Origin of the sequence: Bacillus sp. T33-2 (genome assembly GCF_002860205.1) — a bacterium.
Taxonomy (GTDB): Bacteria; Bacillota; Bacilli; order Bacillales; family Cytobacillaceae; genus T33-2.
In genome coordinates, this window is record NZ_PGVB01000013.1 from 57,672 (window position 1) to 173,014 (window position 115,343).

Annotated in this window: 111 protein-coding genes and 1 pseudogene (2 of these 112 cut by a window edge); 89 read left to right on the forward strand and 23 right to left on the reverse strand. The window is 46.6% G+C overall.

From position 1 onward, the window contains the following. The 5 genes from CVD19_RS11030 to CVD19_RS11050 all read left to right on the forward strand — a co-directional run. Nucleotides 1-334 carry the 3' end of an ABC transporter substrate-binding protein gene (locus CVD19_RS11030; protein WP_101581921.1) on the forward strand. It extends 851 nt beyond the left edge of the window, so 334 of the gene's 1,185 nt are visible here — the last part of the coding sequence; its start codon lies beyond the left edge, outside the window; its stop codon occupies nucleotides 332-334. Between the two features lie 94 nt (nucleotides 335-428). Continuing rightward, complete coding sequence (locus CVD19_RS11035; RefSeq protein WP_101581922.1) at nucleotides 429-1,307, forward strand: branched-chain amino acid ABC transporter permease; 879 nt, start codon at nucleotides 429-431, stop codon at nucleotides 1,305-1,307. A 12-nt stretch (nucleotides 1,308-1,319) separates the two neighbouring features. Next, nucleotides 1,320-2,294, forward strand: a complete 975-nt coding sequence (locus CVD19_RS11040; protein ID WP_101581923.1) for a branched-chain amino acid ABC transporter permease — start codon at nucleotides 1,320-1,322, stop codon at nucleotides 2,292-2,294. Then, a complete protein-coding gene (locus CVD19_RS11045) occupies nucleotides 2,269-3,048 on the forward strand; it encodes an ABC transporter ATP-binding protein (RefSeq protein ID WP_101581924.1) in 780 nt (259 codons plus the stop codon). Before CVD19_RS11040 ends, CVD19_RS11045 begins: the two co-directional genes overlap by 26 nt. Then, on the forward strand, nucleotides 3,048-3,755 hold the full coding sequence (locus CVD19_RS11050) for an ABC transporter ATP-binding protein (protein ID WP_101581925.1): 708 nt from the start codon (nucleotides 3,048-3,050) through the stop codon (nucleotides 3,753-3,755). The genes CVD19_RS11045 and CVD19_RS11050 overlap by 1 nt, the downstream gene beginning before the upstream one ends. 46 nt (nucleotides 3,756-3,801) lie before the next feature. Here the strand turns inward: CVD19_RS11050 and CVD19_RS11055 are convergent, their stop codons facing one another. Next, entirely contained in the window at nucleotides 3,802-5,328 is a 1,527-nt protein-coding gene (locus CVD19_RS11055; protein WP_101581926.1) for a solute symporter family protein, read from the reverse strand. After that, a complete protein-coding gene (locus CVD19_RS11060; protein WP_101582032.1) occupies nucleotides 5,325-5,672 on the reverse strand; it encodes a DUF485 domain-containing protein in 348 nt (115 codons plus the stop codon). Before CVD19_RS11060 ends, CVD19_RS11055 begins: the two co-directional genes overlap by 4 nt. A gap of 337 nt (nucleotides 5,673-6,009) precedes the next feature. Between CVD19_RS11060 and CVD19_RS11065 the strand changes: the two genes are divergently transcribed. From CVD19_RS11065 to CVD19_RS11075, 3 genes are all read left to right on the forward strand, one after another. Beyond that, the gene (locus tag CVD19_RS11065) at nucleotides 6,010-6,783 is read left to right on the forward strand and encodes a transporter substrate-binding domain-containing protein (protein ID WP_101581927.1); all 774 of its coding nucleotides are present in this window, start codon (nucleotides 6,010-6,012) and stop codon (nucleotides 6,781-6,783) included. A 46-nt stretch (nucleotides 6,784-6,829) separates the two neighbouring features. Beyond that, nucleotides 6,830-7,474: an amino acid ABC transporter permease gene (locus CVD19_RS11070; protein ID WP_101581928.1), complete on the forward strand. Its 645-nt coding sequence runs from the start codon at nucleotides 6,830-6,832 to the stop codon at nucleotides 7,472-7,474. A gap of 257 nt (nucleotides 7,475-7,731) precedes the next feature. Continuing rightward, nucleotides 7,732-9,852, forward strand: a complete 2,121-nt coding sequence (locus CVD19_RS11075; protein ID WP_101581929.1) for a choice-of-anchor J domain-containing protein — start codon at nucleotides 7,732-7,734, stop codon at nucleotides 9,850-9,852. A 48-nt stretch (nucleotides 9,853-9,900) separates the two neighbouring features. Here CVD19_RS11075 and CVD19_RS11080 read toward each other — a convergent pair whose 3' ends face one another. Further along, nucleotides 9,901-10,284, reverse strand: coding sequence for a cytochrome-c oxidase (locus CVD19_RS11080; protein ID WP_101581930.1), 384 nt, complete (start codon nucleotides 10,282-10,284; stop codon nucleotides 9,901-9,903). 217 nt (nucleotides 10,285-10,501) lie between these two features. On the opposite strand from CVD19_RS11080, the gene CVD19_RS24220 reads away from it, so the two are divergent. Both CVD19_RS24220 and CVD19_RS11085 read left to right on the forward strand, forming a co-directional pair. Beyond that, the gene (locus tag CVD19_RS24220) at nucleotides 10,502-10,708 is read left to right on the forward strand and encodes an alkaline phosphatase D family protein (protein ID WP_257985097.1); all 207 of its coding nucleotides are present in this window, start codon (nucleotides 10,502-10,504) and stop codon (nucleotides 10,706-10,708) included. Further along, nucleotides 10,705-11,370: an alkaline phosphatase D family protein gene (locus CVD19_RS11085; RefSeq protein WP_180953597.1), complete on the forward strand. Its 666-nt coding sequence runs from the start codon at nucleotides 10,705-10,707 to the stop codon at nucleotides 11,368-11,370. Before CVD19_RS24220 ends, CVD19_RS11085 begins: the two co-directional genes overlap by 4 nt. A 486-nt stretch (nucleotides 11,371-11,856) precedes the next feature. Here the strand turns inward: CVD19_RS11085 and CVD19_RS11090 are convergent, their stop codons facing one another. Next, complete coding sequence (locus CVD19_RS11090; RefSeq protein WP_101581932.1) at nucleotides 11,857-12,600, reverse strand: helix-turn-helix transcriptional regulator; 744 nt, start codon at nucleotides 12,598-12,600, stop codon at nucleotides 11,857-11,859. Nucleotides 12,601-12,719: 119 nt separating this feature from the next. On the opposite strand from CVD19_RS11090, the gene CVD19_RS11095 reads away from it, so the two are divergent. The 7 genes from CVD19_RS11095 to CVD19_RS11125 all read left to right on the forward strand — a co-directional run bounded on the left by CVD19_RS11095 (nucleotide 12,720) and on the right by CVD19_RS11125 (nucleotide 22,772). Further along, nucleotides 12,720-13,982: an extracellular solute-binding protein gene (locus CVD19_RS11095; RefSeq protein ID WP_101581933.1), complete on the forward strand. Its 1,263-nt coding sequence runs from the start codon at nucleotides 12,720-12,722 to the stop codon at nucleotides 13,980-13,982. A gap of 104 nt (nucleotides 13,983-14,086) precedes the next feature. After that, on the forward strand, nucleotides 14,087-15,301 hold the full coding sequence (locus tag CVD19_RS11100) for a carbohydrate ABC transporter permease (protein WP_101581934.1): 1,215 nt from the start codon (nucleotides 14,087-14,089) through the stop codon (nucleotides 15,299-15,301). A 13-nt stretch (nucleotides 15,302-15,314) separates the two neighbouring features. Further along, nucleotides 15,315-16,148: a carbohydrate ABC transporter permease gene (locus CVD19_RS11105; RefSeq protein ID WP_101581935.1), complete on the forward strand. Its 834-nt coding sequence runs from the start codon at nucleotides 15,315-15,317 to the stop codon at nucleotides 16,146-16,148. A 15-nt stretch (nucleotides 16,149-16,163) separates the two neighbouring features. Next, complete coding sequence (locus CVD19_RS11110; protein WP_101581936.1) at nucleotides 16,164-18,455, forward strand: glycoside hydrolase family 65 protein; 2,292 nt, start codon at nucleotides 16,164-16,166, stop codon at nucleotides 18,453-18,455. 83 nt (nucleotides 18,456-18,538) lie between these two features. Then, a complete protein-coding gene (locus tag CVD19_RS11115; RefSeq protein ID WP_101581937.1) occupies nucleotides 18,539-20,836 on the forward strand; it encodes a glycoside hydrolase family 65 protein in 2,298 nt (765 codons plus the stop codon). Nucleotides 20,837-20,893: 57 nt separating this feature from the next. Then, entirely contained in the window at nucleotides 20,894-21,562 is a 669-nt protein-coding gene (gene pgmB / locus CVD19_RS11120) for a beta-phosphoglucomutase (RefSeq protein WP_101581938.1), read from the forward strand. Nucleotides 21,563-21,851: 289 nt separating this feature from the next. Beyond that, on the forward strand, nucleotides 21,852-22,772 hold the full coding sequence (locus CVD19_RS11125) for an NAD(P)/FAD-dependent oxidoreductase (protein ID WP_101581939.1): 921 nt from the start codon (nucleotides 21,852-21,854) through the stop codon (nucleotides 22,770-22,772). A gap of 184 nt (nucleotides 22,773-22,956) precedes the next feature. On the opposite strand, the gene CVD19_RS11130 is transcribed toward CVD19_RS11125, so the two are convergent. Beyond that, complete coding sequence (locus CVD19_RS11130) at nucleotides 22,957-24,492, reverse strand: FAD-dependent oxidoreductase (RefSeq protein ID WP_101581940.1); 1,536 nt, start codon at nucleotides 24,490-24,492, stop codon at nucleotides 22,957-22,959. Between the two features lie 201 nt (nucleotides 24,493-24,693). Here CVD19_RS11130 and ybaK point away from each other — a divergent pair, with 201 nt between their 5' ends. From ybaK to CVD19_RS11145, 3 genes are all read left to right on the forward strand, one after another. Continuing rightward, complete coding sequence (gene ybaK / locus CVD19_RS11135; RefSeq protein WP_101581941.1) at nucleotides 24,694-25,170, forward strand: Cys-tRNA(Pro) deacylase; 477 nt, start codon at nucleotides 24,694-24,696, stop codon at nucleotides 25,168-25,170. 148 nt (nucleotides 25,171-25,318) lie between these two features. Next, nucleotides 25,319-26,413 (forward strand): PRK06851 family protein, encoded by a 1,095-nt coding sequence (locus CVD19_RS11140; RefSeq protein WP_101581942.1) that lies wholly within the window; start codon nucleotides 25,319-25,321, stop codon nucleotides 26,411-26,413. Nucleotides 26,414-26,461: 48 nt separating this feature from the next. After that, nucleotides 26,462-27,172 (forward strand): hypothetical protein, encoded by a 711-nt coding sequence (locus CVD19_RS11145; RefSeq protein ID WP_441296228.1) that lies wholly within the window; start codon nucleotides 26,462-26,464, stop codon nucleotides 27,170-27,172. Nucleotides 27,173-27,241: 69 nt separating this feature from the next. Here the strand turns inward: CVD19_RS11145 and CVD19_RS11150 are convergent, their stop codons facing one another. After that, nucleotides 27,242-28,993 carry an ABC transporter ATP-binding protein gene (locus CVD19_RS11150; RefSeq protein WP_101581943.1) on the reverse strand — a complete coding sequence of 584 codons (1,752 nt, stop codon included), beginning with the start codon at nucleotides 28,991-28,993 and terminating at the stop codon, nucleotides 27,242-27,244. Then, the gene (locus tag CVD19_RS11155; protein WP_101581944.1) at nucleotides 28,977-29,741 is read right to left on the reverse strand and encodes a MerR family transcriptional regulator; all 765 of its coding nucleotides are present in this window, start codon (nucleotides 29,739-29,741) and stop codon (nucleotides 28,977-28,979) included. Before CVD19_RS11155 ends, CVD19_RS11150 begins: the two co-directional genes overlap by 17 nt. A 236-nt stretch (nucleotides 29,742-29,977) precedes the next feature. On the opposite strand from CVD19_RS11155, the pseudogene CVD19_RS11160 reads away from it, so the two are divergent. The 3 genes and pseudogenes from CVD19_RS11160 (at nucleotide 29,978) to CVD19_RS11170 (ending at nucleotide 32,615) form a co-directional block, all read left to right on the forward strand. Continuing rightward, nucleotides 29,978-30,564: pseudogene (locus CVD19_RS11160) on the forward strand (DNA alkylation repair protein). An 85-nt stretch (nucleotides 30,565-30,649) separates the two neighbouring features. Then, nucleotides 30,650-31,504 carry a Cof-type HAD-IIB family hydrolase gene (locus tag CVD19_RS11165; RefSeq protein WP_101581945.1) on the forward strand — a complete coding sequence of 285 codons (855 nt, stop codon included), beginning with the start codon at nucleotides 30,650-30,652 and terminating at the stop codon, nucleotides 31,502-31,504. Nucleotides 31,505-31,529: 25 nt separating this feature from the next. Continuing rightward, nucleotides 31,530-32,615: a PQQ-dependent sugar dehydrogenase gene (locus CVD19_RS11170; RefSeq protein ID WP_101581946.1), complete on the forward strand. Its 1,086-nt coding sequence runs from the start codon at nucleotides 31,530-31,532 to the stop codon at nucleotides 32,613-32,615. Between the two features lie 101 nt (nucleotides 32,616-32,716). Here CVD19_RS11170 and CVD19_RS11175 read toward each other — a convergent pair whose 3' ends face one another. From CVD19_RS11175 to CVD19_RS11185, 3 genes are read right to left on the reverse strand one after another with little or no spacing between them, the layout of a single operon-like run. Beyond that, nucleotides 32,717-33,361 (reverse strand): TetR/AcrR family transcriptional regulator, encoded by a 645-nt coding sequence (locus CVD19_RS11175; RefSeq protein WP_101581947.1) that lies wholly within the window; start codon nucleotides 33,359-33,361, stop codon nucleotides 32,717-32,719. 58 nt (nucleotides 33,362-33,419) lie between these two features. Continuing rightward, complete coding sequence (locus CVD19_RS11180) at nucleotides 33,420-34,451, reverse strand: ABC transporter permease (RefSeq protein ID WP_101581948.1); 1,032 nt, start codon at nucleotides 34,449-34,451, stop codon at nucleotides 33,420-33,422. Beyond that, nucleotides 34,448-35,173: an ABC transporter ATP-binding protein gene (locus CVD19_RS11185; protein WP_101581949.1), complete on the reverse strand. Its 726-nt coding sequence runs from the start codon at nucleotides 35,171-35,173 to the stop codon at nucleotides 34,448-34,450. Before CVD19_RS11185 ends, CVD19_RS11180 begins: the two co-directional genes overlap by 4 nt. Nucleotides 35,174-35,438: 265 nt before the next feature. Between CVD19_RS11185 and CVD19_RS11190 the strand changes: the two genes are divergently transcribed. Beyond that, nucleotides 35,439-36,170: a Crp/Fnr family transcriptional regulator gene (locus CVD19_RS11190; RefSeq protein ID WP_257985099.1), complete on the forward strand. Its 732-nt coding sequence runs from the start codon at nucleotides 35,439-35,441 to the stop codon at nucleotides 36,168-36,170. 105 nt (nucleotides 36,171-36,275) lie between these two features. Here CVD19_RS11190 and bshB2 read toward each other — a convergent pair whose 3' ends face one another. The 3 genes from bshB2 to pdxK all read right to left on the reverse strand — a co-directional run bounded on the left by bshB2 (nucleotide 36,276) and on the right by pdxK (nucleotide 38,365). Then, the gene (bshB2, locus tag CVD19_RS11195; RefSeq protein WP_101581950.1) at nucleotides 36,276-36,941 is read right to left on the reverse strand and encodes a bacillithiol biosynthesis deacetylase BshB2; all 666 of its coding nucleotides are present in this window, start codon (nucleotides 36,939-36,941) and stop codon (nucleotides 36,276-36,278) included. Nucleotides 36,942-36,979: 38 nt separating this feature from the next. After that, nucleotides 36,980-37,327, reverse strand: coding sequence for a YojF family protein (locus tag CVD19_RS11200; protein WP_101581951.1), 348 nt, complete (start codon nucleotides 37,325-37,327; stop codon nucleotides 36,980-36,982). A 210-nt stretch (nucleotides 37,328-37,537) separates the two neighbouring features. Continuing rightward, on the reverse strand, nucleotides 37,538-38,365 hold the full coding sequence (gene pdxK / locus CVD19_RS11205) for a pyridoxine/pyridoxal/pyridoxamine kinase (protein ID WP_101581952.1): 828 nt from the start codon (nucleotides 38,363-38,365) through the stop codon (nucleotides 37,538-37,540). A gap of 164 nt (nucleotides 38,366-38,529) precedes the next feature. Here pdxK and CVD19_RS11210 point away from each other — a divergent pair, with 164 nt between their 5' ends. The 16 genes from CVD19_RS11210 to CVD19_RS11290 all read left to right on the forward strand — a co-directional run bounded on the left by CVD19_RS11210 (nucleotide 38,530) and on the right by CVD19_RS11290 (nucleotide 55,653). Continuing rightward, complete coding sequence (locus CVD19_RS11210) at nucleotides 38,530-39,201, forward strand: response regulator transcription factor (protein ID WP_101581953.1); 672 nt, start codon at nucleotides 38,530-38,532, stop codon at nucleotides 39,199-39,201. After that, nucleotides 39,198-40,553: a sensor histidine kinase gene (locus CVD19_RS11215; protein WP_101581954.1), complete on the forward strand. Its 1,356-nt coding sequence runs from the start codon at nucleotides 39,198-39,200 to the stop codon at nucleotides 40,551-40,553. Before CVD19_RS11210 ends, CVD19_RS11215 begins: the two co-directional genes overlap by 4 nt. Before the next feature lie 294 nt (nucleotides 40,554-40,847). Next, the gene (locus tag CVD19_RS11220; RefSeq protein ID WP_101581955.1) at nucleotides 40,848-41,762 is read left to right on the forward strand and encodes an ABC transporter ATP-binding protein; all 915 of its coding nucleotides are present in this window, start codon (nucleotides 40,848-40,850) and stop codon (nucleotides 41,760-41,762) included. Further along, nucleotides 41,762-42,475, forward strand: coding sequence for an ABC transporter permease (locus CVD19_RS11225; RefSeq protein ID WP_308314868.1), 714 nt, complete (start codon nucleotides 41,762-41,764; stop codon nucleotides 42,473-42,475). Before CVD19_RS11220 ends, CVD19_RS11225 begins: the two co-directional genes overlap by 1 nt. Then, the gene (locus tag CVD19_RS11230; protein ID WP_101581957.1) at nucleotides 42,472-43,203 is read left to right on the forward strand and encodes an ABC transporter permease; all 732 of its coding nucleotides are present in this window, start codon (nucleotides 42,472-42,474) and stop codon (nucleotides 43,201-43,203) included. The genes CVD19_RS11225 and CVD19_RS11230 overlap by 4 nt, the downstream gene beginning before the upstream one ends. 489 nt (nucleotides 43,204-43,692) lie before the next feature. Continuing rightward, entirely contained in the window at nucleotides 43,693-44,490 is a 798-nt protein-coding gene (gene fdhD / locus CVD19_RS11235; RefSeq protein ID WP_101581958.1) for a formate dehydrogenase accessory sulfurtransferase FdhD, read from the forward strand. Between the two features lie 58 nt (nucleotides 44,491-44,548). Next, nucleotides 44,549-47,524 carry a formate dehydrogenase-N subunit alpha gene (gene fdnG / locus CVD19_RS11245; protein ID WP_142383522.1) on the forward strand — a complete coding sequence of 992 codons (2,976 nt, stop codon included), beginning with the start codon at nucleotides 44,549-44,551 and terminating at the stop codon, nucleotides 47,522-47,524. Further along, nucleotides 47,524-48,351 carry a 4Fe-4S dicluster domain-containing protein gene (locus CVD19_RS11250; RefSeq protein ID WP_101581961.1) on the forward strand — a complete coding sequence of 276 codons (828 nt, stop codon included), beginning with the start codon at nucleotides 47,524-47,526 and terminating at the stop codon, nucleotides 48,349-48,351. Before fdnG ends, CVD19_RS11250 begins: the two co-directional genes overlap by 1 nt. Next, the gene (locus tag CVD19_RS11255; RefSeq protein WP_101581962.1) at nucleotides 48,344-49,054 is read left to right on the forward strand and encodes a formate dehydrogenase subunit gamma; all 711 of its coding nucleotides are present in this window, start codon (nucleotides 48,344-48,346) and stop codon (nucleotides 49,052-49,054) included. Before CVD19_RS11250 ends, CVD19_RS11255 begins: the two co-directional genes overlap by 8 nt. A gap of 91 nt (nucleotides 49,055-49,145) precedes the next feature. Further along, nucleotides 49,146-49,955 (forward strand): formate dehydrogenase accessory protein FdhE, encoded by an 810-nt coding sequence (locus CVD19_RS11260; RefSeq protein ID WP_101581963.1) that lies wholly within the window; start codon nucleotides 49,146-49,148, stop codon nucleotides 49,953-49,955. Between the two features lie 15 nt (nucleotides 49,956-49,970). Further along, nucleotides 49,971-50,570, forward strand: coding sequence for a molybdenum cofactor guanylyltransferase (gene mobA / locus CVD19_RS11265; RefSeq protein WP_101581964.1), 600 nt, complete (start codon nucleotides 49,971-49,973; stop codon nucleotides 50,568-50,570). 92 nt (nucleotides 50,571-50,662) lie between these two features. Then, the gene (locus CVD19_RS11270; RefSeq protein WP_101581965.1) at nucleotides 50,663-51,895 is read left to right on the forward strand and encodes a molybdopterin molybdotransferase MoeA; all 1,233 of its coding nucleotides are present in this window, start codon (nucleotides 50,663-50,665) and stop codon (nucleotides 51,893-51,895) included. A gap of 14 nt (nucleotides 51,896-51,909) precedes the next feature. Next, nucleotides 51,910-53,829 carry a molybdopterin biosynthesis protein gene (locus tag CVD19_RS11275; protein ID WP_101581966.1) on the forward strand — a complete coding sequence of 640 codons (1,920 nt, stop codon included), beginning with the start codon at nucleotides 51,910-51,912 and terminating at the stop codon, nucleotides 53,827-53,829. Nucleotides 53,830-53,925: 96 nt separating this feature from the next. Then, on the forward strand, nucleotides 53,926-54,390 hold the full coding sequence (locus tag CVD19_RS11280; RefSeq protein WP_101581967.1) for a molybdenum cofactor biosynthesis protein MoaE: 465 nt from the start codon (nucleotides 53,926-53,928) through the stop codon (nucleotides 54,388-54,390). Then, complete coding sequence (moaD, locus tag CVD19_RS11285; protein WP_101581968.1) at nucleotides 54,383-54,616, forward strand: molybdopterin converting factor subunit 1; 234 nt, start codon at nucleotides 54,383-54,385, stop codon at nucleotides 54,614-54,616. The genes CVD19_RS11280 and moaD overlap by 8 nt, the downstream gene beginning before the upstream one ends. A 17-nt stretch (nucleotides 54,617-54,633) precedes the next feature. Beyond that, entirely contained in the window at nucleotides 54,634-55,653 is a 1,020-nt protein-coding gene (locus tag CVD19_RS11290) for a ThiF family adenylyltransferase (RefSeq protein ID WP_101581969.1), read from the forward strand. Nucleotides 55,654-55,734: 81 nt separating this feature from the next. On the opposite strand, the gene CVD19_RS11295 is transcribed toward CVD19_RS11290, so the two are convergent. Next, on the reverse strand, nucleotides 55,735-56,064 hold the full coding sequence (locus CVD19_RS11295) for a general stress protein (protein ID WP_101581970.1): 330 nt from the start codon (nucleotides 56,062-56,064) through the stop codon (nucleotides 55,735-55,737). 176 nt (nucleotides 56,065-56,240) lie between these two features. On the opposite strand from CVD19_RS11295, the gene CVD19_RS11300 reads away from it, so the two are divergent. The 3 genes from CVD19_RS11300 (at nucleotide 56,241) to CVD19_RS11310 (ending at nucleotide 57,858) form a co-directional block, all read left to right on the forward strand. Beyond that, complete coding sequence (locus tag CVD19_RS11300; RefSeq protein WP_101582035.1) at nucleotides 56,241-56,924, forward strand: uracil-DNA glycosylase; 684 nt, start codon at nucleotides 56,241-56,243, stop codon at nucleotides 56,922-56,924. Nucleotides 56,925-57,152: 228 nt separating this feature from the next. Then, a complete protein-coding gene (locus tag CVD19_RS11305; protein ID WP_101581971.1) occupies nucleotides 57,153-57,467 on the forward strand; it encodes a YwdI family protein in 315 nt (104 codons plus the stop codon). 19 nt (nucleotides 57,468-57,486) lie between these two features. Then, the gene (locus CVD19_RS11310; protein WP_101582036.1) at nucleotides 57,487-57,858 is read left to right on the forward strand and encodes a DUF423 domain-containing protein; all 372 of its coding nucleotides are present in this window, start codon (nucleotides 57,487-57,489) and stop codon (nucleotides 57,856-57,858) included. A gap of 104 nt (nucleotides 57,859-57,962) precedes the next feature. Here the strand turns inward: CVD19_RS11310 and gerQ are convergent, their stop codons facing one another. Beyond that, the gene (gene gerQ / locus CVD19_RS25430) at nucleotides 57,963-58,475 is read right to left on the reverse strand and encodes a spore coat protein GerQ (protein ID WP_257985100.1); all 513 of its coding nucleotides are present in this window, start codon (nucleotides 58,473-58,475) and stop codon (nucleotides 57,963-57,965) included. Nucleotides 58,476-58,631: 156 nt separating this feature from the next. Continuing rightward, nucleotides 58,632-59,375: a hydrogen peroxide-dependent heme synthase gene (gene hemQ / locus CVD19_RS11320; RefSeq protein WP_101581972.1), complete on the reverse strand. Its 744-nt coding sequence runs from the start codon at nucleotides 59,373-59,375 to the stop codon at nucleotides 58,632-58,634. Nucleotides 59,376-59,666: 291 nt separating this feature from the next. Here hemQ and pta point away from each other — a divergent pair, with 291 nt between their 5' ends. Then, nucleotides 59,667-60,641, forward strand: coding sequence for a phosphate acetyltransferase (gene pta / locus CVD19_RS11325; RefSeq protein WP_101581973.1), 975 nt, complete (start codon nucleotides 59,667-59,669; stop codon nucleotides 60,639-60,641). A 122-nt stretch (nucleotides 60,642-60,763) separates the two neighbouring features. Beyond that, entirely contained in the window at nucleotides 60,764-61,618 is an 855-nt protein-coding gene (locus tag CVD19_RS11330; protein ID WP_101581974.1) for a lipoate--protein ligase family protein, read from the forward strand. Between the two features lie 287 nt (nucleotides 61,619-61,905). On the opposite strand, the gene CVD19_RS11335 is transcribed toward CVD19_RS11330, so the two are convergent. Next, a complete protein-coding gene (locus CVD19_RS11335; RefSeq protein ID WP_101581975.1) occupies nucleotides 61,906-62,691 on the reverse strand; it encodes an RsfA family transcriptional regulator in 786 nt (261 codons plus the stop codon). Nucleotides 62,692-62,960: 269 nt separating this feature from the next. Here CVD19_RS11335 and CVD19_RS11340 point away from each other — a divergent pair, with 269 nt between their 5' ends. The 3 genes from CVD19_RS11340 (at nucleotide 62,961) to CVD19_RS11350 (ending at nucleotide 65,190) form a co-directional block, all read left to right on the forward strand. Further along, complete coding sequence (locus CVD19_RS11340) at nucleotides 62,961-63,182, forward strand: DUF1450 domain-containing protein (RefSeq protein ID WP_101581976.1); 222 nt, start codon at nucleotides 62,961-62,963, stop codon at nucleotides 63,180-63,182. Between the two features lie 157 nt (nucleotides 63,183-63,339). Next, nucleotides 63,340-64,635, forward strand: coding sequence for an HD domain-containing protein (locus tag CVD19_RS11345; RefSeq protein WP_101581977.1), 1,296 nt, complete (start codon nucleotides 63,340-63,342; stop codon nucleotides 64,633-64,635). A gap of 48 nt (nucleotides 64,636-64,683) precedes the next feature. Continuing rightward, entirely contained in the window at nucleotides 64,684-65,190 is a 507-nt protein-coding gene (locus CVD19_RS11350) for a YwgA family protein (RefSeq protein WP_101581978.1), read from the forward strand. Nucleotides 65,191-65,268: 78 nt separating this feature from the next. On the opposite strand, the gene CVD19_RS11355 is transcribed toward CVD19_RS11350, so the two are convergent. Further along, nucleotides 65,269-65,454 carry a 2-hydroxymuconate tautomerase gene (locus CVD19_RS11355; protein ID WP_101581979.1) on the reverse strand — a complete coding sequence of 62 codons (186 nt, stop codon included), beginning with the start codon at nucleotides 65,452-65,454 and terminating at the stop codon, nucleotides 65,269-65,271. Nucleotides 65,455-65,634: 180 nt separating this feature from the next. Here CVD19_RS11355 and CVD19_RS11360 point away from each other — a divergent pair, with 180 nt between their 5' ends. Both CVD19_RS11360 and CVD19_RS11365 read left to right on the forward strand, forming a co-directional pair. Next, on the forward strand, nucleotides 65,635-66,294 hold the full coding sequence (locus CVD19_RS11360; RefSeq protein WP_101582038.1) for a site-2 protease family protein: 660 nt from the start codon (nucleotides 65,635-65,637) through the stop codon (nucleotides 66,292-66,294). Between the two features lie 14 nt (nucleotides 66,295-66,308). Then, on the forward strand, nucleotides 66,309-66,827 hold the full coding sequence (locus CVD19_RS11365) for a YwhD family protein (RefSeq protein ID WP_101581980.1): 519 nt from the start codon (nucleotides 66,309-66,311) through the stop codon (nucleotides 66,825-66,827). A gap of 65 nt (nucleotides 66,828-66,892) precedes the next feature. Here CVD19_RS11365 and CVD19_RS11370 read toward each other — a convergent pair whose 3' ends face one another. Then, entirely contained in the window at nucleotides 66,893-68,965 is a 2,073-nt protein-coding gene (locus CVD19_RS11370) for a transglycosylase domain-containing protein (protein WP_101581981.1), read from the reverse strand. A 282-nt stretch (nucleotides 68,966-69,247) separates the two neighbouring features. On the opposite strand from CVD19_RS11370, the gene speE reads away from it, so the two are divergent. The 4 genes from speE to argS all read left to right on the forward strand — a co-directional run bounded on the left by speE (nucleotide 69,248) and on the right by argS (nucleotide 73,325). Continuing rightward, nucleotides 69,248-70,075, forward strand: a complete 828-nt coding sequence (gene speE, locus CVD19_RS11375; RefSeq protein ID WP_101582039.1) for a spermidine synthase — start codon at nucleotides 69,248-69,250, stop codon at nucleotides 70,073-70,075. Nucleotides 70,076-70,108: 33 nt separating this feature from the next. Next, nucleotides 70,109-70,981 (forward strand): agmatinase, encoded by an 873-nt coding sequence (gene speB / locus CVD19_RS11380; protein ID WP_101581982.1) that lies wholly within the window; start codon nucleotides 70,109-70,111, stop codon nucleotides 70,979-70,981. 236 nt (nucleotides 70,982-71,217) lie between these two features. After that, the gene (locus CVD19_RS11385) at nucleotides 71,218-71,661 is read left to right on the forward strand and encodes a DUF1934 domain-containing protein (protein WP_101581983.1); all 444 of its coding nucleotides are present in this window, start codon (nucleotides 71,218-71,220) and stop codon (nucleotides 71,659-71,661) included. Continuing rightward, on the forward strand, nucleotides 71,658-73,325 hold the full coding sequence (argS, locus tag CVD19_RS11390) for an arginine--tRNA ligase (RefSeq protein ID WP_101581984.1): 1,668 nt from the start codon (nucleotides 71,658-71,660) through the stop codon (nucleotides 73,323-73,325). Before CVD19_RS11385 ends, argS begins: the two co-directional genes overlap by 4 nt. A 60-nt stretch (nucleotides 73,326-73,385) precedes the next feature. On the opposite strand, the gene cls is transcribed toward argS, so the two are convergent. Beyond that, nucleotides 73,386-74,585 (reverse strand): cardiolipin synthase, encoded by a 1,200-nt coding sequence (cls, locus tag CVD19_RS11395; RefSeq protein WP_257985101.1) that lies wholly within the window; start codon nucleotides 74,583-74,585, stop codon nucleotides 73,386-73,388. A 222-nt stretch (nucleotides 74,586-74,807) separates the two neighbouring features. On the opposite strand from cls, the gene CVD19_RS11400 reads away from it, so the two are divergent. The 10 genes from CVD19_RS11400 (at nucleotide 74,808) to CVD19_RS11445 (ending at nucleotide 89,217) form a co-directional block, all read left to right on the forward strand. Further along, nucleotides 74,808-76,919, forward strand: coding sequence for a (Fe-S)-binding protein (locus CVD19_RS11400; RefSeq protein WP_101581985.1), 2,112 nt, complete (start codon nucleotides 74,808-74,810; stop codon nucleotides 76,917-76,919). Between the two features lie 367 nt (nucleotides 76,920-77,286). Beyond that, entirely contained in the window at nucleotides 77,287-78,474 is a 1,188-nt protein-coding gene (locus tag CVD19_RS11405; RefSeq protein WP_101581986.1) for an acetyl-CoA C-acetyltransferase, read from the forward strand. Nucleotides 78,475-78,617: 143 nt separating this feature from the next. Next, entirely contained in the window at nucleotides 78,618-79,472 is an 855-nt protein-coding gene (locus tag CVD19_RS11410) for a 3-hydroxybutyryl-CoA dehydrogenase (protein WP_101581987.1), read from the forward strand. Nucleotides 79,473-79,504: 32 nt separating this feature from the next. Beyond that, nucleotides 79,505-80,635, forward strand: coding sequence for an acyl-CoA dehydrogenase (locus tag CVD19_RS11415; RefSeq protein ID WP_101581988.1), 1,131 nt, complete (start codon nucleotides 79,505-79,507; stop codon nucleotides 80,633-80,635). Nucleotides 80,636-81,047: 412 nt separating this feature from the next. Then, a complete protein-coding gene (locus CVD19_RS11420) occupies nucleotides 81,048-82,187 on the forward strand; it encodes an acyl-CoA dehydrogenase (RefSeq protein ID WP_101581989.1) in 1,140 nt (379 codons plus the stop codon). Between the two features lie 195 nt (nucleotides 82,188-82,382). Continuing rightward, the gene (locus CVD19_RS11425; protein WP_101582041.1) at nucleotides 82,383-83,033 is read left to right on the forward strand and encodes a TetR/AcrR family transcriptional regulator; all 651 of its coding nucleotides are present in this window, start codon (nucleotides 82,383-82,385) and stop codon (nucleotides 83,031-83,033) included. Continuing rightward, the gene (icmF, locus tag CVD19_RS11430; protein WP_101581990.1) at nucleotides 83,030-86,296 is read left to right on the forward strand and encodes a fused isobutyryl-CoA mutase/GTPase IcmF; all 3,267 of its coding nucleotides are present in this window, start codon (nucleotides 83,030-83,032) and stop codon (nucleotides 86,294-86,296) included. The genes CVD19_RS11425 and icmF overlap by 4 nt, the downstream gene beginning before the upstream one ends. 191 nt (nucleotides 86,297-86,487) lie before the next feature. Beyond that, nucleotides 86,488-86,709, forward strand: a complete 222-nt coding sequence (locus tag CVD19_RS11435; RefSeq protein ID WP_101581991.1) for a hypothetical protein — start codon at nucleotides 86,488-86,490, stop codon at nucleotides 86,707-86,709. 112 nt (nucleotides 86,710-86,821) lie between these two features. Then, nucleotides 86,822-87,397 carry a DNA-directed RNA polymerase subunit delta gene (gene rpoE / locus CVD19_RS11440; protein ID WP_101581992.1) on the forward strand — a complete coding sequence of 192 codons (576 nt, stop codon included), beginning with the start codon at nucleotides 86,822-86,824 and terminating at the stop codon, nucleotides 87,395-87,397. A gap of 218 nt (nucleotides 87,398-87,615) precedes the next feature. Then, nucleotides 87,616-89,217, forward strand: a complete 1,602-nt coding sequence (locus CVD19_RS11445; RefSeq protein ID WP_101581993.1) for a CTP synthase — start codon at nucleotides 87,616-87,618, stop codon at nucleotides 89,215-89,217. Nucleotides 89,218-89,273: 56 nt separating this feature from the next. On the opposite strand, the gene CVD19_RS11450 is transcribed toward CVD19_RS11445, so the two are convergent. Then, the gene (locus CVD19_RS11450) at nucleotides 89,274-89,801 is read right to left on the reverse strand and encodes a DUF2529 domain-containing protein (protein ID WP_101581994.1); all 528 of its coding nucleotides are present in this window, start codon (nucleotides 89,799-89,801) and stop codon (nucleotides 89,274-89,276) included. A gap of 189 nt (nucleotides 89,802-89,990) precedes the next feature. Here CVD19_RS11450 and CVD19_RS11455 point away from each other — a divergent pair, with 189 nt between their 5' ends. The 11 genes from CVD19_RS11455 to spoIIR all read left to right on the forward strand — a co-directional run bounded on the left by CVD19_RS11455 (nucleotide 89,991) and on the right by spoIIR (nucleotide 101,203). Next, nucleotides 89,991-90,359 carry a response regulator gene (locus tag CVD19_RS11455; protein ID WP_101581995.1) on the forward strand — a complete coding sequence of 123 codons (369 nt, stop codon included), beginning with the start codon at nucleotides 89,991-89,993 and terminating at the stop codon, nucleotides 90,357-90,359. A 352-nt stretch (nucleotides 90,360-90,711) separates the two neighbouring features. Next, entirely contained in the window at nucleotides 90,712-91,569 is an 858-nt protein-coding gene (locus tag CVD19_RS11460) for a class II fructose-bisphosphate aldolase (protein ID WP_101581996.1), read from the forward strand. Between the two features lie 102 nt (nucleotides 91,570-91,671). After that, on the forward strand, nucleotides 91,672-92,316 hold the full coding sequence (gene fsa / locus CVD19_RS11465) for a fructose-6-phosphate aldolase (protein ID WP_101581997.1): 645 nt from the start codon (nucleotides 91,672-91,674) through the stop codon (nucleotides 92,314-92,316). A gap of 317 nt (nucleotides 92,317-92,633) precedes the next feature. After that, nucleotides 92,634-93,920: a UDP-N-acetylglucosamine 1-carboxyvinyltransferase gene (locus tag CVD19_RS11470; RefSeq protein ID WP_101581998.1), complete on the forward strand. Its 1,287-nt coding sequence runs from the start codon at nucleotides 92,634-92,636 to the stop codon at nucleotides 93,918-93,920. A 131-nt stretch (nucleotides 93,921-94,051) separates the two neighbouring features. Beyond that, nucleotides 94,052-95,017, forward strand: a complete 966-nt coding sequence (glpX, locus tag CVD19_RS11475) for a class II fructose-bisphosphatase (protein ID WP_101581999.1) — start codon at nucleotides 94,052-94,054, stop codon at nucleotides 95,015-95,017. A gap of 478 nt (nucleotides 95,018-95,495) precedes the next feature. Beyond that, nucleotides 95,496-96,767: a transcription termination factor Rho gene (gene rho / locus CVD19_RS11480; protein WP_101582000.1), complete on the forward strand. Its 1,272-nt coding sequence runs from the start codon at nucleotides 95,496-95,498 to the stop codon at nucleotides 96,765-96,767. A 189-nt stretch (nucleotides 96,768-96,956) separates the two neighbouring features. Further along, nucleotides 96,957-97,163, forward strand: a complete 207-nt coding sequence (gene rpmE, locus CVD19_RS11485) for a 50S ribosomal protein L31 (protein ID WP_101582001.1) — start codon at nucleotides 96,957-96,959, stop codon at nucleotides 97,161-97,163. A 242-nt stretch (nucleotides 97,164-97,405) separates the two neighbouring features. Then, nucleotides 97,406-98,035: a thymidine kinase gene (locus tag CVD19_RS11490; protein WP_101582002.1), complete on the forward strand. Its 630-nt coding sequence runs from the start codon at nucleotides 97,406-97,408 to the stop codon at nucleotides 98,033-98,035. A 382-nt stretch (nucleotides 98,036-98,417) separates the two neighbouring features. Next, entirely contained in the window at nucleotides 98,418-99,488 is a 1,071-nt protein-coding gene (prfA, locus tag CVD19_RS11495; protein WP_101582003.1) for a peptide chain release factor 1, read from the forward strand. Next, entirely contained in the window at nucleotides 99,485-100,348 is an 864-nt protein-coding gene (gene prmC / locus CVD19_RS11500) for a peptide chain release factor N(5)-glutamine methyltransferase (RefSeq protein ID WP_101582004.1), read from the forward strand. Before prfA ends, prmC begins: the two co-directional genes overlap by 4 nt. A 111-nt stretch (nucleotides 100,349-100,459) precedes the next feature. Further along, a complete protein-coding gene (gene spoIIR, locus CVD19_RS11505) occupies nucleotides 100,460-101,203 on the forward strand; it encodes a stage II sporulation protein R (protein WP_101582005.1) in 744 nt (247 codons plus the stop codon). 84 nt (nucleotides 101,204-101,287) lie between these two features. Here the strand turns inward: spoIIR and CVD19_RS25715 are convergent, their stop codons facing one another. After that, nucleotides 101,288-101,503, reverse strand: a complete 216-nt coding sequence (locus CVD19_RS25715; RefSeq protein WP_308314867.1) for a cupin domain-containing protein — start codon at nucleotides 101,501-101,503, stop codon at nucleotides 101,288-101,290. A 388-nt stretch (nucleotides 101,504-101,891) separates the two neighbouring features. Here CVD19_RS25715 and CVD19_RS11515 point away from each other — a divergent pair, with 388 nt between their 5' ends. After that, the gene (locus CVD19_RS11515; RefSeq protein WP_101582006.1) at nucleotides 101,892-102,359 is read left to right on the forward strand and encodes a general stress protein; all 468 of its coding nucleotides are present in this window, start codon (nucleotides 101,892-101,894) and stop codon (nucleotides 102,357-102,359) included. Here CVD19_RS11515 and CVD19_RS24710 read toward each other — a convergent pair. Then, nucleotides 102,356-102,496, reverse strand: a complete 141-nt coding sequence (locus CVD19_RS24710; protein ID WP_180953598.1) for a hypothetical protein — start codon at nucleotides 102,494-102,496, stop codon at nucleotides 102,356-102,358. The genes CVD19_RS11515 and CVD19_RS24710 overlap by 4 nt on opposite strands. Nucleotides 102,497-102,666: 170 nt before the next feature. Here CVD19_RS24710 and CVD19_RS11525 point away from each other — a divergent pair, with 170 nt between their 5' ends. From CVD19_RS11525 to atpB, 13 genes are all read left to right on the forward strand, one after another. Further along, nucleotides 102,667-103,707, forward strand: coding sequence for an L-threonylcarbamoyladenylate synthase (locus tag CVD19_RS11525; RefSeq protein ID WP_101582008.1), 1,041 nt, complete (start codon nucleotides 102,667-102,669; stop codon nucleotides 103,705-103,707). 125 nt (nucleotides 103,708-103,832) lie between these two features. Next, entirely contained in the window at nucleotides 103,833-104,387 is a 555-nt protein-coding gene (locus CVD19_RS11530) for a manganese efflux pump MntP (RefSeq protein WP_101582009.1), read from the forward strand. 146 nt (nucleotides 104,388-104,533) lie between these two features. After that, nucleotides 104,534-104,968: a low molecular weight protein arginine phosphatase gene (locus tag CVD19_RS11535; protein ID WP_101582010.1), complete on the forward strand. Its 435-nt coding sequence runs from the start codon at nucleotides 104,534-104,536 to the stop codon at nucleotides 104,966-104,968. Nucleotides 104,969-104,993: 25 nt separating this feature from the next. Continuing rightward, nucleotides 104,994-106,289 carry a methyl-accepting chemotaxis protein gene (locus tag CVD19_RS11540; RefSeq protein ID WP_101582011.1) on the forward strand — a complete coding sequence of 432 codons (1,296 nt, stop codon included), beginning with the start codon at nucleotides 104,994-104,996 and terminating at the stop codon, nucleotides 106,287-106,289. A gap of 183 nt (nucleotides 106,290-106,472) precedes the next feature. Next, the gene (gene rpiB / locus CVD19_RS11545) at nucleotides 106,473-106,916 is read left to right on the forward strand and encodes a ribose 5-phosphate isomerase B (RefSeq protein ID WP_101582012.1); all 444 of its coding nucleotides are present in this window, start codon (nucleotides 106,473-106,475) and stop codon (nucleotides 106,914-106,916) included. A gap of 82 nt (nucleotides 106,917-106,998) precedes the next feature. Further along, nucleotides 106,999-107,565, forward strand: a complete 567-nt coding sequence (locus CVD19_RS11550) for a TIGR01440 family protein (RefSeq protein ID WP_101582013.1) — start codon at nucleotides 106,999-107,001, stop codon at nucleotides 107,563-107,565. Between the two features lie 147 nt (nucleotides 107,566-107,712). Continuing rightward, nucleotides 107,713-108,954 carry a serine hydroxymethyltransferase gene (gene glyA / locus CVD19_RS11555; protein WP_142383520.1) on the forward strand — a complete coding sequence of 414 codons (1,242 nt, stop codon included), beginning with the start codon at nucleotides 107,713-107,715 and terminating at the stop codon, nucleotides 108,952-108,954. A 234-nt stretch (nucleotides 108,955-109,188) separates the two neighbouring features. Continuing rightward, nucleotides 109,189-109,818, forward strand: a complete 630-nt coding sequence (upp, locus tag CVD19_RS11560) for a uracil phosphoribosyltransferase (RefSeq protein ID WP_101582015.1) — start codon at nucleotides 109,189-109,191, stop codon at nucleotides 109,816-109,818. A gap of 14 nt (nucleotides 109,819-109,832) precedes the next feature. Next, entirely contained in the window at nucleotides 109,833-110,981 is a 1,149-nt protein-coding gene (gene wecB / locus CVD19_RS11565) for a non-hydrolyzing UDP-N-acetylglucosamine 2-epimerase (protein ID WP_101582016.1), read from the forward strand. A 433-nt stretch (nucleotides 110,982-111,414) separates the two neighbouring features. After that, nucleotides 111,415-113,709 (forward strand): S8 family serine peptidase, encoded by a 2,295-nt coding sequence (locus CVD19_RS11570; protein WP_101582017.1) that lies wholly within the window; start codon nucleotides 111,415-111,417, stop codon nucleotides 113,707-113,709. Nucleotides 113,710-114,022: 313 nt separating this feature from the next. Then, nucleotides 114,023-114,244, forward strand: a complete 222-nt coding sequence (locus CVD19_RS11575) for an AtpZ/AtpI family protein (RefSeq protein WP_101582018.1) — start codon at nucleotides 114,023-114,025, stop codon at nucleotides 114,242-114,244. Between the two features lie 7 nt (nucleotides 114,245-114,251). Continuing rightward, nucleotides 114,252-114,626, forward strand: coding sequence for an ATP synthase subunit I (locus CVD19_RS11580; RefSeq protein WP_101582019.1), 375 nt, complete (start codon nucleotides 114,252-114,254; stop codon nucleotides 114,624-114,626). Nucleotides 114,627-114,650: 24 nt separating this feature from the next. Continuing rightward, nucleotides 114,651-115,343 carry the 5' portion of a F0F1 ATP synthase subunit A gene (gene atpB, locus CVD19_RS11585; protein ID WP_101582020.1) on the forward strand. The gene runs 18 nt beyond the window's last position, so only the first 693 of its 711 coding nucleotides appear in the window; it begins with the start codon at nucleotides 114,651-114,653; the stop codon falls past the right edge of the window.

Here is a 115,343-nt window from a genome sequence, read left to right on the forward strand (position 1 = left end):
ATTGAATAATACCTTTATTACAAACCACTATTCTGCAGGTGATAAAGCTGAAAATATCCAGAAGTTCGTAAAGGCATTTGAAGCTAAATACAAAAAAACACCAGATGCCTTCGCAGCTCTAGGCTATGATACTGCTTATTTCCTTGCTGATGCTGTTAAGCGTGCAGGAAGTGATGATCCGAAAAAGGTCAAAGAAGCCTTGGAAAAAACAAAAGACCTTCAGCTAGTTTCTGGTAAATTGACTCTGGATGACAAGCACGATCCAGTTAAATCTGCTGCAATCCTTGAATACCAAGGCGGAAAGCAGACGTTCAAAACAAATGTAAATCCTTAATTTATTAATCAGGATAATACAGAATGGGGGGCATAGTCCCCCTATTCCGGTTTAAGAATACTGTTATGCTACTAAATCTCAAGGGGAGTTCAAAATGGAACTTGTACAACAGTTGGTGAATGGAATTTCACTTGGAAGCATTTACGCCCTGATTGCCCTCGGCTACACCATGGTTTATGGAATTGTGAAGCTGATTAATTTTGCCCATGGGGATGTATTTATGGTAGGAGCTTTTGTAGGCTTTTACTCTATTACAATATTAGATTTGTCTTTTCTTGCGGCTCTGCTATTAACTATGGCTGTATGTGCAATCTTTGGAATGTTAATTGAAAGAATTGCTTATAAACCACTGCGGAATGCAACAAGGATTGCAGCACTCATTACGGCTATTGGCGTTTCCCTGCTAATTGAGTATGGTGTTATTTATTTGCGCGGTGCCCAGCCGGAAGCATACCCGGGTGATATTCTTCCAAAAGAAACAATCAATCTTTTCGGGCTGTCTATCAGCAGTCAGGCTTTATTCATTCTTCTTGTATCTGTAACGCTCATGGTAATACTTCAGTTTGTTGTACATAAGACCAAAATCGGTAAAGCAATGCGCGCCGTGTCACATGATGCGGATGCTGCCAAGCTGATGGGCATTAACGTTAACAATACTATTTCAGCAACATTTGCTATAGGCTCAGCATTAGCTGGTGCAGCAGGTGTTATTTTTGGAACGTATTATACAAAAATTGAGCCATTAATGGGAATTATTCCAGGATTGAAAGCCTTTGTCGCTGCGGTTCTTGGCGGGATCGGGATCATTCCAGGTGCAATGGTCGGGGGCCTGCTGTTGGGTGTCATTGAAGCCCTTGTCAGTGCAGCCGGCTATTCACTATTAAGAGATGGAGTAGCATTTGTTGTGCTGATCCTGATTCTTATCTTCCTTCCATCCGGCCTTTTTGGCAAGAATGTAAGAGAAAAGGTATAGGGGGGCTGACGAATGAATGTATTGAAAAAGTCTAAAGGCTTCTGGCTCTCCATAGTTCTCGCTTTAGTCGTTTTCCTTGTTGTGCATTTTCTTATTAACAGTGGATTTTTAAATGTTTTCTACATTAATACATTAATTTCTATGACAATTTACATAATGCTTGCGGTGAGCCTGCACCTCATTATTGGCATAACCGGACAGTTTTCTATCGGCCACGCCGGCTTTCTGGCTGTTGGTGCTTATGCCTCGGCTATTATAACCACAAATCTGGGTCTTCCTTTTGCACTCGGGATTGTGGTCGGAGGAATCGCTGCGGCGTTAGCTGGCCTTATTATCGGGATTCCCAGCCTTCGTTTAAGAGGGGACTACCTTGCGATTGCAACACTTGGTTTTGGGGAAATTGTTCGTATCGCGTTGTTGAACATTGACTATGTAGGCGGAGCGAGCGGCATGATGGTTAACAATTTAACCACTTGGCCATGGGCATTTGCATGTATGATGATTACGATTATCGTCATTGTAAACTTTACGAATTCCACACATGGGAGAGCCTGTATTTCAATCAGGGAAGATGAAACAGCAGCCGATGCCATGGGTATCAATACAACCTTCTATAAGGTTATTGCATTTGCTATAGGAGCTTTTTTTGCCGGAATAGCCGGTGCATTGTTCTCTCACAATTTTTTCATTATCCAGCCATCAAACTTCGGATTCCTTAAGTCATTCGACATTCTGATTTTCGTTGTTCTAGGAGGATTGGGAAGTCTGTCAGGTGCGGTCATTGCTGCGATTTTGCTTACAATCGTTTCAACCTTTTTGCAGGAATACGCTGAGACAAGGATGATTATTTATAGTCTTATCCTGATTGTTACTATGATTTATCGCCCACAGGGCTTGATGGGCACCAAGGAAATCACTTCACTATTTAAGAAGCGCAGCACTGTCAAAGGGGGGCCGTCAGATGACAAAGGGCACACCGTTGCTTAAGGTAGAAAATGCAGGGATACGATTCGGCGGTTTGAAAGCTGTATCAGAGGTTAACGTGGAATTGTTTAAGGGTGAGCTAGTCGGGCTGATTGGGCCGAACGGTGCGGGAAAAACAACCTTTTTTAATCTCCTCACTGGAGTATATGTTCCTACGGAAGGGAGCATCACTCTTAATGGTGAAAGGCTGAACAAGCTTGCCCCATTCAAAATCACAAAGAAAGGGATTAGCCGTACGTTTCAAAACATTCGGCTGTTCGGTGAGCTATCAGTTATTGATAATGTGAAGGTCGCCTATCATTCCCTTGCTAAGCATTCAATCATCAGTTCAATTTTTCGCCTGCCACCACATTTTTCTGGAGAAAAAGAAATGGACGAAAAGGCTGTTGAATTTTTGGAAATTTTCAACCTTGAGCGTTTCAAGGACGAAAAAGCAAAGAATCTTCCTTATGGGCAGCAGCGCCGGCTGGAAATAGCCCGGGCACTTGCGGCAAACCCCAAACTGCTCCTCCTGGATGAACCGGCCGCCGGCATGAATCCACAGGAAACGAGAGAACTAATGAATTTGATTGCATTTATCCGCGAAAAATTTGACCTGACTGTTTTGTTGATCGAACATGACATGTCACTTGTAATGGGTGTTTGTGAACGGATTTATGTACTTGATCACGGACAGCTGATCGCGCAAGGGACACCGGAAGAAATCAGAAATAACCCTAAGGTTATCGAGGCATACCTGGGCGAGGAGGTGTCATAATGTTACGAGTTGAAGATGTAAATGTTTTTTACGGAAATATACAGGCGTTAAAAGGTGTATCACTTGAAATAAATGAAGGCGAGATCGTGACCCTGATTGGTGCGAACGGTGCAGGTAAAAGTACACTTTTAAAAACGATTTCAGGGCTGCTTAAACCAAAGCAAGGAAAGATTGAGTTTAAAGGACAACCAATAGCGGGCAAGGCCGCCCAGACGATTGTAAAGCGTGGAATATCTCATGTACCTGAAGGCCGCCGTGTTTTCGCTAATATGACGGTTGAAGAAAATCTCGATTTAGGTGCTTTCTTAAGGAAGGATAAGGCAGGGATCAAACAGGATCTGGAGAACGTTTTTCACTTGTTTCCAAGGCTTCAGGAGAGACGTAAACAGCAGGCAGGGACCCTTTCAGGTGGTGAGCAGCAGATGCTTGCCATGGGCCGTGCATTGATGGCACGACCTCAGCTTTTAATTCTCGATGAGCCTTCGATGGGTCTTGCTCCTTTGCTGGTAAAAACGATATTCCGTATTATTGAAGAAATTAACCAGTCAGGCACAACCATATTGCTCGTTGAACAAAATGCACACATGGCATTATCCATAGCCGACCGAGCCTATGTCATTGAAACAGGGCGTGTCGTATTATCAGGAGCAGCAGAAGAGCTCACTTCAAGCGAGCAAGTGAAAATGGCCTACCTTGGCGGTCATTGACACACAAAAACCGTTTCCAATCGTTCTGGAAACGGTTTTTTAGCAGTTACATACCAGTATTGGCTTTCACCAGTATCTCATCGAACTTCTTGGCATCTGCTTTTTTGCCAGAAAGCACAGTTCCGAGATAAGCCCCAATGAAACCAAGAGGTATTGAAATGATGCCTGGATTGGTGAGACTGACTAGCGGGTCTCCGACGAGAATCGCAACACCTTGTTCAGGTGACCAAACGTTAGGGCTGATGGCAACCAGAATTAAAGAACTCGCAAGCCCTACAATCATCCCTGTGACTGCACCAGCTGTATTGAAGCGCTTCCAGAAAATTGTGAACAGGATAACCGGAAGGTTGGCGCTGGCAGCAACAGCGAATGCAAGCGACACCAGGAAGGCTACATTCATTTTTTGTGCGAACAGGGCAAGCAAGATTGATAGGATCGCTACCCCAATCGACGCCCAGCGTGCTGCGACAATTTGTTCCTTTTCAGTAGCATGCCCGCGGCGGACGATGTGGCTGTAAAAATCATGGGCAAACGCGGAAGCCGCCGAAAGGACAAGACCTGCTACAACGGCGAGGATTGTCGCAAATGCAACGGCCGATACAAAGGCAAACAGGAAATCGCCTCCTAGTGCTTCGGCGAGAAGCGGGGCCGCCATATTGCCCGCTGCGTTCGCTGCAACAATTTTATCGTAACCGACAAATGCGGCAGCACCGAAGCCGAGGAAAATGGTCATTACATAAAATGCCCCGATGATCCACGTTGCATATACAACGGATTTGCGGGCTGTGATCGCATCTTTTACCGTAAAGAAGCGGATCAATATATGCGGCAATCCCGCTGTTCCGAGGACAAGCGCCAGGTTCAGCGAAATGGTGTCCAGCGGATTGGTGAACTTGTTGCCCGGGTTCAGAAATTTTTCCCCGAGTGGTGTAGCCGTCTGCATTGCATCAAACATCTTCAGGACACTGAAGTCAAACTTGCCGAAAACGATGATTGAGATGATGAATGTCCCCGCCATTAACAGCAGTGCTTTGACAATCTGGACCCAGCTCGTTGCCATCATCCCTCCGAAAACGACGTAAATCGTCATCAAAGTGCCGACAATCAAAACTGAATAAACATAATCGATTCCCAATAATAATTTTATGAGTGCTCCTGCGCCGACCAGCTGGGCGATCATATAGAAAATCGATATAGATATCGTATTTAGTGCCGCAACGCCGCGTACAGTTTTATCATTGAAACGCGCGGCAATCATGTCTGCCATCGTATATTTTCCAAGGTTTCGCAGCGGCTCGGCGACAAGGTAAAGCACAACGAGGTACGCAACCAGAAACCCTATACTATAGAAGAAACCGTCAAACCCTGACAGGGCGACCATTCCGGCAATCCCCAGGAACGAAGCGGCCGACATATAGTCACCGGCAATCGCCAGCCCATTTTGAAAGCCAGTCAGACTGCTGTCCGCGGTGTAGAAATCACTGGTCGTATTCGTGCGTTTTGATGCGAAATACGTGATAACGAGAGTCAAACCGACAATTGCAAGAAACAGTGTAAAAGCTAAAGTATTCATGATTGTTCCCCCCGGCCGTTGTCACGCTTGATTTGATCGACCAGCTTGTCAAACCTTGCGGCACGCTTTGTGTAAATGATGCAGAGCGACCATGTCATGATAAATTGGGCAAACGCGAATACCCATGCCCAGCTGACCGCTCCGATTGCAGGGTTATTCAGTACAGAGGTGTAAGCTGTTAAAATTGGCAACGTAAAATAGAAGGCCAGAAAGAATAAAGAAAAAGGCAGTAAAAACTTTTTTTTCTCATGAAGAAGCTGCTGAAAAGATGACGAACGGACGATTTTGGTGTAGTTCAAAGAGGTTTTACTATGCTTAGCTTTCTTTAATGCATTTTCATTCATTGCCACAGGCAATTCCCCCTTTGTTTTAATTTGCTAAAATATACGCTGCCCTCCTTCCACCCATAATACATGTACCATTATATATTTATCAGAAAAATATGTAAATTCTGTTTACTATTAATTTTTACATTTTATTTCGACAAAGAGGCAATTAATGCTGCATCAATTAAATAATCACAATTTGTTATCCAATCACCAAGCAAGTTTAAGCAAATGAATATAGGGTATTAACATTAAACAGTGGAGACTTCAAATGTTTTGAAACATAAGGCGTATATCCAAACACTACATAATTTTTAGCTTTCAGTTGTTCGAAAATATTTTTAGGGGGATTTTTATGAAGAAATTAGGATGGGTTTGTTTATTAATTCTTTCTCTTGTATTGTCAGGCTGTGGAGGGGAAGAAACCAGCTCAGGTGATGGAGGCAAAGTGTACAGGGTCGGGATTGACACTACGTATCCTCCATTTGAATTTGAAGAGGACGGAGAATACAAAGGAATTGATATTGATATCATCAATGCAATCGCCGAGAGCCAGGATTTTAAAATCAAATTGTCCCCATTGGATTTCGGCGGCATCATTCCCGCGATGCAGGCAGGGGAGCTTGATCTGGCGATTGCCGGGATGAGCATAACAGATGAAAGAAAAAAGACGGTCGACTTTTCTGAACCATATTTTGACGCCGGCCTGACTTTGGTTGTAAAAAAAGGCAACAAGGATATTAAGACGATCGATGACCTGAAAGGGAAGACAGTAGCGGTTAAAAAAGGGACAACAGGCGCGACCTTTGCGCAGGAGCATGCTGACAAAAAAGGATTCAAAGTTGCCCAGTTTAACGACAGTCCTGCGATGTTCCAGGAGGTGGCCAATGGAAATGCCGATGTCCTCATTGAAGATTACCCGGTCATTGCCTATGCGATTGCCAAAAACGACCCGGGACTTGAAATAGTCGGGGAGCGTTTAAATGGTGATCAATATGGAATCGCTGTCCTTAAAGGTGAAAATCAGGACCTGTTAAAGAAAATTAACAAGGGCCTTAAAGAACTGAAAGAAAACGGGCAATATGATGAAATCCTTAAAAAATACCTTGGGGAATCAGCCACTCAATAAAGAGCGCGCACATAGCGGCTCTTTATTTTTGAAAGGAGAATGATAGATGGGCGTTTTTATTTCCGCCCTCCCATATTTAATGGAGGGGTTGCAGGTCACGCTTTATATTTTCGTGATCGCGGTCATTTTAGGCTTTGTAATAGGGCTGGTCATGGCGCTGCTCCGCATGGCCCCAGTAAAAGTATTCAATTGGATAGCGAAAATCTTTGTCGATGCCATCAGGGGAACCCCAATCATCGTCCAGCTATTTTTCATATATTTTGGCCTTAACTCCCTAAGCTGGATCTCGTTCGACAAAACGACAGCAGGGATTATCACAATTGCGATCAATGCCGGTGCGTACTTTTCCGAAATTATCCGGGCAGGGATCCAGTCCATTGACAAAGGACAGACTGAAGCAGCACGGTCCCTGGGTTTGACCAGCACGCAAACGATGAGGTATATCATACTGCCACAGGCGTTCCGCCGAATGCTTCCCGCGATTACCAACCAGTCGATCATCAGCCTGAAGGATACTTCCCTGCTTTCCATCATCGGGATTGCCGATTTGACCCAACAGGGGGAGATACAGGCCTCGGCAACATTTGAAATGTTTAAAATCTGGCTGCTGGTCGGGATCATCTATTTTATCATCATCTATTTATTATCGTTGCTTGCGAGCTTCCTGGAAAGAAGATTGCAGCTGCACTAAAACTGAATCTCCCACTCATTCTAATAGGGCGATAAATATGTCGGGAAAACATTACTTTCAACCTGTTTATAATCGTTTTATAGAATCAATGTGAAGAGTTGTAGAATGAACTGCCTATTTTTTTGTATCCTATCTATATTATTCGTAAACTCCCTCAAAAGGTGATAAATGATAGGACTATATTCTCTTTTTTTAGAATATTTAGCATGTTACGATAGTTTCCACTGATTAATTCGATATCCGAAGGGAGAACAAGTATGAAAAAGAAGATTCTATCAATCGTTTCCGCTGGTGCTCTTGCTTTATCATTGCTCGCTCCTGCCGCTGCACCGTCAAATAAGGCAGTTGCTGCGTCTGCGCCAAAGTGGGACGTTGAAAAATATGGTGACCGTGTTGATATAGACGGGTACCTGGACAGGCTTTCTGAAGATGAAACTTATTTAAAGAAGGCTGAACAGTCCATGAAAGAGCAGGCAAGCGGCATTAATTTTGATGAGGGTTCAGGTGATGGATCGAGTTCTACCAATAGTAGCTTTACATATGATGGTGGTACCAAATACTTTCTTAATAGAGAATTAGATTTTAAAACATTTACTCTAAGAAGTGTCGGAGATAATGTTGAAATCTGGGTGGCGGATGATCTATCCTTCCCGGAAGGTGACCCTCGTCCTGCACAGGTCGTTACTCAGCAGCAGGTGGACAAGCTCCGCGACGAGTTTGACAGCAATATTTATCCAAAGGCAACCGAATTCATTGGGACGCCAGATGTCCACGATGGCTCGAAATCTCCACTGCCAGGAATGGTAGGTTTACCTGATGATTATTATACAGGCAGCGATAAGGTCGTCATGCTAGTCGACAATATCCAGGATGAAAACTATACTAATCCGAATTATCCGTTCTTTGTTGCTGGCTTTTATTGGCAGACACTAGAGAACTATATAGACCGGAATATCATCACGATTGATGCAAGAGACTGGGATACAAGGCTCGAAAACACGTTCTTCGGCACAACTATCCATGAGCTCCAGCATTTGATCCATGCAGATAACGACGGGGATGAAGAAACATGGATCAACGAAGGCATGTCAACATTCTCCGAATATCTCGGCGGATACGGACATGACGACCGGTCCATCAATTTCTACCTTGACCATCCGGAAAATTCGCTGACAAACTGGGATGATCATTATTCGGCAACCACTGGTCCCGAAACAATTGCCGATTATGGCCAGGTTTACCTTTTCACTCTGTATATGAATGACAAGTTTGGAAAGGAGTATATCCGTGATTTGGCGCTTAGTGAGGACAATGGAATTGACAGTGTGAACAAGGCACTGGCACAGCACGGCCAAACGCTTGATTTCACGAAGCTTTACCAGAACTTTATCACAGCACTCGCACTTGACAGTGACAAGCCAGGTGATGGCGTATATAATTTCGACAGCATCAACCTCCGCGACCTTGCCGTGGATAATAACGGAACAAAGCGCGGCATCACAGTTGACTATGGTAAGGCATTAACCTACGAAAAAGAAGGGGTTCCAGCCTGGGGTGGAGACTTTAAAGTACTGGATTTCAAGGAAAAAATCAGCGGAATTTCGTTTGACGGTGTCGATTTCCTGGCGTCTCCATGGAGGTCTGTCGCAGACCCGCTTGATGCAAATAACAAGGTTCTCTGGGGCAATGCAGGTGATGAGGCCGACAATGTGTTAGTGCTGGAAGCAGATCTGACTGGCAATAATTCTGCGACTCTAACATTCGACCATCATTACGATATCGAGGAGCAATGGGACTTCGGTGTTGTTCAAGTGTCAACAGATGGAGGGCAGACATGGCAAAGCCTTGAAAATGGAAATACCCGTACTGATGTAGTGGAAGAAGGCTATCCAAAAATCAAGGATAATCTTCCAGGCTTTACAGGGAAAAATGCAGGATGGACAAATGAAACCTTTGATTTAAGTAAATTCGCTGGCAAGAAAGTATTAGTGTCGTTCCGTTACTTGACTGATTGGGGAACTACTCACGATGGCTGGTATGTCGACAACATCGAAATTCCGGAAATCGGCTTCAGCCATGACGGAAGTACAACAGAGCCGTTTAAGTCTTTAAATGAAATTTTGGGCAAGTACGTTGAGTACACCGTAACCTTCATCAATGAAAAGCAGACAGGAAGTAAAACGAATCCTAAAACAAACTATAAAGTGACACATGTTGATCCGTTCAACGTGACGGAACAAGACGCACTTGAGTTAAAGCAGGCCTTCAAGGATGGAAAGAACTATATGATTACCTCCTTTGCTGCCCCTGCCGATGAGCGGAATCCGGTTGCCTTCAGCTATGAGGTGAAATTGAAAAAAGATAAAAAGAAGAAGTAAAATAAAAAATGCTGCGGTCCCCTGAACCGCAGCATTTTTTCATCTATTTTATAAACGGGAATAATTGCTGGATGCATGTTTGAATACATTTATTGCGAACAGGATGCCGCCAAGGACGACGACGAGTGAGCCTATGATCGCCAAAATGGTAAACGACTCGTTCCCGGTCAGCATCATCAATGAAATCCCGCCCTGCATCGCCGGCACACCAAGATTGTGGAACCAGAAATGGGTTTTTGCCAGCGTGTTTTCACCGGCAGCAGGGTAAAAATGATAAAACGTTCCGAACAGCGCCATTGACACCCAGCCAAGCAAATTTAAATGGGCGTGGACAGAAGTAAAACTAAAATTGTGGGTAATCCCCATGGTAATACCTACAATGATGGCAATCACAAAATAAACAACAGCAATTTTATAAAACCTTCCTCCCACATGTATCCCTCCTTTTTTATAAGTTCCCTACAATATATTTTTCCATTTTATGTTTTATTACTTTTTTACTATCATCATAGTACTAGAATAGTTGACGGGCTCCTTCAGCCACAGCAATTTTATTATTACCGTTTTATCACGAAAAGCGGCCATGTCAGCAAGACAGGGCGTTTCAAAACACTTCTGTAGACAGACAGTGATGCCCATTCTGTAAAATTTGTTTACGTATCCTGCCAGGACTATACGAACGGCTATTTTTGGGGAGCTCTCCCATATGGCCGATGAAAATATGGACTTTTTCCTGCACGTCGGCGACTACATTTATGAATCGGTAGGGGACGCCTCATACCAGGGCGGACTCAAGGACAGGACGATCACACTGGATCACACTGCCAGGCGGGAAAAGCAAAGCGTTTACCGTTGAGATACCGCGCTTTATATAAGACATACCGCCAGGACCCAGACTTGCAGAAGCTGCATGAAAAGCATGCAATGATTGCGACATGGGACGACCAATTTGCAAATGATACTTACTATCCTGAGTATGAACGGGAAATGATCGCCGCAGCCGTGAAATATGGAAACATAAAGAATTTGATTGCGCTGACTTGCGATTTCCATACCTTCGAGGCGTCGATTATATGGACCGTTTTACACTCACTTGGAATTCCGATTCGCGTTGAGCTTATGGTTGGGTCTGTGACCTCCACCAACCTTCGTGAGGCAATCCGGAACAACCTGACAAAAAGGCCGGACGTATCAAGCACCGTGCCGATGCCTGCGGTTACGGAACTGATTGATTTGCTTCAGGAAAAAATGGTAGGCGCAAGCACATTAACAGCAGAACTGCTGTTTAAAGAACTGCAAAATGTGGTCAAGGTGGAGAATCCATGGATCAAATTATTCGAAAGCACTTCACATGGCTATGCCGTTCTTGAGCTCACAAAAGAAAAGGCGACCTGGACGGCGTATAAGGTGGACAGCATCGAAACTAGGAATCCAAATAAGGAATTATTATGGCAGTGTGACGTTCCGAAAGACAAAGCCGAACTGAACGTCGTCCAGGATAAACAGCGTTCTGAGTGATGTTCTGAAGCTCGGAATCTGAAAATAAAACGTCATTAGCCTTTATGATGGACAATAGTGAGGTGAGCTGATTAAATTTTGTCCATCATTGCTGTTATGATGGACAATAGTGACGCGAGCTGACTAAATTTTGTCCATCATCGTTCTTGTGATGGACAATAGTGAGGTGAGCTGACTAAATTTTGTCCATCATCGTTCTTGTGATGGACAATAGTGAGGTGAGCTGATTAAATTTTGTCCATCATCGTTGTTATGATGGACAATAGTGAGGTGAGCTGATTAAATTTTGTCCATCATTGCTGTTATGATGGACAATAGTGAGGCGAGCTGACTAAATTTTGTCCATCATCGTTGTGATGATGGACATTAGTGAGGCGAGCTGACTGAATTTTGTCCATCATCGTTGTGATGATGGACATTAAACCCACATGCGTCTTGGCCGGTTTTGCTGTCTGTAGATGGGTATCCATCGAAGTCTGATCAGAATTAAATGGCGCTGTGAATCTCCCGATATTCCCTTGGGGTCACACCGTTATGTTTTTTAAAAAGGGATGTGTAATAGCTCTGGTTGCAAAACTTGAAGAGGAGCGCGATATCAGAGATGGAAGTTTCTGTGTGCATTAAAAAGTACTTGGACTCTTCGATTCTTCGTTTATTGATAAAGCTGGTAAGCGAGACGCCCGTTTCTTTTTTGAATTTTGCAGAAAGGTAGGCGGGGTTGGCGAAAACTTGGTTCGCAATGATTTCAAGCGACAATTCCTGAAGTATATTTTCATATATGTATGAAATGGCAAGGTTGACGGTCCTGCTGTAGTTCCGGACGGTGGTCTCTTCCTTCAGTGTTTTTATAAAATGATACAGCATGTCGTATTCAAGCCGGTTGAGGGCTTCTAGGGAACTGTGTTTTTCAAATTCCAGTATGTATGCGTCACTTAAATGGAAGGCGGTTTCCGGATGGATGCCGCCTTTAATGATTGCGCGGGTGAACAGGGTACACATGGCAATCAAACTGTTTTTCCGGGAGCGGACAGGTTCGGTAGCGAGGGTGGCCCCTTCCAGGCCGTTGATCTTATCAAGGATCTCAACAGCCAGTCCGTCATCACACCGCGTAATCGCAGCCATTAACTGCTGTTCCATATTGTAAGGCGGGTGGAGATAATTTTCCTGCTGGTTTCGGACCCTCGACAGTAAAAATTGTTTGATGACAGCGGGATTGATTGAAGGTGTCATAATTTTCCCTCTGAATCTTAAATATTTAATATAATACTAAATAATTTAATATAATAGTAAGCGCTTTCGTTTTATAATTCAAGTGATTCAAGAATTTAGTTCTAAGGGGGCAATACCTGATGAAAAAATGGTGGTCCATTTTGTTGGCGTTAACACTCGTGGCAGGCATTATCGCAGGCTGCAGCGGAAGCTCCGAAACGACTGGCAAAGAAAACACAGGTTCTGAAGGAGACAAAGAAAAAGCTTCAGAAACAGTAACATTGAAATTTGCAGCCCAGAATGACAATACTCCTGCAACAAAGCAGGTAATTGATGAATTTAACAAAAGCCAGGATAAGTATAAGGTAGAGTGGGTTGAAATGACAAACAACTCCGGCCAAATGCATGATCAGCTATTGACATCGCTTTCCAGTGGTTCAGATGAATATGATATTCTTTCACTTGACGTTGTATGGGCAGGTGAATTTGCCGGAGCAGGCTATCTTGAGCCAATCGATGCCCGCATGAAGGATGCCGGCCTGAACAAGGAAGACTTCAACAGCGGCTCAATGGCTTCCGGAAACTATAAAGGAAAGCAATACACACTTCCTTTCTTCCCTGACCTAGGTTTGCTTTACTACCGCAAGGACATCGTCAGCCCTGAAGATGCTGCCAAGCTTGACAGCGGGAAATACACTTATGCTGATTTAGGTGCAATGGCTGAGAAGTACACTGGGCAGGGCGGAACAAAATTCGGCTTCCTTTACCAGTCTAACCAGTATGAAGGACTGACTGTTAACGTAACTGAATTCACAAAGTCTTTTTCTGACGTAAAAGGCGGATTAGAGCAAATGTACGCTTTCACAAAAGCTGCATGGGCTCCGAAAGATCTTCTGAATTTCGAGGAAGGTGAAACACACACCAATTTTGAGCAGGGCAACGCTGTATTTGCCCGTAACTGGCCATATCAGTTCGGCCGTATCAAAGGTGCTGAAGACGGAGTAACTGTTAAGGTCGACCAGGTAGGCATCGCTCCGCTTCCAAATGGCGGTTCTGTCGGCGGATGGCTTCTGAGCATCAATAAAAACTCTAAAAATGTCGATGGCGCCTGGGAGTTCGTAAAATTCGTCGCAGGTAAAGATGGCCAGAAGACAATGTCCACAGTCGGCGGCTATCTGCCAGGGTTCAACGCCCTTCTTGAAGACCAGGAAGTAATCAAGGCAAATGACATGCTTTCTTACGAAGGCTTCAAAAATGCACTGGGCAACACAATCGCCCGTCCTGTATCTCCAGAGTATTCCAAGGTTTCAGATACAATCCAGGTGAACGGACATAAATACTTAAGCTCCGGACAGGGATTGGATGAAGCCGTAAAAGCAATCGAAGATGCAATAAAAGAATAAATTAATTGGCTCTGGGAAAAGGCTCTAATTCCGGTTAGAGCCTTTTTTTCCATACGTCACCCTGTATATACAAGAAATCACCCTTGAGAAGAGGTGTTCAGCTAGTGAAAAAAATAGGATTAAGAGAATACCTGTTTATTGTCCCGGCAGTGATTTTAATCGGCGTCTTTTCGCTCATCCCTGTGATCCAGTCGTTTGCCTATACATTCTTTGATTACAGGCTGAATGACCAGCAAAAAGCAGGGCTTTATATGAGTGAAAGGTTTAACTTCGACCTATTTGACGAAACACAGCTCTATTTAACGATGTTTTTGGAAGAAGACAAGGAACAGGTGACTGATCCGGAGCTTCAAGATAAAATTGACAGCCTGATTGGCAAAGTCGAAAAGAAAGCGAAACAGTTTGAAGGCAAAAAGGGTGTCCAAAAGATCGGTAAACAGGAAAAAGACGATCTGCTTGCTCTATCCAAGGAAGCTAAACGAGTGGTCAAAGAAATGACCGATAACTATGACACCACGAACAAAGAAAATTTGCCCCTTATTGCAGAGGATATCGAGAACAGCATCATCCCATCCAATTTTATTGGACTGGAAGGATACAAGCAGGCACTCACTGACTCCCGCCTCGGGAAAGCACTTATCAACACAACTATCTTTACTTTTGCGTCTGTATTTCTAGAACTCATTCTTGGCCTTGCGCTTGCAATGATCATGAACAAAGCCATATTTGGGAAGGGGCTGATCCGCACGACATCATTGATTCCATGGGCGATTCCCACTGCTGTCGCGGCGCTTATGTGGAGTTATTTATATGATGGAGGCAGCGGGGTTGTTGCCCGCCTACTTGAAATGGCAGGGTTTGTAGATAGTTCACGTGATTTGCTTCTTTCAGGCTCGGGTGCCATGGTTTCCACAATCTTTGCTGATGTCTGGAAAACCACCCCTTATATGGCCTTGCTTTTGTTGGCGGGCCTGCAAAATATTTCCCGGGACACATACGAAGCAGCCGATATTGATGGTGCAAATACTGTCCAGAAATTTTTCACGATTACGCTTCCGCTATTAAAACCGTCAATACTCGTTGCGCTGTTGTTCCGTACTCTCGATGCATTCCGCGTATTTGACCTGATCTTTGTGTTAACTGGAGGAGGACCAGGGGGAGCAACAGAGACTATTTCGATTTACGGATATAAAGCGATGTTTGCCCAGACTAACTTCGGTTATGGATCTGTCGTTGTCATGATTATGTTTATATGCGTGGCGGCCATTGCAACCATATATGTAAAATTTCTTGGTGCAAATTTGATGGAGAAAAATTAAAGGGGGAAGTCCAATGGACACACGGAGCAGAAAGCTTAAAATTACAATGGGTGCCCTGATTGCAATGTATCTGTTCGCAATGTTCTTCCCCTTTTTGTGGATATTCATCACCTCCTTTAAAACATCAGGTGAAATATTCGGGGATGGCGCATTCCGGCTGATTCCGGACAACCCGACACTGCAAAACTTTAAAACTATAATTTTCGATAAAGGAATTTTCGAAGCCGTCAAAACGAGCTTGATCATATCGACAACGACAACACTTTACATTGTCATTGTGGCCACCTTTGCTGCATATGCAATATCCCGCTTTGATTTTAAAGGGAAGAATGTCCTGCTTGGATTGATACTTGCAGTGTCGATGTTCCCGCAGATGATTGTTGTAGGCCCTGTTTATAACCTGTTTTTGGACCTTGGGTTGACGAACAGCTATGCGATCATCCTTCCTTATTCAACGATCACCCTCCCGATGGCGGTCTGGATACTGGTAACCCATTTTAACCACATACCGCTTGCATTGGAGGAATCGGCAAAAATGGACGGTGCGACCCCGTTCCAGACATTATTTAAAATTGTTTTCCCGCTCGCCGCACCGGGAGTTTTTACAACAGCGATTATCGTATTTATCGCGGCATGGAATGAATTCCTGTTAACGATCACGATAAACTCCAATAAAAGCTACCATACCGTACCGGTTGCGATTTCCTTCCTGCGTACGCAATTTGAAATTTTATGGGGTGAGGTAGCCGCCGCGACAACGGTCGTTACAATTCCTACCCTGATCATTGTCCTGTTCTTCCAGAAACAAATTGTCTCCGGCTTGACCTCGGGAGGCGTAAAAGAATAATTAGGAGTGTAGCATATGACCTGGATTTTAACTGACAACCAATTGACACAGCAGGGTTTGCTCCTGGCAGAAAGCTTATTCTCATTAGGGAATGGATACATAGGCGTCCGCGGAAACTTCGAAGAGGGTTACGCAGAGGGCATGTCATCGATCAGGGGAACATACCAAAACGCGTTTCACGATATAATTGACATCCCTTATGGAGAAAAGCTGTTTGCCTTTCCGGAAACCCAGCAAAAGATTGTTAATGTTATTGATGCACAAACCGTCGAAATTTTCCTTGGTGACGATGAGGAACGGTTTTCGCTGTTTGAAGGGGAAATACTTTCATACAGCCGGCAGCTGAATTTAGCTGACGGATACTTAACACGCACCGCTCATTGGCGGTCGCCAAATGGCAAGGAAGCCATAATTACATTCCGAAGGGTAGTTTCTTTTGTTGTAAGAGAATTGTTTGCTATAGATATTTTACTAGAACCTGTTAATTTCCATGGCCCTGTAAAAGTGGTTTCGGCTGTGAAGGGGGCCGTCTCAAATTTTGTGGACAGCAAGGATCCGCGTGTCGGTTCGGGGCATGCAAAGCGGCTCCACGTAAAAGATACCGGCGTCCGTGACAATCTTATATTCGTGGTCGATGAAACTTACACATCAAAGCTGCAGACTGCATGTGTGATAAGCCATCAAATACCTGAAGGATCGAGGGCAGAGTTCAATAAAACCGATACAGGGGCCAAAGCGGTATTTTCGTTTGCCCTTACTCATGCAGCACGGATAACAAAGTGGAATATTTATACCGATACATTGCGCCATGGAGAAGAGGTTTTACAAAGAGGCCTGGAAATCCAGCAGCAAATCAGCAATTCTTCCTTCGAGGAAATCCTTGAAAAACAAAAGGAATACCTTGATGCTTACTGGGACGGGGCCGACATCACAATCGGCGGAGACGAGAAGCTGCAGGAAGGCATCCGATTCAACCTGTTCCATTTGCTGCAATCAGTAGGTAAAGATCCATTCAGCAATATAGCCGCAAAAGGCCTTTCCGGTGAGGGCTATGAAGGCCATTATTTCTGGGATACGGAAATTTATATTTTCCCGCTGTTCTTGATGGTGAACCCCAAGCTTGCCAGGCAGCTCCTCTTTTACCGGTATTCGATACTTGACCATGCCCGGGAGCGCGCTAAGGAAATGGGCCACAAAAAAGGGGCGCTGTTCCCATGGAGGACCATATCAGGAAAAGAGTGTTCATCCTACTTCCCGGCCGGGACCGCCCAATACCATATCAGTGCTGATGTTGCCTACAGCTATGTACAATACTATCTTGCGACGGCAGATGACAATTTCCTGATGGAATTCGGCGCAGAAGTATTATTTGAAACGGCGCGTCTCTGGATGGATGCAGGCCATTACCACAACGGCTCGTTCAAGATTGACGCAGTGACAGGCCCTGATGAATATACATGCATCGTCAACAATAACTATTACACGAACGTGATGGCAAAATATAATTTGGCATGGGCAGCCAAAGTTTACATAAGGCTGGAGGAACTGGGGGCAGCTGAATTGGCCGATCTGATATCCCGCATTCATGTTTCTGCAGATGAGGCTTCAGAATGGAAGCAGGCTGCCGGCAGCATGTACCTGCCTTATGACGAAACATTGAAAATCAACCCGCAGGATGATTCATTTTTACAAAAAGCAGTGTGGGATTTTGAAAGCACACCTGACAACCATTATCCATTGCTGTTGCATTACCATCCGCTGACCCTGTACCGGTACCAGGTTTGCAAGCAGGCTGATACTGTCCTCGCTCATTTCCTTCTTGAGGACGAACAGGAACTGGAAACGATCCGGAATTCTTTTCATTATTATGAAAAAATAACGACACATGATTCATCGCTGTCGTCCTGTATTTTCAGCATTATGGCGTCAAAAATCGGGGCACATGGCAAAGCATATGAATATTTTATCGAAACAGCCCGCCTTGACCTCGACAATACGCACGGAAACACGAAGGACGGCCTGCATATGGCGAATATGGGCGGAACATGGATGTCGATTGTTTACGGTTTTGCAGGATTGCGCCTGAAAGAATCCGGAATTTCCCTGGCACCCGCAATCCCGGACAGCTGGTCCGGTTACGCCTTTAAACTGCAGTATCAGGGCCGCAAGCTCGAAATCGGCATCAACCGGGAGGAAACCAGCGTCTGCCTGCTGTCAGGGGAACCAATGGCTATAAAGCTTTATGGCCAAAAAATCATGCTTGAAAAAGGACATCCATACAGGGCAAAATTGTTGCCACAAAATTAACATCGATGATTCCCTCTATTGTTGGGGGAATCATGTTATAATAGTGCAAACGTTTGTACAACTCACCATAAAGGGGAGATTATATGAAAAGGTTATTTGAAATTGACAGCTGGAGAATTATCGAAACAAAACTGCATAAAGAGGATTTTCGCCTGGCCGAAAGCATTATGAGCCTCGGCAACGGGCATATGGGAATGCGCGGGAACTTTGAAGAAACCTACTCGGGTGATTACCATCGCGGCTCATACATTGCGGGTGTCTGGTTCCCGGATAAAACGCGGGTCGGCTGGTGGAAAAACGGCTATCCGGAGTATTTCGGCAAAGTGATCAACTCTGTAAATTTTATTGGAGTCCGCTTGTTCATTGATGGTGAAGAACTGGACCTATATAAAGCTGATGTAAAAGAATATTACCGCGAGCTGGATATGCAGCACGGAATTTTATCAAGGAAATTTACGGTTACGCACAGCGGCAAGGAAACTGAAATAGAGGCAGTCCGCTTCCTGTCCATTGCTGAAAAAGAGCTCGCAGCCATCCGATATTCCGTGACTGCAATAAACTATGTCGGACAAATCACATTTATCCCGTATCTGGATGGGGATGTCAGGAATGAAGATTCCAACTATGAAGAGGATTTCTGGCACGAAATCGAGAAGGGTTCGGAGGAAAACAATGCATATCTTGTGATGAAAACGAAGGATAATCCGTTCGGCGCACCAGTTTTCCAGGTTGCCGCAACCATGCATGCTGTTGTCCAAGGAGCTGCTGCGGACATTTCAATAAATGAAAGATCGGAATACGTGGAAAATGTATTTGAAGTACAAGCAGAGCAGGGAAAAACCGTGAGCATCTATAAATATGTTGCGGTTACGACAGACCGGGACCATGAAGCCGGCCAGTTGGTGCAGAAAGGCCGCGAAGTGCTTCAGCGTTCGCTCAAAAAAGGCTATCAGGCCCTCCTTGACGAACATAAGCAATCCTGGCTAAAGCGGTGGGAAATCGCAGATATTGAAATTTCCGGAGACGTGGAGGCCCAGCAGGGAATACGCTTCAATCTATTCCAATTATTCTCCACTTACTATGGAGAGGATTCACGTTTGAATATCGGGCCAAAAGGGTTTACCGGCGAAAAGTATGGTGGTGCAACCTACTGGGACACTGAAGCGTATGCGCTTCCACTGTACCTTGCAACAGCAGAACCGGAAGTGGCCCGGAACCTTGTGATATACCGCCATAACCAGCTGGATGGGGCGTACCATAACGCAAGAAAGCAGGGGCTTAAAGGCGCGCTGTACCCAATGGTGACTTTTACGGGTGTGGAATGCCACAATGAATGGGAAATTACCTTCGAAGAAATTCACCGTAACGGCGCAATTGCATATGCGATATACAACTATGTGAATTATACAGGGGATAAGTCGTACCTCCATGAATTCGGGATCGATGTACTAGCCGGGATTTCGCGGTTCTGGGCCGACCGCGTGCATTTTAATAAACGGAAAAATGCTTACATGATCCATGGTGTTACAGGTCCGAACGAGTACGAAAATAACGTCAACAATAACTGGTACACGAACCTTATTGCTGTGTGGACGCTGCGCTATACAGTTGAAGTGATTGCAGAGCTGGAGAAAGGAGGACATGCTGACCGCGCGTCAGCCATTGGAATTACGGACGCGGAAATTGCCGGGTGGCAGGACATCATTGAAAAAATGTATTTCCCTTACGATGAAGAATTGGGTGTGTTCGTCCAGCATGACACGTTTCTTGATAAAGACTTGATGACAGTGGAAGAGTTGCCGGCTGAAGCGCGCCCAATCAACCAGAACTGGTCGTGGGACAAAATCCTCCGCAGCTGTTTCATCAAGCAGGCAGACGTGCTGCAGGGCTTGTATTTCTTCAATCATGAGTTTTCGGAAGAAGAAAAACGCCGCAACTTTGAATTTTATGAGCCAATGACTGTGCATGAATCTTCATTGTCGCCAAGCATCCATGCCATCCTTGCAGCTGAACTTGGGATGGAGGAAAAGGCGTACGAAATGTATCACCGCACGGCGCGCCTTGACCTGGATAACTATAACAATGATACGGAAGATGGATTGCACATCACTAGCATGACGGGTGCCTGGCTTGCTATCGTCCAGGGCTTCGCCGGCATGCGGACCGCAAATGAAAAGCTGTCATTCGCACCGTTTATTCCGAAAACATGGAATCAGTACAGCTTTAATATCCTGTACCGCAGCCATTATTTGAATATTGAAGTGAGCCGGGATAAGGTCGTGATTTCTCAACAGGGAGCTGAACTCACAATCGGGATTTATCATGAGATGGTTACTATTCCGGAAAACGGGGAGATTTCTATTAAAATGAAATTAGGTTGATTTCTGCTGTAACAGGCAAAATGTTTACACTCTATTATAAGGAAAAAGGAGAAGCATATGACGAAACCGCTTGAAGCCGTAATCTTTGACCTGGATGGTGTCATTACTGATACGGCGGAATATCACTACTTAGCGTGGAAAACCCTCGCCGAACAGCTGGACATCACGTTTACCCGTGAATTCAACGAGGAACTGAAAGGCGTTTCGCGGATGGATTCCCTTGAGAAAATTCTTGCCGTCGGCGGGAAACAGGCTGATTATACCGATGAACAAAAAGCCTCACTTGCCCATAAGAAAAATGAGCATTACTTGACGTTGATCCAGGACATCACTCCTGCCGACCTTTTGCCGGGCATCAAGGAATTCATTGCGGACATCAAAAACCGGGGACTGAAACTCGGTCTCGCATCAGCAAGTAAAAACGCCTTCACAGTGATGGACTCACTTGGAATAAAGGACAAGTTTGACGTAATCGTAGATGCCAACACCATCAAAAATGGCAAGCCCCATCCACAGGTGTTCCTGCGTGCTGCCGAACTGCTCGCTGTGCAGCCTGCCGCATGCATCGGTGTGGAGGACGCCGCAGCAGGCGTCGAAGCAATTAAAGCAGCAGGGATGTATGCGGTTGCGATTGGCCCTGTGGAAACCTTTGATAAAGCCGACCTTGTTTACGGAAGCACATCCGAACTGTCCCTTGATCAGGTGATAGACGCTTATAATCGCTAAGAACAACCCGGGATTGCCCGGGTTTTTTCATGGCTTCAATTCCATGTGCCCCGAATTCGGACAACTCCCATGGCATTATCAGCTTTCCCAGGCCGAATAAACAACTCACTAGGACTTCTGCAGACAGAAGCAGCCCCATGTCACTAGTCTGAAGGAAGAAATATGTTATGAATGGTCAGCTTGTCGTTTCCGAAATGTCACAAAACCCTAAAAATATCGGTGATTACTGCTGTGAAAATAGGGGAATATGCACATAAAGGCATTTTAAAAGGAAGGTGTGCAAGGCGGTATGTATGATTGCATCATAATCGGCGGCGGGATTGCCGGGCTTCAGGCAGCGATACAGCTGGGAAGGTACAAACACCAGGTGCTGGTAATAGACGCGAATGATGGGCGTTCGGTCATTTGCAATAAATTTCATAATGTTCTCGGATACCCCGATGGAGTGAGCGGCCAGGAACTGAGGGATAAAGGACGGCAGCAGGCAGCAGCTTTAGGGGTTGAATTCGTGGAGCGACGGGTAAAAAGTGTGAAAAACACAGCAGATGGTTTTGAAATCACATCTGAACAGGGAGAATTATTTTCCGGGAAACAATTATTAATAGCAACCGGTATTGTCGACCGGATTCCGGATTTTCCTGGTTTGATGCCGTGCCTTGGAATCAGCGTGTACGTATGCCCGGATTGCGACGGCTACGAGGTCAGCAACCGAAAAACGATCGTGATGGGTTCCGGGAATCCCGGCGCGAATATGGCATTGATTCTTCATTATTGGACCAAAGATATTGTCTATGTCAATCATGAACAGAAAGAAGTAGATGAGGAAATTACAGCAAAACTGCAAGCGAAGGGCATCCAGGTTGTAAACGACCCGATTGAAAAAATAACAGCAGATGGCCCTGATTTCACCGGCGTTATCCTTAAAAGTGGGAAGGAGCTTGCCGCAGAGCGGGGTTTCATTGCTTTTGGGGGCAATGAGGTGAGGTCGCAGCTGGCTTCACAGCTCGGTGTCAAGCTTCATCAAAATAGGCACATTCTGGTTGATCCAAGGACTAAGATGACGAATATTGATAATGTCTGGGCTGCCGGGGATATCGTTGCCCACTCGGAGCAGGTTACGATTGCCATGGGTGATGGCTCCCAGGCGGGAATCTGGATTCATAAAACGCTTTTGAAGGAACAGCAACAACGCTCAAGCCACTGGCATTAAGGCGGGAATTAGATACATTTCATTCGTAAAATAGTAAAAAAAACCATGCTTTCGAATGAACGATAGCATGGTTTTTTGCTGGCTGCCGTATTTTGAAGGGATTCAGGCTGTTTCTGCGCAGGCAAGTTTTTGAAGGCGGTTCTGCTGATATTGCCCAAGCGGATTGTAAGGGCAACTCTGGCTGCTATTCCGCAGGCAATTGTTTTAAAGGTAATTCTGCCGGCCCCTCCACGACTTCGCCTTTATAAGAGAACCTGGAACCATGGCATGGGCAGTCCCAGGTCCTTTCCCCATTGTTCCACTCAAGCTCGCAGCCCATATGGGTGCAGGTTGTATCAACCACGAATAATTGTCCGCTCTCATCTTTATATGCTCCGGCCCGCCTCCCGTTGACCGTCACGACAGCACCTTCGTCACTCTTCAGGTTTTCAGGCTGTATGGAAGGATGCTCCAGCTTCCCTTTCACCAGTTCCTTGGCCACATGGGCATTTATCGATACGAATTTTTTTACATCAGGATCTGCATGAAACCTGTTAGGATCGAATAATTCTTTATAAGGATTATCCCTCTCCAGTATATGGTCGCGCAGCAGCTTTGCCGCATTTACGCTGTTTGTCATGCCCCACTTACGGTAGCCGGTTGCCACATAAATATTTGCAGTGGCAGAACTGTATGGCCCAATGAACGGGATTTTATCAAGTGTTGTCGGGTCCTGTGCAGACCATCTGTAAGGAATTTCTTTTATCCCGAAAGTCTCGCCCGCGAACGCCTGTAGCTCTTCATAATATTTGTGCGTGTCCGTTTCATCTCCTGTTTTATGGCTGTCGCCGCCGAACAGGACTAATTTTTCGCCGTTCCAGTTTGTGTACCTCAGGGACCGGGTCGGCCGTTCTGCATTGATATACATCCCGCCCGGGAAAGGTTTTTCAGTTTTTACAGCAAGTACATAAGAACGTTCTACTGACATGCGCGAAAAGTAAAACCCTTTTACATCATAAAATGGGAAGTGGGAGCTTACGATCATTTGCCTGCATTTTACTTTATGACCGTTTCGAGTCGTAACAACGGGGTCCGAACCATCTTCAATATCGACAGCCGTTGTATGTTCGTAGATTTGGACGCCCATTTCTGTTATTTTTTTTACAAGATGATTCAAGAATTTAAGCGGGTGGATTTGTGCCTGTTTTTTCATGACAACGGCAGCAAGTGCGTCAATAGGAATCGGAATTTCAGAAACATATTCCCCATTTATTCCGAGCCTTTCATATGCCTTGAATTCATTGATAAGCCTCTGAAGCTCTTGCGAAGAGTTAGTATAAACATACGCATCTTCTTCAGTTAAATCACATTCTATCTGGTCGCTATTGGCAAGGGATTTAACAAACTCCATTGCCTCATGGTTTGCCGAGTAATAAAGACGGGCCTTTTCTTCCCCAAAATGTGTGATCAATTCGTCATATATGAGGTTATGCTGCGCGGTTACCTTTGCGGTTGTATGGCCTGTCGTTCCATCTAGCACTTTCCCTGCCTCCAGCACCGCGACTTTAACACCTTCCTTTGCAAGTAAATAGGCTGATGTAATTCCGGTAATACCTGCACCCACAATGGCTACATCTACAGTGATATCATCTTCGAGCTTTCGGAAAGACGGCAATTCGGCTGTCCCGCGCCAAAACGGTTCAGGATAGCGGGGCATGTTACGGCTAATTTCCTCAGGCATTTGTTTACCTCCTAAGCGGCTATTTATTATAGATAATTTTTGCAGCGGGTTTACAAAAGATGCAATGTATCTCCATTTGCACATATACCCCGAACCTTTCCAATTATTCTTCATGCTATGCAATATAAATATAGTTCCCGTCTTGGTGGTAACTCGGGAATACGCTAAAATTATTCTTAACAAATTTAGGGGGAAATCCGTATGTCACAAATAAAAACAAATGCTATGCGAATACTCGACCAGATCGATGTTACGTACGAAGTCTTATCATACGATCCAGCAGATGGAAAAATCGACGGTGTTTCTGTTGCCTCCAAAATTGGAAAGGAAGCCGGCTTGGTCTACAAAACATTGGTCGCCCAGGGCAGCAGCCAGAACCTTTATGTGTTTGTGATTCCAGTGGAATGTGAGCTTGATTTAAAAAAGGCTGCCAAAGCTGCGGCAGAAAAGAAGGTGGAGATGCTCCCGGTCAAAGACATCCAAAAATCCACGGGATATGTTCGCGGCGGCTGCTCGCCGATCGGAATGAAAAAGCAGTATAAGACTTTCCTTGACAGCAGTGCCAGAAGTCTCGAAAAGATGGTCGTAAGTGCCGGAAAAATCGGCTTGCAGATTGAACTGGATCCGAAAGAACTGCAAAATGCTGTGAATGCTGAGTTTGTTGAATTAAACAAATAAATTTTTTGGCCCGGATGTGGGCTTTTTTCTTTTGCCGTTGCTCCTGCTTGTTTATTAATAATGGGCATTCACCCATTCCCTGTCTGCCACATATAGTAATTGGGAACCAAAACTGCTGTGTAACAACGGCTGGAGGGAGTGTATATATGTGGCTGGAAAGATATTAAACTACTTTGCCGGCGGAAATACGGCACGGGGATTTTACAGTCTTTATGAATCAAGTCTGAAGGATTTGGACCGGCTGTTCATTTTAAAGGGCGGGCCGGGAACGGGCAAATCCTCTCTGATGAAAAAAATCGGCAGTGAGTGGCTCAAAAATGGCTTCAATATTGTTTACCTGCATTGTTCATCTGACAATGATTCGATAGATGGCTTGATCATTCCGGCAATAAATGCAGGTGTGGTGGATGGAACTGCCCCCCATGTCATCGAACCAAAAGCACCCGGGGCAGTGGAAGAATACGTTAACCTGGGTGAAGCATGGAATTCGTCCCAACTCAAGGAGAACCGGGCTAAAATAGAAGAGTTGACAAGTTCAATCAGACAATCCTTCGAAACTGCTTACAGCCACTTTGCAGAAGCCTTAAACATACATGACGAATGGGAAAAGTTCTACATCGACAATATGGACTTTAAAAAAGCTGATCAGCTTACCAATGAATTGATTGACAACTTCTTCGGAGACCAGCAGCTGGAGAAGTCGTCCCGCGTAGCGCACCGCTTCCTTGGTGCCGCCACTCCAAACGGTGCGGTGGATTTTGTTCCAAATTTAACAGAGGGCCTCACTAAGCGCTACTTGATCAAAGGGCGTCCAGGTTCCGGGAAGTCGACTATGCTGAAAAAGTTGGCTGCCGTGGCTGAAAATAGAGGTTTTGATGTGGAGGTTTATCATTGCGGGTTTGACCCCAGCAGCCTTGATATGGTGATTTTAAGGGAGCTTGGGATTGCGATCTTTGACAGTACTGCCCCTCATGAATATTTTCCAAGCTGGGAGAACGATGAAATTATCGATTTGTACAAAAAACTCATTATCCCAGGTACAGATGAAAAATATGCCGAGGAACTGGAAGAGGTAGCCGCACGGTATAAAGCCAAAATGAAGGAGGCTACCGCAGCGCTGGCAAATGCAAAAAATCTTCATGACGTCCTTGAAGATATTTATGTTGAAGCAATGGATTTTGAGAAGATTAACGCGATAACCGAGAAAATTCACCAGGAGTTTCTTTCACTTTCAGAAATATAGGCAAGAAGTGTTTGCATACATTACATCGAGACCAACAAGAGAGGGGAAATGGATTTGAATTTTAACGGCGATAATCCTTTTGCGATGCCACATTACAGGCCAATGGGCGATGAACCGTTTTCAGAAGATGTAAGCGGTTCAGACGTGGAGGCCAGACCTGCCGAACACGATGATTTGCCGGAGGACGAAGCTGTCGACACCGACTACGATCCGTACGGCGATCCAAGAGTGTATCCCGGAGGGCTGCAGCTAGGTTTTCCAACAGGCGGATATCCAGGAGGAGGCTATCCAGGTGGAGGATACCAGGGAGGGGACTTCGGGGATCAAGGCTATCCGGGTGGAGGATACCCAGGTGCAGGTTTCCAAGGTCAAGGCTATCCAGGCGGGTTCCAAGGTCAAGGCTATCCGGGTGGAGGCTATCCAGGCGGAGGGTTTCCAGGTCAAGGCTATCCGGGTGGAGGAAATCCAGACGGCTACCCGGGTGGAGGAGGGCAGCAAGCAGGGGGTGCACCGAGCTCACCACCGCCTTCGTTTGTGCCGCAGGAAACTTCTGCAACTGCGTTGGCCGTTGATCCCGGCGGCATCAGACGGTGCATGTACCGGTATACTTACTTATGGCTCACGTCAGGAAGCAGTTTCTGGTTCTATCCAGTATATGTGGGAAGGACATCGGTTGCAGGCTACCGTTGGAGACGAAGGTACGGGTGGGTGTATTTTGGCATTGATCTCAATAGAATCCGGTCGTTTCAATGTTACTGATCTCATGAAAAAGAGGGTATCATCAGGATACCCTCTTTTCGTAATGTTTGAAGACCAGCATGCTGTTGATTACTTGTCCGCTGACAGCTGCTGTTCCGCAAGCTCTTTATATAGGGCGTGTGACTCAAACAATTCCCGGTGGGTTCCGACTCCGGTTATTTGGCCTTTTTCCAGGACAGCAATCTGGTCTGACTCCACAACAGTGGAGAGCCTGTGGGCAATCACCAGGGTTGTTCTTCCTTCCATCAGAGTGTATAGTGCCTTTTGGACGAGTACCTCGGAAGAACTGTCCAGATTGGACGTGGCCTCGTCAAGCAGGAGGATTTTCGGGTTCCGAATGAGCGCCCTGGCAATCGCAATCCTCTGCCGCTGCCCGCCCGACAATTTGATGCCTCTTTCACCCACTTCGGTGTCATAACCGTTCGGAAGACGAGTTATGAATTCCGATGCATTAGCAAGATCCGCGGCATTTTCAATCTCTTCATCTGTTACCCTCCGGTTCATTCCATAACAAATATTATCGCGTATTGTCCCGGACATGATTGGGCTTTCCTGTGAAACATATGCAATCTGGCTTCTCCAGGATGTTAAATCGTAATCGAGTATGTTTGTTTCACCGAGCCGGATTTCCCCGCCATACGGAAGGTAAAAACGTTCAATCAGTGCAAACAGTGTTGTTTTGCCACTGCCGCTTGGCCCGACAAATGCGGTTGTTTTTCCTGATGGTACGGTCAGTGAAACATTTTTTAAGACAGCCTCGCTTCCTTCATATCCAAAACTTACATCATGAAACGTTAACGGTTGGCCTGGCTGTTCCACTTGAAGGGTGTTCTGATAATTCTCCTCATCGTGAGCAAGAATATCCTGAATTCGTTCTGTCGCTCCAAGCGCTTTTTGGAAAGCGGTAAAAAAGGCCGCGATCTGGCTGAAAGGGATGACGATCTGGAACATATAAAGGATGATCGCGACAAGAGCACCAGCAGACAAGGCCCCTGATGCTACCCTTACCCCTCCATAGCCAATTAAGAGGACTAATATAAGCATCATCACAAACGTCATGAACGGTGAAATCACCGCCTGTATTTTTGCTTCTTTCATGCCAAATTCGAATAGATGGCGAATGCCCTTTTGGCCGTTTTCCTGTTCAGCTTTTTCGGCATGGTAAGCTTTTACGAGGCGGATTTCCGAAAGAACCCTGCCCAGGTTTGCAGAAAATAAGGCCATCTCATCCTGTGTTCCTCTGGAAATCCTGTACATTTTCTGTCCGAGTGGCCAAAGGATCAACATCGCGGCTGGAACGGCAGCGAGCATGATCAACGTTAATTGCCAGTCGATGAATAGCAAAATCACTATTGCACCGGCGATGGAAATGAGTCCTGTCACTAAAGAAATCAAGTGCTGGGTGATGAGAGCCTTAAGGGTGTTTGTGTCCTGTGTAATGCGGCTCATCGTCTCGCCTGACTGGTGGCCGTCGAAAAACGATACGGGAAGCCGCAGTACTTTTTCCCAAAGCCTTTCCCTCACTGAAGCAACAACAGATTCCCCGATATAAGACATGAGATAGTAGGAAAAACCGGATGAAATCGTTTGTACAATAAAAGATGCGGAAAGCAGCAGGATGACTCTTCCTTCAAGTGCAGACCTGGAAAGCTGGTCAACCATGCTCTTTGTAAACCACGGAACAATCAATCCGGAAGCTGTATCGATCAGGCTTAAAAGCACCGCACCAATTAAAATCATTTTTGGAGGCTTTGCATGTGTGAACAGCTCCCAAAATGATTTCCAGCTTTTATTTGAGGCTGCATCATTTTCCGGTAACATTAAAAACCACTCCTTTCTTTGCTAACGCAATCCCTACAGCTTTCACAAACCACTCTTCCTCCTCCGTCGAAAAAGGGGAAGGGATCATTTCCAGCGGGTCAGGCAAATCCTGTTCAGCAAGAATGTCCAAAATTGAAAGGTCATCTTCAAATATTTCTGTAATAAGAGCAACCAGCTTTTCAGCCAGGTTTTGGACGTGGTCATCTTCAGGCGCACGACCAAAGGCTTTTTTAAACTCGGCAGTTATCTGCGCATATTGTTTTTCAAGTGCAAGCTGCTTACCCTTGCTGATGTTAAACAGGCTTTCAACCTTTTTCTCAGGAAGGAAATTTTTCAGCCAATCTTTATGTTCCTGTTCCTTTTGGATCCCGTTGATAAGAGAAATGAATATCGCCGGATCGACCTGTTCCGTTCCGTCTGCCAGATTTAAGGCGTGGTCTAACGCCCTGATCATTTGATCGATATGGTTTCGTTTCTGGAGCATAATTTCCTTCTGAAATGCCAATGACTCCAGTAAATCCCATTTTTCTTCCTGTACCAATTTTTTTATTTCATTTAAAGGCAGTCCAACAAATTTTAACGTAATAATTTTTTGCAAGGTTATAAAGTCTTCGTCATGATAAAAACGACGTCCGGATTCGGATATTTCCGAAGGGACAAGAAGCCCAATTTCGTCATAGTAATGAAGCGTCCGTACGGTCACTCCCGTTTTTCGTGCAAATTCACCGATTGAATAAGTTGCTGTCATGTTTATCCCCCGCTTTCTTATCTCTATCATAAAACCTAACGTTACGTGAGAAGCAACAATTAAGTGCATTTTTTTTTCGATGATTTTCTTGAATTGGAAATAAAAGGTCAATTAGCTTACAATAAAATAGAAACTTTTTTGATTGGGGAATCAAGATGGGCGATCTGATTGTTATTTTAAAAGAAATGCTTGCCGAAAAATCAAACGATGCAACAGCTGAGCAAATGAGCCGTTACATGAAGAACCAATTTCCCTTCTATGGCATAAGACACCCGAAAGACGCGAAATTGAAAAAGCATTCTTTCAGCAAACGGGGATTTTAAAAAAGGATTTTAACCGGGAGTTCGTTCTTGCGTTATGGGATCAACCTGTACGGGAATTTCAAATGGTGGCGATGGATTATATCGAAAAGTTCCAGAAAAAACTGGACAAAGAAGACATCTATTTGATGGAAAAGCTGGTCACGACAAATTCGTGGTGGGATACAGTCGATATGCTCGCTCAAAAGCCGGTTGGCAGCATAGTGGCAAAACATCCGGAGTTAATCCCGGAACTGGTTGAGGGCTGGGCTGTCGATGATGATATGTGGCTGCGCAGGACCGCCATTATTTTTCAGCTCAAATATAAGGATAAAACAAATGATGAGCTGCTGTACCGATATATAAAGCTCAACTCGGACAGCAAGGAATTTTTTATTCAAAAGGCAATTGGTTGGGCATTGAGGGAATATTCCAAAACGAATCCCGAGTCGGTCAGGCGGTTTATTCAAACCGGGCCGCTGGCGCCGCTCAGCATAAGAGAAGGCAGTAAACATCTGACTTAAGCTGTATATACATGATAGAATTATTACATAATAAACTTTCCCCGGCGGCAGCCGGAGGAGGTAAACATCGTGAGAAGGTGAATTTATGATTAATTGCATTGCAACTGACATGGATGGTACATTGCTGACTGCATCCCAGCAGATCACCGCTGAAAACCGGGAGGCTATCCTGAAAGCCCAGAAGCAGGGTGTGGAGGTGGTCGTTGCCACTGGCCGATCCTATCAGGAAGCCCGTTTTGTTTTGAAAGAAGCTGGCATTAAATGCCCAATCATTTGTGTCAACGGGGCAGAAGTCCGTACCGCGGAAGGAGATATCGTAACCTCCAATCCGTTAGACAAAGAATCAGCCAGCCAGACGGCATTAAGGCTGGTGGAAAATGGCGTCTATTTCGAGGTATATACAAACAAGGGTACATATACAGACGATAAGGATAAATCAATTACCATCATCGCTGACATCATAAAGACTGCCAATCCCGAGGCTCCAATAGATATGGTAGTGAAAGCTGCGGAAGAGCGGTTCCACAAAGGGTTAATCCACCTTATTGACCACTATGACCTGCTGTTTAAAGATGATCAGTATCAGATATACAAGATTCTTGCTTTTTCATTGCACGTAGACAAGCTCGATGCGGCCAGAGCTGCGGTGGAAGAAATAGGCGGCATTGCCGTCAGTTCTTCCGGTGCTGATAACCTCGAAATCACGGATAAGAGCGCACAAAAAGGGATAGCGTTGGAGGCTTTTGTCGCATCAAAAGGCATCAGCATAAATAACACGATGGCCATCGGCGATAATTATAACGACGTTTCCATGTTTAAGCGGGTCGGGAGATCGGTTGCCATGGAAAATGCACCTGAAGAAATCAAAGGAATGTGTGATGTCGTAACTGTCACCAATGAGGAAAGCGGTGTAGCAAAAGCGATTTTGGAAGTTTTATAACACTTGTTGGAGGAGTTGTGGTTTCATGAAAAAGTCCCTGCCATTTGCATTTCTTTTGATTGTGCTATTATTTGGATGTTCCAACAGTGAGCCGGAGCCCGCCCGGGAAAGCGAGCTGACAGAGGACAAGGAGACAGTGGCTCGTCCTGCCGAGGTAGAGGTTGTTGCTGAAAATCTGGACATACCATGGTCAATCAACAGGCTGGACGGTACCTTTTATATCAGCGAGCGGCCAGGAACGATCATGAAAATACAAAATGGCAGGCAGACACGGCAAAAAGTCAATCTGAAGAAGAAAGTGTCCACTGCATCTGAAGCTGGATTCCTTGGCTTTGTATTGGCGCCTGATTTTAGGGATACAGGCAGGGCATATGCTTATTACACTTATGAGAACGAAACGGGCCAGTTTAACCGGATTGTAGAACTATTGTTAAGAGATGATGAGTGGCAAGAGACACGGCTGTTGCTGGACAAAATACCAAGTGGCAACGTCCATCATGGGGGCAGACTGAAGATTGGCCCTGACGGAAAGCTTTATGCAACGACAGGCGATGCAACGGAACCTGAGAGTGCCCAGGATTTGGACTCGCTTGGCGGGAAGATTTTGCGTCTCAATCTGGATGGATCAATTCCCGAAGACAATCCCTTCAAGGGCTCCTATGTACACAGTTATGGCCACAGGAATTCGCAGGGCATGGCCTGGGATGAGGATGGGACGATGTACGCCACTGAGCATGGACCTTCGGCGCATGATGAAATCAATCGGATAAGCCCAGGGAAAAATTACGGCTGGCCGATTATCACCGGAACCCAACGAAAACCAGAGCTGGAAGCGCCCATATTTGAATCAGGAGAAGAAACTTGGGCGCCATCAGGCATGGCTGCCGCGAATGGGAAACTATACGTTGCCGGGCTGCGGGGAAATGCAGTTCTGGAATTTAATTTGGAAACCGGCAACATAAGGGAAGCAGTATCGGGACTCGGCAGGATCCGTGATGTAATGATTGATGGCGACTATCTTTACTTTGTCAGCAATAATACGGATGGGCGAGGTGTGCCCGGGCCGAATGATGACAAGCTATATCGAATACCATTGGCAGATTTGCAGTAAAAAAGGTGCCTGACCTCTAGTACAGTAACGAAGTAACTCAATGGGGGGCCTGACCCCAGTACGGTGACACATTAATGTGCCGGGGGTCAGGCACCAATTTTTTATGGTTTAAGTCCTTTCGTGATGAACTGTATTGTAAACTTGGTTTCAGTTTCATCATGCCAATCTGCCTCTGGTAAGACTAGATAACGGGCAATCAAAAGGCCGAACACGTTAGTAAAGGTTATCCGTACTACCGTAAGCGGAGGGAGGTCGATGATTTCTCCTTTTTGCTGATAATATTGTACCAGCCTTACAAATCGTTCAATAACTTTTAAGCCGATATGTTCTTTAAATAGCAGCTTTAATTCTTCATGAAATGGTATTTCCTGAATCAGTATTTTAACAATTGACAGGTTCCTCACTAAAAATTCACGCCGATTTTCGAGCATTGCTGTTAAAAAGTCTTCAAAGTGTTTATATTCCCGGTCGAGCACCTTGTTCAGGTCTTTAATGATAAAAGGTGCAACGAATTTCACCATAACGGGAGAAACGATTGAAATAAGCAGGTCTTTTTTTGTTTTGTAATGCCTGAAGATTGTACCCTCTGCCACGCCTGCTTTTTTGGCAATCTCACTTGTGGAGGTGGCTGAATACCCTTTTTCAGCAAATATCTCTATTGCCGCAATCATAACTTTTTTCTGTTTGTCCGTGAGTTCTTCGTCTTCCTCAAACAACTCGCTTAACCATGCATCTTGTTCTGGCATTGTTATTCCCTCAATCGTATTTTTTCTTATTCTAACAGAAGAAACAGAAGCATCGAAATTAGACGCTGCGATATTTTCTCAGTGCCAAAATGTTGAGCAGGATAAACAGAACCGAAAAACCAGCCAGCATCAATAAATTGCTGTAAATAGTTTCCCACCCATATCCTCTTACCATGACCTCACGCAGTGCATCAGCTGCATAGTAGAGGGGTGTGAGCGGACCAATCCAGCTGAGCCAATCAGAGATGGTTTCAAGGTTGAACAGCCCACTGAAAAAAATTTGGGGCACTACCACAATAGGGATGAATTGCATCATCTGAAATTCATTATTGGCGAAAGCTGACAATAAAATGCCAAGTGTCAGTGCTGTCATTGACAAAAGCAGGGTAATTACCAGCACATAAATGAACGAACCTTCCATCAGCATGTCAAGTACGTAAATAGCATATGAAGCAATGATGGTGGCCTGAATCATTGTAAATATCCCAAAACCTGCCGTGTACCCGACTACGATTTCCCATTTCCGTAACGGAGAGGAAAGGAGTTTCTCAAGTGTTCCAGTCGTCCTTTCTCGTAAAAAAGATATACCGGCAACGAGGAAGACAAAGAAAAATGCAAAAAATCCAACCAGGAACGGGCCAAAATAGTCAAACTGCCCCATATCCTTAGAGCCATGCAAATAATCGATGCTTAATTCCTTGCCAGACTGTGCAGACTGCAGGGGCTTCATGGCCTCCTGGATCCATCTGATGACAGAACCGTTTACTGCAGGGTCACTCCCTTCAAGGACTACACCCTCCGGAAGTCCGCCTTTAAATTGCATATAACCGTCTATTCTTTTTTCTTTTAAATCCTCTTTTGCCTCCTCAGAGGATTTATATTTTGAGATATCTGCATCATCCATGTTGATATTTTCCTCAACAGCTTCCGGGATATCGACAAGGCCTATTTTTGGAATATAATCGTCACCGTTAAAAACAAGGTCCAGCATCGTCAGAATCAAAAGTGGGGCGAAAAGCATCAGTGCGAGTGTCCGTTTGTCCCGAAGAAACTGGCGAAGAATTCTTATTACTAAGGCAGCAATTCTCATCGTGTTCCACCTCCATATACTAAAAAGGCTTCCTCAACACTTGCTGAATTTGTCTTGTTTTTTAATTCTTCAGGACTTCCGACAGCTATAAGCCTTCCATCCCGAATCAATCCAAGCCGGTCGCATTTTTCTGCTTCATCCATAACATGTGTTGTTACAATCAGTGTCGTTCCCTGCTTTTTTAGTTTGTAAAAATCAGACCAGATACTCTGCCGCAACACGGGATCAATTCCGACGGTTGGTTCATCAAGTATCAACAGTTCAGGCTGGTGGAGCAAGGCGGCTGCAAGAGAGAGACGCCTTTTCATACCACCTGAATAGCTGGAAACGAGTTTATTCAGGTGGCCAGATAAGTCAACTAGCTCCATAGTGTCCTGTATTCTTTTCCGGCGCAGTTGTCCCTTCAGACCATACAATGAAGCAAAAAACTCAAGGTTTTCCTTTGCAGAGAGTTCATTATACAGAGCATCCGACTGCGCCATGTACCCTATTTTTTCTATAAGAGTAAGGGATGGCATTTTTTTGCTGAATAGATAGTTTTCCCCTGCGGTTGGTAGTTCCAGCCCGACAAGCTGTTTTACCAGAGTCGTCTTACCTGCGCCAGAAGGACCCAGTAATCCGAAAATCTCCCCTTTGTTAATTTCTAAATCAATATTATGAAGAACGGTTTGCTTCCCAAATGACTTTGACACATTGCGGACAGAAACGATGTTTTCATCCAACTTTATCACCTCTTTTTTATGAAGTGAGTAATCACTCACTAAAATCATATAACTAAGGATTAATTTTGTAAAGTGAGTAATCACTCACGATATCAAAAAATATTTTTATTAAAAACATCGTTTCTACAATTCACAACCATCGAGGTATATGTGAAAGTTTTGTGAAGGTTGGATGCACAAAGACAGGATAGCTTTGTTAACGCTTTCGATTCAGGGCAAATACGATAAAATAGAAACAGGTACATAACCGGGAGGGAGGACCATGATGAGCAGTTTGTGGAACGCTGCTATGCCTGAAGACCAGCCATGTGAAGAGTTTTTAGGGAAAATCGATGTGCTGAAAAACCTGCCGACCGGATCAATTAAAATGATTGATAAACGGATTACGAGAAGGAGTTTTAAAAAGGGCGACCAGATCATTTCTGAATTTGATGAGGCGCGGGGGGTATTTTTTGTCCATTCCGGGATTGTGAAACTGAGCAAGCAGGACGAAAGGGGCAATGAACTGATTGTGTGCATCAAGAAAAAAGGCGAGATTTTTGCCGACGCCTGTCTGTTCAATCAAACTTTTAGAAACTACCCTGCAACAGCAAGGATGTTGAAGGATGGTGAAGTTTATTTTTTAAATTCTGCCGACCTTGAGGCAGAATTGATGAATTCTCCGCAAATGGCAGTCCAGATCATCCGTTATATGAGCGAACAGCTCCATGGCATGACATCCATTCTCAGGGACGTGGCACTGCGTGACGTCTATACAAAAGCGGTGAAAACGCTAGAGCGCCTCGCCGAAAAGTTCGGGGCCAACCGCTGCAACCGCATGCATATCGAGCTGCCGATTACGGTCCAGGAAGTCGGTTCCCTTGTCGGCACCTCGAGGGAAAGTGTCAGCCGTGTCTTTTCAAAGCTCAAAAAAGATGACGTCATCGATGTTAAAGGCAAAAACATTATCATTACCGACTGGTGCAAATTTTGTCATATGTTCCTATCTGGAGAATAAGGATTGAAAATGTTGTCGGACCAGCATCCTCTATAGAAAGGGATGTGGATTGAAACGTCCAAAAAATCGAATGAAAAAACCCATCCGGAGAGGATGGATTTTTAATCAAAATTTATACGTCCAGAACCGTTCGTTGTTTAACCAGACGGAAGTTACCGGGTCGCCAATTTTTAATTTTTCAGCCATGTCGGCAACCATCAGTTCTGTTTGTGAACGGTGTGCTTTGATGGCTTCGAGTTTTTGGTCCGCGATCGCGCTGATATCATGCACGATATCTGCCTCGCCCAGCTCCTCTATAGCATTTTTCGAAAACGCGACACAATGAAGCTTTGGCCGCCTGTTTTCCGGCATCTGCCGAACAGCCTTAACCACTGCCGCGCCGGTCGCGTCATGGTCGGGGTGTACGGCATAGCCGGGATAGAATGTGATAATGAGCGATGGGTTCAGTTCGTCGATCATGCCAGCAATGATTGCGGCCAGTTTGTCTTCATCCTCAAATTCAATCGTTTTATCCCGGAACCCAAGCATACGCAGATCAGAAATCCCAAGGACTCGCGCTGCTTCTTTCAGCTCCATTTTACGGATATAAGGGAGTGTTTCCCTGTTCGCGAATGGGGGGTTCCCCATATTCCGCCCCATTTCACCCAAAGTCAGGCAGGCATATGTGACTGGAGTTCCCATTCCCGTGTGCCAGGCAATCGTGCCAGAAACGCCGAACGCTTCATCATCCGGATGGGGAAACACCACGAGTACATGTCGTTCTTTTTCCATCTACAATACTCCCTTCAACCAGTAAGTGCTTGACTCTCCTATTCAAACGGCGTTTCGCTGATTTGCAGCGCCACGGCCAGCCGGCCCTCAAAATCATGGCCTGCCAGCAGGAGCCGTCCTTTGTCATCTATTTCAAAATGGGTGATACCTTCAGCGTAAACCCAGCCAAATGGAATTTTTAAACCCACCCTGAACGGCCCGTTCCCGGTGATTTTAGCCCGTTCATAATTAATTTTTGCGTTTCGTAAAAAAGCTCCAGCTGAGAAAAATGTCTCATTATGATGCGAAGCATATGCCCCATTCGTCGTTTCAAGATGTACGAATACATCTTTATTTTGAAAGCTGTCAAGCGCTTCCTGGATTTTTTCGACAATAGCTGCCTCCATGCGATTTCCTCCTTCCGGACAGACGGTTCACCATCAATACTTATATTTTATCCTTTTTCGAAAAAAAGAATGGATATCTTCATCTTACTAAAAATATATTCCAATTGCGAAACGGACGCTTAAAGAAAAATACATTGTTCATTATTCCGTGGATTGCCAAAAATTAATGAAAGGATGGCACCCGGCCACCCTTTCTTAAAGTATCCTGTATTATTGAGCGTTTACGCGGCCGGCACCAAATGAGCGGTATGCGCCGTGCATGGTTGGGCCCACATATTCATTCAGCTGGAACCCGTGGCGGATTGCGTCTGTTATGAATTGTTTTGCTACTTCCACTGCGTCTGCAACAGATTTTCCTTTTGCCAGTTCAGCTGTAATGGCGGAGGAGAATGTGCAGCCTGCACCATGGGTGTATGTTGTTTCAATCACTTCAGTTTCGAACAGCCTGAATTCATTGCCATCATACAGTAAATCAACTGCTTTATCATGGTTCAGTTTGCTGCCGCCCTTGATCATGACGTATTTTGCTCCTAAATCATGGATTTTCACGGCCGCTTCTTTCATATCATCAATGGAGCGGATCGGTCCGGTTCCGGCCAGCTGCCATGCTTCGAACAGATTAGGTGTTACAACAGTTGCTCTTGGGAGGAGCAGTTCTCTCATTGCGTCTGTATTTTCCGGCTGGAGGACTTCATCTTCCCCTTTGCAGACCATTACCGGGTCGATGACCACTTTATCAAGCTTGTGCTCGTCAATTTGTCTGGCAGCCAATTCAATGATATCCACGGAACCGAGCATGCCTGTTTTCATCGCATCGATTCCGGTGGAAAGGATCGTTTCCAGCTGGGCCGCGACAATGTCAACCTTTTGCGGGAAAACGTTATGGTGCCAGCTGTTTTTCGGGTCCATGGTAACTATGCATGTCAACGCCGTCATCCCATATACGCCAAGCTCCTGGAATGTTTTTAAATCCGCCTGGATCCCGGCGCCGCCGCTGGAATCTGATCCGGCTATCGTTAAAACTTTTTTCATAGTCATCGCTATTTCCTCCCTGATGTTCTCTATAAGGCCTGGTTGGTCTTTTTTATTGATTATACCAGCATTAAAAAAATAGACAAAGAATTGTTTCCCGCCCGTTAATCCTTTCCAAATCATACAATTTTCGACTATTATGAAAATGAAAAAGAAAGGGGCGGGAGTGAATGAGAACATTATTATACATAGAGGACGAGCAGGAAATCGGCAGCTGGGTAAAAGAAGATCTTGAACAGAGGGGATACACTATAAACTGGCTCAAATCAGGTGACGGCGCCGTTGCTCTCGTAAACGAAGCTGATCTCGTAATACTCGATGTCATGCTCCCCGGCCTTGACGGTTTTACAGTAGGGCAAAGGTTGAAAAAGGAAGCACCCGGCACTCCGATTTTGATGCTGTCTGCCAGGACAGCCGTTGATGATAAACTGCATGGCCTTCAATTTGCCGATGATTATTTGACCAAGCCTTTCCATCCGGATGAGCTCGCGGCCCGGATTGAAGTACTCCTCAGAAGGTCGGGGCAAACAGCGTCCAGTGAAGTAAAACTTGGCCATATCAAAGTTTTCATGAAGGAAAACAGGATCGTAGATGGACGCACGGGTGAAGAACTGATTCTGACGGGAAAACAGTATCAAATACTGATGTGTTTTCTGAAACACCCCAACCAAATTTTGACGAAAGAACAAATTTATGAAACTGTGTGGGGAGATTCATTTATCGACGGGGATAAGACACTTATGGTACATATCAGGCATCTTCGTGAAAAAATAGAGCTTGACCCTGGCTCTCCTAAAATAATTGAAACGATCCGGGGAATCGGTTACAGGGTCAAGCAATGAAACTGAAAAACTCTTTATTGTCGAAGTATTTGCTGATCATTTTGCTGGCGATGATTGTGTTGCCGGTGTCTTTTCCGTTAATATCCCTTCTTTTTTACCTTCCCGCACAAAATTTCGACATCGAAGGCATACCTAATCAATACCAGAGTGGGACCGATTTGGAAAAGATGTGGCATTCAGAGGCGGAAAAACTGGCTGGTGCAACAGATGACCAAATTAATAATAGGTTATTGGAGCTGAAAGCAAAATATAAAAAAGCGGATCTATTTTGGGTAGATGAAAGCGGCACAACGCGTCTCAAACTTCCTGAAACAATGAACCTGCCAGATCAATGGTCCCCCGGGCAAACAATCGATTTTATGAAAAAAAGCTATGACGCGGATCCCTTCACGATCGTCACTTTTATAGGAAGCAACCAAAATGAGGGCTTTATGGTATTCCAGGTGAAAAGGGCCGAAATGAAAAGCACCGGGCAGACGATCCAGGAAAAATACGATTATGTAATGGTTATTGGGATGTTGCTGATTCTTGCCCTGTTTGTGTTTGTCTCATGGGTGTTTTTTTACAAAATCCGCAAGCGCCTGCTCAGGCTCCAGGAGGCAATGGCCCGGCCGGCCAACAACGGGATACCCGGAAAGATAGAAATTGACAAGCTTGATGAAATCGGACGGCTTGAGGAAGCATTCAACGATATGGTGACCCAGCTGGAAACGAGCAGGCTTCGGGAGCAGGAAGAAGAGGAACTAAGGAAACAGCTGATTGCGAATCTCTCTCATGACTTGAGGACACCGCTGACCACCATCAGAGGGCACGCTTACCGTCTGAAAAATGAAAGTTTGTCAGAAACCGGATTAGAATCTGTGAAGCTGATTGACCAAAAGATTGGCTATGTCGGGGAGCTGATTGAAAATCTGCTTTCATACACACTTCTGTCTGCGGGCAAGTACCCGTTCAAGCCGGAACACACGGATATTGTCCGTTTTGCAAGAACCTCGGTTGCTGCCTGGTACCCTGTGTTCGAGCGGGCAAAATTTGAAATTGTTGCCGAGTTCCCCGAACAGGCAATTACATGGTATGTCGACCCGCAGTGGCTTCAGAGGATACTGGACAATCTGTTTCAAAACGTCCTCCGCCACGCGGCCGCAGGCAAATATATCAAAATTGCAATGAATGAAAGAGAGTCCTCTCTCATTATTACAGACCATGGACCGGGAGTGGACGCCGGTTCGGAGGGCAAGGGTGCGGGTGTAGGGCTGTCGATTGTCGCCCTGATGGCGAGAGAGATGAAGCTGGACTGGAAATTGGACAGCAGTGAAACAGGGACAATAATAACCCTTAAGCCGAAGGAATAACTTGCTATAATAATATTAAAATAGGGAACGACCTTGGGGAAGTCAAAATCCAAGGGTTGTTCTTTTTTTATTGTAGTTTTTAACATTATTGTATAAAAAATACAGTTTCTAGGAAAATAACAGAGGTTACCGGGAATAAAAACAGAGTTACCGGGAATAAGTTGAGACTTACAGGGAATAAAAATGCACTTACCGGGAAAATAGCAAAATCCCACAATTTAAACCAAATTTAAATTTCAGATAGCTTTGTTTTTAACCTTGCCCCGATAAGATGGGAGGCGAGGTGAAGATAACATGAGTCAATTAATCATTCAAACAAACGGGTTAACGAAAACTTTTAAAGGCAGAAATGCGGTAGAAAATGTTAGTTTGCAGGTGAAAAAAGGGGAAATATACGGATTCCTCGGACCAAATGGAGCTGGTAAAACGACAACGATCCGGATGCTGCTCGGCCTTATGCGGCCCTCTAAAGGCAGCATCGAAATCTTTGGAAAAGACATCAGGAAAGAGAAGCTTGCGATTTTAAGGAAAATTGGTTCATTGGTAGAGTCACCGTCCTATTACGGGCACTTGACTGCAAAAGAAAACCTTGAGGTTCTCCGCAAAATATTGGATGCTCCAAAAACAAGGATTGATGAGGTTTTGTCAATCGTCCGCCTCTCGGGCGAAGCAAACCGCCCTGTTAAAGGTTTCTCACTCGGCATGAAGCAGCGCCTTGGAATAGCCTCGGCCCTGTTGGGAAACCCGGATCTGTTAATACTTGATGAGCCGACGAACGGCCTGGACCCTTCAGGGATTCTCGAAATCCGGGAACTGATTAAAAGCATGCCGTCCCAGAACGGAATTACGATTCTTGTCTCAAGCCACCTGCTTAGTGAGATCGACCAGATGGCGACACAGGTCGGAATCATTTCGAAAGGCAGCATGATCTTCCAGGATTCGATCGGAAGGCTGCGCGAACGTTCCAACAGCCAAATAAGCTTTACTGTCAACGATCCGGAAGTTGCCCGGAGGCTCCTGCTTTCAAAAGGGTTCCAGGCAGAAAGAAAACAAGATTCCATCTTTCTTGGCAGCATTCCCGATGATAAGGTTGCGGCAATCGTTGAACTGCTTGTCAGGGAACAGCTTTCAGTTTATAGAGTCCAGGAAGAAAGAAAATCCCTTGAAGACATCTTCCTTGAGCTGACCGGCGGGGAGGCGAGCCTGTGATGCGTGCGTTAATGGCGGCCGAATTGTTAAAAATAAAACGGAAAATGGTCTGGTTTTTAATTTTTCTGGGGCCGCTTGGTGTAATTGGCCTCCAAGCTGTGAATTTCCGGCTCAGGTACGATTACTTGACGGAACAGTACGCCAAAGATTTATGGGGCGGCCTCATTTTAAATGTTGGCTACTTAACGGTTCCCACATTGCTGATAGGATTGACCCTGATCACATCGATGATTTCAAATGTTGAGCACCAAACCAATGCATGGAAACAGCTGCTTGCCCTTCCAGTAAGGAAGGCAGCCGTTTTTACAGCGAAGTTTGTATTTTCCGCAGCCCTTCTATTTATTTCAAGCACTTTACTCGGAATCGGCACGGCAGTCCTGGGAGTATGCCTTGGCTTTGAAATGAGCCAAATCCCTGTAAAGGAACTGCTCATCATGAGCTATTTTCCATTCTTTGCTGCGATGCCGTTTGTCGCATTGCAAATTTGGCTCGCCGTCATCGAAAGGAACCAGGCAATACCCCTGTCGGTCGGCATACTTGGGATGGTTGTGTGCACATACGGCGTGAAATTGCCAGACTGGATGCCGTGGAAATGGCCTTCCCTCATAAATGGTTGGGGCGGGCCGGAATATTCGGCATTGGCTGGGCTCCTCACAGGATTGGCTGTTTATCTGGCCGGTTCGATCCATTTTACAAGAAAGGATGTGAAATGAGCATGTGGAAGGTATTCCGATCTGAATTGTTAAAGATGAGAAAGTCGTCAATCTGGCTGCTAATATTGATTAGTCCGGTCCTCTCTTCCCTGGTTGGGTTCGGCGAGCTGAACGGCTCAGGGGAACATACCTGGATTACAACGCTGGCCATCATGTCCTGGCTGCACGGAATGCTGTTTTTGCCGCTGATGACCGGTGTATTTTCAGCGTTTGTCTGCCGATTTGAACATATTGAGGGCGGATGGAAGCAGCTGCTTGCCATGCCGGTATCCCGCACCAGCGTCTTCCTTGCGAAATTTTTGGTTGTCGTGTTGCTGCTTGCGTTGAGCCAGGCATTATTTCTGGCTGGCTTGCTGCTTGTTGGCAATGTGAAAGACTTGGCTGGACCAGTGCCCTGGAATGAAATATTGACGAGCATCACCGGAGGATGGCTCGCATGCATGCCGCTTGCAGCGCTCCAGATGGGCGTTTCCACAGCCTGGTCCAGCTTTGCGGCCCCCCTCGCCGTCAACGTCATTTTTACATTGCCGAACATTCTTGTATCGAATTCTGAAAAATACGGCCCATTTTATCCATGGGCCCAGCCGGTCCTGATGATGATGCCAAGGCTTGGAGACAATTTTGGAGCGTTTAATGTATCATTTGAAACATTGATATTCGTCGTTTTCGGAAGCTTCCTGATTTTCTTTTTATCCGGGTTTGCCTATTTTCAAAGAAAGGAAGTCTAGCCATTTGGAACGGGAAAGCCCCTGCCTATACTATCCAATCTAAAAAGCACCTGCCCGCAATCCAGTTTGCGGGCAGGTGCTTTTATTTTTTTATAGTGTTAAAGGCGTGATGAAAGTAACTGTAATATAACCCGATATCAAATACCATATGGTTTACCAAGTATTTAAACTCAGTTATCAAGCTTTCTGGCGAGGCAAAATGATAAATACGAACATGTCGTTCACAATTTGTTAAAGGAATAGACAACTTTCAGTAAAAGTATTGTAACAATTTAGATGTGTTTTACAGCTGTTTCTCCTTTAAATTGAAATTATAGGATCAGTAAATCACCTTACCATGGTGGAATGTTTAATTAAATTGGAAATTTTCCTATATGTGATGAATTTAACAGAATCGATGTTTGCTGGATTTTAAAATTTACAGGGAACAAGTAAACATGCCTGAAGAAGGAATGTCGAAAAGGAAGTATCAATAAAGGGGTGAACACTATGAACAGGAAAGGCTGTCCAGACGAATATCCGATCACTCTCGTTGTCAATGGGTATGAAATAGCGGTTTTTCAGCTTTCGAAACAGGACCTTGAGGATTGGGTTTACGGTTACCTCTTTTCAGAAGGGTTGATTGAAAATGCAGAAGAAATCGAACTGGTCCATATTAACGATGAAACCGGCACCATCAATGTTTCCCTTAATAATTCTTTTGATCCGGAGCACATGTTTTCGAAGAAGAAGCATTACACTGCCGGCTGCGGCAGGGGGGTGACCTTCTTTTCTATGACAGATGTTAAACAATTTGACCGCGTCAGCTCTGAACACGTGTACTCCCTGGCGTATCTTTTGAAAAAGCGCAGTGAATTTGCCCAAAATTGCCCTCTGTATATGGAAACAGGCGGCATGCATGGGGCCTGCATCATCGACGAAGATGGGGCGATAACAGTCAGGGAAGATATCGGTCGCCACAACGCGGTCGATAAAGTTATTGGACACGCAATCAGAAAGCGCTTGCAACCCGAAAGGCTGGTGCTGTTGACCACCGGACGGGTCTCATATGAAATGCTCTCCAAAGCAGCAAGATTTGGGTTCGCAGTCATTGGTTCCCGTACAGCTGCCACAAGGCAGGCGGTTCAATTGGCTAAATACCTCAATATTGAAGTGATTGGCTATTTACGGGGGAAAATGGCGACAGTCTATACCACTTCGGGCAGGGTCATTAACGATTTAACAGGCACTGCCTCGGCGGATAACAACTTTGAAAGGGGTGAAGTGTGGCAGGAAAATTTAGTTTAATCATGGGGAAAAGGGATGTTCTAGCTAATTTTGGGAAGGAGAGAGAAAAATGGTTGAAATCAACCTGAATCGCCGGCAATTTTTGAAATTGTCAGGTGCCACTGCGGCTACCCTGGCTGTTGTCGAGCTCGGCTTCAATGAGAAAGAAGCCTATGCGAAAACAAAAGAGCTGAAGATTGCCAAAGCTACTGTAACACCAACCATTTGCTGTTATTGCGGTGTAGGGTGCGGAATCCTCGTACACACCAAGGGAAATACCGTGGTTTACACAGAAGGGGATCCAGACAACCCGATCAACGAGGGCAAGCTTTGCAGCAAAGGGACGACGCTCAGGCAGTTGTACACATCCGAAAAGCGCATGACAAAACCGCTTTACCGGGCCCCTGGCAGCAGCAAGTGGGAGGAAAAAGACTGGGAATGGATGCTTGACACCATTGCGAAGCGTACAAAAGAAACACGCGATAAGTCATTTGTCGTGAATGAAAATGGCATCACCGTCAATAAGACGGAAAAAATCGCAAGTCTTGGCGGCGCTGCTCTTGATAATGAAGAGACGTACCTGCTTGCTAAATTGATGAGAGGGCTTGGTGTCACGTATCTCGAGCACCAGGCACGAATATGACATAGTTCTACGGTTGCCGGTCTGGCACCTACACTAGGTCGTGGAGCAATGACTAACCATTGGAATGATCTGCAGCATACCGATTGTGCCCTGATCATGGGGGCAAACCCTGCCGAAAACCATCCGATCAGCTTCAGATGGCTCATGAAGGCAAGGGAAAAAGGAGCAAAAATTGTTTCTGTCGACCCGCGTTTCACAAGATCATCCGCGCAGGCTGACATTTACGCACCACTCCGATCCGGGACAGATATCCCGTTCCTTGCCGGAATGATCAATTATGCGATCGACAATGATCTCATCCACAAGGAGTATGTTGCTAAATATACAAATGCTTCCTTTATCGTAAAGGACAGCTACAAGTTTAATGATGGCCTGTTCTCAGGCTATGATGAAGCCAAGAGGGCATATGATAAAACCCTTTGGGCCTTTGAAACAGCGGAAGACGGCACGCCGCTCAAGGATGAAACCCTGGCACATCCCCGCTCCGTATTCCAATTGATGAAAAAGCACTATTCACGTTATGACATCGACACCGTTGTGGCAGTAACGGGGACACCTAAAGAAGATTTCCTTAATGTTTGTGAAGCCTTCTGCTCAACCGGAAAAGCCGGCAAGTCCGGTGTCATCATGTATGCAATGGGCACCACCCAGCACACTGTCGGGTCGCAGAATGTGCGCGCGTTTGCAATGCTGCAGCTTCTTTTGGGCAATGTCGGCATTCCGGGAAGCGGCCTTGCCGCAATGCGCGGAGAGTCCAACGTACAGGGTTCCACAGACTTCGGCCTGTTATACGGAGATCTGCCAGGTTACGTTGGTGTGCCGAGGGCGATCCCGGAGCATGCAACGCTTGCCGGCTATAATAAAAAGGAAACACCAAAGGCAGGCTACTGGAGCAACAAGCCGAAATTCCTTGTCAGCATGCTGAAGGCCTGGTATGGCCCGAATGCGACAAAAGACAATGAGTTCTGCTATCAATACCTGCCAAAAGGAAATAAAAACTATTCGCATATCGCCCTGTTCAATGCCATGTATAAGGGCGAGCTTGACGGTGCCTTCCTGTTCGGCACAAACCCTGCCGTCGGCGGCCCTAATGCCGGCATAGAAAAGGAAGCGCTCGGGAAGCTGAAATGGCTTGTGGCAGTCGATTTATGGGAAACGGAAAGCTCCGCATTCTGGAAAAAAGAGGCGGGCAGTGATCCTGCCAGCATCAATACAGAAGTATTCCTGCTCCCGGCGTCAGCCTCCTTCGAGAAAGAAGGCAGCGTCTCGAACAGTTCCCGCTGGATGCAATACCGCTGGAAGGCAATCGATTCAAAGGGCGAGGCCAAGGCCGACCTTGAGATCATCCATATGCTGGCCACAAAAATCAAAGCCCTTTACAAAAACGAGTCCGCTCCAGCTGCGTCACCGGTCAATGCCCTCTACTGGAATTACGGCGAAGGGCACCATCCGGATATCGACCTTGTCTGCAAGGAAATCAATGGCTATGACTTAAGCACAGGAAAGCTCGTACCTGGCTTTGGAGCCCTGAAGGATGACGGCACCACCTCAAGCGGCAACTGGATTTATTCAGGATTCTATCCCGAGGAAGGAAAGAACCTGGCAAAACGGCGCGACAACAAGGATACTGGCGGAGGCAACTTCCTGAACTGGTCCTATTCATGGCCTGCGAACCGGCGCATCCTCTACAACCGGGCTTCTGCTGATTTGAGCGGTAAGCCGTGGAGCAAGGAAAAAGCGGTCATCTGGTGGGATGACGCCCAGAAAAAATGGGTTGGCAATGACGTTCCGGACTTCGTTCCGGCGAAAGCGCCAGCCGATCCAGGCGGAACCTCGCCATTCACCATGCTGAAGGACGGAGTGGGCAGCATATTTGCCCCGACACTGAACGACGGGCCGTTCCCTGAACACTATGAGCCGTTCGAAAGCCCGGTTCCGAATGCTTTCTCCAGCCAGGAATTGAACCCAACCGTCATCCTGTTTGACGGGGAATTCAACCGAAAGGGCGACAAGGAGAAATATCCGATCGTGGGCACGACCTACCGGGTGAGCGAGCACTGGCAGTCCGGCTCGATGACGCGCAACCAGGAGTGGTTGTCGGAACTGGCCGGCCATATGTTCGTTGAAATAAGCGAAGAACTTGCAAAAGAAAAAGGCATCAAGAACAAAGACCAGGTCATTATCAGCTCGGCGCGTGGGGACGTTAAAGCGTATGCAATGGTGACCAAGCGGTTTAAGCCGCACACCGTCAATGGCAAAAAGGTACACCAGATCGGGATGCCTTGGCATTTTGGCTTTAAGGGAATTGCAACAGGGGATTCAGCGAACCGCCTGACGCCTCATATCGGGGACGCGAACACGACCATCCCTGAATATAAGGCATTCCTCTGCAACATAAGGAGGGCTGACTGATGGCGGAATATGTAAAGTTTGTTGATGTAACCAAGTGTGACGGATGCCGGGCCTGTATGGTGGCCTGCAAAAACTGGAATGACCTTCCCCCGGAACCGCAGGATTTCCTTGGAAGCATGCAGTCCCACCCAAATGTGACAGCCGACACATGGAATGTCCTTACCTTTGTGGAGCATGAAAATTCAAAAGGCAATCTAGAATACCTGTTCCGCCACTCTGCCTGCTTCCATTGTACAAATGCAGCATGTGAGAAGGTCTGCCCGGAAAATGCAATCAGCTACACTGATTTCGGCACTGTCGTCATCGACCAGGACACTTGTGTCGGCTGTGGCTATTGTGTGCAAAATTGTCCGTTTGATGTCATTTCCCTGAAGGAATACAAGGACAAGGACGGAAAAGAATACAGGAAAGCGCATAAATGCACAATGTGTACCGACCGCCTCGAGGAAGGGATGCAGCCGGCATGCGTTACCACCTGCCATACGGGTGCGATGGAGTTCGGCGAAAAAGATGCGATGATCAAAAAGGCAGAACAGCGCGTGAAGGAAATCAAGGGAAAATTCCCGAACGCAATGGTCTATAATCCACAGGGTGTTGGAGGCACACATACGGTTTATGTCCTTGCTGAAAAGCCGTCTGTTTACGGCCTGCCGGAAAACCCTAAAGTCCCTACTTCAGCAGTTGTCTGGAAGGACTATGCACAGCCAATCGGCAAAATGATGCTTGGCGCAACAACCATGGCTGTAGTAGGTGCTTTCATTTCCAACAAGATTTTCAATAAGGACGGCCACGGTCATGAAGAAGATGGAGGTGGAAGCCATGAGTAAGCAGAAAAAGCCCGAAGTGCAGGTAAGGCGTTTTTCCAAGGCGTTCGTAGCGGCACATGCTGTCAATGCCCTTTCTTTCTTTGCCCTGTATATTACGGCATTGCCAATGTACACCGAGTTTTTCGACTGGCTTTATCCTGTGCTTGGCGGCCCTGCGAATGCACGGCTGCTCCACCGCATCTTTGCTGTGATTTTCATCCTGCCGACGTTCATTTGGGTCATCTTTGATGCAAAAGGCTTTATGCTTTGGCTGAAAGAGCTTGTTACATGGAAAAAGAGGGATTTACAGTTTTTCACCGAATTTGTTAAAGAGCTGTTCGGCTTCAAATTCAAGCATGTGAAACAGTCCTTCTTTAACGCCGGAGAAAAGATCAACTCTTTCATCCAAATTTTCACGGCGGTCCTGATCATTGCTTCAGGCTTTACAATGTGGTTCCCGGATCTTTTCCCGAAGGCTTTAGTCCAGTGGGGATACTTCCTTCATAATGTCGGCTTCGGCCTTGCCATTGCCGTCGTAGTCGGACATGTGTATCTCAGCGTCATCCACCGCAACTCCAGCCCGGGATATACCGGTGTAGTTACCGGCAAGGTTCCGGCCTGGTGGGCCAAGGACCATTACACCGAATGGTATGAGGAAGAAGCCAAAAAGGGCAACTTCCCAGACCTGGATGATCCAAAATACAAAAAGCATAAAGGTGCCTGAAGGCTTGTGAAGGATATAGAAACAATATAGGCAAAAGGCTGTCTTTCTGAAGGCAGCCTTTCCTTTAAATATGAAAGAGGTGCGTCTACCAATGAAAACATCTGTCGTTTCAAAAGAATACCAGCAACTGCAAAAACAGATTATTAACCTTCAGGAACAATGGAAAAACAGCCTGAATCCTGAAAGGGTGACAGCGACAATAGATAAAGCTGCACTTGCAGCAGGCGTGCCGGCTGCTGCATTAGCAGACATTCATTTTGATATTCCACTATTTTTACAGTGGATAGATGAAGTAAGCCGGGTGCTCGCCAAACACAATCCCGGGCTCGAAGATCAGCTTGGATCACTAAGGAACTTATTAAATGAAGATTTGGCGGCGCTTTGGATTGATGAAGCCCTGGCGTTGAACCATGTTTATTTTGCTGAATTTGCCGAAGCTAACCAGCTTGATGAATGGGTCCCGCAGTTTGTCGCGGAAACAGCATCATGCCCGTATCTCCAGTTGGTTGCTGAAACCGTCCAGGAAAAAATCCACTTTGCCGTCCCGGGTGCAGGCTGTCCGGTATGCGGTGAACCAGTCAGGCTTGCCCAGCTGGAAGGGGAGGGCCAAAAAGTGGTACATTGCCCGCGCTGTCTTGTCCACTGGAATGATAAGCGGCTGACATGCTCCCATTGCGGGAATGATGACCATAAAACAATAGAATTCCTGACTGTTGAGGGAGATGCCGCTTCGCAAATTCAGGTTTGCGGCGAGTGCAATGGATATACTAAAATTATTGATACAAGACAATTTATTTCCAAGCAGTCGCCGGGAATGCTCGATTTAACGACGATCCACCTTGATTTTGTCGCCCAGGAAAATGGCTACAGGGCAGCAGCAGAGAAAAAAATTATCAATTAAAAGAGGGTGCAGGCCGTGAAAGCGGGAGCAATTATTTTATCAGGCGGCAAGTCCAGCAGGATGGGCACCAATAAAGCCCTCCTAAAAATAGATGAAAAAACGAATATTGAGAGAATCAGGGATGAGCTTGCGTCTCACTTTGATGATATAATTCTAGTAACCAATGATCCGGAAACATACCAGTTTCTAGGTGTTAAAACCGTGACCGACCATTTTCCCGGAATGGGGCCGCTCGCAGGTCTCCATGCAGGCCTAAAGGCGTCGGACTACGAGGAGAATATTGTCGTTGCCTGTGATATGCCGTTTGTATCCGCCGAGCTTGCCGCCATCCTTATCAAAACGCTTCAGCATTTTGATGCCGCCGTCCCTGTAATTGAGGGCAGGCAGCATCCCCTTTTTGCCGCTTATCAGCAAAGGATTGTAACCGAAATAGAAAAATGCATTGAGAATGATCGTCTGAGAATGAAGCATCTGCTGGATAAAGTGGCTGCCCGTTATTTGACTGAAGATGATTTGCGCGCATATTTTGACGGAAGCCTTGAACGTGTCTTTTTTAATATGAACCGCCCTGAAGAATATGAAGCTGCAAAACAATGGTCCGAAGCAGAAAAATAGTATTTGTTAAATGATCCTTATCCCGTTTCAGGCAAGCTTTAGTGTCAGTGTTCATTCCATAAGCGCTTTTTATGAAAGGAAGTACGGGTAAAATGCAATTTTTCAAAGTGAAGACTGCCGAGGAAACCTTTGCATTAATAGACAAAAACATAGCGAGTATATCAGCCATTGAAACCCGCCTGATTGAAGATGCGCTTCATTACGTTCTGGCCGAACCAGTGACCGCTGCAGAAAATGTTCCGGGTTTTGACCGCTCCACTGTGGACGGCTATGCTGTCATTGCAAAGGATACCTATGGCTCATCGGAAACGATGCCTGGTTTTTTGACGGTGGCGGGTGAAGTGGCCATGGGGAAAGCTGCGGAAATGACAGTGAAGAGGGGTGAGGCTGTTTACATCCCTACCGGCGGAATGATGCCCCCGGGAAGTGACAGTGTGATCATGATCGAGCATTGCGAGGATATCGGAGGGCTTTTGAATACCTACAGACAGGTTGCACCAGGGGAAAATGTCATACGGGCCGGCGAGGATATTAAAGAGGGAGAGATCCTGCTTGAAGCTGGGACAAGGCTGCGGCCGCAGGAGCTTGGTGCCCTTGCTGCACTCGGGATTACCCATGTGGCGGTTTACCGCAAATTGAAAGCGGGCTATCTGTCTTCCGGGGATGAAATTGTACCTCATGGCACAAAAACGCTCGAAACAGGGCAAATTCGTGATATCAATTATTTGACAGTTTCAGGGCTTGCGCGTGAGTGGGGCATTGAGGTCATTTACGGCGGCATTGTCTCTGATCAATTTGACATATTCCAAAGCAGGGCCAGGGAGCTATTTGATCAGGTTGACTGTTTGATCCTGTCAGGAGGCAGCTCTGTCGGAACGAAGGATTATACGACAGAAGTGATCCAGTCACTCGGGAAGCCCGGGGTTTTTGTCCACGGGATATCGATCAAGCCGGGAAAACCGACCATATTGGCAGTAGCTGACGGAAAGCCCGTCATCGGATTGCCGGGGCACCCAGCCTCCGCCATGATCATTTTCCGGCTGTTTGGCGAGCGGCTATTGAGAAAATTAAAGGGTGAGCGAATCGAAAAAAAACCGGAGCGAATTTATGCGAGAATCACAAAAAACATCGCTTCGGCACCAGGGCGGTCCGATTACATCCGGGTCAGGCTTTTTGAAAAAGACGGGGAGTGGTGGGCAGAACCGATCATCGGCAAATCCGGTTTAATTGCCACACTCGTGAAAAGTGACGGAATCGTAGAGATTGTTTCAGAAAAAGAGGGAATTTCCCAGGGAGAATTTGTACCTGTCATTGCATCAAGGTAAGGGGGAGCCGCAAAATGGATCACAAAAAATATAAACGAAAAATATATTTAGAGGACAAACCCCGTGAGGACGCCAAAAACGAGCTGCTGGCAGCCTTCGAACTGCCTCTGGAAAAAGAGATAGTCCATGTACGCACCAGCTTGGGACGCGTTACAGCGGAGCCAGTTTTCGCGGCAACATCGATGCCCCACTATCATGCCTCGGCAATGGATGGAATCGCTGTAAATGCGGAAGATACCTATGATGCCCACGAGCAAAGGCCACTCCGTTTAAAGCAGGGTGAACAATTTTGCTATGTGGATACAGGCAATGCCATCCCTTCTCATTTTAACGCCGTCATCATGATCGAGCATGTTGATGTAATTGATGAAGAAACAATCGAAATCATTGAACCTGCAACACCGTGGCAGCATATAAGGCCAATCGGCGAGGATATTGTCCAGGAAGAAATGCTGTTTCCGCAGGGGCACAGGATCAGGCCAGCGGACATGGGGGCCCTCCTGGCGGCCCAGGTAACCCATGTTCCGGTTGCGAAAAAGCCTGCCGTAACGATCATTCCAACCGGAAATGAACTTGTTTCCGCTGATGCGTCCCTATCTTCGGGCAGGATCATCGAATTTAACGGTACAGTTTTCGCGGGATTCATTACCGAATGGGGCGGGGAGCCAATCCTTCATGATATTGTAAAAGACGAACCGGACAAGCTAAAGGAAGCGCTCCTGAAGGCGGTTGAAACGTCCGATATTGTCGTAGTGAATGCAGGTTCTTCAGCTGGGTCCAAGGATTTCACCGTCCATATTATCAATGAATTGGGAACGGTCTTTACGCACGGAGTGGCCACTCGTCCGGGGAAGCCGGTTGTGTTGGGCAAGGTCAAAAATAAAATCATTGTCGGGGTGCCCGGGTACCCTGTATCCGCCTATTTAGCGCTCGAATGGTTTGTAAGGCCGCTTATTTGCAAATATTTGCAAATCCCGGAACCTAAACGACAGACGCTGCAAGTAAAACTTGGGCGCAGGATCGTTTCGACAATGGGGGCAGAGGACTTTGTAAGAATGAATATCGGCTATGTGGATGGACAATTTGTGGCGAATCCGCTGACAAGGGCGGCAGGGGTGACAATGTCACTTGTCAGGGCAGACGGCCTTCTTGTCGTTCCTCCTGATGAACTTGGATACGAGCAGGGCGACATCGTTAAGGTAGAACTTTTAAAGCCTGTGGAGGAAATTAAAAATGCGGTCGTGTTCAGCGGCAGCCATGACTTGACGATTGACCTGCTTTCATCCTTCCTTAAACAGCAGCGGACCGAAATGAAAATTGTTTCTTCCCACGTCGGGAGCATGGCCGGACTGATGGCGATCAGAAAAGGGGAAGCCCATGTAGCGGGCATTCATTTGCTTGACCCGGAAACAAAGCAATATAATATTACATATGTAAAAAAATTGCTTGCCAGCCAAGACGTTATCCTCCATCCTTTTTTAAAACGGAAACAGGGCTTCATGGTTCCGGAAGGCAATCCGTTGGGAATCACCAGCGTGTCAGACCTGGCTGTCAAAAACTTAGATTACACGAACCGCCAAAAAGGGGCGGGAACCAGGATATTGTTTGACCTCTTATTGGAAGAAGCCGGACTATCTCCGGAATCTATTAACGGCTATGAACGTGAAATGTTTTCCCACTTGAGCGTTGCTGCTGAAGTCAAGGGGAACAGGAGGGGCGCCGGGCTCGGGATCTATCCGGCGGCGAAAGCGATGAATCTTGAATTCATCCCCGTTGCAGATGAATCATACGATTTGTTGATGTCTAAAGCCTTTTTTGAAAGTGAAAAGGGCAAATGGTTAATCGCCGCAATCCAATCTCCCGCGTTTCAGGCAGAGGTTGAAAAAATTGGCGGCTACACGGTGGCCAGTGCTGGTGAACCAATAGAGCTGTAAGGGCAATGCCTGCGTTCAAGCTGGCTGAGCCATAGAAATGAAAGCCAATACCGGATGCGAACGCATGACGGTTTGTACAAAAAATGAGGTGATGAATTGTTGTATGAAATAGCAAAAGAACCTATTAACATCCAGTCGGTCATTGACAAAGTTGTCCAGCGCGAAGCCGGGGCGATCACCACATTTATCGGGACTGTCCGGGAGCTGACCAAAGGGAAAAAGACCCTTTACCTAATTTATGAGGCGTATGAGCCCATGGCAGTCAAAAAGCTTGAACAGATCGGCGCTGAAATACAGGAGCGGTGGAGCGGAGCCAAGGTTGCCATCACCCACCGGGTCGGAAAGCTTGATATTACAGATGTAGCGGTCGTCATTGCTGTATCGACGCCGCACCGCGCAGATGCATATGAGGCGAACCGGTATGCAATCGAACGCATTAAAGAGATTGTCCCGATCTGGAAAAAAGAGCATTGGGAAGACGGTGAGGAATGGATCGGCAACCAGCTGGAAACTGTCCCATATCCGACAGGCAAACCGGAGGAGAGTGATCTTAATGAATAAGATATTATTTTTTGCACATCTGCGGGACGCAGTCGGAGAGGAATCGATCACGTTTGATGCAGCCGGCAAGACGGTTGCAGACCTGAAGGGAATCATCGCAGAAAAATACGGAATCCCCAATCTTGACACTGTCATGACCGCGATTAACGAAGAATTTTCAACAAATGAAGAAGTCATCAAAGAGGGAGACCTCATTGCCTTTATCCCGCCTGTCAGCGGGGGCTGATTGGGGGAATTGGAACCATGTCAGATAAATATTCACGCCAGACCCTGTTTCCCCAGCTTGGGAAATCGGGGCAGGAGAAAATCCGGCGCAAGCAAGTGTTGATCATCGGGGCCGGGGCGCTGGGCTCAGGGAATGCAGAAATCATGGCGAGGGCCGGGATTGGCCGGCTGATTATCGTGGACCGTGATTATGTGGAAGCCAGCAATTTGCAGCGCCAGCAGCTTTATACAGAAGCAGATGTTGCGGACAAGCTGCCAAAAGCGGCGGCTGCTGAAAAACGCCTGAAGGCCATCAATTCCGACGTGGAAATCAAGGCGCTGATCGCGGATGCAACGCCGGAGCTGCTTGCTGAACTGGCAGATGGAACCGACTTGATCATCGATTCTACGGACAATTTTGAGACAAGAATGGCGATCAATGATATCTCGCAAAAATTTGATATTCCCTGGATATATGGAGCGTGTGTAGGCAGTTACGGAATGAGTTTTTCGATTATCCCCGGCAGGACGCCATGCCTGAACTGCCTGTTAAAAACAATCCCGATCCAGGGGCTGACGTGCGATACGGGCGGCATTATCGCACCTGCGGTCCAAATGGTTGTCGCCCACCAGACCGCGGAAGCTTTGAAAATTCTTGCCGAGGAATGGGATGCAGTCCGTTCATCATTCGTGAGCTTTGATCTGTGGCGCAATCAGTACAGCAGCATGAAAATGGGCAAGGCGAAAGACCCTGGCTGCTTGTCATGCGGAGAAACGCCCACTTACCCGTACCTCAGTGCGGAAAACATGTCGAAATCTACTGTCCTGTGCGGCAGGGACACCGTGCAAATCAGGCCTCCACGGCAGGCCGCCATCGAGCTGAAAGAACTGGCAGGAAAGCTTGAGTCACTCGGTTATGAGGTAAAAGGGAATCCGTATTTGCTGTCCGTTGAAATGGCTCACAACCGCCTTGTTATTTTCAAGGATGGCCGGGCACTCATCCATGGAACGAAAGACCTCACACATGCCAGGACGATTTATCAGAGATTGCTTGGATAAAACTTAATATTGACGCACAAACCCCCTGCCACTTAGAGACAGGGGGTTTCTATATAAACTATCTTAAAAGATAGTAAGTATTTAGTTGGCTTTATTGCATGCAACAAGGACTAAGCGGCCTTTATCGAGCTCCACTTCATATTGTTCTGCTTCCTGCTGGCTGAGCCCAAGAGATTCAAATTTCGAACGGAGCTCGTCTCCCCGGGATTTGAAGATGTTTCCGACAGAATTGAGGATGCCCTGCTCTTTGAAACCAACTTCTCCTGTATCCGTTGCACCGGTCAGATGCTCGCTGCGGTCTTTGTCATGGGCAAAAAGGTAAATGTCCTCTTTCCCGAAACCTTCTGTTTGCAAAGTGCTGATCATGTCGGTGGCTTGTACACCATTCTCTACTACATGTACTCTATACATTTGTGTATCCTCCTTGAATGAATAGATTGGGAAAATAGTTTCCCTCGAATATTATGTATATAGCCGTTCATAACAAAAATAAACCTGCTTTTGAACTCTCGGAATATGATGATTTCTTTTTCGGAATAAGGGTAGTTGTACTAAAAATGCTGTGTTAGAAAGGTGAGGGAAATATGATGATTCCAGTATTGGGAAACAGATGGGACTCGTTGCTCGCTGAAGAATTTCAAAAACCGTATTTTCAGCAGCTGCAAAATTTTTTAGATGCCGAATATGCATCGCATACCGTATACCCTGAACGGGAAAATATCTTCAACGCCCTTAAATATACGGATTTCCAGGACGTGAAAATTGTCCTGCTTGGCCAGGATCCATACCACGGCCCCGATCAGGCGCATGGTCTCAGCTTCTCCGTCAAACCGCAGGTCGACATCCCGCCATCATTAAAAAATATTTTCAAGGAACTTCACAATGATCTCGGCCTTTCGGTTCCGAATAATGGATACTTGAAAAAGTGGGCCGGCCAGGGAGTATTGCTTTTGAATACTGTCCTGACAGTCCGAAAAGGGAAGGCTAATTCGCACAGGGGGAAGGGCTGGGAGATTTTCACTGATAGAGTCATTACATGCTTGAGCGAACGTGAAGAGCCGGTCATCTTCATGCTGTGGGGAAAACCTGCGCAAAATAAACTGAAACTGATCGATACCAGCAGGCACTTTATCATTTCTTCCGCACATCCAAGTCCTTTGTCGGCAAGAAAAGGGTTTTTCGGAAGCAGCCCCTTTTCAACAGCCAACCAATACCTTCGCACTCTTGGACAGAAAGAAATCGACTGGCAGATAGAGGATGTAGACAAATAATCGCGTACCCGATCGATGGGAAGGCATATGCACAAGCATAGCCCGTTCTTGTCATGATGATTCCCAGAAGCACAGCATTATTTGACATGTTTCACGTGGAACCGACAGGGGAGGCGTGGAACCCTCTCCTGCCAATTAGTCGAAAAATAGGTGGAGTTCATGTAAAATATACACAGGAGAAAAATGTTAATCGGTGTCAAAAGCTAAATGAACGTGTGGTGAAAATAGATGAACATATCTGTACATAAGCTTCTTGCCAAAATGGAAGAGGAGTTAAGGGGAGCTAAAGCTGCCCCCTCAGATGCAGATTTGCGGGAGAAAATCCACTCCCTGAAAACTCTCTGCGAAATTATTTTGGAAGAACCGCAAAAAATGGCTGAAAATCCTGGAAGTACAAAGGATTATTTACAACAACCTGCCGAACAGCCCGTGCGGCTGCAGGCTTTTCCGCAGCCGCCGCAAATTTTGCCTTCAACATTAACCCAGCCAAAACCGCTAAAGGTCGAGGGCGATGCAAACGGCGATTCAATATTTGATTTTTAACAAGAAAAGGGTGGACGAATTGAAGTTATTTATTATCATTGGAGCAATCAACGCTTTCCTGGCTGTTGCTCTAGGCGCATTCGGGGCACACGGCCTTGAGGGAAGAGTGGAATCCAGATATTTGGAGATATGGAAAACAGGGGTTACCTATCAAATGTTCCATGCCACCGGGATAGTGCTGATCGGCATCCTTGCTGGCAATCTGCCGGCGAACGCGCTCTTTTCCTGGTCAGGCTGGCTCATGCTGATTGGCATCATCCTGTTTTCCGGCAGCCTTTATGTGTTAACCTTGACGAAAATCAGCATCCTTGGGGCAATCACGCCATTGGGCGGTGTTTCATTCCTCGCCGCATGGGTCTTGCTGATCGTGGCAGCCTCTAAACACCTATAAAAAACAGCACCGGAAAAATACGTTTCCGGTGCTGTTTTACTAAAGTTACTTGATTTAGTTAGTTTTAACTACCTACTTTTAAAAAAATTGGCAGATGGCCTTGATTATCTTGGCGGGTAGGAGGCCAATCCAGCTCCACCGCCAGCGAATGGATATTCATATTCGATCTCTTCTTCAAAGGTAACGTAGTCAAGATTCACCATCAACAGGAGGTAGCGCATGCCTGTTTGCGGGTCGCTGAGGATGAGATGGTCCCTTCCTGCCGCTTCAATAATCCCCCTGAAGATCTTTGCATTCCATTCAGGATTATTTTCGAAAGTCATATACACCGTCGCAAGCTTTCCTTTGTTTAAGCGAAGAATGTTTTCTACATATGATTCCTCGAGAGGCAGCATTCCCGGAACCTGGGCTCCTGGTGCCCCTCCATTTTGCTGTCCAGCTTGCCCGGCTCCCGCTGTGTAGGTGGGATATCCTGCCTGCCCTCCGGCAAAACCGGGCGGCCCTCCCTGCCCGCCTGGCAGCCCGGCTGGATACCCCTGGCCGCCAGTTCCGTAGTATGGCTGGTAAGGCTGCTGATTGTTCCTGAAATCATAAAATGGGTAGCTATTAGATTTCATCTTTTTCCCTCCACATCAAAAGTTAAAAACGGTAGAACAGCTTAGAGTAGTTCATAAAAATAAATACTCACTATCTCATAGATATGAGCGGGAAAATAGATTATGACATAAAAAATACAGCCCCCGGCCAATTTGCCGGAGGCTGTTTAATATTCATCATACTTCTAAAAATACGGGAATCCGCTCTTCCTCAAGCAGATTGCCGACAAAAAACGCGCCGAATTCGCCGTACCTGGCACTTACTTCATCAAAGCGCATTTCATATACTAATTTCTTGAATTGCAGCACTTCATCGGCAAATAAAGTGACTCCCCACTCGTAATCGTCAAACCCTACAGAGCCGGTGATGATTTGTTTTACTTTGCCCGCATATTTTCGGCCGATCATGCCGTGGCTTCGCATCATGCTGCGGCGATCCTCCATCGGCAGCATGTACCAGTTGTCATTGCCCTGGCGGCGCTTGTCCATTGGATAAAAGCAGACATGCTTCGCTTTTGGCAGGACTGGATACAGCCGTGCCAAAATTTCAGGGTTTTGGTATGGGTCCTGGTCTGATGGCAAATAATTGCTCAGCTCTACCACTGACACATAGGAGTGGGCTGGCACAGTGAACTCAGCCAGCTTCGATTTATTGAATTCAGTTTCGATTTCATTCAGTTCTTCCATTGTCGGCCTTAAAATCATCATCATAAAATCTGCCTTCTGGCCGACAACTGTGTAGAGCGCATGGCTTCCTTCTTTCCCGCTCTGGGTATCATTCCACTTTGCCACAAGGCCTAAAAACTGCTGGATTGCTTCCTGGCGTTCCTCGATCGGGAGCATCTTCCAGGTTGTCCAATCCACGGTCCGGAAGTCATGGAGACAATACCAGCCATCAAGTGTCTGTGCTGCTTCACTCATTTTAATCACTCCTAAACAATCATAGATATACATCCTAACTATATCATAGTTTCGCCATCGTCCATCATTATGAAACTCATGACTGGGCTGTTCAGTTTACTTCAAAGATAAACTGGATATTTTTAAAAAGGAAGGAGGATATTAAATGTGATTGTGGAAAAACGAAACGGTTGGTGGAAATTTCGAAAAAATAAGACTTTTTTATGTAAACGGTCACAATGCTTCGGTATCCTTGAATTTTATAATGGGTAAAGTATCCTAATAAAGTAGAGACAAAAGGAGGATTCTTGAATGAGCGATTTATTTTCGGGCTTAAAAACAAGAGTAAGCGGACAAAATGTGAAAATTGTGTTTCCGGAGGGGCTCGATGAACGGATTTTGAGGGCTGCCGGCAGGTTGGCTGAAGATGGTGTCCTTACTCCGATCCTGATCGGAAATATTGAACAGATCCAGCAAAAAGCCCGTGAACTCGGTGTATCCCTTGAGGCGGCAGAAATATATGACCCAGCCAATTTTGCAATGATGGACGAGCTTGTGGCTGCTTTCGTTGAAAGAAGGAAAGGGAAAGCCACCGAAGAACAGGCCCGCAAAATGCTGCTGGATGAAAACTACTTCGGAACCATGCTGGTGTATGCCAACAGGGCGGATGGTCTTGTGAGCGGGGCAATCCATTCTACAGCAGATACTGTAAGACCGGCTTTGCAAATCATCAAGACAAAAGAAGGGGTCAGCAAAACTTCTGGTGTTTTCATCATGGTCCGCGGTGACGAGAAGTACGTTTTTGCCGACTGTGCCATCAACATCTCTCCAGACAGCAATGATTTAGCTGAAATCGCCATTGAAAGCGCAAGAACGGCAAGAATGTTCGATATAGAACCGCGTGTTGCAATGCTCAGCTTCTCAACAAAAGGCTCGGCAGCGTCTCCTGAGACGGACAAAGTTTCTACTGCAGTCGCTGAGGCAAAGCTTCGCGACCCATTGCTTGTGCTGGATGGCGAATTCCAGTTTGACGCTGCATTCGTTCCTTCCGTTGCACAAAAGAAGGCGCCGGATTCCCCGATCCAGGGAGACGCAAATGTGTTTGTCTTCCCGAGCCTTGAAGCGGGCAATATCGGCTACAAAATTGCCCAGCGCCTCGGCAACTTTGAAGCAGTAGGGCCGATCCTCCAGGGATTGAACCGGCCTGTAAACGATCTTTCCCGTGGCTGCAGTGAGGAAGATGTTTACAAGCTTGCACTTATCACCGCCGCGCAGGCATTGCATTAATAAAGGGCCTGACCCCCGGTGCGGTACAGCTTTAACGCGGCGGGCAGTCCTCCACTGCGGTAATGCGTTAACTTGCCTGGGGTCAGGCCCCCATTACGTTAGTTGGGTAAAGGGGAATTTTTATGGACAAGGCGCTGGAGTTGCTGCGTCAGGATACATGGAGACTGATTGACCAGACTGCACTTGGCCCGCATTTTCATGCCCTGCAGTCCTTTGGGACGGATGATACGCTTTGTGCATCGGTAGGGGCAGGGCTTGCTCCGGCCACAGCCAGGGCCTGGGTGCACCATGATACAGTTGTGCTCGGCATCCAGGATACGAAGCTTCCATATATAAAGGATGGGCTCGCATACCTTGAACAAAATGGCTATCAATATATCGTCCGGAATTCAGGGGGACTGGCAGTCGTTCTGGATGAGGGTGTTTTGAACCTTTCTTTGATTTTGCCCGAAACAGACAAAGGAATCGACATAAACCGGGGCTATGAGGCAATGTGGCATTTAATCCAAAGGCTGTTTTCAGATTTTCCTAATCAAATAGAGGCAAGGGAAATAACTGGATCTTATTGTCCGGGGAGCTTCGATTTAAGCATTGACGGAAAAAAATTCGCGGGCATTTCGCAGCGCCGTCTCCGAAAAGGGGTAGCTGTCCAAATTTACCTGGGTGTTTTCGGCAGCGGCAGTGACCGTGCCGGGCTTTTAAGAGAGTTTTACTCACGCTCCAAAAAGGGGGAGCACACAAAGTTTGTATATCCGGATGTAAACCCGGCAGTAATGGCTTCCCTGTCAGAGCTGTTCGGAACCGAATTGACTGTCACGGACGTAATGCTTCGTTTGATGATGTTTTTAAAACAAAACAGCGGCCAGCTTGTAGCAGGATATTTGAACGGAGAGGAGATCTCCTTGTTTGAACAGTATTACGAGCGGATGGCCGAACGGAACAGCAAGTTTCTTAAGCAAATAGAATCAAGCCAGTAGGAAAAGCCGCAAACTAATCAGTCTGCGGCTTTTCCTTGTTCGCCAATCGGCGGTTTTTTCAAAACATAAGAATGTATAAAATTTTTAGTTAGACCAGTGTCCAGCTCCAGCGCCTAGCCCCTCGGGTCATAAGCCACCTCACTCCGGAAATCAGGATTATCCTCCGTGATGCGTCTTATGCCTGTCGGGGCAGGACAAGGCGCTTGCGCTTTTCTTATTGCAAGATGTGCTGCCTTTCGCCTTCTCCCAAAACTATCGGATATTAGATGCAATCACACAGATCGAAGTTATTCTGCCACTTTTTCCAGATTGCCGTTTCTGTCCATCTTAAATTTTGTAGCTGGTCGTTCTTCCTCATCAAACAATACAAGCTTCCGGGCCCTGTTCATGATTTTCATCAGCGTCTCGTAATCTTCTTGCATTGTAAACGTGTTTTGCTCCAGGTCGCCGATTTTTGCTTCCAGTTCCTCGTTTTGCTTCTTCATATCCTGGATTTCCCGCTTCAATCTTTCATTCTCGCTCCTATAAATATCAGCTTGCAGATTGGAACTATTCAAAGTTTGCAAGTAGGAAATTACGACATCAAGCGTCAGGCCTCCAACAGGAACGGCAGGCTGGTATTCCCAAACGGGTGCTGATACAGGCATTTCGGTTTCCACCCTGTTCATTGCCTCGACAATATCAAATTCTTCAGCAGATTCCATATCTGGCCTATCTCCTGTATCTGGCATAGTGGCCATTTGAGGTACTGCCGCCATCTGTGGAATGGCAGCCAATGGTTCAATTACGGGTGCCGGAGGAGAGTACAACAATTTCTTCTTCCCGCCCTGGTCCTTTCCGAGAATCCTTTGCCGCTGTTTCCGTTGTTTCTTGGCCAACTGCAGAGCCTTTTCGTAACGATGGCGCACGACCGCGTTCCATCTGAAACCGCATGCTGCGGAAGTGCGGTCAAGCTTATCTCCGACTTCCTCAAACGCGTTCAATTGTGTGCTGCCTTCTCTCACATGCCTCAAAACAGTCTCCGCTAGCAATAAATCATTTTCATCTGTCCAGGCGTCCTGGCGAACTTTCATTTTCTTCAACTCCCTATATTGTGTTTAACTATAATTAAAAGTTCTTAGTCCAAGCATGCCCGGAAATTGTAAGGTTTATACCGAAAATGTTTAAAAGGATAGTAGACTTTTCCGAAAAAATTTCAATAGAAAGCTAAAAGCGAGGACGTTTTTGCAATAAATATGCGGTTGCATAAAGTAAAAATGAGCGGTAAAATACGCGTAGCTTAAAAAAAAACGCATGCTTCAAAAGTATAAATGCTGTATTTGGAGAGGGTTGTATTAACAAAATGGCCAACGAATTTCGTGTTTGCGACGACTGCCAGGCCGTAAACCTTAAAACATTGATTCCGCGCCTCAAGGAAAAGGATCCGGAAGCAAGAATCGAGATCGGCTGCCAGTCCTATTGCGGGCCGGGCAGAAAGAAAACATTCGCCTTCGTGAATAACAGGCCGCTCGCTGCCCTGACCGAAGAAGAACTAATGGAAAAAATCGATAAAAAATTAAAATGAAGTCACCTTTATCATAAAAGGTGATTTTTTGTTTCTCCTTTAAAGGGAGCAATAAGGATTTTTTGTCAATTTCTAGCGGAATTTGCTGAAAATATAAGTGATTTGCCATCCAAATCGGGCTATAATATATACAAGTTAATCAGGAAGAAGGGGAATAATGGATTACTCGGCGGAAAAAATGAGCGAAGAAAAAGTTTTTAAAGATCCCGTGCACCGGTATGTCCATGTCCAGGATAAAGTGATATGGGACTTGATAGGTACAAAAGAGTTCCAGCGCCTCCGCCGGATCAAGCAGCTCGGTACTACCTATCTGACATTCCATGGGGCAGAGCATAGCCGGTTCAACCATTCGCTTGGTGTCTATGAAATTGTACGCCGAATTGTGGACACAGTTTTTGCCGGCCGCCCTGAATGGAACCAGCAGGAAAGACTGCTGTCAATGTGTGCCGCGCTTCTGCACGATTTAGGCCATGGTCCTTTTTCCCATTCCTTCGAAAAGGTCTTTGAACTTGACCATGAAAAATTTACCCAGGCGATTATCCTTGGGGATACAGAAGTGAATCAAGTGCTCACGAGAGTTGGGCATGATTTTCCGAAAAAAGTAGCGGAAGTAATCGCGAAAACATATGAGAACAAGCTCGTGGTCAGCTTGATTTCAAGCCAGATTGACGCTGACCGGATGGACTATTTGCAAAGGGATGCCTATTTTACCGGTGTCAGCTACGGCCATTTTGACATGGAACGGATACTTCGGGTCATGAGGCCGCGGGAAGAGCAGGCAGTCATCAAGAAAAGCGGCATGCACGCTGTTGAAGATTACATAATGAGCCGTTACCAGATGTACTGGCAGGTCTATTTTCACCCGGTCACAAGAAGTGCGGAAGTCATTTTGACGAAAATTTTGCACCGGGCAAAATGCCTATACGAGGAGAAATATGCGTTTAAGCACAAGCCGCTTCATTTTTATTCACTATTCGAGGAAGAAGTAACGCTCGGCGACTACTTAAAGCTGGATGAAGCAGTCATCCTCTATTATTTTCAAATGTGGCAGGAAGAGGAGGATCCAATCCTGGCAGATCTGTGCTGCCGCTTCATTGACCGCAATTTATTTAAATACATTGAATTTGACCCTGCGAAGGAATATAAAAAGCTTTCGAAGCTTTCAAACTTGTTTGCCCAGGCAGGAATTGACCCGGAATACTATCTGGTGGTAGATTCATCATCTGATCTCCCGTATGATTTTTACCGGCCTGGAGAAGAAGAGGAGCGGCAGCCGATCCATTTGCTGATGAAAAACGGGGACCTTCGCGAGCTTTCAAGAGAATCCGAGATTGTTGATGCCATTTCGGGGAAAAGAAGGACAGACCACAAACTTTATTATCCTGCGGACCTGTTGGAAAAAGCACAGGATAGCAGCTACATACAGCAAATAGCGAAGCTCCTGGAGCTATAGCATTTGCCTGACAAATATGAGGGATAACGGAAACAGGAGTTGAACGTTTTGTTAAAAGACCATGCTAAAATCATACATGCCATCTCCGTTTCGGGGGAAATCACCGGCCGCAAGAAGCTGCAAAAAATGATTTATATCGCCAAGAAAATGAATTTCCCATTTCAGGAACGGTTCCAGTTTCATTTTTACGGCCCATACTCCGAGGAGTTGACGCTAAGAGTGGAGGAACTTTGCAATATGGGTTTTCTGGACGAGGTAAAGGAGAAGAAGGGCGGCTATTTTCAGTACCGTTACTCCCTTACTGAGGAAGGCAAAGAGTTCTTGGCGGTCAATTCGGTTGAAATGCCGTTGCTTGGAGAATGCCTGACCGATATAAACGCCGAAAATGCCAGATTCCTTGAACTCGTCTCCACGGTTTTGTATTTTGATAACCTATCAGGAGAAGAGGTCAGGGAAAAAATCCACACCTTGAAAAAAAGCCAGCGCTATACGGAAGAAGAAATTTTGAGTGCGTACGAATTCATCGGAAGCCTGCAAGAAAAAGCTAAGCATTGAAGCGGAGGGACGGTCTTCTGCTTCATCTCCATACTACGGGGATGAAGCAAGAGAATCGCCCCTTGCTTTACCTTTGCTTTACTCGTCGCTCAGGCGTTTTCCGGCGACTGCATAATGGTTTTTTGGCATTTCTTCAATGAAGACCACGACTTTTTCCTTTGATGCACCAGTAGTTTCCACCACTGCATCTGTCACCTTTTCAACAAGCGCCCTTTTTTGATCCTCACTGCGGCCTTCAAGCATTTTTACTGTAATGTATGGCATTCTGTCTTCCTCCTATAAACATTGTGGGTCTCTTGGTTAGTTTTCCATACCGCAAAAAAATCTGCAACCATGACGGGTGATCAGTTTTTCACATTCCCGGAAGAATCAGTTATACTTTATTACATACATTTCAGGTTTTGTTGATATTTTAGTTAAAAGGGGAAATGGGATATGGATGGTTTGCAGAATTTCTTGGCTTTCCCGCTCAGTGAAATTCCGTATGTTGTGGTAACCCTGATGATTGCTTTTACGGTACACGAGTTCGCCCATGCGTTTGTCGCTTATAAATTCGGCGACCCTACTGCCCAGAAACAGGGAAGGCTTACACTCAACCCGGCTCGGCATCTGGATCCGATCGGAACGATCCTGATTTTCATTGCAGGATTCGGCTGGGCACGTCCCGTCCCGGTGAACCGGTTTTTCTTCAAAAATCCGAGACTTGCCGGCATTCTTGTGTCTGTAGCCGGGCCACTCAGCAATTTCCTCATGGTCCTGTTAGCGTTTACCGTTGGTTATGCGCTCTCCGCGACAGGCGTTGGTGAAGGCAGCCCGGAATTCATCCTCGACTTTCTGGATACATTTATTTGGCTTAATCTCGTATTGTTTGTGTTCAACCTGCTTCCGTTTCCGCCTCTGGATGGATACCGGGTCATTGAAGACCTCGCTCCCGCGCATATCAGGCCGCGGATGACTCAATGGGAAAATTATGGAGCATTGATTTTTTTGATCCTCGTGATCACGCCGCTCGATCAATACACGATCCATCCGATTTTCAACCTTGTTCTCCCGGGGCTGTATAACGGACTGGCTGACTTCTTTTACAATTTGTTCATCGCTTAAGGAGGTACGTTTCAATGGAAGATAAAAAGAAAAATGTTGGTTTTAACATCATTAAAAGCGATCCTACCGAGGGGCATGGCGGTTTTGGCGTCGGCGCGCTGAGCCTTGATAATGTATCGCCTGTAATCATTGATGTAGAAGCGGGCGAAGCAGCTGTCGATATAGGGGCGATGCATGCCAGAAGCGTAGTTGAAAAGGGAATCAAGTTCCTGAAGGTACGTGAAGAGGTACCTGACGCCAAACCTTACTGGCTCGTTTGGGTAACAATCGACCGGAAGCAGGAAGGCCCGTATTATGCCGGAGTGACTGCCTGCGAAATGACAGTGAACCGGTCAATCCGCCGTGGCTATAAATCACTTCCGGAGCATGTAAACCACCTGGATAAATCGATTAAACGCCATATTATTGTCAGCCATATGGATGATAAATCAAAAACGGTGCTGGCGGACTTCCTCCGCAATCACGACCCCGGCATGTGGGAAAGGTCGGCCCAGCAGCTTAAAGATGGCTTGACGCCAGGGAAGGAATCATAATACCCCCCAGGTTAGCCTGGAACAAAAAGACGGACCCCGGAGCTGCTGCTGCCGGGGTCCTGCATTTATTCCTGCCATCTGAAAATGCGTTTGTACCATGGTGACTTTTGTTTTCGATCCTCTTTTTGTCCATCATGTTTATGGCCGCTTTGGTCAAGATGGTCGGTACATTGCTCAGTTGGTTCCGTGCCTTCCTTAAAATAAGTCAGCCGTTTCACCGGGCATTGATCTGTTGCCAATTTGCCATTTTGGGGATCGATATAAACTCCGACCGTCCCTTTGGCAGCTTTAAACTTTTCGACCGGCTCATCCTCCAAAGCTTTCTCCATAAAATGAATCCACACATTTTTGGCATATGTTTTTTCCAAAGTCAGTTCAATCGGTTTTCCTTTATCAAATCCGGTCCAGACGGCGGCAACGAGCTGTGGGGTGTAGCCGATCATCCAGCTGTCTGTCTCCGTCGTGCCCGATTTTCCTGCGTAAGGCCTCGACATATCGTCGATCAGCGTGCTGCCAGTAACCGAAGTGTAGCCATTCAATTTATTGTCGAATACACCAGTAAGCATATGGGTCATTACTGATGCCAATTCCGGTTTCAACACTTGTTGGTCAACCTTTTCATGCTCGTAGATTGTTTCCCCTTTATGGTTTTCAACCTTCTTGATCACGACCGGGGCAATCTTTTTCCCGCCGTTGGCCAGCATGCTGTAGGCACCAGCCATGTCTATCACCCTGACCCCCGACGTGCCGAGGGCAAGGGAAGGAACAAGATCCTGTTTTGTGCTGATTCCAAATCCTTTAGCAGTGTCAATCAATGTTTTTTCTCCTAAAAACAGATGCGTTTTAACAGCATAGATGTTGTCGGAAAGGGCAAGCGCCTGGGCCATAGTGATTTCCCCGTCAGCGTATTTATTATTGAAATTATGGGGGGTATAGTCAGTCTGCCCATTGTCAAACCGGAAAGTAGTCAGCTTGCTTTTCATCGTCGTCGACGGAGTGAACCCGTGCTCGAGTGCTGCATAATAAAGCAGCGGCTTCATTGTCGACCCGGGCTGGCGAACCGCCTGCACTGCCCGGTTAAACGGGCTTTTGCTGTAGTCCCTGCCGCCGACCATTGCTTTTACATACCCGGTTTTCGGATCCATTGCCACAAGGCTGGCCTGGATTTCGGATTCGTCAGAGATTAATGTTTTTACCGTGTCCTCTGCCTTTTGCTGCTGTTTTAAATCAAGGGTGGTGTAAATTCTCAAACCGCCCAATGAAAGCGTACGGTCGTCAAATTTCAGCTGTGATTTCAGTGCCCGCCGGACAGCGTCCTGAAAGTAGGGTGCTTCTTCCTCCCGGCCCGCTGGATGTTTTCCGGATAGTTTCAATGGTTTGGCAGAGGCCTGTCCAGCTTTGCTGCTGCTGATAAAACCATTTTTCTTCATTGCCTCGAGCACCATTTGCTGGCGCTCCTTCGCTTTTTCCATTGAAGCCAGCGGAGAATAAACCCCCGGCCCTTTCGGGATCCCGGCGAGTATCGAGGCTTCAGCTAGATTAAGGTCCTTTGCGTCCTTGGCAAAATAGAACTGGCTGGCAGCCTGTATTCCATATGCGCCGTTACCGTAATAAATCGTATTTAAATAACCCTCGAGAATGTCTTTTTTCGAGTAGTTCTTTTCCAGCCTTATTGCATAAAATGCTTCAGCGATTTTTCTTTTCCATGTCTTATCGTGTTCAAGAAACAGGTTCCGCGCATACTGCTGGGTGATGGTGCTGGCGCCCTGTACCTTTGACATCGCTTTTATATCAGCCAGGGCGGCACCGGCGATCCGTTTATAATCAAACCCGCCATGCCCGTAAAAGTTTTTGTCCTCAATTGCGATCGTTGCGTCAATTAACGGTTCGGATATATCTTCAAGGGGAACCCAGTAGCGCTTTTGGCCGCTGTTGCTTTCACCGATCAGTGTTCCGTCATCTGCATAGTACAGGGTGGACTGGGGAACGGCAAGCGGCGGGTCCCTAAGTATCTTTGCGTAGCCAATCAATGAAAAATACAGCAGCAGCGTAATAGCCGACACAAGCATGCCGATGAAAAAGAAGGCCCGCAAATACTTGATCGTTTTCCGAAACCGCTGTTCAGTCATGATTTCCATAACGCTTCCCCCTTATATATATATATTTTCCAGTATGAAAAAAAAGGGGGAGTTTTAAACATGGAGCCTTGTAAAAATAAAAAATCGCTTGCATTTTTGCTGGATTCATCTATACTTTTTCTCAGCTAACAGGAAGTGGTGTTTTTGGAGCGATAAGGGCCGCTACCCCTCCGTCTTCGCCCTTGAGGGGCTTGCCAATCGGCGAGTTTTCTATATGTTTGTAAACACCTTGTTGGGGAACTATAAAAACAGGAAATTTTTTTGCCAGAAAGGAATGAGGAAATGGGTCTTTGGTTCACGGAAAAACAAACAGAAAACTACGGCATTACAATGAAAATCAACCGCACGTTACATACAGAACAAACTGACTTCCAGAAGCTTGACATGGTTGAAACGGAAGAGTGGGGCAACATGCTGCTTTTGGATGGCATGGTCATGACCACCATCAAAGATGAGTTCGTGTACCATGAGATGGTTGCACATGTTCCATTATTCACTCACCCGAATCCTGAAAATGTCCTTGTTGTTGGCGGCGGGGACGGAGGAGCCGTACGGGAGGTTTTAAAGCATCCAAGCGTAAAAAAAGTAACACTGGTAGACATAGACGGCAAGGTCATCGAGTATTCCAAAAAGTTCTTGCCCGAAATTGCCGGAAAATTGGACGACCCGCGTGTGGACGTCAGAGTCGATGACGGATTCATGCACATCGCTAACAGCGAAAATGAGTACGACGTGATCATGGTTGATTCCACAGAACCAGTTGGGCCAGCTGTAAACCTGTTTACAAAAGGTTTCTATGCGGGCATTTCTAAAGCACTAAAAGAAGATGGGATTTTTGTAGCCCAATCGGACAATCCATGGTTCAAGGCCGACCTCATCCGGGACGTACAAAGAGATGTGAAGGAAATCTTCCCGATCACACGGCTTTACATCGCAAACATTCCTACATATCCAAGCGGCATGTGGGCATTCACATTAGGCTCCAAAAAATACGACCCGCTTGAAGTAGCTGAAGAGCGGTTCCATGAGATTGACACAAAGTACTACACGAAAGATCTTCACAAAGCGGCGTTTGTTCTGCCGAAATTTGTCGGAGACCTTATAAAATAATTTTTTCGACCGAAGAAAGAGGGTTTTTTCTTTATGCGTTTTGATGAAGCATACTCTGGCAATGTGTTTATCCGAAGCCATTCAAATTATATGGAAAGCAGGGCGGTCCTGTACGGTATGCCGATGGACTGGACAGTGAGCTACCGTCCGGGGTCCCGGTTCGGCCCGACGCGCATCCGCGAAGTATCACTGGGGCTTGAAGAGTACAGCCCGTATCTTGACCGGGAGCTTGAGGAAATCAAATACTTTGATGCAGGCGATATTCCGCTTCCGTTCGGAAACGCCCAGCGCAGCCTTGACATGATCGAAGAATTCGTGGATAAGATTTTAGCTGCCGACAAGTTCCCGCTTGGAATGGGAGGCGAGCATCTTGTTTCCTGGCCTGTCATGAAGGCAGTGGCAAAAAAATATAAGGACCTTGCGATCATCCATATGGATGCCCACGCAGATTTGCGTGAACATTATGAAGGCGAGCCGCTTTCACACTCAACCCCTATCAGGAAGATTGCCGGTTTAATTGGGCCTGAAAATGTATATTCCTTCGGTATCCGCTCCGGAATGAAAGAAGAATTTGACTGGGCGAAGCAGGCGGGTATGCACATTTCTAAATTCGAAGTGCTCGAGCCGTTAAAAGAAGTATTGCCAAAACTTGCGGGACGTCCTGTTTATGTCACGATTGATATCGATGTCCTTGATCCTGCCCATGCTCCGGGTACCGGAACAGTTGACGCAGGAGGTATCACCTCCAGGGAACTGCTGGCGTCGATCCATGAAATCGCAAGGTCAGAAGTGAACGTAGTGGGTGCCGACCTTGTAGAGGTAGCACCGATCTATGACCAGTCTGAACAGACAGCCAATACAGCCAGCAAGCTGATCCGTGAAATGCTGCTCGGCTGGGTAAAATAACACTAAAGAACACAGAGTTGCCCGTTCGGTTAAATTACCGGGTACCGGGCAGCTTTTTTTTTATTTGCGCACTGTTCCGGATCACTTTTTACCCGGAGCCCTCCCCCAGTATCTTTCCTCATTGCACTTTGTTCGTGTAATATATATACTATTAAAGCTATAAAGGAAACAATCAGCGGAAACAATTTATACTCCAGCTTGAATAACCAGCATGACTGATAAAGGATGTGTTAGCAGTGCCTAACCGTACCGAAGAGCAAATTCCTGTAAAAATTAAGGTTTTAACGGCCATATATAATAAGAACGACAAGGAAACTTTTGAACTGACAACATTTGGCCGATACTATATAAAAGAGAACAGTTCATTTCTTCAATACGAAGAAGCGGTGGAAGAAGGCAATGTGAACACGGTCATCAAGATTTCAAGCCGGCAAGTCACAATCCTCCGCAAGGGCCCGATTAACATGAAGCTTGTCTTCGAGCAAAATCAAAAGCAGCCTGGAACGTACTCCACTCCATACGGGGCATTACAGACGATGACTGATTCCAAGCGGGTTGACGGAAGTTTTAATGAAGAAACGCGCGAGGGTTCGATCGAACTCCTCTATGATATGGATATCCAGGGCTCACATGCCGGTACATACCATTTAACCATTTCTTTTAAGGAGGAACGGAAATGAACATAGTTGAACAAGTCCAGAGCAGGCTGAAGCAGGAAATAAAAAATGCGGTCATGACGGCGGGCCTTGCCGGGGAACAAGAAATTCCCGACGTCATTCTTGAGATTCCCAAGGAGAAAGCCCATGGCGACTATTCCACGAATATGGCAATGCAGCTCGCCCGCATCGCCAAGCAGGCGCCCCGGAAAATCGCTGAAACACTGGTTGAAAATTTTGACAAGAGCAAAGCATCAATTGATAATATAGAAATTGCTGGGCCCGGATTCATAAATTTCTACATGGACAACAGCTATTTGACTGAGCTTATCCCAGCCATTCTTGAAGCAGGCAGCCGCTATGGCGAGACAACAGTGGGCAACAGGCAGAAGGTACAGGTTGAGTTTGTATCGGCCAACCCGACAGGTGACCTCCATCTCGGCCACGCCCGTGGTGCAGCCGTTGGTGATTCACTATGCAACATTTTGGAAAAAGCCGGCTATGACGTTTCCCGCGAGTATTACATCAATGATGCCGGCAACCAGATAAATAACCTCGCGCTATCTGTTGAGGCTCGCTACTTCCAGGCACTTGGGATGGATAAAGAAATGCCTGCTGATGGATACCATGGCGAGGACATTGTCGGGATTGGAAAGCGCCTCGCGGAAGAGCATGGCGATAAATATATCCATATGCCTGAACAGGAACGTTTTGATACGTTCCGTGATTACGGGCTGAAGTACGAAATGGAAAAGCTGAAGAACGACCTCGAGAACTTCCGCGTCGGATTCGACGTATGGTATTCTGAAACATCCCTTTACCATAATGGCAAAATTGATTCGGCCCTGGCCACATTGAGGGAGAACGGCCATACTTATGAGGAGGAAGGTGCGACCTGGTTTCGGTCTACAGCATTCGGCGATGACAAAGACCGCGTGCTGATCAAGCAGGACGGCTCCTATACTTACTTGACGCCGGATATTGCCTACCATAAAGACAAGCTTGAGCGCGGGTTTGAAAAGCTGATCAATATTTGGGGGGCGGACCATCACGGGTACATTCCGCGGATGAAGGCGGCAATCCAGGCGCTTGGCTATGACAAGGACACTTTGGAAGTGGAGATCATCCAGCTCGTCCATTTATTTAAGAACGGTGAAAAAATGAAAATGAGCAAGCGCACCGGCAAAGCGGTATCGATGCGCGAGCTGATTGAGGAAGTCGGGCTTGACGCTACCCGTTACTTCTTCGCGATGAGAAGCGCGGATACACATTTGGATTTTGACCTCGACCTTGCTGTATCACAATCCAACGAGAATCCGGTGTACTACGCCCAGTATGCCCACGCACGCATTTCAAGCATCCTGCGCTCGGCAGAGGAACAGGGGCTGTACCGCACCGATGCCGATTTTGCTTTGATTCAGTCAGAAAAGGAAATCGATTTGCTAAAAAAATTGGGCGAATTCCCGCAGGCAGTCGCCGAGGCTGCCCAAAAGCGGATGCCTCACCGTATCACCAACTATATTTTTGAACTGGCATCTACGTTCCACAGCTTTTACAACGCCGAAAAAGTGCTTGATGCCGACCAAAAAGAGCGCACGGCTGCCCGCCTGGCGCTCATAAAAGCAGTGCAGATTTCACTGAAGAATGCCCTTGCATTGATAGGCGTTTCCGCACCTGAAAAAATGTAATGGATGAAAAGGGACCCCTATAAGGGTCTCTTTTTTATGTTTATAGGCAGCCGCACTGATTCACAGGAAAAACGAAATCGTGCGGGCAGCGGTTTCTCTAAGTGTTCGGAAAGGGTTGAAAGTAGTCAACTCGGAAATAGCCATTTTCCTGCTATCAAGAAAATCTTTTTGTAAAATCGACATGACTTTCCGAATAAAAAGCTTGTCGTAAATTAAGCAATTCAGTTCGTAATTGATAAAAAAGCTTCTGTTATCAAAGTTGGCTGTGCCGATATCACACAGCGTATCATCAATCACCATTACTTTCGCATGGTAAAATCCGTTTAAATATTGATATACAGTCGCACCGTGTTTCAAGAGCGGGCGTAAATAATAGTAGGAAGCTTCCTTTACGAGCGGATGGTCCGATTTGAACGGGGTAAGGATTGTTAATGACACTCCTCTTTTTAATGCCGCAAGCAAATCCTCCATGATTTTCCGGCTCGGGACAAAATATGGAGTTCCAATTGTGATCGATGTTTCAGCTTTCCGGATCATGGTTGATAAAATATCTTCCAGGAACACCCCTTTTGACGGAACAAACTGCTGGCGGACTTTACCTTCTTCCAATAACGGAAAATAACTGCGGTTGTCCACCAGGTCGATTTTTGCCCCCTCGTGCCAGTCCTGCAAAAACTCCTTCTGCAGATCCTGGACCCCTTCTCCGGTCACTTTCAAATGGTAATCACGCCACGGGCTTAAATAACAATCCTGGTCAATATATTCCTTGCCGATATTAAAGCCGCCAAAATATCCGATTTTACCATCAATCACCGTAATTTTCCGATGGTTGCGGACCTGGCAGGAATGGAACAGGAACGGCAGTTTAGGCACATTGCAATAAGCAAACTGGACACCGGCCTCCTTCAATTGTTTTACTGCTTTGCGTGAAATCCTGCTCCCGATCCAATCTATAAGGAGGCGGACCTCAATGCCTTCTCCCGCTTTCATCTTTAATATCGAAAGGAACTCCCCGCTGATTTCGTCATTTTTAACTATATAAAAAAGAATATGGACGTGCTGTGTTGCCCGTTTAATTTCAGAAAACAAATCTTCAAATAATCTCGGCCCTTGGTTGAAAATATGCAGATTGCTTTTCCTGACCGGGAATTTGTCTGTATGCAATTTGGCGCGGTGCGCCTTCCTTCCCAGCAAAAAATCGGACCAAACCAACAGTGTGAGAGCGGCTATTACTCCCAGGACCATAAAAGCAGTCGCCACAGTATCCTTCTCCTCCGAGGATCATTTCCTTTAGTTTTTCCGAAAAAAGGCCTTATATGAAAAAAGTATCAGAGCAGTTTTTAAGTAAAAATAATTGACTGAATGCTCATTCATTATATAATGGAGTTAGAATATAATTCAGAAAATTTGTTTGTTTGAAAAATTTCTCCAAGCAAATTGGAGAGTACGATCTTCAACTTCATGGAAAGGGGTATTCCTATTATGAATGGTCTTTTATGGATCAACTTATTTGCATTTTTATTTGTAACCGCTTACGCTGTCAGCCTGTTTGTGTATGTTGTCAGGACCAGGATCGCATACATCAAGCTTGGTAAAAAATCAGAATTTGATGACCATGTGAAGGAACGGCTCGACAGGATATGGGGCAATGTTTTCGGCCAGAAAAAACTGTTGAAGGACAAGAAGAGCGGAATTATTCATGTCATGTTTTTCTACGGATTCATCCTTGTCCAGTTTGGCGCGATCGATTTTATCTTGAAGGGAATTAATCCTGGATCGCATCTTCCGCTTGGGCCGTTATACCCTGGCTTCACCTTCTTCCAGGAACTTGTGACGTTAATGATACTTGTTGCAGTCGTTTGGGCATTCTACCGCCGTTATGTAGAAAAGCTTGTCCGGCTGAAACGTGGCTTGAAAAATGGGCTTGTTTTAATATTTATTGGCGGTTTGATGCTTTCTGTACTGATCGGCAACGGAATGAGCATGATATGGCATGGCCATGAAGCCACCTGGACCGAGCCGGTTGCTTCAGTGATTGGAACGGCATTTTCAGGTATCGGGGAAACAGCGGCGATTGTCATCTTTTACATTGCCTGGTGGATCCATCTTATCTTCCTCCTGGCCTTCCTTGTATATGTACCGCAATCGAAGCACGCCCACTTGATCGCCGGGCCGGCTAACGTTTATTTAAGCCGTGTCGACCCACCGGGGAAAATCAATAAGATCGATTTTGAAGACGAATCCCAGGAGACGTTCGGCGCCGGGAAAATAACCGATTTTACCCAGGAACAGATGATTGATTTTTATGCATGCGTCGAGTGCGGCCGCTGTACGAATATGTGCCCGGCGACTGGCACCGGCAAAATGCTTTCGCCGATGGATTTGATCCTCAAGCTGCGTGACCATTTAACCAATTACGGCGCGGCTGTCACCCAAAAGCAGCCATGGGTGCCGACATTCGCGTTTGCGAATACGACCGGCAACCAGCTGGCCCTGTCTGGCGCCGGCAAGGGAGCAGAGGAAGCAGCCGCCGGGATTGCCTACAACCCAAGCCTGATCGGCGATGTAATCACGGAAGAGGAAATCTGGGCTTGTACCACCTGCCGCAATTGCGAGGACCAGTGCCCCGTCTGGAATGAACACGTCGACAAAATTATTGATTTGCGCCGCTATCTCGTATTGACTGAAGGCAAAATGGATGCAGATGCCCAGCGCGCGATGACAAATATCGAACGCCAGGGCAACCCTTGGGGCTTGAACCGAAAAGAGAAGGAAGACTGGCGCGAGCTCCGTGACGATGTGCAGGTGCCGACAATCAAAGATGTGAAAAAAACAGGCGGGGAGTTCGAGTATTTGTTCTGGGTAGGATCCATGGGCTCTTACGATAACCGCAGCCAAAAAATCGCCCTGTCGTTTGCGAAGCTTCTGAATGAAGCAGGCGTCCAGTTTGCCATCCTTGGAAACAAGGAAAAGAACTCGGGCGACACGCCAAGGCGCCTCGGGAATGAGTTCTTGTTCCAGGAACTCGCAACAAAAAATATCGAAGAATTTGAAAAGAATGAAGTGAAGAAGATCGTTACGATCGATCCCCACGCCTATAATATTTTTAAAAACGAGTACCCTGATTTTGGATTCAAAGCAGAGGTTTACCACCATACAGAACTGCTTGCGAAGCTCGTCAAGGAAGGCAGACTGGTGCCGACACACGAGCTCAATGAGACGATCACATTCCACGATTCCTGCTATCTCGGCCGGTATAACGAGGTTTACGATGCACCCCGTGAAATTTTAAAAGCAATCCCGGGTGTAGAGCTCAAGGAAATCGAGCGTAACCGTGAAAACGCGATGTGCTGTGGTGCCGGCGGAGGTTTGATGTGGATGGAGGAAGAAACAGGGCACCGCATCAATGTCGCCCGTACTGAACAGGCACTTGCTGTCAGCCCTTCCGTCATCAGTTCAGGCTGCCCATATTGTTTGACAATGCTATCCGATGGCACAAAGGCAAAAGAAGTGGAAGAAACCGTACAAACCTATGATGTGGCTGAACTTCTTGAAAAGGCAGTATTTGGCGGGAAGCAGCAGCTCGTCTCGTAGCCTATTTTAATTTGTTTTCTGGCACCACCAATCCACCCGGCTGGCCAGCAACTCCGATTTTTTAACGCTGGGATAGTGAACACCAGGATAATAGCAGAAGTTGGAGCAACGTTTAATTCGTATATATGTCCGAATTTTATGTTAGTGTTTCAATTTCTGCTATTTTTAAAGTAAAATAAAGGTAGATATAAAGCGCTTACATCATACAAGCAGGTTGAATGGTGGTCTATGTGAATCTTGGCAAACCTATTTTTTCTTGCAGCTTTCTCGAGCGAGCGTTCAGTCGATCTTAGGCTTACAGGTTTATTTTTTTATTGTTATTTGTTGGACTATTTAAAATTAATAGATTACTAAAGGAGCGAGGAAGATGGGGAAAACGGTCATTTTGGCAGGGGTCCGAACGCCTTTTGGAAAATTTGGCGGGGGGCTTAGCAGTTTTACGGCATCCGAACTCGGGGGCATTGCAGTCAAGGAAGCATTAAAACGCGCAGCGGTTGACGCCTCACAGGTCGACGAAGTCATTCTCGGAACTGTCCTCCAGGGTGGACAGGGCCAGTTGCCGTCAAGGCAGGCGGCAAGGTTTGCGGGTATGCCGTGGGAAGTCAAAACCGAAACCATCAATAAAGTCTGTGCATCGGGGATGAGGAGTGTCACGCTTGCAGACCAGATCATCCGGGCCGGTGACGAAGAGGTGATTGTCGCAGGCGGGATGGAATCGATGAGCAATGCACCATACGTGCTGCCGAAAGCGCGCTGGGGCCTGCGGCTGGGCGATGGTGCCGTTAAGGATTTAATGGTGCACGACGGCCTGAGCTGCAGTTTTACCGGAGTCCATATGGGGACTTACGGAAACGCGGTTGCAAAAGAGATGGAATTAAGCCGTGAAGAACAGGATGAGTGGGCACTTCGAAGCCATCAGCGGGCCATTGAGGCCATCGAAGCCGGCAAGCTCGCAGAGGAAATCGTACCGGTGGAAGTGCCCCAGCGGAAAGGGGCTCCTGTCGTTGTCGAACATGATGAGTCACCACGGAAAGATACGTCAATTGAAAAACTGGCGAAGCTTGGGCCAGTATTTAATTCCGATGGAACCATCACCGCCGGGAACGCGCCGGGTGTCAATGATGGTGCAGCTGCCCTTGTCCTGATGAGCGAGGAACGGGCGGCCCGGGAAGGGAAAAAAGCCCAGGCTGTGATATTGGGCCATGCGGCGATTGCAGTGGAAGCGAAGGATTTTCCAAAAACGCCAGGTCTTGTGATCAACGAGTTGCTTAAGGGAACAGGAAAAGCACTCGATGAAATCGATTTGTTCGAAATAAACGAAGCGTTCGCGGCGGTGGCCTTGACAAGCGGAAAAATAGCCAGCCTTGATCCCGAAAAGGTAAATGTCAATGGAGGAGCGGTCGCCCTCGGACACCCAATCGGGGCAAGCGGGGCACGAGTCATCCTTACCCTCATGCATGAACTGAGGCGCCGCGGCGGAGGAATCGGAATAGCCGCTATTTGCAGCGGCGGCGGGCAGGGAGACGCCGTCATGATCGAAGTGCCCCGACAGTAGACGCCAAATCGTGTGGTTATAGCTGATCGTTCCATTTGATGCGTAGACTCGGAACAAGCAAAGAACCGCTTGTTCCTGCGAGGATTTTTCGAGGAAGCTTTCCTTAGTGGAAATGAAGTGATGGATGAAACGGGGGGAGAGTAATGAAGGTTGAGAAAATTATGGTCATCGGTGCCGGGCAGATGGGTACCGGGATTGCCCACGTCTGTGCACAAGCTGGATACAGCGTCATCTTAAACGACCTGAAAGAAGAATTTGTTCAGCGGGGGCTTGGGGTAATCAAAAAGAACCTCTCCCGGCAGGTTGACAAGGGCCGGATGGATTCAGCCCACATGGAAGAGATTATCGGCAGGATTGCACCTTCTGTCAATGTAGAGGATGCGGCAAAAGTCGACCTTGTCATTGAGGCGGCAATTGAAAACATGGACATCAAGACTAAAATATTTGCCCGTTTGGATGAAATTGCTCCACAAGAAACCATCCTGGCGACCAACACGTCCTCACTGCCAATTACAGAAATCGCCGCAGCCACTAAACGGCCGGAAAAAGTGATCGGAATGCATTTCATGAATCCTGTCCCTGTCATGAAACTGGTCGAAATCATTCGCGGCCTGGCTACTTCTGATGAAGTGTACAGAACAATTGAAGACATTACGATGACACTGCAGAAAGTTCCGGTGGAAGTAAATGATTTCCCAGGGTTTGTTTCGAACCGCATCTTAATGCCGATGATCAATGAAGCCATTTATACACTTTATGAAGGAGTCGCCTCAAAAGAAGCGATTGATGAAGTGATGAAGCTGGGCATGAATCATCCGATGGGGCCGCTCACTTTGGCCGATTTTATAGGGCTGGACACATGCCTTTACATTATGGAGACCTTGCATGAGGGCTTTGGCGATGACAAGTACCGTCCATGCCCGCTGCTCCGCAAATACGTGAAAGCAGGCTGGCTTGGCAGGAAGGCAGGCCGGGGTTTCTATGTTTACGAACAGTGATTCGGAACAGCCCCGCAAATGGAGGGATTAACATGAACCTCAGATTTACAGAGGAACAGCAAATGATGCAAAAAATGGTGCGCGATTTTGCCCGCACCGAAATCGCCCCGTTTGTGGAAAACATGGAGAACGGTGAATTCCCGGCCGGGATTTTAAAAAAAATGGGCGAACTTGGCTTGATGGGAATTCCGATTCCGGAAAAATATGGCGGATCAGAGATGGATTTTATCTCCTATATCATCGCAATCCATGAAATTTCAAAAGTCAGTGCGACAGTCGGAGTAATCCTGTCCGTCCATACGTCGGTCGCCACCAACCCGATATTGTATTTCGGAACCGAGGATCAGAAACAGAAGTATGTTCCGAAACTGGCCAAGGGGGAATTTCTCGGTGCCTTTTGCCTGACGGAGCCCGGTTCAGGCTCTGATGCTGGAAGCTTGAAGACAAGAGCAGTCAAAAATGGCGGCTCCTATACCATTAACGGGTCAAAAGTGTTTATCACCAATGGTGGTGAGGCGGATGTCTATATTGTGTTTGCTTCAACCGACCCATCTGCCGGCACGAAGGGCATTTCAGCATTTATTGTTGAAAAAAATACCCCGGGACTTGTAATCGGCAAAGACGAGCATAAGATGGGCCTGATCGGCTCTCGGACGGTACAGCTTACCTTTGATAATGCAATAGTGCCGGCTGGAAACCTGCTTGGCGAAGAGGGTCAGGGATTTAAAATAGCGTTGGCAAACCTTGAAGCCGGGCGAATTGGGATCGCAGCCCAGGCTCTTGGCATCGCTGAAGCAGCATTGGAGGCGGCCACCACATACGCGGGGCAGCGCCATCAGTTCGGAAAACCGATTGTCGCCCAGCAAGGGATTGCCTTTAAACTGGCAGATATGGCAACGGCGGCAGAAGCCTCAAGGCTGCTCATCTATCGCGCTGCAGCTTTACGGATGAGGGGGCTTGCATGCAGGAAAGAAGCATCGATGGCCAAGCTGTTTGCTTCCAAAACGGCGGTTGATGTAGCAACCGAGGCCATCCAGGTGTTTGGCGGCTACGGGTACACGAAGGATTACCCTGTCGAGCGTTACTTCCGCGACGCGAAGGTAACGGAGATTTACGAAGGCACAAGCGAAATCCAGCGCATCGTCATCAGCAACCAGCTTTAACACTTGCTCTTCCAGTGGATGCTTTCTGATGTAGCCAAGTTTTATGCTAGTACCCAGCTGTGACGCTGATTCTGTATGTTCGCTTAAATGAACTAGGTTTTGGCTTAAATCATCGTGAGTTTCGCTTAATTCACCCTGTTTTTCGCTTAATTCACCCTGCTTTTCGCTTATATGACTCAAAATTTCGCTTAAATGTATTTCAGAAGCAACTGCCCGTACTTGCGAAGATCAAATTTTAACCCAAAATAAAGTTTATATGTAAAAATGTGTAAAATCAGAAAACTCTTTTTAACTGTTACACCTAAACTTTCTTCCGAAAGATCAATTTTCTCTGAAAATGATCAAAAAGCTGCACAGAAAAGACTAACTAACTGCTTATTTAGCCAATAAACCAATCTGGGGGAGAAAAACGATGAATTTTCAATTGATTGAAGAACACGAGATGATCCGAAAAATGGTAAGGGATTTTGCCAGGAATGAAGTCGCGCCAACCGCTGCCGAACGTGACGAGGAGGAACGGTTTGACCGTGAAATTTTTGATAAAATGGCGGAGCTCGGCCTCACCGGAATACCATGGCCGGAAGAATACGGCGGCATCGGAAGCGATTATCTTGCGTACTGCATTGCGGTAGAGGAGCTGTCCCGCGTCTGTGCTTCAACCGGTGTGACGCTGTCCGCGCACACGTCACTTGCCGGCTGGCCAATCTATAAATTTGGCAGTGAGGATCAAAAACAAAAGTACTTAAAACCGATGGCCCGCGGTGAAAAGATTGGCGCCTACGGACTGACAGAACCAGGCAGCGGCTCGGATGCCGGCGGAATGAGGACAACGGCGCACCTTAACGGCGACCACTATGTTTTGAACGGGTCGAAAATTTTCATCACAAACGGGGGCATTGCAGATATCTATGTCGTGTTCGCGTTAACTGATCCTGAGAACAAGCATAAAGGGACGACCGCATTCATCATCGAAAAGGACTTTCCAGGCTTCTCTGTCGGCAAGAAGGAGAAGAAGCTAGGGATTCGTTCGTCGCCGACAACGGAGATCATCTTCGAGGATTGCCGGGTTCCGAAAGAAAACGTGCTTGGCAGCGCAGGGGAAGGCTTTAAAATCGCGATGATGACCCTCGACGGCGGCCGCAATGGCATTGCCGCCCAGGCAGTCGGCATTGCCCAGGGCGCACTTGATGCTGCGACCGATTATGCTAAGGAACGACACCAGTTTGGCAAGCCAATAGCAGCACAGCAGGGCATCGGCTTTAAGCTTGCCGATATGGCCACGGCTGTCGCAGCTTCAAGGCTATTAACCTATCAGGCCGCATGGCTTGAGTCCGAGGGTCTTCCGTATGGGAAAGAATCGGCAATGTCCAAGCTTTTCGCCGGCGACACCGCTATGAAGGTTACAACCGAAGCGGTCCAGATTTTTGGCGGGTACGGCTATACAAAGGATTATCCAGTAGAAAGATTCATGCGCGACGCTAAAATCACCCAGATTTACGAAGGCACCCAGGAAATCCAGCGCCTCGTCATCTCAAGAATGCTGACAAAATAGAGCACCAGCCATAATGCCAAGAATGCAGACAGAGAATAGGTGCGAGCCATAATTATATATAGGCTGGCAAAATAGAACACCAGCCATAATCCAAGTTTTTTGCAGGCCTCAGGCAACCGCGGAAAAAGTTACATCATGGGCGGGAGAGTCCCGCCCTGATAACGCTTCCCGAAGATAAAGGCGGTGTTAATCGTGATTAAAAAGCGCGAAGTGCAGGCATCCGTGAAGGATGAGCGTCTCGTCAGAAAAAGGCGGGACCAAATGATCAAAGGCGCGGTGACCCTTTTCAAGGAAAAAGGCTTCCACCGGACGACCACCAGGGAAATTGCACGGGCTTCGGGCTTTAGCATCGGTACACTTTATGAATATATCCGTACAAAAGAAGATGTTTTGTACTTAGTCTGTGACACTATTTACGACCAGGTCAAAAACCGCCTCCGAAAAGACATTGGGACAAGTCTCGGAACACTTGAAAACCTTCAGCTGGCAATTTCCCACTACTTCAAGGTGATGGATGAAATGCAGGATGAAGTTGTAGTCATGTACCAGGAAGCTAAGTCTTTGTCTAAGGACGCACTGCCTTATGTATTAAAAAAAGAACTGGAAATGGTGAAAATGTTTGAGGATGTCATACAGCTCTGCGTAGAAAATGGCGAACTGGACTTAAACGAGCAACAGGTAAAGCTGGTCGCCCATAATATTTTTGTCCAGGGCCAAATGTGGGGGTTCCGCCGCTGGGCACTGCAGAGGACCTACACTCTGGATGAATACATCCGGCAGCAGACAGAGCTGCTTTTTACAGGACTGATTGGAAAAATCAAGCAAGGAACAGGGGGAGAAGCATGACAGCGGTTGACACATACCAGCCAAAGCACCACATTCGTTTTGTGACAGCTTCAAGCTTGTTTGACGGACATGATGCATCGATCAATATTATGCGCAGAATTCTCCAGGCCAGCGGGGCAGAGGTCATCCATCTCGGCCATAACCGCTCTGTAGAAGAAGTGGTCAACGCCGCGATCCAGGAGGATGTCCAGGGTATCGCCATATCATCCTACCAGGGCGGGCATGTAGAGTATTTTAAATATATGCATGACCTGCTGCAGGAAAGGGGCGCTTCCCACATCCGCATCTACGGCGGTGGAGGCGGGGTCATCATTCCGAGAGAAATTAAAGAGCTTCATGATTATGGTATCTCACGGATTTTTTCACCAGAGGATGGCAGGAAACTGGGCCTCCAGGGCATGATCACGCTGATGATGAAGGAATGTGATTTCTCAACCATTTCCGCAAGCACTGCTGAGCAGATTCAAAATTTGGAGACTGGTGATGCGGCCGAAGTTGCAAAACTGATCACCCTCGCTGAGCAGCATGTCCACGCCGGATCAGAAACTGCTGCAGGTGCCGAGGTTGTCATGGAGAAAGTCAGGTCGCTTGCCAAATCCGTACCAGTCGTCGGCATTACCGGGACTGGCGGGGCCGGAAAAAGCTCATTGACCGATGAACTGATCAGGCGTTTTATTAATGAGATACCGGAAAAACGGGTTGCAGTCCTGTCTGTAGACCCAACCAAGCAAAAAACGGGCGGGGCCCTCCTCGGTGACCGGATTCGCATGAATGCGATTTTTTCTCCGAGGGTGTACATGCGCAGCCTCGCAACAAGAAAGTCAAAAACAGAGCTTTCCCTGGCGATTAAAGATGCGATTGCCGTCGTAAAAGCCGCCGGTTTCGACCTTGTCATCGTTGAAACAAGCGGGATCGGCCAGGGTGACGCTGAAATCACGGATATTTGTGACGTTTCCCTTTATGTAATGACGAGTGAGTTCGGAGCGCCGTCCCAGCTGGAAAAAATCGATATGATCGACTTTGCCGATCTAATCGTCATCAACAAATTTGAACGGAAGGGCTCCGAGGACGCGAAGCGCCAGGTCCAGAAGCAATACCAGCGCAGCCATATGCTTTTTGATAAAGAGTATGAAGACATGCCTGTCTATGGAACGATCGCCAGCCAGTTTAACGATCCTGGTACAAATGCCCTGTTTGCGGCATTGGTCAATAAAGTCAATGAAAAAGCCGGAACTGATTGGTCCACGTCTTTTTCAACAAGCGCGGTTGTTGAAAAGCAGAACATCATCATTCCAAATGACCGCCGCTACTATTTACGTGAAATTTCCGAGACGGTCAGGAATTATCATAAAAAAGCGGAGGAGCAGGCTGAGCTCGCCCGCAGGCTATTCCAGCTAGAAGGCGCGATTGAAGCAGTGGAAGAACGGGAGATGAACGGGGAAGTCCTCAACTCTCTTGAAGCCGTCAAAAAAGAAATAGAATCAAGGCTGACGCCGGAGTCAAAAAATGTCCTCGCCAGTTGGGAACAATTAAAGGATAAATATTCTGCGAGCCAGTTCACAACAAAAATCAGGGACAAAGAAATTGTCACGACACTAAAGACAAAGAGCCTCTCTGGCCTGGAAATCCCGAAGGTTTCCCTGCCGAAATATAAGGATTACGGTGAGATACTGAGATGGGTTTACCGTGAAAATGTGCCTGGTTCCTTCCCGTATACAGCAGGCGTTTTCCCTTTCAAGCGCGAAGGCGAGGATCCAAAACGGCAGTTCGCGGGTGAAGGGACTCCGGAGCGGACAAACCGCCGCTTCCACTATCTTTCAAAGGATGACGCGGCAAAGAGATTGAGCACGGCATTCGATTCGGTCACACTTTACGGTGAAGACCCGGATTACCGGCCGGATATTTACGGTAAGGTCGGTGAAAGCGGGGTCAGTGTCTGTACCTTGGATGATATGAAAAAACTGTATGCCGGCTTCGATTTGTGCCACCCATCAACATCAGTATCGATGACGATCAACGGACCGGCGCCAATCATACTTGCGATGTTCATCAACACTGCGATTCAACAGCAGGTGGAGAAAAAGCAGGCGGAGCTTGGGCGTGAGTTATCTGAAACAGAGTATGAACAAGTAAAGGCATATACGTTGCAAACTGTCAGGGGAACTGTCCAGGCTGATATTTTAAAAGAAGACCAAGGGCAGAACACTTGCATTTTCTCAACAGAGTTTGCGCTAAGGATGATGGGGGATATCCAGCAATATTTTATCGACCAGAAGGTACGCAACTATTATTCTGTTTCTATTTCAGGCTATCACATCGCTGAAGCAGGGGCGAACCCGATCTCACAGCTTGCTTTCACGCTCGCAAACGGCTTTACGTATGTGGAATACTATTTGAGCAGGGGGATGCATATAGACCATTTTGCTCCCAATCTGTCTTTCTTCTTCTCGAACGGGCTTGATCCAGAATATACGGTGATTGGCCGGGTGGCCCGCCGCATTTGGGCAACGGTCATGAGAGAAAAATATGGCGCCAACGACAGAAGCCAGAAGCTCAAATACCATGTCCAGACTTCCGGCCGCTCGCTGCATGCCCAGGAGATAGATTTCAATGATATCCGCACCACGCTCCAGGCGTTGATGGCACTGCATGACAACTGTAATTCCCTGCATACCAATGCATATGACGAAGCCATCACGACCCCGACCCAGGAATCAGTAAGGCGTGCGATGGCAATCCAGATGATCATCACGAAAGAGCATGGTCTCACGAAAAATGAGAATCCGCTTCAGGGGTCATTTATTATAGAAGAACTGACAGATCTGGTCGAAGAAGCCGTCCTGCAGGAATTCGAGCGGATCAATGACCGCGGCGGTGTGCTCGGGGCAATGGAAACCCAGTATCAGCGCGGAAAAATCCAGGATGAATCAATGTACTATGAAATGAAAAAGCATTCCGGCGAGCTGCCGATCATTGGTGTAAATACGTACCTGAATCCAAACCCTCCGGCAGAAGAAGAACTTAACAGCATGGAAATTGCCAGGGCGTCAACGGAAGAAAAAGAAACACAAATCAGGAACCTGGAGCAATTTAAGAGCAGAAATAAAGAAACGTGCGAACAGGCACTGGCCCGCCTTAAGCAGACAGCAGTAAGCGGGGGCAATATTTTTGCCGAGCTGACCGAAACTGTCAAGGCAGCCAGCCTCGGCCAGATTACAAGGGCCCTGTATGAAGTAGGCGGCCAGTACCGCCGCAATATGTAGGGGACAACTGCATAAAAAACAGAGGGCTTATAGGCAATCTATAAGCCTTTTTGAATATGTTTGAATTAATGGGCTGTCCCTCTGTGGAATAAAAACTTTTGCATACAAAATGTTAAAGTATAGCTTATAATTTAAATAGATAATTAGGGATGGCTTTTTCAAACATTGACTGATCACAGGGTGTGAATCTATTGAGGCTGATTTTAAAGATTGCTTCATTTGCCGCAGCCGCAGCGGTTTTATTATATTTATATCATAGGCAGCTTGGGGCGGTATCGTTTTTTATCCTGTCCATCTTTTTCTTCACCCTTTCCGTGAACCTGATGTCCAGGGAAAAGAAGCTTAAACAGGACCAGGGTGACGCAAACACTGATACATATGAAAAAACAGGCCGAAACAACAGATTAAACTAGCATAAACAGTAGGAATTTGTTTATAATGAAGAATATGCATTTTTGGGAGATATTCCTTATTTTCGGACGTAGTGCTCTGAATGGAGTGTATTAGTGAAAGGAAGTGCGAATATTGAGTTTAGACCAGTACTCAAAGGAACAGCTGCAGGAAATGTCTTTAATTGAAGTCGCTTATGAATTGTTGAATGAAAAGAAACAGGCAATTTCTTTTAAAGACCTGATCGCTGAAATGGCTGCCCTCCTTGACCTCAGTGAGACAGAAACCAATGAAAAAATGGTACAGTTTTATACAGATTTGAATATAGATGGACGTTTTCTTGCTCTTGGTGAGAACCGCTGGGGATTGCGCGTCTGGTATCCTGTTGACCAGACTGAAGAAGAGACAGTCGCCGCTGCAAAACCGAAAAAGAAAAAGGCCAAGAAGGTTGTCGATGAGGATGATCTTGATCTGGCTGATTATGATGAGGTAGAGGAAGAAGAACTGTTCGACGATGCAGACGATCTTGATGACGACGACGATCTTCTTGATGATGAAGACGAACTGGAAGACCTTGAAGACGTGGATGACGATCTCCTGGGTGATGACGACGAGCTTGAGGAAGTGGAGGACGAGTTCGACATTGATGATGATGCAGACGACGAGCTTGAAGAAGAAGAGCTTGACGGGGACGAAGAAGAAGAGCTGTAAAACAGCTTGACTTTTACGCTACTGGACGGTAGAATCATTTTTGGGCTCCTTTAAAAAGGAACGAACATATTAAAAGCGGTAAAACGCTCCCTTACATATTGTAGGCGGGGCGTTTTTTATTTTTTGGGCAGATGCCTGCCGATGGAAAAAAATTTTAACATATATTCAGTAAACAACAGCTGAATTGCACACACTGTTTGATGAGGGGGAATCCACAAATGACAAAGTATATTTTCGTGACGGGCGGTGTCGTATCGTCACTTGGAAAAGGGATCACCGCAGCATCCCTTGGGAGATTATTGAAAAACAGGGGTTTAAAAGTCACCATCCAGAAATTTGACCCGTATATTAACGTGGATCCGGGAACGATGAGCCCGTATCAGCACGGGGAAGTTTTCGTAACGGACGACGGAGCGGAAACAGATTTGGATCTCGGCCATTACGAGCGTTTCATTGACATTAATTTGAACAAGTACAGCAACGTCACAACTGGAAAAATTTATTCTACAGTATTGCGAAAAGAACGCCGCGGCGATTATCTCGGCGGCACAGTACAGGTTATCCCGCATATTACGAATGAAATTAAAGAACGAGTCTTCCGCGCAGGAAAAGAAACGGGTGCAGACGTAGTCATTACCGAAATCGGAGGCACTGTCGGCGACATCGAATCGCTGCCGTTCCTGGAAGCGATCCGCCAGATCAAGAGCGATATTGGCCGTGACAATGTGATGTACATCCACTGTACACTTGTTCCTTACATTAAAGCTGCCGGCGAAATGAAGACGAAACCGACCCAGCATAGCGTAAAAGAACTGCGCAGCCTCGGAATCCAGCCAAATGTAATTGTAGTACGTAACGAAATGCCGATTTCACAAGACATGAAGGATAAAATCGCCCTGTTTTGTGATATTGACCCTAAAGCAGTCATCGAGTGCCGGGATGCTGAAACATTGTATTCTGTCCCTCTCGCGCTGCAGGAGCAGAATCTTGACCAGATTGTTTGCCAGCACCTCAAGCTCCAGTGCGGCACTGCTGATATGAATGAATGGAAAGCCCTCGTCGATAAAGTTCTTAACTTGAGCCAAACAACACGCATTGCCCTTGTCGGGAAATACGTTGAGCTGCAGGATGCCTATATTTCTGTCGTCGAAGCATTGCGGCATGCCGGCTATGCTTTTGACACAGACATCGAAATTAAATGGATCAATGCAGAAGAAGTGAATGATGAAAATGTTGCCGCAATGCTGGATGATGCAGATGGAATCCTTGTTCCGGGAGGGTTTGGCGACCGCGGAATTGAAGGGAAGATTTCAGCCATCCGTTACGCGCGTGAGCAGAAAAAGCCGTTCTTTGGCATCTGCCTTGGAATGCAGCTGGCATCTGTCGAGTTTGCGCGGAACGTACTGGGACTTGACGGAGCGCATTCTGCAGAAATTGCGCCAAATACACCGTATCCGGTCATCGACCTTCTTCCTGAACAAAAGGATATCGAAGACCTTGGCGGCACACTAAGGCTTGGCCTTTTCCCATGTAAACTGACTGAAGGATCAAAAGCGTTTGCCGCTTATGACGATGAAGTAGTTTACGAGCGTCACCGCCACCGTTATGAATTTAACAACCAGTTCCGCCAGGCGATGGAAGAGGCAGGCTTTATTTTCTCAGGGACAAGCCCTGACGGACGCCTCGTGGAAATTATTGAAGTACAGGACCACCCATGGTTTGTGGCAAGCCAGTTCCATCCAGAATTCACATCAAGGCCGACTAGCCCGCAGCCATTATTCAGGGACTTTGTCGAAGCCTCTCTAAAATCAAAGGAATAATAAGAAAAGAGTGCCCGCATACGAAAATGCGAGCACTCTTTTTTTCGCCAATCCATTCAAGCATACTCTTCGAGAATTTCCTCAACTGTAAATTTTAGCGCGAAATAGACAAATAAGGCAGCAATCGATGTGGGCATTCCCACCCGGTTGCCGTGTTCATCAGGGAGCAGCCCTTTTTTCATGCCAAGGTCGATATGGACATCCGCAAGAAGGCTGAGTTCTTCTGCAGCTTCTGGAACAGCGGTTGACACAGCCACGAACGGAATTCGTTTTCCCACCAAAGCTTCTGCGATTCCAACCGCATCTTCGTCATCCGATTTTCGGGCAATGATCAGCACCCTGTCGGCGTCTGTCAATTCTTCAAGGCTGCCATTATTAAATATTTTGGCCGATAATAAAGGTTCAGCCCCTTCCACCGCTTCAAAAGGGACAGCTGCCATTTCAGCCTTACCATAAATGAAAATGTTTCCCTCGCCTGCCGATGCCTGGGCAAGCAGCCTGGCACCGTCTTCAATTGCAAATTCCTGTTTCTCCTGCAGTCTTTTAAAAATACCCGTCAACTGCGTTGAAAACATCTTAATCAACTTGATCGCCTCCAAAACATCATTATTCCATTATAAAACAAACGAACACATAACGTAAAAATCAGCTTCCCAAAAACATTTCACATTAAAAGGAGAAGGAATTATAAGGAATGTGTCGAAGTTACTTATATACATACATAAAAGCGAAGATTTACATCATAAGGAATCCATAAGGGAGTGGTACGCGGCATGAAAGAAAAAATCTTAATTGTTGATGACCAGTTTGGGATACGAATTTTACTCAACGAAGTGCTGCAAAAGGAGGGCTATGAAACATTTCAGGCTGCCAACGGAGTCCAGGCATTGGATATCGTAAAAAAACATTCACCTGACCTTGTCCTACTAGATATGAAAATTCCGGGCATGGACGGGATCGAAATTTTAAAAAGATTGAAAGTGCTGGTACAGGATATCCGAGTCATCATCATGACAGCATACGGGGAGCTTGATATGATCCAGGAAGCAATGGATCTTGGTGCCCTCACACATTTTGCCAAACCGTTTGACATTGACGATATCAGGGCTGCTGTAAAAAAATATTTGCGTGTTACCATTTAACTTCCAACCCAAAATCCCGTTATTCAGGCGGGATTTTTTGTTAAACGTTTTCACTCGGCTCCAGGGTCTCCAGCCGCGCACAACAACATCATAACCTCGAATCGTTCCCGTTTTTTTCAGGGGACGGCATGGCAACGTTTTCTTTATAGCGATTTTATGACAGTTGCAAAAACCGTAGTATCACAATGGCAATTCTGTTTTTATTCTGGTATGATACTAATGAATTCCACAAGATGATTCTTCGTTTTGACAACAACCGTTCCGGGTACATAATCAACAGCCGAGAAGGAAACCCTTAAAATGGAAAGTCCGGTCAAAAGGAAAATGATCTTTTCTTAAGGAGGAAAAAAACATGCCTTTAGTTTCAATGACTGACATGCTGAAGAAAGCAAATGCAGAAGGCTATGCAGTTGGACAGTTCAACCTGAATAATCTCGAGTTTACTCAAGCTATCCTGCAGGCAGCAGAAGCTGAAAAATCTCCGGTTATCCTTGGTGTATCCGAGGGTGCAGGACGTTATATGGGCGGCTTCAAGACCGTTGTGAAAATGGTTGAAGGCCTGATGGAAGACTATAAAATTACCGTCCCGGTTGCGATTCACCTCGACCATGGTTCTAGCTTTGATAAGTGTAAAGAAGCGATTGATGCTGGATTTACGTCCGTCATGATCGATGCTTCCCACCATCCTTTCGAAGAAAACATTGAAATTACTTCTAAAGTAGTGGAATATGCACACTCAAAAGGTGTTTCTGTAGAAGCCGAACTTGGTACAGTTGGCGGCCAGGAAGATGACGTTGTCGCGGACGGCGTAATCTATGCGGATGTGCAGGAATGTGAAGAGCTTGTAAAGCGGACAGGCATCGACTGTCTTGCCCCAGCCCTCGGTTCCGTACACGGCCCCTATAAGGGTGAACCAAACCTTGGATTCAAGGAAATGGAAGAAATCAACAAGATTGCCGGTGTACCTCTTGTTCTTCACGGCGGCACAGGAATCCCGACTCATGACATCAAGAAGGCCGTTTCCCTTGGTACTGCAAAAATCAACGTAAATACCGAAAACCAGATCGCTTCGGCAAAAGTTGTACGTGAAGTGCTTGCAGCTAAGCCTGAAGAATATGATCCACGCAAATACCTGGGGCCTGCACGCGATGCAATCAAAGAGACTGTTATCGGTAAAATGCGTGAATTTGGTTCAGCTGGAAGAGCGTAAGACTCACTAACCTTGTAAAAAAACGAAAACCGCCTTATGAGCATGGGGCGGTTTTCCTTCATTATAAAAAAATTGAAAATTATGTCGAATGGAGGCGCTTTTATGAAGTTCTTTATTGATACTGCGAATATGGATGAAATCCGCGAAGCCTATGAGTTAGGAATTTTATCAGGGGTCACTACAAACCCTTCCCTGGTGGCAAAAGAAAAAAATGTTTCTTTCCATGACCGTCTAAAGGAAATTGCCGGGCTTGTACCTGGCTCAGTCAGTGCAGAAGTGATCGCCCTTGACGCAGAAGGAATGATCAGGGAAGGGAAAGAACTTGCGGCCGTCGCCCCAAATATCACCATTAAAGTCCCAATGACTCCAGACGGCTTAAAAGCAGTTTCAGCTTTTGCGAAAGAGGGCATCAAAACAAATGTGACGCTCATTTTCAGCGCCAACCAGGCATTGCTGGCAGCCAGGGCCGGAGCTACATACGTTTCGCCTTTCCTTGGCAGGCTTGATGACATAGGGCACAACGGCATGGATTTAATTTCTACCATTGCGGACATTTTTGCCGTGCACGGCATTGAAACCGAAATTATTGCAGCATCGATACGCCATCCCCAGCATGTGACAGATGCGGCACTGCGTGGAGCCCATATTGCGACAATCCCTTCAAAAGTGCTGATGCAGCTGTTCAAGCATCCATTGACTGACAAAGGAATAGAAGCATTTCTGGCAGATTGGAATACACGCGGGTAACCGTTGTAGCCTGCCTGATTTTTATACGTTCGAACTCTTGCCACGGAATAAAACCAGCGTTTCCCGTTTTAATGAAATTTACATTTTTTTATGATATTATTACATGAAACTGGAAATTTCGTGTAAACTATGAAAATGAATACTGCCAAAGACCACTTTGTTATTTTGGAATATATTTCCTTGAAAGCGGCAATTTGGTAAAACAGGGCAGCTTGTTGTATTTTAAAATAAGACAAGCCCAATCGGTCTTAGCTGATGCATTGTTTGAACCTCCAGCTTGACCATCAATCACATCACGGCTTAGAAGGGAGTCAATAATGGAAAAGCTTAAGATTGCAGGCGGTTATCCTTTAAAGGGGACTGTTCGAATCAGCGGAGCAAAAAACAGTGCAGTAGCCCTGATCCCGGCAACTATTTTAGCAGAGTCCCCTGTAACCATTGAAGGGTTGCCTGACATTTCAGATGTCCAGATGTTAAAAGGACTTATGGAAGAAATAGGGGGAAAGGTTGAATTTGCCAACAATCAAATGACGGTGGATCCGTCTTCCATGATTTCCATGCCTTTGCCGAACGGGAAGGTCAAAAAGCTGAGAGCATCCTATTACTTGATGGGCGCGATGCTTGGCCGGTTCAAAAAAGCGGTCATCGGCCTGCCAGGAGGATGCCACTTGGGGCCAAGGCCGATTGACCAGCACATAAAAGGATTTGAAGCACTTGGTGCCAGCGTGACGAATGAACAGGGAGCCATCTATTTAAGGGCAGAAGAACTGCGGGGCGCAAGAATTTACCTTGACGTGGTCAGCGTCGGGGCCACGATCAATATCATGCTTGCCGCTGTACGTGCAAAAGGGCGGACTATCATTGAAAATGCCGCGAAAGAACCCGAAATTATTGATGTCGCTACCCTGCTGACTAATATGGGTGCCAAAATCAAGGGAGCCGGGACTGACGTAATCCGCATTGATGGTGTGGATCACCTCCACGGCTGCCGGCATACAATCATACCTGACCGGATCGAAGCAGGAACCTATATTATTTTGGGTGCCGCTGTCGGCGAGGGCATCTTGATTGATAATGTCATTCCGCAGCATCTTGAATCACTGATCGCTAAACTGAAGGAGATGGGTGTGTATGTTGAGGCTGGCGACGAACAGATATTTGTCGGCCCGGCGGACAAATATAAGCCTGTCGACATAAAAACACTTGTATATCCCGGGTTTCCAACCGACCTTCAACAGCCTTTCACCACCCTGCTGACAAAAGCGGAAGGATCAAGTGTCGTCACGGACACGATTTATGGTGCCCGCTTTAAACATATCGACGAGTTAAGAAGGATGAATGCGAACATTAAAGTTGAAGGGCGTTCAGCCATCATTAACGGGCCGATCCAGCTTCAGGGTGCAAAAGTGAAAGCCAGCGACCTTCGTGCCGGGGCAGCCCTGGTGATCGCCGGGCTGTTGGCAGATGGAATTACCGAGATTACCGGCCTTGAACATATTGACAGAGGCTACAGCCATCTCGTTGAAAAGCTGAACGGGCTCGGGGCGAAAGTGTGGCGTGAAGACTTGTCGATAGAGGAACAGGAACAGATGAAGAATGCGTAGTGTTCTTCCATTAAAATAAAGTTGTTTTCAAGTACCGGCAGGTTGCTTTTACAGCTTGAGCTAATAACAACAGAGATCAAAGCATACAAGCTGCGTGCTTCTACAAAAAGAGACCACAAGGGGAGAAACCAATGGAAAGAAGCTTGTCGATGGAGCTTGTACGCGTGACTGAAGCGGCGGCACTTGCTTCAGCCCGCTGGATGGGGCGCGGGATGAAAGACGAGGCAGATGAAGCAGCAACTTCAGCGATGCGGGATGTTTTTGATACGGTGCCCATGAAAGGCACGGTTGTTATCGGAGAAGGCGAAATGGATGAAGCTCCGATGCTGTACATTGGGGAGAAATTGGGCACGGGTTATGGTCCGCGTGTTGACGTCGCTGTCGATCCGCTTGAAGGGACCAACATTGTTGCGTCCGGAGGCTGGAACGCGCTTGCCGTCCTTGCTGTGGCAGACAACGGAAACCTTCTGCATGCTCCGGATATGTATATGGACAAAATTGCAGTCGGACCTGAAGCGGTCGGCCAGATTGATATTAATGCCTCTATTTTAGATAACCTGAAGGCCGTCGCCAGAGCAAAAAACAAGGACGTTGAAGACGTCGTCGCGACTGTTTTAAACCGTGAAAGGCATGAGCATATCATAGCCCAGCTTCGTGAAGCAGGAGCCAGGATAAAGCTGATAAATGACGGTGATGTCGCAGGTGCGATCAATACAGCCTTCGACATTACCGGTGTCGATATTTTATTTGGTTCCGGGGGCGCACCTGAAGGCGTACTGGCAGCGGTTGCGTTGAAATGCCTTGGAGGCGAAATCCAGGGGAAATTGCTGCCGCAAAACGACGCTGAGCTTGCACGCTGCATGTCAATGGGCCTTGACGTGAATAAAATACTCCTGATGGAAGACCTGGTAAAGGGAGATGACGCCATTTTTGCAGCTACAGGCGTAACGGACGGTGAGCTGCTAAAAGGGGTCCAATTTAAGGGCTCATACGGCCTGACCCATTCCGTTGTCATGCGCGCAAAATCGGGTACTGTCCGGTTTGTCGACGGGCAGCATAGCCTGAAAAAGAAACCTAACCTCGTCATGAAGCCTTAAAACTTAATTTTAGCCGCATATGCTCTTTTCTGCTCCCTTACAGCAATAAGGGAGCAGAAATTTTATAATAAAAAATATTTTATTTGATTATTATTCATAAAACAGGTTAAAATAAAAATTGTTTTTAAAGAAAACTTGCCGATTGGCGGGCCCATAAGGGCGAAGACAGAGGCGTAGTTCAACGGAAAAGCTCACTTTTCCGTCTGCAATGCTGATGCTGACGAAGCTTTCCTTTGCACTTACACTTTGTTCCTAAAATTGGCTCCTGCGTCGAGTTGTCCTCCTTGCTGCCAATTTATACTTTTTTAAAGTGTTAATAAATCCTGCCTAGACACTTCTGACAGCTGCTTTTATTCTTTCTTTTCCTTCTCACATCCTTCAAAGGAAATTCATTTCTTCTTTTTCCATCCATAGCTTTAACTAATATCTGTTCAATTAATATGGGGGAAATCGAAATATCTAATAGTGTGGTGACAATATGGAAGTAAATATTTCAAGCTTAGAAAATATGAAATTAAAAGAGCTGTATGAGCTTGCACGGGAATACAAAGTATCCTATTACAGCAAATTATCGAAAAAAGAACTCATTTTTGCGATTTTAAAAGCACGGGCAGAACAACAGGGCTACTTTTTCATGGAAGGTGTCCTTGAGATCATCCAGTCAGAAGGCTTCGGTTTCTTGCGGCCAATAAACTATTCTCCAAGTTCGGAGGACATTTATATTTCGGCATCACAGATTCGCCGTTTCGACTTGCGCAACGGGGATAAAGTGTCAGGGAAAGTTCGTCCTCCAAAGGAAAACGAGCGCTATTTCGGTCTTCTCCAGGTAGAAGCCGTAAACGGTGACGACCCGGAATCTGCCAAAGAAAGGGTTCACTTCCCGGGCTTGACGCCGCTTTATCCTGACCGCCAAATGAAATTGGAAACAAGCCAGAGAAATGTTTCCACACGGATCATGGATGTCATTGCCCCAGTGGGGTTTGGACAGCGTGGCTTGATCGTCGCTCCTCCCAAGGCGGGTAAAACGATGCTATTAAAAGAAATTGCCAACAGCATCACGACCAACCATCCGGAGGCCGAGCTTATCGTTCTGTTGATCGATGAACGCCCGGAAGAAGTAACCGACATCGAGCGTTCAGTTGCAGGGGATGTTGTCAGTTCCACATTTGACGAAGTTCCGGAAAACCATATCAAAGTTGCCGAGCTCGTCCTTGAACGTGCGATGCGCCTTGTGGAGCATAAACGGGATGTTATCATCCTCATGGATAGTATCACAAGGCTGGCACGGGCCTATAACCTTGTCATTCCTCCAAGCGGAAGGACGCTATCCGGAGGGATTGACCCGGCCGCATTCCACCGTCCGAAGCGCTTTTTCGGTGCAGCGCGCAATATCGAGGAGGGGGGAAGCCTCACCATCCTGGCGACAGCCCTTGTTGATACAGGATCACGCATGGACGATGTCATTTACGAAGAATTTAAAGGTACAGGAAACATGGAACTGCACCTTGACCGTGCACTTGCAGAACGAAGGATTTTCCCGGCGATCGATATCCGCCGTTCCGGCACACGGAAAGAAGAGCTGCTCATTCCGAAAGAGCATCTTGATAAACTATGGGCAATCCGTAAATCGATGTCCGATTCCCCGGACTTTGCCGAAAAGTTCCTGAGAAAATTGAAACAGACAAAATCAAACGAAGAATTTTTTGCGATGCTGGCAGAGGAAATGAAAGGAAACCAGAGGCGTTCCTGATCTGTAAATGGCGATTTGTAAGCTTTCTGTACAGTTTTATGCAAATTAAATTGCCTGCTTGAAAATTGCGGGCAGCCTTGCTATAATGTGTACAGTGTGTTTTTGAAGATTGCGATGCGTTAAGCTAACGCGCGTCGTATAATATAACTCTGTTTCGGATATGATTCAGGGCGGAAGGAGAGAATATTAATGAAACAAGGAATTCATCCTAATTACAAAACAGTAGTGGTGACATGTGCTTGTGGAAACCAGTTCGAAACTGGATCGGTTAAAAACGAGATTCGCGTTGAAACTTGTTCCGAATGCCATCCTTTCTACACTGGTCGCCAAAAATTCGCCGAAGCTGGCGGACGTGTTGACCGTTTCAATAAAAAATACGGCCTTAAACAACAATAATAAAGCGGAAGCGCTCGATCAGCCCCGAGGGGCTAGGCGCTGCAGCTGGGCAACATATAGCACAAAAAATATAAGAACAGGCAAGAAGCTTTGTGACTTGCCTGTTTTTTATTGCTATAATAGTGCAATCCAGGTGGAAAAATAGCAGTACATAGAGCGACCAAGAATGAACCGTTCACAAATTACAAACTGCATCTTTTAGATATTTGCGATCATGACCAGCAAGGGAGGAGAACCGTTTCATGTACGTAATGAAACATAGCGGTTGGGTTGAGTTAATTTGCGGCAGCATGTTTTCCGGAAAATCGGAAGAATTGATCCGCCGTGTGAGAAGGACCCAGTTTGCCAAGCAAAAAATAGCTGTTTTTAAACCTAAAATTGACAACCGCTACAGTGAAGAGGCAGTGGTTTCCCATAATGGAACCTCCATTATGGCAAAACCAGTAGCGCACTCAACCGATATATTTCAGCATATCACTCCTGATATGGATGTTATTGCAATCGATGAAGTACAGTTTTTCGACAATGAAATTGTCCGCGTCGTCCAGCATCTTGCTGACAGCGGCCACCGGGTCATCGTCGCAGGCCTGGACCAGGATTTCCGCGGTGAGCCGTTCGGACAAATGCCGGATCTTATGGCAATCGCCGAACTGGTCACCAAGCTGCAGGCTGTCTGTGCTGTATGCGGTTCACCTGCAAGCCGTACACAGCGCCTCATAAACGGGGCCCCAGCCTCTTATGACGATCCGGTTATATTAGTTGGCGCTTCCGAATCGTACGAGCCACGATGCCGGCACCACCATGAAGTGCCACGGTCCAGGAACGAAATGCAATCCAACAGCACCCAAGAATCTTCGAGGACGCTATATTAATTATCTCAAGCCTGCTTTTCTGTAAAAGCAGGCTTTTGTGTATATAAAATATCAAGTGTTTCCACGCAATAGCCAGCCAATCAGTTTTACAGGCAATTGGCCTACCTGGCTAATAAATCTGCCGGAGTGGCTAATAAACGGCCTGTTTTCGCTAATATGTTAAAGAATCAGGCTAATATATGAAAGTTTCAGGCTAATAAGCAGCAGAAACTGGCTAATAAGACGTTATTACGGCTGCTTCAGATATACGGGTTTCCCTGAATGGCTTTGACGGTCGTACAAGCGTGTACTATAATTAGAATGTTATGGATTAATAATCAACCGATTCCCCGAGGATAGATTTTCGATCGTCTTTATATATAAAAAATATGAGGTGAAGGCCATGTTTGACCGTCTTCAAGCAGTTGAGGATCGTTACGAAAAATTAAATGAGCTGTTAAGCGACCCAGATATCGTCAATAATCCGGCCAAGCTCCGCGAATATTCAAAGGAGCAGTCCGATATTCAGGAAACTGTTGCTGTCTACCGGGAATATAAAGAGGCCCGTGAACAGTATAAAGATGCCAAAGCCATGCTTGATGAAAAGCTGGATGCAGATATGAGAGAAATGGTCAAAGAAGAAATCAGCGAACTCGAGGAGCAGATAGAAGAGCTTGAGGCAAGCCTGAAAGTGCTTCTTTCACCAAAAGACCCTAATGATGACAAAAACGTAATCATGGAAATCCGGGGAGCTGCGGGTGGAGACGAAGCAGCTTTGTTTGCAGGCGACCTGTACCGCATGTACAGCCGCTATGCTGAGGCGCAGGGCTGGAAGATTGAGGTTATGGACCAGACATCTACTGGCATCGGCGGTTTTAAAGAGATCATCTTCATGGTGAATGGTAAAGGTGCTTATTCCAAATTAAAGTTTGAAAATGGGGCACACCGTGTCCAGCGGGTACCAGAAACAGAATCCGGCGGACGTATTCATACATCAACAGCAACGGTCGCATGCCTTCCGGAAGCCGAAGATGTGGATATCGAAATCCATGATAAGGATATCCGCTTTGACGCCTTTGCTTCCAGCGGCGCCGGCGGCCAGAGTGTTAACACCACCATGTCAGCCGTACGATTGACACATATCCCGACTGGAATTGTTGTAACCAGCCAGGATGAAAGATCCCAGCATAAAAACAAGGATAGGGCGATGAAAGTCCTTCGTGCCCGTGTCTATGACAAGTTTCAGCAGGAAGCCCAGGCGGAGTATGACCAGGTGCGTAAATCGGCAGTAGGGACAGGCGACCGTTCTGAGCGCATCAGGACGTACAACTTCCCGCAAAACCGGGTAACCGACCACCGTATCGGATTGACCCTCCAAAAGCTTGACCAAATCCTACAGGGGAAAATGGATGATATCATTGATGCCCTGATCCTTGAGGACCAGTCCAGCAGGATGGAGAACTCAGGCGCATGAGTAAAAAAATATATGAAGCCCTCAACTGGGCTTCTTCTTTTTTAAAAGAAAAGCAACGGGATGAAAATGCCGGGGAATTGTTGCTGCGCCACATCACGGGAATGAACAGGGCGAAGCTGTTTTCCGAGCTTCGGGCCGGTCTGAAGCCAGAGGAGTGGACCCGATTCCAGGAGGCAGTAATCCGCCACCATAATGGTGTCCCCGTTCAATACATTATCGGCACTGAGGATTTTTATGGACGGGTCTTTGAGGTAAATGATGCTGTTTTGATTCCACGGCCGGAAACGGAAGAGCTGGTTTTGGGAACATTGAAACGCTTGCACACCATGTTCGGCAGTAAGGAACAATTACAGATTGCTGACATTGGGACCGGCAGCGGGGCAATTGCTGTAACCCTGAAGCTGGAGAGGCCGCAACTAGCGGTCACTGCTTCCGATTTGTCAGCTGATGCCCTTGCTGTAGCACAAAAAAATGCAGCCAGGCTTGGAGCAAAAATAGAATTTGTCCACGGCAATCTTCTCCAGCCTTTCATTGCGGCAGGCCGGAAATTTGACGCTGTCATATCCAATCCGCCTTACATTCCTGTGGGGGACAGGGAATGGATGTCCGAAGTGGTGACCGGACAGGAACCCCATCTGGCTTTATTCGCTGGTCAAGATGGCCTCGACCTTTACCGCCGTTTTATGGAAGAGCTGCCGCTTGTTTTAAAAAACAAAGCACTGGTTGGATTTGAAATTGGTGCCGGACAGAGTAAGGATGTCAAAGAATTGTTGAGAAAAGCATTCCCGCAAGCATTAATTGATGTAGTTTACGACATAAACGGCAAAGACCGCATGGTATTCGCCGAACTAAATGGATAGACAGCCTTCAGGGAATGGACCTGAAGGTTTTTCTTTTAAACATTTAAACTTGGTAGTTTAAGAATCTATTAACCTGTCCACACTATTGCTATTGAGGGGATGGTGTGAGATATGAAAAAGAACACGGCGGCAACGCTATATTTAATTATATTATCCATAGGCACAATGCTTAGCTTATATATACCAAAAAATGAAGCAATCGCCGAAGGGTCGGTAGTCATTCCTAATGAAGCGATCCGGCTTAGGATCCTCGCTGACAGTGATGCAGAACAGGATCAGGCGATCAAACGGAAAGTCAGGGACGCGGTCAACAGGGAAATAACTAAATGGGTTGAGGATTTAACTTCGATAGAGGACGCACGCAGCATTATCCGTTCCAGTCTCCCTCAAATACAGGCAATCGCTGAACACGTGGTTAAAGCTGAAGGAAGCACGCAAAACGTAAAGGCAGAGTTTGACAGGGTACAGTTCCCGACAAAATTATACGGACAGTTTTTGTACCCGGCCGGAGAATATGAAGCCATTTTGATTACCCTTGGTGAGGGAAAAGGCGCTAACTGGTGGTGTGTCCTGTTTCCACCGCTTTGCTTCCTCGACTTTTCAAACGGTGTTGCCGTAAGCGAAGGATTTGAAGAAGAGCAGCCGGCATCACAAAAGAAGGAAGCTGAAACCCCTGCTGCTGAATCGGAGGATATGAAAAAGGCAGCGGATGCAGGCACGGGCAGCCCTGTTACAGTCAAGAAGAAAACATCAAAACAAGAGGGAGCCAAACAGCCTCCGGTGTATGAAAAAAATGATGAACAATCTGTTGAGGTCAGGTTTTTCATTGCTGACCTATGGCAGAAACTGAAGTAACAAAGCGCTGTGATATCGCAGCGCTTTTTTTCGCGTGTGGCGTTTGTTTATCAAATATTCGTGGCATAGCGGCCATCGGGAATTTTATTCAGCATTACATGGATTGAAACAGGTTGGTGTCCCCGTATTTTTAAAGGCTAATTGTTCTTCTCCATTACAATGTACGGCTTCGTTGCTGGAGACCTTGGTTTCGGCACCATCGACTGTAAATGTTCCTTCACCGGAAAGTACCAGCAAATACACATCGGTTCCAGGATGGTTATGGGCAGGCAGCTCCTGGCCAGGCAAAAAGTTCAACATAAAAACGGTGCTGTCCCCCCTTTTGAAATAATCCTCTTTGTGAACCGGTTTTCACTATATTCCTGAAAATTTACAAGTGCCTTCTTTTCCATTTGTATCCCTCTTTCGTTTTTAAAATCGTTACTGCTCAAGTATAAAAAAGCATGGATTGCCTGGAGTGAAGTGAATCACTTATTAAAAATGGCATGCGTTCTCTATTCAGAAGGTAGGCAAATTTTCACCAAACCAATTTGGAAAATTAGGAAAGTGAGGAAAAACAGCAGGTATTTTTACCAGTAATATTACAATTATAGGACACACAGGTAACAATCTCTTTTCTTTGGTTTTAGAAGAACAAGAAGCGGATATTGTGTGAGTGTAACAAAAATCCCATAAAGGAGTGACCGACATGGCAAATAAGAATAACGACGACAAAATGTCACGCGAAGAGAGAGGCCGCAAAGGCGGAGAAGCAACCAGTGAAACTCATGGCAGAGAGTTCTACCAGGAAATCGGCCGCAAAGGCGGAGAGGCAACAGCTGAAAGCCATGACAAGGAATTCTATCAGGAAATCGGCCGCAAAGGCGGAGAGGCAACAGCTGAAAGCCATGACAAGGAATTCTATCAGGAAATTGGCCGCAAAGGCGGAGAGGCAACATCTGAGAACCATGACAAGGAATTCTATCAGGAAATTGGCCGCAAAGGCGGAGAAACAACATCTGAGAACCATGATAAGGAATTCTATCAGGAAATCGGCCGCAAAGGCGGAGAAGCAACCCGCGATAAGCATGGCGATGATTTCTATGAGGAAATCGGTGAAAAAGGCGGAGAATCAAGAAACAATAACAATAGCGGAAATTCAAGAAATAACGACTAATAATACATTGCAAGATTGACATACGGCAGCTCCACGCCAGGGCTGCCGAGTTTATTTTTTAGCAGATCGCCCATGACCTTTCTTGTGGATAACACCTCAGTTTCGGCCCGTCCGCTAAAAAATGTGGATATATCCACAAAGTTATCCACCGATTGCCTGTTTTTATTCACAATTTGTGGATAAAAACTTGTGTTCCCATTCATCTTCTTTTATACTTTCATAGAAAATAATTTACATATCCGGTTAACATAGAGGATTAATGGACTAGTTTAAGGGTCGATTGGCCTAAAAATAAAAGGTGGATTACATGCAGACTACAATCTGGACGGTGGATAGTTCTGTGGATAATTTAATAACATATCCACAAATCCAACAGGCAGCACAATTTTTAAAACAGAATGAAGTTGTAGCGTTTCCGACAGAGACGGTGTACGGACTGGGGGGAAATGCTGAAAGCGATGAAGCAGTCGCGAAAATATATGAGGCGAAAGGAAGGCCTGGGGATAATCCGCTTATCATTCATATTTCTGACAGGCAGCAATTGAATTCTTTTGTAGAAGAGATACCGGAAAAAGCATCTCGATTGATGGACGAGTTTTGGCCTGGCCCGTTAACGGTCATTTTAAATAAGAAGGAAGCCCGGCTGTCAGACAAGGCTACCGTCGGCCTGGCAACGGTTGCGGTCAGAATGCCGGACCATCCTGTTGCACTTGCAATCATTAAGGCGTGCGGCCTCCCGATAGCCGCTCCAAGCGCCAATATGTCAGGCCGTCCCAGCCCTACGACGGCAGCCCATGTCGCTGAAGATCTCAATGGCCGGATCGCCGCCATTGTGGATGGCGGCCCGACAGGCGTTGGAGTTGAATCGACTGTTGTCGACTGTACCGAAGAAATTCCGGTTGTGTTAAGGCCGGGCGGGATTACAGCTGAGCAGCTTGCGGCTGTTGTCGGTGAGATCCGGATGGATCCAGCTTTATCGGATAAAACGAAAGCACCCAAAGCGCCCGGGATGAAGTATCGTCATTACGCCCCGAATGCCCCTCTTTATCTTGTAGATTCCAGCAGGGAAAAAATCCAGCAGCTAATAAATGAAAAACGGAGAGAGGGGCTTCTGGTGGGCATGCTGACGACTGAAGAAAACCAAGCCTTTTACGATGCGGATAAGGTAATAGCCTGCGGGTCGCGCAGCCGGCTTGAAACTGTGGCAGGCTCTTTATACGAAACATTAAGGGCTTTTAATGACTCCCCGGTCAATATTATTTTCGGAGAAGTTTTCCCTGAACATGGTCTGGGCAATGCTATCATGAACCGCCTTAAAAAAGCATCGGGCCAGCCCGTGATTTCCTGATTGCAAAACGGATCTTTAATCAAAGTTTTCCCGGGTTTCCATCGTATTTCGGGAAATGCTTATTAAATTCTAAAACCCTGCGGACTTGCATATGCTGAAATAGCAAGTCCATGGGGGGCGAACGAATGGCAGCAATGTTCGGTGAATTATTTACACTCATACTGATGGCCTTTGCGCTGGGGATGGACGCATTTTCAGTGGGCCTCGGTATGGGCATGTTCAGGCTTACACGCCGGCAAATATTTAAAATAGGGATCACGATTGGTTTGTTCCACGTTTGGATGCCGCTCGCTGGCATTATTGCCGGCAGGTTTTTATCAGAGCAATTCGGCGCGGTTGCAGGTTTATTAGGCGGGTTGTTGCTTGTCATTCTTGGTGTGCAGATGATATGGTCCGGCTTTAAAGAAGATGAAACGAGCCTGATTACACCAGTTGGAAGAGGCCTGCTGGTGTTTGCTTTGAGTGTCAGCCTTGACAGCTTTTCTGTTGGTTTGACACTTGGAATTTATGGTGCAAAGACCGTCCTGGTGCTTGTTTGTTTTGGTGCTGCAGCAACGATCCTGACTTGGACAGGTCTATTGGTAGGCAGGAGGGTGCAGGGCTGGATGGGCGTCTACAGCGAAGCACTTGGGGGAAGCATCCTGCTTGCTTTTGGCATAAAACTTCTGCTCCCTATGTAACAGATTATAAGAAAAATACACTTATGGCGCCTTTACGAAAAGGTGTCTTTTTTTTAAAATATGCTATGAACATTTTGAAAAATTTAACAAGCATTTCTATGAAAATGGCGAAAGATGTCATAAAATAAAATAAAGGAGGTTTCCGAATGACTCGCATTTTGTTTGTATGTACCGGGAATACCTGCCGGAGCCCGATGGCCGAAGCGTTATTAAACAGCAAAAAGATTCCAGGAGTCGAGGTAAAGTCAGCAGGGGTGTATGCGGTGAGCGGCAGCGACGCGTCGCCAAATGCGAAAATTGTCATGCATGAAAACCAGCTGGCCCATAATCATCGGTCAACATTGTTGACAGAAAAGGAAGTAGAGTGGGCGACATTAATTTTGACGATGACGTCAAGCCATAAAGCAGCAGTAGTAAGCAGCTTTCCGCATTCAGCCGGGAAAACCTTTACCCTTAAGGAATTTGCCGGGGATAAAAACAATCCGGACATCGGTGATCCATTTGGTGGAACGGTCGATATATATAGAGCAGCATATTATGAAATAAAAGAAGCGATAGAAAAGGCACTTGAAAAATTTTGAGGGGCTAAAGCAGGGGGAGACAGCATTGGACACCAAAAAAAGCTACCGGTTCGGGTTAAGAAAAAAGTTGGTTCTTTTTACAACAGCACTTGCATTGATCACGTACACGACAAGTGCATTTTGCATTTATTTTGTCTATCCGTTCATTGAAGAAACCGTTAAAATGGATGAGGGGTTGTTCATGATCATTACCCTTATCCTTGGAATTATCTGGTCGGGGATCCTCGCTTTCTTTGCGGCAGGGCTGATTATTAAACCATTGCAAAAACTTGAAGGCGCTGCGATTAAAGCAGCCCATGGGGAAATCAGCGAAGACACGGAGCTGTCGAAGTCCGATGACGAAATCCGGTCCCTGGGCATTGCTTTCAATGATATGCTTGCCAATTTAAGAGAAATGGTCCATCAAATTGACGTCAATTTCAATGAAACCAATAAAACTGTCGTTTCGATTTCAGAGCAGTCAGCAGCCGCTTCAGAACAGGCTAACGTCATCTCCTCAACGATAAGAGAAATTTCAGCCGGCGCGGACAACTCGGCAGCTTCGATTCAAACAACGGCTGAGTCAGTGGATGAGGTCATTCAAATTGCCGAGGAAGTCCAGGAGAAAGCAAGGACATCTGAAACGATTTCGATTGAAATGGTCAAAGACCTTCAGGATTCAAAGGAAGCGATTCATTCGTTAATATCAGGGATTGGCCGGCTTGCGACCGATAACCGGGAATCGCTCCACACCGTCAGAACATTGGAAGCAAACGCAGTTGAAGTGGAACAGATCATTGCACTTGTCGGGGACATTGCCGCGCAGACGAACCTGCTCGCTCTAAACGCATCGATCGAAGCTGCCCGTGCCGGGGAACACGGAAAGGGATTTGCAGTAGTCGCTGAGGAGGTCAGGAAATTGGCCGACGAAAGTGCTAAAGCTGTCCAGGGGATTTCATCTTTGATCCAGAATATCCAGACTGGCGTACGAAATGTCGTCAGCCAAATTGAAAAACAGGTCGAAACAGCCAATGAAGAAGCCATCAAAGGTGAAAAAACGAATAAGGTTATCGAAGAAATGACAAAAACGATTAATGAAATGGCAGATGTGATCCATACCATTTCCTCAATCGTAGACCGGCAGATGGAGAGCATCCAGCATACATCGACACAATCACAGGAAGTCGCAGCAATTGCCGAAGAAACATCCGCGGGGGCAGCACATGTCGCGTCGGCTGCCGAGCAGCAGACGTCTGTCATTGAAAACGTCGAACATCTGGCAGTCGAATTGCGTACCCACGCGGAAAAACTTAAAGGAACGATTACCCGGTTCAAGATATAGCATATAAGATAAAATTATTATTGAGTAATCTGGCTCCCTGCTGACGCAGGGAGCTTTCGCATTTTATTACTGCCCTACGCCGGCCGGCAAGTTTTCTTTATAAATTCACACGGATATGAGAAAATAATGGTATAAATTGTCCGCCCGTATCTGGTGCCTGGCTTGAAAGAGGAGGAACGTCTGATGAAAATAGCAATTGCTTCCGACCACGGTGGTTTAAACATTCGAGAGGAAATTAAAAATTTAATGGACGAACTGGAAATTCAATACGAAGATTTTGGCTGTGAATGTAATACCTCCGTCGATTATCCCGATTATGCACTGCCTGTCGCACAAAAAGTGGCAAACGGCGAGTTTGACAGAGGCATTTTAATTTGCGGTACAGGAATCGGCATGAGCATAGCTGCCAACAAAGTAAAAGGCATTCGCTGTGCCCTCGTACATGATGTATTCAGTGCAAAAGCAACCCGCCAGCATAATGACAGCAACATCCTTGCAATGGGGGAGCGTGTAATCGGCCCGGGACTGGCCAGGGAAATCGCGAAGACATGGCTGACAACAGAGTTTGAAGGCGGCCGCCATGTGAACAGGGTAGAGAAAATCACAAATTACGAGACTAAAGAATAGCTTGTAATCCGCAACTTGGTGAGGCGCGATTTAATTTGGGAACATCACAAGCTATCAAACCCATCCTGGAGGGATAGTCATCATGTCAATCAGTAAATGGGAAACAGACCTGCGAACCATTCTATCGGAATTCAGCAATCAGGTTTCGCTGACAGACAAAAGTGTGATGGTCATCGGCTGCAGCACGAGTGAAGTGGTCGGTCACCGCATTGGGACCGCTGGAACGGAAGATGCCGCAGCGATGATTTTCAGGCAATTAAAAAAGCTTCAAGAGGAAACCGGAGTCCAGCTTGCATTTCAGTGCTGCGAGCACCTGAACAGGGCACTTGTGGTCGAGAGGCAGACAGCGGAAGAACGCGGCCTCGAAGAAGTATCGGTGGTACCTGTGAGGAATGCAGGGGGAGCGATGGCAACCTATGCTTTCCGAAATATTAAAGATCCCGTAGTCGTTGAATTTATCCGGGCGGATGCCGGGATTGACATCGGCGATACGCTCATTGGCATGCATTTGAAGCATGTGGCTGTACCAATCCGGGTTTCGTTAAAAAAGGTCGGCCACGCCCATATTAATCTTGCTGCCACACGTCCAAAACTCATTGGCGGCGCAAGGGCGGTTTATGAACGGAAACCGGAGAACGAGTCCTGCTAAAATTGGACCTGAAATAGCTCCATTGTAGCCAGGCATAACAGGTTCCTTCTTTCTTTTCAACATAAAATCAGCTAAAATGAAAAAGAATTTTCAAACAATAAAGCAGCGATGATGATACATATTCAGGTTAGAACAAGGGGGATAATGATGAAGCATTTGACACAACAGGATGGGCAAGTATACGAGGCGATTCAGCAGGAGTTGGGGCGGCAGCGGGCGAAAATTGAACTGATCGCATCCGAGAATTTTGTCAGTGAAGCAGTGATGGAGGCACAAGGATCTGTATTAACCAATAAATACGCGGAAGGCTATCCGGGAAGGCGTTATTATGGCGGCTGTGAATACGTTGATATCGTTGAGGATCTTGCCCGCGACCGCGCCAAACAAATCTTTGGGGCCGAACATGCAAATGTCCAGCCGCATTCCGGTGCACAGGCCAATATGGCTGTCTATTTCACTATTCTTGAGCCGGGCGATACTGTACTTGGGATGAACCTTTCCCACGGGGGCCATTTGACACACGGCAGCCCTGTGAATTTCAGCGGAGTGCAATATAATTTTGTCGAGTATGGAGTAGATGAAAAAACACATCGGATTAATTATGAGGATGTTCTTGAGAAAGCGAAACAGCATAAACCGAAACTGATCGTTGCTGGTGCCAGCGCTTACCCTCGTGAAATCGACTTCAAGCGGTTCCGTGAAATTGCGGATGAGGTTGGGGCCTACTTAATGGTAGACATGGCGCATATTGCGGGACTTGTTGCGGCAGGCCTGCACCAAAACCCGGTCCCGTATGCTGAATTTGTCACCACCACGACCCACAAAACACTTCGCGGCCCACGCGGCGGAATGATCCTTTGCCGAGAGGAATTTGCAAAACAAATCGACAAATCGATTTTCCCTGGAATCCAGGGGGGGCCGCTCATGCATGTGATTGCTGCTAAAGCAGTGGCGTTCGGAGAGGCGCTCCAGGACTCATTTAAAGACTATGCCAAAAACATCGTTGCAAATGCGCAACGGCTTGCTGAAGGGTTGCAAAAAGAAGGCCTGAACCTTGTATCGGGCGGAACGGACAACCACCTTTTGCTCGTAGACCTCCAGTCTCTCGGATTGACAGGGAAAGTCGCCGAAAAGGTGCTTGATGATGTGGGCATTACCGTCAATAAAAATACCATTCCTTTTGATCCGCAAAGCCCGTTTGTCACAAGCGGAATCCGGATTGGCACTGCCGCAGTGACAAGCCGCGGCTTCGGCGCTTCCGAAATGGACGAAATCGCGTCAATCATTTCGTTCACATTAAACAACCATGAAGATGAAGGAAAATTGAACGAGGCACAACAGCGTGTCGAAGCGTTGACAGGTAAATTTCAGCTTTATACAGAACTATAATTTAAGGCGGCCCTTCAGAGGGGGCCGCTTTGTTATGGAAGTCCCGGTATTGGCATCGGAGTATCTCTAGAAAAATACCTATCAATATTTTCCAGCCGGACAAAACCGAAGTTTCTGTGGCAATGGTTGCCCTTGTGCCTGTTTTTCTGTAAAATTAAACGAAGTGTAAAATGGAACTATTACATAAACAGACAAATATCCGCAAAATGTTAACTTGAAAAAGGAGAGATAAACATGGCAAAGGTGTACGTTTTTGATCATCCTTTGATTCAGCATAAGCTTACTTACATACGTGACAAAAGTACAGGAACAAAGGAATTCCGTGAGCTTGTTGATGAGGTCGCTACACTGATGGCGTTTGAAATCACACGGGATATGCCGCTAGAGGAAATTGAAATTGAGACACCGGTCAGCACGACCAAATCCAAAGTACTGTCCGGCAAAAAGATCGGTATCGTTCCAATCTTGCGTGCGGGGATCGGGATGGTCGACGGAATCCTGAAACTGATCCCGGCTGCCAAGGTCGGGCATATCGGTCTGTATCGCGACCCCGAGACTTTAATGCCGGTTGAATATTATGTAAAGCTGCCAAGTGATGTCGAAGAACGGGATTTCATAGTCGTTGACCCAATGCTTGCCACTGGAGGCTCTGCAATCGAAGCCATCACTTCACTGAAAAAGCGCGGCGGCAAAAACATCAAGTTCATGTGCCTTATCGCTTCCCCTGAGGGAGTCGAAGCGGTGAAACAAGCCCACCCCGATGTCGATATTTACATTGCCGCCCTGGATGAAAAATTGAATGACCACGGCTATATTGTGCCCGGCCTGGGAGATGCCGGCGACCGCTTGTTTGGAACGAAATAAGGAAGGTGTTTTAATTGAAGCAGCCGATAAAAGTCATGACCATTTTCGGGACAAGGCCAGAGGCCATCAAGATGGCTCCGCTTGTCCTGGAATTGCAGAAACAGCCTGAACACTTCGAATCGATTGTCACAGTCACGGCCCAGCACCGGCAGATGCTTGACCAGGTACTGGACATTTTTAAGATCACACCTGATTATGACCTGAACATCATGAAAGACCGCCAGACACTTGTCGACGTGACGACAAGGGGGCTAGAAGGGCTTGACCGGGTCATGAAAGAGGTGAAGCCGGATATCGTCCTCGTCCATGGGGATACGACAACCACATTTGTTGCGAGTCTTGCTGCTCTTTATAACCAGATAACTGTCGGCCATGTCGAGGCAGGTTTGCGGACGTGGAACAAGTATTCTCCGTTCCCGGAGGAAATGAACCGCCAGCTGACTGGTGTCATGGCTGATCTGCATTTTGCGCCGACAGCAATGGCAGCTGATAATCTGCTGCGCGAAAACAAAAGCCAGGAAAACATCTTCATTACCGGAAATACAGCGATTGACGCCCTTAAAACAACGGTAAAAGAAACATATCACCATGAGGTGCTGGACAAGGTAGGGGATGACCGCCTGATCCTGCTGACCGCTCATCGCCGTGAAAATCTTGGTGACCCGATGAGGAATATGTTCCGGGCGATTAAAAGAATTGTTGATGAGCAGCCTGATGTCCAGGTTGTGTACCCGGTGCATTTAAATCCTGTAGTGCGCGAAATTGCTTCTGAAATTTTAGGGAATGACCCACGCATCCATCTCATTGAGCCGCTTGACGTCATTGATTTCCATAACTTCGCTTCCCGTGCGTTCTTGATCCTCACCGATTCCGGCGGCGTGCAGGAAGAAGCTCCATCTCTTGGTGTACCAGTATTGGTGTTGCGCGATACGACCGAGCGTCCGGAAGGAATCGAAGCCGGGACGCTTAAGCTGGCCGGCAACCAGGAAGAGCCAATCTATGAAATGGCAACAGAACTTCTTAACAGCCGGGAGGCATATGAAAAAATGGCGGGTGCTGTCAACCCGTATGGTGACGGACTTGCATCAAAGAGGATTGCAGACGCAATCAGATATTACTTCAAGCAGCTGGATGACCGCCCTCGGGAATACCAGCCGAAATAATCGTGCAGAAGATGACCATTTTTTAGCGGTCATCTTTTTTTAGGTTAATAACTGTAAAACTTTTACATATACAGGGAATATATTAGAAATTAGTCGGATTAAAAGTAAAGTTACCGGGATAATATGAGCAGTTACCGGGAATAAAACTTGAGTTACCAGGATAAAGTGAGCGAGGTATGGTTTAACTACATGTAAAATGCATCTTCACACATACGATAGCCCGGCCAACAGCTGAAAATCAATCCGCGAACGAAAAAAAGTCCATATTCTAACCAAAACCAAGCCCATTTATCGCAAAATGTAACCATATTAAAACCACCCTGGTATAACCATCATCCTTATGCGCGAACAAAGCATAGTAACCTCCGTTATTTCATCATGCATACTCTGTCCAATCAAGGAAAACCATATGAAAAAAGAGAGAGGTTACAACATGAAACGTGTTATCTGCATCCTGTCGATTATTTTCCTGTCTGCAGCCCGGCCTGCAACACTCCGTCATCCTCCCATCCCTACAGAACCATCGGACAAGAACATTGTCGCAATTGTGCTAACTGAAGGCCTGTCCACCCACCAAACTGCGAGAACCCTGCTGGCACAGTTTCCCGAAGTTAAGCTCCGCCATGTTTTCAAGCATGCGGTAAACGGGTTCTCGGTAGAAGGAACCCTCTCCGCGCTTGACAGACTGTCCAAAAAAAGCGATGTCAATCTAGTTTCACCTGTAAATACATACAGGGTCGAGTCTGACGATAAACTTCACCAGCAAAGGATCAGGCCAGAAATAAAACTGGTGCCACCGGTCGAGATACGCAAAACCGAATCCAATGAAAATTTTAAAATGATCGGCAGTGAAGCTGTGCGCGGAATTTATGATAAAAACGGGGATCGCCTTTCAGGAAAAGGAGTCAGGATCGGGGTCATTGACACGGGTATTGACTATGAACACCCGGACCTAAAAAGAAATTATGCGGGCGGCTATGATGTCGTTGACGGCGATAGCGACCCAATGGAAACGAAGGGCTCTCATGGCCATGGAACTCTTCACGGAACACATGTTGCTGGAATTATTGCTGCGAATGGCAGGATGCGGGGGATGGCTCCCGATGCCCAAATCATTGCCTACAGGGCGCTCGGGCCGGGGGGGACAGGAACAACCGAGCAAGTACTGGCTGCCATCGACAGAGCGATAGAAGATAGGGTTGATGTATTAAATCTATCACTCGGAAACAATGTAAATGGCCCGGATTTGCCCATTAGCCTTGCGATTAATAAAGCAGTGGAAGAAGGTGTCACAGCCGTAACATCCTCGGGAAATTCGGGGCCAAATAAATGGACAGTCGGTTCACCAGGGACGGCTTCTAAAGCGATATCCGTCGGAGCATCCACCCCGCCCCTGAAGGTTCCCTATTTAACAGTGCCAGGCATCATCGGAAAAATCAGGCTCGAACCACTGCAGGGTTCGCACGAATGGAAGTTGGACAGAGGGATTGAAATGATAGATGGCGGAATTGGTCGTAAAAAAGACATGCAGAATGCCCGCAATAAACTGGTACTGATTAAACGGGGAGAACTGACCTTTACGGAGAAGGCAAAAAATGCGTTCCAAGCAGGAGCATCAGGTGTCATCATTTTTAACAACACGGCGGGAAACTTTTTTGGAAACATGGAGAAAGACGTCAAAATACCAGTTGCCGCAATAACAAAACGGCAAGGGGAAGCTATTCTCAAACACCTCAAAAAAGGAGTGCTCATCTCAAGAATGCTATTAATAGAAGAGAAAGATATTCTGGCGTCATTCAGTTCACGCGGGCCGGTAACAGTCAGCTGGGAAATCAAACCTGATGTTGTAGCCCCCGGAGTGGCAATCAACAGTACAATTCCAGGGGGATATTTATCGTTGCAGGGAACAAGCATGGCAGCCCCGCATGTGGCCGGGGCCTGTGCATTGATTAAACAGGCCCACCCGGAATGGACCCCTTTACAGATTAAGGCAGCCTTGATGAATACCGCTGTTCCGATCACCGACCAAATGGGAAAACCTTACCTTACATACGAACAGGGAGCAGGGCGCATCCAGGCAGATGCGGCTGTAAAAGCCCAAACTCTGGTCTCGCCGGCATCGATTCAATTTGGCAAATTCCAGCTGGCAGAACGGATGCACCAACACATGGCCTTACTGGAAGTACAAAACAACGGCAAATATACAAAACATTATTCATTTTCAATACCCTCTCAGCAAGAGGGTATTCAGTGGGAGATCCCGCTGTCGTTTTCGGTTGCACCCGGAGCCGCGAAAAAAGTCAAGGTCGGAATAAGGGCAGAACCGGAAAAGTTAAGCCGAAAGCTTTATGACGGCCACATCATCCTGAATGAAGGTTCAAATCCAATTCGCATACCTTATCTTTATGTTCTCCAGGAGCCTGATTACCCACGCGTGATGGGTTTTGACTTTGCGCCGGCAGACACAGCAGGAGCCTACCGTTATGAAGTATATCTCCCAGGGGGAGCAGAGGAATTCGGCATAGCCCTTTTTGAACCCGGAACCTACCGTTTTGCCGGATACCTGGATTGGGCACGAAAATTGAACAAAGGAATGCTGCAAAAAGAAATCCCTGTCTCCAGGCTGCCTCGTGAAGGAATATATCTTGCGAAGGTTTTCGCAAAGAAAGCAGGCCGGGAAGACATTCTCGAAGCGATGATTCAGATCCTGCCAAAACCAGAAGAGTAAGAGGCTCTGAACCACCTTGAAAGTGACCGTACAGGATTTCCAAAACAGCTCGCCCGGCCAGCAGGCATGAAGATTTCCGCTGGCTGGGAAGCCAGTATTTACAACGGAAAAAATGTAAATTTTTGATATGTTCAATGGTGAACTTTTTGCCGTTATTTGATTGACATTGACAGACGCCTATTGTATGCTTACAAAGGGCAAGAAATGAGAAGGTTTTCAATATCGTTTGAATAGTTTCTTACATTTTCATAATACTAATATTTTAATAATAGCCTCGCTACCATCCGTTCTCAGCATGTGAGGATGTGCTGCCATGCGTAAAAACGAACGCCGCCCTTACCAGGCGATGGCGTTGATGTCCGCGATACTTTCTCAGTTGGCAGGTTCCGCTTTGATTGGTATTTTCTCCGGAAGATGGCTGGACCGCTCCTTTGGTACAGAGCCTCTTTTCTTAATTTTCGGATTGCTCACCGGACTGGCAGCCGGAATTTATGCCATGCTGCGCCTCGTCCAACATTTCTTCTCGGGAGACTAAACCTATCATGCTCGAAATCAACGATATTTTTACCCGGCAAAGAAAGTACATATTTTATCTGCTGTCGGTGTACGTGCTTGGCTGGGGATTCACATCCTATAAATCTGTATATCTGGGCCTGATTCTTGGTACAAGCCTGAGCCTGTTTAATTTATGGCTTCTTGCCAGAAGAACCAGAGGATTTGGTGATGCTGTCCTTGAAGGCAGGAGGGTTCGTTCCCTTGGTTCCTTATCCCGGATGGCCTCAGCTGCGCTCGCTGTCATGATCGCGCTCAGGTATCCGGACACGTTCCATTTTATCAGTGTAGTTTTGGGATTAATGACATCTTATATTGTCATTATGATAGATTTTTTAGTTCGATCCATTTATTTACGTAGATAAGCGGGGAAGAGAGGTGAATTACTGGTGCATCATGAAGCTCCTGTAGTCGAAATATTTGGCTTATGGTTCAACCTGGCCAACATGCTGATGATTACGATAGCGAGCGTTATTGTTTTCATTATTGCCGTTCTTTCCACTCGTACTCTGGCAATGCGGCCTACCGGACTGCAAAACTTTTTCGAATGGGTCATGGATTTCGTCAAAGGAATCATAAACAGTACGATGGATTGGAAGGACGGGGGAAGGTTCCATGTGCTCGGGATTACATTAATGATGTATATCTTCGTGGCAAATATGCTTGGACTTCCGTTTTCGGTCGTCATCGACGACAAGCTCTGGTGGAAATCTCCAACAGCCGATCCGGTTGTCACTTTGACACTGGCTACAATGGTTGTCGGGCTTTCACATTATTATGGCGTCAGGCTGAAAGGGACATCAGAATACGGGAAAGAGTTCTTCAGGCCGTTCTGGTTCATGTTCCCGATCAAGATCATTGAAGAGTTTGCGAACACTTTGACTCTTGGTCTTCGTCTTTACGGAAACATTTACGCGGGTGAGATCCTGCTCGCACTTATCGCAGGGGGCCTTGCAACCGGAGTGGGCGGACATTTGGCCGCAATCGTTCCAATGATTGCATGGCAAGGATTTTCCATCTTTGTCGGCTCGATCCAGGCGTTTATTTTTACAATGTTAGCAATGGTTTACCTGTCTCACAAA

Coding starts and splice junctions, on each gene's coding strand:
- CVD19_RS11215 (WP_101581954.1), top strand. CDS start 39,198: ATGAAACTGAAAAACTCTTTATTGTCGAAGTATTTGCTGATCATTTTG.
- CVD19_RS11335 (WP_101581975.1), bottom strand. CDS start 62,691: ATGAAAGTTCGCCAGGACGCCTGGACAGATGAAAATGATTTATTGCTA.
- glyA (WP_142383520.1), top strand. CDS start 107,713: ATGAAGCATTTGACACAACAGGATGGGCAAGTATACGAGGCGATTCAG.
- CVD19_RS11220 (WP_101581955.1), top strand. CDS start 40,848: ATGAGTCAATTAATCATTCAAACAAACGGGTTAACGAAAACTTTTAAA.
- CVD19_RS11415 (WP_101581988.1), top strand. CDS start 79,505: ATGAACCTCAGATTTACAGAGGAACAGCAAATGATGCAAAAAATGGTG.
- CVD19_RS11095 (WP_101581933.1), top strand. CDS start 12,720: ATGAAAAAATGGTGGTCCATTTTGTTGGCGTTAACACTCGTGGCAGGC.
- CVD19_RS11445 (WP_101581993.1), top strand. CDS start 87,616: ATGACAAAGTATATTTTCGTGACGGGCGGTGTCGTATCGTCACTTGGA.
- CVD19_RS11145 (WP_441296228.1), top strand. CDS start 26,462: ATGGATTTGAATTTTAACGGCGATAATCCTTTTGCGATGCCACATTAC.
- CVD19_RS11075 (WP_101581929.1), top strand. CDS start 7,732: ATGAAAAAGAAGATTCTATCAATCGTTTCCGCTGGTGCTCTTGCTTTA.
- pgmB (WP_101581938.1), top strand. CDS start 20,894: ATGACGAAACCGCTTGAAGCCGTAATCTTTGACCTGGATGGTGTCATT.
- CVD19_RS11290 (WP_101581969.1), top strand. CDS start 54,634: ATGTCAGATAAATATTCACGCCAGACCCTGTTTCCCCAGCTTGGGAAA.
- CVD19_RS11035 (WP_101581922.1), top strand. CDS start 429: ATGGAACTTGTACAACAGTTGGTGAATGGAATTTCACTTGGAAGCATT.
- CVD19_RS11190 (WP_257985099.1), top strand. CDS start 35,439: ATGAGCAGTTTGTGGAACGCTGCTATGCCTGAAGACCAGCCATGTGAA.
- CVD19_RS11070 (WP_101581928.1), top strand. CDS start 6,830: ATGGGCGTTTTTATTTCCGCCCTCCCATATTTAATGGAGGGGTTGCAG.
- CVD19_RS11155 (WP_101581944.1), bottom strand. CDS start 29,741: ATGACAGCAACTTATTCAATCGGTGAATTTGCACGAAAAACGGGAGTG.
- CVD19_RS11250 (WP_101581961.1), top strand. CDS start 47,524: ATGGCGGAATATGTAAAGTTTGTTGATGTAACCAAGTGTGACGGATGC.
- CVD19_RS11305 (WP_101581971.1), top strand. CDS start 57,153: ATGAACATATCTGTACATAAGCTTCTTGCCAAAATGGAAGAGGAGTTA.
- CVD19_RS11230 (WP_101581957.1), top strand. CDS start 42,472: ATGAGCATGTGGAAGGTATTCCGATCTGAATTGTTAAAGATGAGAAAG.
- CVD19_RS11110 (WP_101581936.1), top strand. CDS start 16,164: ATGACCTGGATTTTAACTGACAACCAATTGACACAGCAGGGTTTGCTC.
- CVD19_RS11575 (WP_101582018.1), top strand. CDS start 114,023: ATGCGTAAAAACGAACGCCGCCCTTACCAGGCGATGGCGTTGATGTCC.
- CVD19_RS11150 (WP_101581943.1), bottom strand. CDS start 28,993: ATGTTACCGGAAAATGATGCAGCCTCAAATAAAAGCTGGAAATCATTT.
- CVD19_RS11400 (WP_101581985.1), top strand. CDS start 74,808: ATGAATGGTCTTTTATGGATCAACTTATTTGCATTTTTATTTGTAACC.
- CVD19_RS11060 (WP_101582032.1), bottom strand. CDS start 5,672: ATGAATGAAAATGCATTAAAGAAAGCTAAGCATAGTAAAACCTCTTTG.
- speE (WP_101582039.1), top strand. CDS start 69,248: ATGGGTCTTTGGTTCACGGAAAAACAAACAGAAAACTACGGCATTACA.
- CVD19_RS11055 (WP_101581926.1), bottom strand. CDS start 5,328: ATGAATACTTTAGCTTTTACACTGTTTCTTGCAATTGTCGGTTTGACT.
- prmC (WP_101582004.1), top strand. CDS start 99,485: ATGAGTAAAAAAATATATGAAGCCCTCAACTGGGCTTCTTCTTTTTTA.
- CVD19_RS11345 (WP_101581977.1), top strand. CDS start 63,340: ATGGATTACTCGGCGGAAAAAATGAGCGAAGAAAAAGTTTTTAAAGAT.
- bshB2 (WP_101581950.1), bottom strand. CDS start 36,941: ATGGAAAAAGAACGACATGTACTCGTGGTGTTTCCCCATCCGGATGAT.
- CVD19_RS11260 (WP_101581963.1), top strand. CDS start 49,146: ATGAAAACATCTGTCGTTTCAAAAGAATACCAGCAACTGCAAAAACAG.
- CVD19_RS11460 (WP_101581996.1), top strand. CDS start 90,712: ATGCCTTTAGTTTCAATGACTGACATGCTGAAGAAAGCAAATGCAGAA.
- CVD19_RS11330 (WP_101581974.1), top strand. CDS start 60,764: ATGGACAAGGCGCTGGAGTTGCTGCGTCAGGATACATGGAGACTGATT.
- CVD19_RS11275 (WP_101581966.1), top strand. CDS start 51,910: ATGGATCACAAAAAATATAAACGAAAAATATATTTAGAGGACAAACCC.
- spoIIR (WP_101582005.1), top strand. CDS start 100,460: ATGAAAAAGAACACGGCGGCAACGCTATATTTAATTATATTATCCATA.
- upp (WP_101582015.1), top strand. CDS start 109,189: ATGGCAAAGGTGTACGTTTTTGATCATCCTTTGATTCAGCATAAGCTT.
- CVD19_RS11340 (WP_101581976.1), top strand. CDS start 62,961: ATGGCCAACGAATTTCGTGTTTGCGACGACTGCCAGGCCGTAAACCTT.
- CVD19_RS11525 (WP_101582008.1), top strand. CDS start 102,667: ATGCAGACTACAATCTGGACGGTGGATAGTTCTGTGGATAATTTAATA.
- CVD19_RS11270 (WP_101581965.1), top strand. CDS start 50,663: ATGCAATTTTTCAAAGTGAAGACTGCCGAGGAAACCTTTGCATTAATA.
- CVD19_RS11115 (WP_101581937.1), top strand. CDS start 18,539: ATGAAAAGGTTATTTGAAATTGACAGCTGGAGAATTATCGAAACAAAA.
- CVD19_RS11045 (WP_101581924.1), top strand. CDS start 2,269: ATGACAAAGGGCACACCGTTGCTTAAGGTAGAAAATGCAGGGATACGA.
- CVD19_RS11130 (WP_101581940.1), bottom strand. CDS start 24,492: ATGCCTGAGGAAATTAGCCGTAACATGCCCCGCTATCCTGAACCGTTT.
- pdxK (WP_101581952.1), bottom strand. CDS start 38,365: ATGACTATGAAAAAAGTTTTAACGATAGCCGGATCAGATTCCAGCGGC.
- CVD19_RS11410 (WP_101581987.1), top strand. CDS start 78,618: ATGAAGGTTGAGAAAATTATGGTCATCGGTGCCGGGCAGATGGGTACC.
- CVD19_RS11105 (WP_101581935.1), top strand. CDS start 15,315: ATGGACACACGGAGCAGAAAGCTTAAAATTACAATGGGTGCCCTGATT.
- gerQ (WP_257985100.1), bottom strand. CDS start 58,475: ATGAAATCTAATAGCTACCCATTTTATGATTTCAGGAACAATCAGCAG.
- CVD19_RS11530 (WP_101582009.1), top strand. CDS start 103,833: ATGGCAGCAATGTTCGGTGAATTATTTACACTCATACTGATGGCCTTT.
- CVD19_RS11165 (WP_101581945.1), top strand. CDS start 30,650: ATGATTAATTGCATTGCAACTGACATGGATGGTACATTGCTGACTGCA.
- CVD19_RS11355 (WP_101581979.1), bottom strand. CDS start 65,454: ATGCCATACATTACAGTAAAAATGCTTGAAGGCCGCAGTGAGGATCAA.
- argS (WP_101581984.1), top strand. CDS start 71,658: ATGAACATAGTTGAACAAGTCCAGAGCAGGCTGAAGCAGGAAATAAAA.
- CVD19_RS11125 (WP_101581939.1), top strand. CDS start 21,852: ATGTATGATTGCATCATAATCGGCGGCGGGATTGCCGGGCTTCAGGCA.
- CVD19_RS11200 (WP_101581951.1), bottom strand. CDS start 37,327: ATGGAGGCAGCTATTGTCGAAAAAATCCAGGAAGCGCTTGACAGCTTT.
- pta (WP_101581973.1), top strand. CDS start 59,667: ATGAGCGATTTATTTTCGGGCTTAAAAACAAGAGTAAGCGGACAAAAT.
- CVD19_RS11040 (WP_101581923.1), top strand. CDS start 1,320: ATGAATGTATTGAAAAAGTCTAAAGGCTTCTGGCTCTCCATAGTTCTC.
- CVD19_RS11580 (WP_101582019.1), top strand. CDS start 114,252: ATGCTCGAAATCAACGATATTTTTACCCGGCAAAGAAAGTACATATTT.
- glpX (WP_101581999.1), top strand. CDS start 94,052: ATGGAAAGAAGCTTGTCGATGGAGCTTGTACGCGTGACTGAAGCGGCG.
- CVD19_RS11370 (WP_101581981.1), bottom strand. CDS start 68,965: ATGGAAATCATGACTGAACAGCGGTTTCGGAAAACGATCAAGTATTTG.
- rho (WP_101582000.1), top strand. CDS start 95,496: ATGGAAGTAAATATTTCAAGCTTAGAAAATATGAAATTAAAAGAGCTG.
- CVD19_RS11470 (WP_101581998.1), top strand. CDS start 92,634: ATGGAAAAGCTTAAGATTGCAGGCGGTTATCCTTTAAAGGGGACTGTT.
- CVD19_RS11255 (WP_101581962.1), top strand. CDS start 48,344: ATGAGTAAGCAGAAAAAGCCCGAAGTGCAGGTAAGGCGTTTTTCCAAG.
- prfA (WP_101582003.1), top strand. CDS start 98,418: ATGTTTGACCGTCTTCAAGCAGTTGAGGATCGTTACGAAAAATTAAAT.
- speB (WP_101581982.1), top strand. CDS start 70,109: ATGCGTTTTGATGAAGCATACTCTGGCAATGTGTTTATCCGAAGCCAT.
- CVD19_RS11455 (WP_101581995.1), top strand. CDS start 89,991: ATGAAAGAAAAAATCTTAATTGTTGATGACCAGTTTGGGATACGAATT.
- CVD19_RS11180 (WP_101581948.1), bottom strand. CDS start 34,451: ATGAGAATTGCTGCCTTAGTAATAAGAATTCTTCGCCAGTTTCTTCGG.
- rpiB (WP_101582012.1), top strand. CDS start 106,473: ATGAAAATAGCAATTGCTTCCGACCACGGTGGTTTAAACATTCGAGAG.
- fsa (WP_101581997.1), top strand. CDS start 91,672: ATGAAGTTCTTTATTGATACTGCGAATATGGATGAAATCCGCGAAGCC.
- CVD19_RS11365 (WP_101581980.1), top strand. CDS start 66,309: ATGGAAGATAAAAAGAAAAATGTTGGTTTTAACATCATTAAAAGCGAT.
- CVD19_RS11210 (WP_101581953.1), top strand. CDS start 38,530: ATGAGAACATTATTATACATAGAGGACGAGCAGGAAATCGGCAGCTGG.
- fdhD (WP_101581958.1), top strand. CDS start 43,693: ATGAACAGGAAAGGCTGTCCAGACGAATATCCGATCACTCTCGTTGTC.
- CVD19_RS11420 (WP_101581989.1), top strand. CDS start 81,048: ATGAATTTTCAATTGATTGAAGAACACGAGATGATCCGAAAAATGGTA.
- CVD19_RS11050 (WP_101581925.1), top strand. CDS start 3,048: ATGTTACGAGTTGAAGATGTAAATGTTTTTTACGGAAATATACAGGCG.
- CVD19_RS11295 (WP_101581970.1), bottom strand. CDS start 56,064: ATGTATAGAGTACATGTAGTAGAGAATGGTGTACAAGCCACCGACATG.
- CVD19_RS11225 (WP_308314868.1), top strand. CDS start 41,762: ATGCGTGCGTTAATGGCGGCCGAATTGTTAAAAATAAAACGGAAAATG.
- CVD19_RS25715 (WP_308314867.1), bottom strand. CDS start 101,503: ATGTTGAACTTTTTGCCTGGCCAGGAGCTGCCTGCCCATAACCATCCT.
- CVD19_RS11535 (WP_101582010.1), top strand. CDS start 104,534: ATGACTCGCATTTTGTTTGTATGTACCGGGAATACCTGCCGGAGCCCG.
- CVD19_RS11090 (WP_101581932.1), bottom strand. CDS start 12,600: ATGACACCTTCAATCAATCCCGCTGTCATCAAACAATTTTTACTGTCG.
- CVD19_RS11405 (WP_101581986.1), top strand. CDS start 77,287: ATGGGGAAAACGGTCATTTTGGCAGGGGTCCGAACGCCTTTTGGAAAA.
- icmF (WP_101581990.1), top strand. CDS start 83,030: ATGACAGCGGTTGACACATACCAGCCAAAGCACCACATTCGTTTTGTG.
- ybaK (WP_101581941.1), top strand. CDS start 24,694: ATGTCACAAATAAAAACAAATGCTATGCGAATACTCGACCAGATCGAT.
- CVD19_RS11065 (WP_101581927.1), top strand. CDS start 6,010: ATGAAGAAATTAGGATGGGTTTGTTTATTAATTCTTTCTCTTGTATTG.
- CVD19_RS11170 (WP_101581946.1), top strand. CDS start 31,530: ATGAAAAAGTCCCTGCCATTTGCATTTCTTTTGATTGTGCTATTATTT.
- CVD19_RS11490 (WP_101582002.1), top strand. CDS start 97,406: ATGTACGTAATGAAACATAGCGGTTGGGTTGAGTTAATTTGCGGCAGC.
- CVD19_RS11300 (WP_101582035.1), top strand. CDS start 56,241: ATGATTCCAGTATTGGGAAACAGATGGGACTCGTTGCTCGCTGAAGAA.
- moaD (WP_101581968.1), top strand. CDS start 54,383: ATGAATAAGATATTATTTTTTGCACATCTGCGGGACGCAGTCGGAGAG.
- CVD19_RS11550 (WP_101582013.1), top strand. CDS start 106,999: ATGTCAATCAGTAAATGGGAAACAGACCTGCGAACCATTCTATCGGAA.
- rpmE (WP_101582001.1), top strand. CDS start 96,957: ATGAAACAAGGAATTCATCCTAATTACAAAACAGTAGTGGTGACATGT.
- CVD19_RS11515 (WP_101582006.1), top strand. CDS start 101,892: ATGGCAAATAAGAATAACGACGACAAAATGTCACGCGAAGAGAGAGGC.
- CVD19_RS11570 (WP_101582017.1), top strand. CDS start 111,415: ATGAAACGTGTTATCTGCATCCTGTCGATTATTTTCCTGTCTGCAGCC.
- CVD19_RS11175 (WP_101581947.1), bottom strand. CDS start 33,361: ATGCCAGAACAAGATGCATGGTTAAGCGAGTTGTTTGAGGAAGACGAA.
- hemQ (WP_101581972.1), bottom strand. CDS start 59,375: ATGAGTGAAGCAGCACAGACACTTGATGGCTGGTATTGTCTCCATGAC.